The 108,756-nt window shown below is 51.3% G+C and carries 130 protein-coding genes and 9 tRNA genes (1 of these 139 cut by a window edge); 40 read left to right on the forward strand and 99 right to left on the reverse strand.

The annotated features are described in order from the left end of the window. The 3 genes in view from E3E33_RS03685 to E3E33_RS03695 are tightly spaced (at most 14 nt apart) and all read left to right on the forward strand, a layout consistent with a single transcriptional unit that may run on beyond the window. Window positions 1–524, forward strand: partial view of a TAXI family TRAP transporter solute-binding subunit gene (locus tag E3E33_RS03685; RefSeq protein WP_167711119.1) — the 3' portion only. 466 nt of this gene lie to the left of the window's left edge; 524 of the gene's 990 nt are visible here — the last part of the coding sequence; its start codon lies off the left edge, out of view; the stop codon is at window positions 522–524. Between the two features lie 14 nt (window positions 525–538). Continuing rightward, window positions 539–988 (forward strand): DUF1850 domain-containing protein, encoded by a 450-nt coding sequence (locus E3E33_RS03690; protein ID WP_012571131.1) that lies wholly within the window; start codon window positions 539–541, stop codon window positions 986–988. Between the two features lies 1 nt (window position 989). After that, window positions 990–3,311 (forward strand): TRAP transporter fused permease subunit, encoded by a 2,322-nt coding sequence (locus E3E33_RS03695; protein WP_167711118.1) that lies wholly within the window; start codon window positions 990–992, stop codon window positions 3,309–3,311. Window positions 3,312–3,316: 5 nt separating this feature from the next. Here E3E33_RS03695 and E3E33_RS03700 read toward each other — a convergent pair whose 3' ends face one another. After that, on the reverse strand, window positions 3,317–3,487 hold the full coding sequence (locus E3E33_RS03700) for a hypothetical protein (protein ID WP_012571129.1): 171 nt from the start codon (window positions 3,485–3,487) through the stop codon (window positions 3,317–3,319). A 106-nt stretch (window positions 3,488–3,593) separates the two neighbouring features. Next, a complete protein-coding gene (locus tag E3E33_RS03705) occupies window positions 3,594–4,802 on the reverse strand; it encodes a hypothetical protein (protein WP_012571128.1) in 1,209 nt (402 codons plus the stop codon). A 53-nt stretch (window positions 4,803–4,855) separates the two neighbouring features. Here E3E33_RS03705 and E3E33_RS03710 point away from each other — a divergent pair, with 53 nt between their 5' ends. From E3E33_RS03710 to E3E33_RS03720, 3 genes are all read left to right on the forward strand, one after another. Continuing rightward, entirely contained in the window at window positions 4,856–5,455 is a 600-nt protein-coding gene (locus E3E33_RS03710) for an RNA ligase partner protein (RefSeq protein WP_012571127.1), read from the forward strand. Between the two features lie 26 nt (window positions 5,456–5,481). Continuing rightward, a tRNA-Thr gene (locus E3E33_RS03715) sits at window positions 5,482–5,558 on the forward strand. A 27-nt stretch (window positions 5,559–5,585) separates the two neighbouring features. Further along, window positions 5,586–5,663, forward strand: a tRNA-Pro gene (locus tag E3E33_RS03720). Between the two features lie 148 nt (window positions 5,664–5,811). Here E3E33_RS03720 and rpiA read toward each other — a convergent pair. Genes rpiA through psmB form a run of 5 tightly spaced genes read right to left on the reverse strand, consistent with a single transcriptional unit; the run spans window position 5,812 to window position 10,801 of the window. Next, window positions 5,812–6,495, reverse strand: coding sequence for a ribose-5-phosphate isomerase RpiA (gene rpiA, locus E3E33_RS03725; RefSeq protein ID WP_012571126.1), 684 nt, complete (start codon window positions 6,493–6,495; stop codon window positions 5,812–5,814). Between the two features lie 4 nt (window positions 6,496–6,499). After that, window positions 6,500–6,853, reverse strand: a complete 354-nt coding sequence (locus E3E33_RS03730) for a hypothetical protein (RefSeq protein ID WP_337998363.1) — start codon at window positions 6,851–6,853, stop codon at window positions 6,500–6,502. 39 nt (window positions 6,854–6,892) lie between these two features. Beyond that, complete coding sequence (locus E3E33_RS03735) at window positions 6,893–8,227, reverse strand: pyridoxal-phosphate dependent enzyme (RefSeq protein ID WP_167711155.1); 1,335 nt, start codon at window positions 8,225–8,227, stop codon at window positions 6,893–6,895. A gap of 5 nt (window positions 8,228–8,232) precedes the next feature. Continuing rightward, window positions 8,233–10,179 (reverse strand): beta-CASP ribonuclease aCPSF1, encoded by a 1,947-nt coding sequence (locus E3E33_RS03740; RefSeq protein WP_012571123.1) that lies wholly within the window; start codon window positions 10,177–10,179, stop codon window positions 8,233–8,235. 10 nt (window positions 10,180–10,189) lie between these two features. Continuing rightward, a complete protein-coding gene (gene psmB / locus E3E33_RS03745; RefSeq protein WP_167711116.1) occupies window positions 10,190–10,801 on the reverse strand; it encodes an archaeal proteasome endopeptidase complex subunit beta in 612 nt (203 codons plus the stop codon). Window positions 10,802–10,910: 109 nt separating this feature from the next. Here psmB and E3E33_RS03750 point away from each other — a divergent pair, with 109 nt between their 5' ends. From E3E33_RS03750 to E3E33_RS03775, 6 genes are all read left to right on the forward strand, one after another. Next, entirely contained in the window at window positions 10,911–12,074 is a 1,164-nt protein-coding gene (locus E3E33_RS03750) for a hypothetical protein (RefSeq protein WP_167711114.1), read from the forward strand. Between the two features lie 265 nt (window positions 12,075–12,339). Further along, window positions 12,340–13,626, forward strand: a complete 1,287-nt coding sequence (locus E3E33_RS03755; RefSeq protein ID WP_167711112.1) for an ABC transporter substrate-binding protein — start codon at window positions 12,340–12,342, stop codon at window positions 13,624–13,626. Between the two features lie 47 nt (window positions 13,627–13,673). Beyond that, a complete protein-coding gene (locus E3E33_RS03760) occupies window positions 13,674–14,441 on the forward strand; it encodes an ABC transporter ATP-binding protein (protein WP_012571119.1) in 768 nt (255 codons plus the stop codon). A gap of 2 nt (window positions 14,442–14,443) precedes the next feature. Further along, window positions 14,444–15,217, forward strand: a complete 774-nt coding sequence (locus E3E33_RS03765; RefSeq protein ID WP_012571118.1) for an ABC transporter ATP-binding protein — start codon at window positions 14,444–14,446, stop codon at window positions 15,215–15,217. Further along, window positions 15,198–16,109, forward strand: a complete 912-nt coding sequence (locus tag E3E33_RS03770; protein ID WP_240910567.1) for a branched-chain amino acid ABC transporter permease — start codon at window positions 15,198–15,200, stop codon at window positions 16,107–16,109. The genes E3E33_RS03765 and E3E33_RS03770 overlap by 20 nt, the downstream gene beginning before the upstream one ends. Then, the gene (locus E3E33_RS03775; protein WP_012571116.1) at window positions 16,106–17,134 is read left to right on the forward strand and encodes a branched-chain amino acid ABC transporter permease; all 1,029 of its coding nucleotides are present in this window, start codon (window positions 16,106–16,108) and stop codon (window positions 17,132–17,134) included. The genes E3E33_RS03770 and E3E33_RS03775 overlap by 4 nt, the downstream gene beginning before the upstream one ends. Window positions 17,135–17,270: 136 nt before the next feature. Here E3E33_RS03775 and gdhA read toward each other — a convergent pair whose 3' ends face one another. After that, entirely contained in the window at window positions 17,271–18,530 is a 1,260-nt protein-coding gene (gene gdhA / locus E3E33_RS03780) for a glutamate dehydrogenase (RefSeq protein WP_167711109.1), read from the reverse strand. A 611-nt stretch (window positions 18,531–19,141) separates the two neighbouring features. On the opposite strand from gdhA, the gene E3E33_RS03785 reads away from it, so the two are divergent. Then, window positions 19,142–20,725, forward strand: coding sequence for a sodium-dependent transporter (locus tag E3E33_RS03785; protein WP_012571114.1), 1,584 nt, complete (start codon window positions 19,142–19,144; stop codon window positions 20,723–20,725). Window positions 20,726–20,881: 156 nt separating this feature from the next. Next, window positions 20,882–21,610: an alpha-glucosidase gene (locus E3E33_RS03790; RefSeq protein ID WP_167711107.1), complete on the forward strand. Its 729-nt coding sequence runs from the start codon at window positions 20,882–20,884 to the stop codon at window positions 21,608–21,610. Here the strand turns inward: E3E33_RS03790 and E3E33_RS03795 are convergent. Continuing rightward, the gene (locus tag E3E33_RS03795) at window positions 21,607–21,915 is read right to left on the reverse strand and encodes a P-II family nitrogen regulator (protein ID WP_167711152.1); all 309 of its coding nucleotides are present in this window, start codon (window positions 21,913–21,915) and stop codon (window positions 21,607–21,609) included. The genes E3E33_RS03790 and E3E33_RS03795 overlap by 4 nt on opposite strands. A gap of 364 nt (window positions 21,916–22,279) precedes the next feature. Further along, entirely contained in the window at window positions 22,280–23,977 is a 1,698-nt protein-coding gene (locus E3E33_RS03800; protein WP_167711106.1) for a 1,4-alpha-glucan branching protein, read from the reverse strand. Between the two features lie 124 nt (window positions 23,978–24,101). Here E3E33_RS03800 and rqcH point away from each other — a divergent pair, with 124 nt between their 5' ends. Then, window positions 24,102–26,051 (forward strand): ribosome rescue protein RqcH, encoded by a 1,950-nt coding sequence (gene rqcH / locus E3E33_RS03805; protein WP_167711104.1) that lies wholly within the window; start codon window positions 24,102–24,104, stop codon window positions 26,049–26,051. Here rqcH and E3E33_RS03810 read toward each other — a convergent pair. Continuing rightward, window positions 26,048–26,461: an amino acid permease gene (locus E3E33_RS03810; RefSeq protein ID WP_167711102.1), complete on the reverse strand. Its 414-nt coding sequence runs from the start codon at window positions 26,459–26,461 to the stop codon at window positions 26,048–26,050. The genes rqcH and E3E33_RS03810 overlap by 4 nt on opposite strands. Window positions 26,462–26,483: 22 nt before the next feature. Beyond that, window positions 26,484–26,900 carry a nickel-responsive transcriptional regulator NikR gene (nikR, locus tag E3E33_RS03815; protein ID WP_012571108.1) on the reverse strand — a complete coding sequence of 139 codons (417 nt, stop codon included), beginning with the start codon at window positions 26,898–26,900 and terminating at the stop codon, window positions 26,484–26,486. Window positions 26,901–26,981: 81 nt separating this feature from the next. Between nikR and E3E33_RS03820 the strand changes: the two genes are divergently transcribed. Further along, window positions 26,982–27,428, forward strand: a complete 447-nt coding sequence (locus tag E3E33_RS03820) for a hypothetical protein (RefSeq protein WP_167711100.1) — start codon at window positions 26,982–26,984, stop codon at window positions 27,426–27,428. On the opposite strand, the gene E3E33_RS03825 is transcribed toward E3E33_RS03820, so the two are convergent. Then, entirely contained in the window at window positions 27,425–28,432 is a 1,008-nt protein-coding gene (locus E3E33_RS03825) for a TIGR00341 family protein (protein ID WP_012571106.1), read from the reverse strand. The two genes, E3E33_RS03820 and E3E33_RS03825, sit on opposite strands and share 4 nt — an antisense overlap. Window positions 28,433–29,003: 571 nt before the next feature. Between E3E33_RS03825 and E3E33_RS03830 the strand changes: the two genes are divergently transcribed. Further along, the gene (locus E3E33_RS03830; protein ID WP_167711098.1) at window positions 29,004–30,335 is read left to right on the forward strand and encodes a TrpB-like pyridoxal phosphate-dependent enzyme; all 1,332 of its coding nucleotides are present in this window, start codon (window positions 29,004–29,006) and stop codon (window positions 30,333–30,335) included. Here the strand turns inward: E3E33_RS03830 and E3E33_RS03835 are convergent. Together E3E33_RS03835 and E3E33_RS03840 are read right to left on the reverse strand one after the other, a co-directional pair. Next, on the reverse strand, window positions 30,332–31,003 hold the full coding sequence (locus E3E33_RS03835) for a Ribonuclease P protein component 3 (protein ID WP_167711150.1): 672 nt from the start codon (window positions 31,001–31,003) through the stop codon (window positions 30,332–30,334). The genes E3E33_RS03830 and E3E33_RS03835 overlap by 4 nt on opposite strands. Next, entirely contained in the window at window positions 31,000–31,455 is a 456-nt protein-coding gene (locus tag E3E33_RS03840; protein WP_012571103.1) for an RNA-binding protein, read from the reverse strand. Before E3E33_RS03840 ends, E3E33_RS03835 begins: the two co-directional genes overlap by 4 nt. Window positions 31,456–31,557: 102 nt before the next feature. On the opposite strand from E3E33_RS03840, the gene E3E33_RS03845 reads away from it, so the two are divergent. Both E3E33_RS03845 and E3E33_RS03850 read left to right on the forward strand, forming a co-directional pair. Then, window positions 31,558–31,788: an AbrB/MazE/SpoVT family DNA-binding domain-containing protein gene (locus E3E33_RS03845; RefSeq protein ID WP_167711096.1), complete on the forward strand. Its 231-nt coding sequence runs from the start codon at window positions 31,558–31,560 to the stop codon at window positions 31,786–31,788. Window position 31,789: 1 nt separating this feature from the next. Then, on the forward strand, window positions 31,790–32,158 hold the full coding sequence (locus tag E3E33_RS03850) for a PIN domain-containing protein (protein ID WP_167711094.1): 369 nt from the start codon (window positions 31,790–31,792) through the stop codon (window positions 32,156–32,158). Between the two features lie 115 nt (window positions 32,159–32,273). Here the strand turns inward: E3E33_RS03850 and E3E33_RS03855 are convergent, their stop codons facing one another. The 3 genes from E3E33_RS03855 to E3E33_RS03865 all read right to left on the reverse strand — a co-directional run bounded on the left by E3E33_RS03855 (window position 32,274) and on the right by E3E33_RS03865 (window position 34,747). Further along, window positions 32,274–33,218 (reverse strand): hypothetical protein, encoded by a 945-nt coding sequence (locus tag E3E33_RS03855; RefSeq protein ID WP_167711092.1) that lies wholly within the window; start codon window positions 33,216–33,218, stop codon window positions 32,274–32,276. Next, complete coding sequence (locus E3E33_RS03860) at window positions 33,190–33,957, reverse strand: DUF4855 domain-containing protein (RefSeq protein WP_167711089.1); 768 nt, start codon at window positions 33,955–33,957, stop codon at window positions 33,190–33,192. The genes E3E33_RS03855 and E3E33_RS03860 overlap by 29 nt, the downstream gene beginning before the upstream one ends. A gap of 205 nt (window positions 33,958–34,162) precedes the next feature. Continuing rightward, a complete protein-coding gene (locus E3E33_RS03865) occupies window positions 34,163–34,747 on the reverse strand; it encodes a 50S ribosomal protein L15e (RefSeq protein WP_012571102.1) in 585 nt (194 codons plus the stop codon). 127 nt (window positions 34,748–34,874) lie between these two features. Between E3E33_RS03865 and E3E33_RS03870 the strand changes: the two genes are divergently transcribed. Further along, window positions 34,875–35,945 (forward strand): Xaa-Pro peptidase family protein, encoded by a 1,071-nt coding sequence (locus E3E33_RS03870; RefSeq protein ID WP_167711148.1) that lies wholly within the window; start codon window positions 34,875–34,877, stop codon window positions 35,943–35,945. 6 nt (window positions 35,946–35,951) lie between these two features. On the opposite strand, the gene E3E33_RS03875 is transcribed toward E3E33_RS03870, so the two are convergent. After that, a complete protein-coding gene (locus E3E33_RS03875) occupies window positions 35,952–38,042 on the reverse strand; it encodes a hypothetical protein (protein WP_167711087.1) in 2,091 nt (696 codons plus the stop codon). 288 nt (window positions 38,043–38,330) lie between these two features. Here E3E33_RS03875 and leuS point away from each other — a divergent pair, with 288 nt between their 5' ends. After that, entirely contained in the window at window positions 38,331–41,234 is a 2,904-nt protein-coding gene (gene leuS / locus E3E33_RS03880) for a leucine--tRNA ligase (protein ID WP_167711085.1), read from the forward strand. Window positions 41,235–41,282: 48 nt separating this feature from the next. On the opposite strand, the gene E3E33_RS03885 is transcribed toward leuS, so the two are convergent. The 3 genes from E3E33_RS03885 to E3E33_RS03895 form a co-directional block, all read right to left on the reverse strand. After that, complete coding sequence (locus E3E33_RS03885) at window positions 41,283–41,699, reverse strand: hypothetical protein (RefSeq protein WP_167711083.1); 417 nt, start codon at window positions 41,697–41,699, stop codon at window positions 41,283–41,285. 7 nt (window positions 41,700–41,706) lie between these two features. Next, a complete protein-coding gene (locus E3E33_RS03890; protein ID WP_167711081.1) occupies window positions 41,707–42,642 on the reverse strand; it encodes a hypothetical protein in 936 nt (311 codons plus the stop codon). 222 nt (window positions 42,643–42,864) lie between these two features. Beyond that, a complete protein-coding gene (locus E3E33_RS03895; protein WP_167711079.1) occupies window positions 42,865–43,422 on the reverse strand; it encodes a hypothetical protein in 558 nt (185 codons plus the stop codon). Between the two features lie 145 nt (window positions 43,423–43,567). Between E3E33_RS03895 and E3E33_RS03900 the strand changes: the two genes are divergently transcribed. After that, window positions 43,568–44,377 carry a class I SAM-dependent methyltransferase gene (locus E3E33_RS03900; protein WP_167711146.1) on the forward strand — a complete coding sequence of 270 codons (810 nt, stop codon included), beginning with the start codon at window positions 43,568–43,570 and terminating at the stop codon, window positions 44,375–44,377. Between the two features lie 21 nt (window positions 44,378–44,398). Here E3E33_RS03900 and E3E33_RS03905 read toward each other — a convergent pair whose 3' ends face one another. The 7 genes from E3E33_RS03905 to E3E33_RS03935 form a co-directional block, all read right to left on the reverse strand. Continuing rightward, entirely contained in the window at window positions 44,399–45,007 is a 609-nt protein-coding gene (locus E3E33_RS03905; RefSeq protein WP_167711077.1) for a DUF3267 domain-containing protein, read from the reverse strand. Continuing rightward, window positions 45,007–46,035: a polyprenyl synthetase family protein gene (locus E3E33_RS03910; RefSeq protein WP_167711075.1), complete on the reverse strand. Its 1,029-nt coding sequence runs from the start codon at window positions 46,033–46,035 to the stop codon at window positions 45,007–45,009. Before E3E33_RS03910 ends, E3E33_RS03905 begins: the two co-directional genes overlap by 1 nt. 69 nt (window positions 46,036–46,104) lie before the next feature. Continuing rightward, window positions 46,105–47,427, reverse strand: coding sequence for an RNase J family beta-CASP ribonuclease (locus E3E33_RS03915; protein ID WP_012571094.1), 1,323 nt, complete (start codon window positions 47,425–47,427; stop codon window positions 46,105–46,107). Window positions 47,428–47,572: 145 nt separating this feature from the next. Then, window positions 47,573–48,697 (reverse strand): type 2 isopentenyl-diphosphate Delta-isomerase, encoded by a 1,125-nt coding sequence (gene fni, locus E3E33_RS03920; RefSeq protein WP_012571093.1) that lies wholly within the window; start codon window positions 48,695–48,697, stop codon window positions 47,573–47,575. A 57-nt stretch (window positions 48,698–48,754) separates the two neighbouring features. Continuing rightward, window positions 48,755–49,531, reverse strand: coding sequence for an isopentenyl phosphate kinase (locus E3E33_RS03925; protein WP_167711073.1), 777 nt, complete (start codon window positions 49,529–49,531; stop codon window positions 48,755–48,757). Further along, the gene (locus E3E33_RS03930; protein ID WP_012571091.1) at window positions 49,528–50,532 is read right to left on the reverse strand and encodes a mevalonate kinase; all 1,005 of its coding nucleotides are present in this window, start codon (window positions 50,530–50,532) and stop codon (window positions 49,528–49,530) included. The genes E3E33_RS03925 and E3E33_RS03930 overlap by 4 nt, the downstream gene beginning before the upstream one ends. A 60-nt stretch (window positions 50,533–50,592) precedes the next feature. Beyond that, a complete protein-coding gene (locus E3E33_RS03935; protein WP_167711071.1) occupies window positions 50,593–51,468 on the reverse strand; it encodes an MEMO1 family protein in 876 nt (291 codons plus the stop codon). Window positions 51,469–51,578: 110 nt separating this feature from the next. Here E3E33_RS03935 and udp point away from each other — a divergent pair, with 110 nt between their 5' ends. Continuing rightward, on the forward strand, window positions 51,579–52,412 hold the full coding sequence (gene udp, locus E3E33_RS03940; protein ID WP_167711069.1) for a uridine phosphorylase: 834 nt from the start codon (window positions 51,579–51,581) through the stop codon (window positions 52,410–52,412). Window positions 52,413–52,640: 228 nt separating this feature from the next. Next, complete coding sequence (locus tag E3E33_RS03945; protein WP_012571088.1) at window positions 52,641–53,366, forward strand: hypothetical protein; 726 nt, start codon at window positions 52,641–52,643, stop codon at window positions 53,364–53,366. Between the two features lie 33 nt (window positions 53,367–53,399). On the opposite strand, the gene E3E33_RS03950 is transcribed toward E3E33_RS03945, so the two are convergent. Continuing rightward, a tRNA-Arg gene (locus tag E3E33_RS03950) sits at window positions 53,400–53,477 on the reverse strand. Between the two features lie 105 nt (window positions 53,478–53,582). Here E3E33_RS03950 and E3E33_RS03955 point away from each other — a divergent pair. Next, window positions 53,583–53,660 (forward strand) — tRNA-Gly (locus E3E33_RS03955). A gap of 153 nt (window positions 53,661–53,813) precedes the next feature. On the opposite strand, the gene E3E33_RS03960 is transcribed toward E3E33_RS03955, so the two are convergent. From E3E33_RS03960 to E3E33_RS03980, 5 genes are all read right to left on the reverse strand, one after another. Then, the gene (locus tag E3E33_RS03960; protein WP_167711067.1) at window positions 53,814–55,151 is read right to left on the reverse strand and encodes an NAD(P)/FAD-dependent oxidoreductase; all 1,338 of its coding nucleotides are present in this window, start codon (window positions 55,149–55,151) and stop codon (window positions 53,814–53,816) included. Window positions 55,152–55,275: 124 nt separating this feature from the next. Further along, entirely contained in the window at window positions 55,276–56,079 is an 804-nt protein-coding gene (mtnP, locus tag E3E33_RS03965) for an S-methyl-5'-thioadenosine phosphorylase (RefSeq protein WP_012571086.1), read from the reverse strand. Between the two features lie 40 nt (window positions 56,080–56,119). Next, complete coding sequence (locus tag E3E33_RS03970; RefSeq protein WP_167711065.1) at window positions 56,120–57,421, reverse strand: hypothetical protein; 1,302 nt, start codon at window positions 57,419–57,421, stop codon at window positions 56,120–56,122. 92 nt (window positions 57,422–57,513) lie between these two features. After that, window positions 57,514–57,723, reverse strand: a complete 210-nt coding sequence (locus E3E33_RS03975; protein WP_012571084.1) for a hypothetical protein — start codon at window positions 57,721–57,723, stop codon at window positions 57,514–57,516. An 85-nt stretch (window positions 57,724–57,808) separates the two neighbouring features. Then, window positions 57,809–58,660: a damage-control phosphatase gene (locus E3E33_RS03980; RefSeq protein WP_167711063.1), complete on the reverse strand. Its 852-nt coding sequence runs from the start codon at window positions 58,658–58,660 to the stop codon at window positions 57,809–57,811. 419 nt (window positions 58,661–59,079) lie between these two features. Between E3E33_RS03980 and E3E33_RS03985 the strand changes: the two genes are divergently transcribed. Genes E3E33_RS03985 through E3E33_RS04005 form a run of 5 tightly spaced genes read left to right on the forward strand, consistent with a single transcriptional unit; the run spans window position 59,080 to window position 62,270 of the window. Continuing rightward, on the forward strand, window positions 59,080–60,426 hold the full coding sequence (locus E3E33_RS03985; protein WP_012571081.1) for a signal recognition particle protein Srp54: 1,347 nt from the start codon (window positions 59,080–59,082) through the stop codon (window positions 60,424–60,426). Beyond that, a complete protein-coding gene (locus E3E33_RS03990) occupies window positions 60,423–60,662 on the forward strand; it encodes an Lrp/AsnC ligand binding domain-containing protein (protein WP_012571080.1) in 240 nt (79 codons plus the stop codon). Before E3E33_RS03985 ends, E3E33_RS03990 begins: the two co-directional genes overlap by 4 nt. 4 nt (window positions 60,663–60,666) lie before the next feature. Next, entirely contained in the window at window positions 60,667–61,167 is a 501-nt protein-coding gene (locus E3E33_RS03995) for a YkgJ family cysteine cluster protein (protein WP_167711061.1), read from the forward strand. A 54-nt stretch (window positions 61,168–61,221) separates the two neighbouring features. Then, window positions 61,222–61,938, forward strand: coding sequence for a phosphoribosyltransferase family protein (locus E3E33_RS04000; RefSeq protein ID WP_012571078.1), 717 nt, complete (start codon window positions 61,222–61,224; stop codon window positions 61,936–61,938). A 5-nt stretch (window positions 61,939–61,943) separates the two neighbouring features. After that, window positions 61,944–62,270 (forward strand): hypothetical protein, encoded by a 327-nt coding sequence (locus E3E33_RS04005; protein WP_012571077.1) that lies wholly within the window; start codon window positions 61,944–61,946, stop codon window positions 62,268–62,270. Here E3E33_RS04005 and E3E33_RS04010 read toward each other — a convergent pair. Then, a complete protein-coding gene (locus E3E33_RS04010) occupies window positions 62,256–62,708 on the reverse strand; it encodes an Lrp/AsnC family transcriptional regulator (RefSeq protein WP_012571076.1) in 453 nt (150 codons plus the stop codon). The genes E3E33_RS04005 and E3E33_RS04010 overlap by 15 nt on opposite strands. Before the next feature lie 67 nt (window positions 62,709–62,775). Here E3E33_RS04010 and E3E33_RS04015 point away from each other — a divergent pair. Together E3E33_RS04015 and E3E33_RS04020 are read left to right on the forward strand one after the other, a co-directional pair. Next, a tRNA-Arg gene (locus E3E33_RS04015) sits at window positions 62,776–62,853 on the forward strand. Window positions 62,854–63,268: 415 nt separating this feature from the next. After that, window positions 63,269–64,024 carry a metallophosphoesterase gene (locus E3E33_RS04020; protein ID WP_167711145.1) on the forward strand — a complete coding sequence of 252 codons (756 nt, stop codon included), beginning with the start codon at window positions 63,269–63,271 and terminating at the stop codon, window positions 64,022–64,024. Here E3E33_RS04020 and E3E33_RS04025 read toward each other — a convergent pair. Both E3E33_RS04025 and E3E33_RS04030 read right to left on the reverse strand, forming a co-directional pair. Further along, complete coding sequence (locus tag E3E33_RS04025; RefSeq protein ID WP_167711059.1) at window positions 63,996–65,318, reverse strand: lipopolysaccharide biosynthesis protein; 1,323 nt, start codon at window positions 65,316–65,318, stop codon at window positions 63,996–63,998. The genes E3E33_RS04020 and E3E33_RS04025 overlap by 29 nt on opposite strands. 24 nt (window positions 65,319–65,342) lie before the next feature. After that, window positions 65,343–65,642 (reverse strand): FUN14 domain-containing protein, encoded by a 300-nt coding sequence (locus E3E33_RS04030; protein WP_012571073.1) that lies wholly within the window; start codon window positions 65,640–65,642, stop codon window positions 65,343–65,345. 112 nt (window positions 65,643–65,754) lie between these two features. Here E3E33_RS04030 and E3E33_RS04035 point away from each other — a divergent pair, with 112 nt between their 5' ends. After that, window positions 65,755–66,081: a PadR family transcriptional regulator gene (locus tag E3E33_RS04035; RefSeq protein WP_012571072.1), complete on the forward strand. Its 327-nt coding sequence runs from the start codon at window positions 65,755–65,757 to the stop codon at window positions 66,079–66,081. Window positions 66,082–66,179: 98 nt separating this feature from the next. Here E3E33_RS04035 and E3E33_RS04040 read toward each other — a convergent pair whose 3' ends face one another. From E3E33_RS04040 to E3E33_RS04325, 58 genes are all read right to left on the reverse strand, one after another. Further along, window positions 66,180–66,338: a 50S ribosomal protein L40e gene (locus E3E33_RS04040; RefSeq protein WP_012571071.1), complete on the reverse strand. Its 159-nt coding sequence runs from the start codon at window positions 66,336–66,338 to the stop codon at window positions 66,180–66,182. Between the two features lie 58 nt (window positions 66,339–66,396). Next, a tRNA-Leu gene (locus E3E33_RS04045) sits at window positions 66,397–66,484 on the reverse strand. A 40-nt stretch (window positions 66,485–66,524) separates the two neighbouring features. After that, a complete protein-coding gene (gene rpsB, locus E3E33_RS04050; RefSeq protein WP_012571070.1) occupies window positions 66,525–67,130 on the reverse strand; it encodes a 30S ribosomal protein S2 in 606 nt (201 codons plus the stop codon). A gap of 14 nt (window positions 67,131–67,144) precedes the next feature. Continuing rightward, on the reverse strand, window positions 67,145–68,170 hold the full coding sequence (locus E3E33_RS04055; RefSeq protein WP_167711057.1) for a hypothetical protein: 1,026 nt from the start codon (window positions 68,168–68,170) through the stop codon (window positions 67,145–67,147). Window positions 68,171–68,176: 6 nt separating this feature from the next. After that, entirely contained in the window at window positions 68,177–68,350 is a 174-nt protein-coding gene (locus E3E33_RS04060; RefSeq protein WP_012571068.1) for a DNA-directed RNA polymerase subunit K, read from the reverse strand. 21 nt (window positions 68,351–68,371) lie between these two features. Continuing rightward, a tRNA-Pro gene (locus E3E33_RS04065) sits at window positions 68,372–68,449 on the reverse strand. A 16-nt stretch (window positions 68,450–68,465) separates the two neighbouring features. Beyond that, window positions 68,466–68,663: a DNA-directed RNA polymerase subunit N gene (locus E3E33_RS04070; RefSeq protein ID WP_012571067.1), complete on the reverse strand. Its 198-nt coding sequence runs from the start codon at window positions 68,661–68,663 to the stop codon at window positions 68,466–68,468. A 33-nt stretch (window positions 68,664–68,696) separates the two neighbouring features. Further along, window positions 68,697–69,104: a 30S ribosomal protein S9 gene (locus E3E33_RS04075; RefSeq protein WP_012571066.1), complete on the reverse strand. Its 408-nt coding sequence runs from the start codon at window positions 69,102–69,104 to the stop codon at window positions 68,697–68,699. An 11-nt stretch (window positions 69,105–69,115) separates the two neighbouring features. After that, window positions 69,116–69,544 carry a 50S ribosomal protein L13 gene (gene rplM / locus E3E33_RS04080; RefSeq protein WP_012571065.1) on the reverse strand — a complete coding sequence of 143 codons (429 nt, stop codon included), beginning with the start codon at window positions 69,542–69,544 and terminating at the stop codon, window positions 69,116–69,118. Between the two features lie 6 nt (window positions 69,545–69,550). Next, the gene (locus E3E33_RS04085; protein ID WP_012571064.1) at window positions 69,551–69,913 is read right to left on the reverse strand and encodes a 50S ribosomal protein L18e; all 363 of its coding nucleotides are present in this window, start codon (window positions 69,911–69,913) and stop codon (window positions 69,551–69,553) included. Between the two features lie 53 nt (window positions 69,914–69,966). Next, window positions 69,967–70,054: transfer RNA gene (locus E3E33_RS04090), tRNA-Leu, on the reverse strand. Window position 70,055: 1 nt separating this feature from the next. Further along, window positions 70,056–70,838 carry a DNA-directed RNA polymerase subunit D gene (locus tag E3E33_RS04095; protein WP_167711055.1) on the reverse strand — a complete coding sequence of 261 codons (783 nt, stop codon included), beginning with the start codon at window positions 70,836–70,838 and terminating at the stop codon, window positions 70,056–70,058. Window positions 70,839–70,866: 28 nt separating this feature from the next. Continuing rightward, a complete protein-coding gene (locus tag E3E33_RS04100) occupies window positions 70,867–71,286 on the reverse strand; it encodes a 30S ribosomal protein S11 (RefSeq protein WP_012571062.1) in 420 nt (139 codons plus the stop codon). Continuing rightward, window positions 71,283–71,825: a 30S ribosomal protein S4 gene (locus E3E33_RS04105; RefSeq protein ID WP_012571061.1), complete on the reverse strand. Its 543-nt coding sequence runs from the start codon at window positions 71,823–71,825 to the stop codon at window positions 71,283–71,285. The genes E3E33_RS04100 and E3E33_RS04105 overlap by 4 nt, the downstream gene beginning before the upstream one ends. A gap of 10 nt (window positions 71,826–71,835) precedes the next feature. Beyond that, the gene (locus tag E3E33_RS04110; protein ID WP_012571060.1) at window positions 71,836–72,285 is read right to left on the reverse strand and encodes a 30S ribosomal protein S13; all 450 of its coding nucleotides are present in this window, start codon (window positions 72,283–72,285) and stop codon (window positions 71,836–71,838) included. 39 nt (window positions 72,286–72,324) lie between these two features. Next, window positions 72,325–72,411, reverse strand: a tRNA-Ser gene (locus E3E33_RS04115). Beyond that, a complete protein-coding gene (locus E3E33_RS04120) occupies window positions 72,397–72,984 on the reverse strand; it encodes a class I SAM-dependent methyltransferase (protein ID WP_083757813.1) in 588 nt (195 codons plus the stop codon). Before E3E33_RS04120 ends, E3E33_RS04115 begins: the two co-directional genes overlap by 15 nt. Before the next feature lie 115 nt (window positions 72,985–73,099). Continuing rightward, window positions 73,100–73,300, reverse strand: coding sequence for a hypothetical protein (locus tag E3E33_RS04125; protein WP_167711053.1), 201 nt, complete (start codon window positions 73,298–73,300; stop codon window positions 73,100–73,102). Between the two features lie 4 nt (window positions 73,301–73,304). Then, window positions 73,305–73,592, reverse strand: coding sequence for a hypothetical protein (locus E3E33_RS04130; RefSeq protein ID WP_167731670.1), 288 nt, complete (start codon window positions 73,590–73,592; stop codon window positions 73,305–73,307). Between the two features lie 230 nt (window positions 73,593–73,822). After that, window positions 73,823–74,125 carry a hypothetical protein gene (locus tag E3E33_RS04135; protein ID WP_167711049.1) on the reverse strand — a complete coding sequence of 101 codons (303 nt, stop codon included), beginning with the start codon at window positions 74,123–74,125 and terminating at the stop codon, window positions 73,823–73,825. Between the two features lie 540 nt (window positions 74,126–74,665). Beyond that, window positions 74,666–75,640 carry a hypothetical protein gene (locus E3E33_RS04140; protein ID WP_012571056.1) on the reverse strand — a complete coding sequence of 325 codons (975 nt, stop codon included), beginning with the start codon at window positions 75,638–75,640 and terminating at the stop codon, window positions 74,666–74,668. After that, window positions 75,637–76,467 (reverse strand): hypothetical protein, encoded by an 831-nt coding sequence (locus tag E3E33_RS04145; RefSeq protein ID WP_167711047.1) that lies wholly within the window; start codon window positions 76,465–76,467, stop codon window positions 75,637–75,639. Before E3E33_RS04145 ends, E3E33_RS04140 begins: the two co-directional genes overlap by 4 nt. Before the next feature lie 245 nt (window positions 76,468–76,712). Next, window positions 76,713–77,717, reverse strand: a complete 1,005-nt coding sequence (locus E3E33_RS04150; RefSeq protein WP_167711144.1) for an RNA-guided pseudouridylation complex pseudouridine synthase subunit Cbf5 — start codon at window positions 77,715–77,717, stop codon at window positions 76,713–76,715. Between the two features lie 60 nt (window positions 77,718–77,777). Further along, window positions 77,778–78,485: an SDR family oxidoreductase gene (locus tag E3E33_RS04155; protein ID WP_167711045.1), complete on the reverse strand. Its 708-nt coding sequence runs from the start codon at window positions 78,483–78,485 to the stop codon at window positions 77,778–77,780. Between the two features lie 80 nt (window positions 78,486–78,565). Continuing rightward, the gene (locus tag E3E33_RS04160) at window positions 78,566–78,817 is read right to left on the reverse strand and encodes a 50S ribosomal protein L14e (protein WP_012571052.1); all 252 of its coding nucleotides are present in this window, start codon (window positions 78,815–78,817) and stop codon (window positions 78,566–78,568) included. Then, window positions 78,818–79,411 carry a (d)CMP kinase gene (cmk, locus tag E3E33_RS04165; RefSeq protein ID WP_012571051.1) on the reverse strand — a complete coding sequence of 198 codons (594 nt, stop codon included), beginning with the start codon at window positions 79,409–79,411 and terminating at the stop codon, window positions 78,818–78,820. It lies immediately after the preceding gene. A 9-nt stretch (window positions 79,412–79,420) separates the two neighbouring features. Further along, window positions 79,421–79,693: a 50S ribosomal protein L34e gene (locus E3E33_RS04170; RefSeq protein ID WP_012571050.1), complete on the reverse strand. Its 273-nt coding sequence runs from the start codon at window positions 79,691–79,693 to the stop codon at window positions 79,421–79,423. A gap of 42 nt (window positions 79,694–79,735) precedes the next feature. Further along, a complete protein-coding gene (locus E3E33_RS04175; RefSeq protein WP_012571049.1) occupies window positions 79,736–80,263 on the reverse strand; it encodes a DUF106 domain-containing protein in 528 nt (175 codons plus the stop codon). Continuing rightward, window positions 80,256–80,846 carry an adenylate kinase gene (locus E3E33_RS04180; RefSeq protein ID WP_167711043.1) on the reverse strand — a complete coding sequence of 197 codons (591 nt, stop codon included), beginning with the start codon at window positions 80,844–80,846 and terminating at the stop codon, window positions 80,256–80,258. Before E3E33_RS04180 ends, E3E33_RS04175 begins: the two co-directional genes overlap by 8 nt. Before the next feature lie 75 nt (window positions 80,847–80,921). After that, entirely contained in the window at window positions 80,922–82,367 is a 1,446-nt protein-coding gene (secY, locus tag E3E33_RS04185; protein ID WP_012571047.1) for a preprotein translocase subunit SecY, read from the reverse strand. A 35-nt stretch (window positions 82,368–82,402) separates the two neighbouring features. After that, window positions 82,403–82,849, reverse strand: a complete 447-nt coding sequence (locus E3E33_RS04190) for an uL15 family ribosomal protein (protein ID WP_012571046.1) — start codon at window positions 82,847–82,849, stop codon at window positions 82,403–82,405. A gap of 11 nt (window positions 82,850–82,860) precedes the next feature. Then, on the reverse strand, window positions 82,861–83,328 hold the full coding sequence (locus E3E33_RS04195) for a 50S ribosomal protein L30 (protein ID WP_012571045.1): 468 nt from the start codon (window positions 83,326–83,328) through the stop codon (window positions 82,861–82,863). Between the two features lie 11 nt (window positions 83,329–83,339). Further along, a complete protein-coding gene (gene rpsE, locus E3E33_RS04200; protein WP_167711041.1) occupies window positions 83,340–84,047 on the reverse strand; it encodes a 30S ribosomal protein S5 in 708 nt (235 codons plus the stop codon). Further along, window positions 84,044–84,649: a 50S ribosomal protein L18 gene (locus E3E33_RS04205; RefSeq protein ID WP_167711038.1), complete on the reverse strand. Its 606-nt coding sequence runs from the start codon at window positions 84,647–84,649 to the stop codon at window positions 84,044–84,046. Before E3E33_RS04205 ends, rpsE begins: the two co-directional genes overlap by 4 nt. Before the next feature lie 10 nt (window positions 84,650–84,659). After that, window positions 84,660–85,106, reverse strand: a complete 447-nt coding sequence (locus tag E3E33_RS04210) for a 50S ribosomal protein L19e (RefSeq protein ID WP_012571042.1) — start codon at window positions 85,104–85,106, stop codon at window positions 84,660–84,662. Window positions 85,107–85,116: 10 nt separating this feature from the next. Then, window positions 85,117–85,497: a 50S ribosomal protein L32e gene (locus E3E33_RS04215; RefSeq protein ID WP_012571041.1), complete on the reverse strand. Its 381-nt coding sequence runs from the start codon at window positions 85,495–85,497 to the stop codon at window positions 85,117–85,119. 10 nt (window positions 85,498–85,507) lie between these two features. Continuing rightward, window positions 85,508–86,062 carry a 50S ribosomal protein L6 gene (locus tag E3E33_RS04220; RefSeq protein WP_167711036.1) on the reverse strand — a complete coding sequence of 185 codons (555 nt, stop codon included), beginning with the start codon at window positions 86,060–86,062 and terminating at the stop codon, window positions 85,508–85,510. Between the two features lie 10 nt (window positions 86,063–86,072). Continuing rightward, window positions 86,073–86,465, reverse strand: a complete 393-nt coding sequence (locus E3E33_RS04225; protein WP_012571039.1) for a 30S ribosomal protein S8 — start codon at window positions 86,463–86,465, stop codon at window positions 86,073–86,075. 11 nt (window positions 86,466–86,476) lie between these two features. Continuing rightward, window positions 86,477–86,647, reverse strand: a complete 171-nt coding sequence (locus E3E33_RS04230; protein WP_012571038.1) for a 30S ribosomal protein S14 — start codon at window positions 86,645–86,647, stop codon at window positions 86,477–86,479. 1 nt (window position 86,648) lies between these two features. Continuing rightward, on the reverse strand, window positions 86,649–87,200 hold the full coding sequence (locus tag E3E33_RS04235) for a 50S ribosomal protein L5 (RefSeq protein WP_012571037.1): 552 nt from the start codon (window positions 87,198–87,200) through the stop codon (window positions 86,649–86,651). An 11-nt stretch (window positions 87,201–87,211) separates the two neighbouring features. Then, window positions 87,212–87,943 carry a 30S ribosomal protein S4e gene (locus E3E33_RS04240; protein ID WP_012571036.1) on the reverse strand — a complete coding sequence of 244 codons (732 nt, stop codon included), beginning with the start codon at window positions 87,941–87,943 and terminating at the stop codon, window positions 87,212–87,214. Next, a complete protein-coding gene (rplX, locus tag E3E33_RS04245; RefSeq protein ID WP_012571035.1) occupies window positions 87,943–88,308 on the reverse strand; it encodes a 50S ribosomal protein L24 in 366 nt (121 codons plus the stop codon). The genes E3E33_RS04240 and rplX overlap by 1 nt, the downstream gene beginning before the upstream one ends. Window positions 88,309–88,318: 10 nt before the next feature. Continuing rightward, window positions 88,319–88,744: a 50S ribosomal protein L14 gene (locus tag E3E33_RS04250; RefSeq protein WP_012571034.1), complete on the reverse strand. Its 426-nt coding sequence runs from the start codon at window positions 88,742–88,744 to the stop codon at window positions 88,319–88,321. 5 nt (window positions 88,745–88,749) lie between these two features. After that, on the reverse strand, window positions 88,750–89,085 hold the full coding sequence (locus tag E3E33_RS04255) for a 30S ribosomal protein S17 (RefSeq protein ID WP_012571033.1): 336 nt from the start codon (window positions 89,083–89,085) through the stop codon (window positions 88,750–88,752). Beyond that, window positions 89,082–89,459, reverse strand: a complete 378-nt coding sequence (locus E3E33_RS04260) for a ribonuclease P protein component 1 (protein WP_012571032.1) — start codon at window positions 89,457–89,459, stop codon at window positions 89,082–89,084. Before E3E33_RS04260 ends, E3E33_RS04255 begins: the two co-directional genes overlap by 4 nt. Next, on the reverse strand, window positions 89,345–89,611 hold the full coding sequence (gene yciH, locus E3E33_RS04265; protein ID WP_206203365.1) for a stress response translation initiation inhibitor YciH: 267 nt from the start codon (window positions 89,609–89,611) through the stop codon (window positions 89,345–89,347). Before yciH ends, E3E33_RS04260 begins: the two co-directional genes overlap by 115 nt. 36 nt (window positions 89,612–89,647) lie before the next feature. Continuing rightward, window positions 89,648–89,848 (reverse strand): 50S ribosomal protein L29, encoded by a 201-nt coding sequence (gene rpmC / locus E3E33_RS04270; RefSeq protein WP_012571030.1) that lies wholly within the window; start codon window positions 89,846–89,848, stop codon window positions 89,648–89,650. Further along, on the reverse strand, window positions 89,845–90,471 hold the full coding sequence (gene rpsC / locus E3E33_RS04275; RefSeq protein ID WP_012571029.1) for a 30S ribosomal protein S3: 627 nt from the start codon (window positions 90,469–90,471) through the stop codon (window positions 89,845–89,847). Before rpsC ends, rpmC begins: the two co-directional genes overlap by 4 nt. Window positions 90,472–90,476: 5 nt before the next feature. Beyond that, window positions 90,477–90,947 carry a 50S ribosomal protein L22 gene (gene rplV / locus E3E33_RS04280; protein ID WP_012571028.1) on the reverse strand — a complete coding sequence of 157 codons (471 nt, stop codon included), beginning with the start codon at window positions 90,945–90,947 and terminating at the stop codon, window positions 90,477–90,479. Window positions 90,948–90,957: 10 nt separating this feature from the next. Further along, on the reverse strand, window positions 90,958–91,359 hold the full coding sequence (locus E3E33_RS04285; RefSeq protein WP_012571027.1) for a 30S ribosomal protein S19: 402 nt from the start codon (window positions 91,357–91,359) through the stop codon (window positions 90,958–90,960). A gap of 2 nt (window positions 91,360–91,361) precedes the next feature. Then, window positions 91,362–92,081, reverse strand: a complete 720-nt coding sequence (locus E3E33_RS04290) for a 50S ribosomal protein L2 (protein WP_012571026.1) — start codon at window positions 92,079–92,081, stop codon at window positions 91,362–91,364. Between the two features lie 13 nt (window positions 92,082–92,094). Beyond that, entirely contained in the window at window positions 92,095–92,355 is a 261-nt protein-coding gene (locus E3E33_RS04295; RefSeq protein WP_012571025.1) for a 50S ribosomal protein L23, read from the reverse strand. 6 nt (window positions 92,356–92,361) lie between these two features. Continuing rightward, the gene (gene rpl4p / locus E3E33_RS04300) at window positions 92,362–93,129 is read right to left on the reverse strand and encodes a 50S ribosomal protein L4 (protein WP_167711034.1); all 768 of its coding nucleotides are present in this window, start codon (window positions 93,127–93,129) and stop codon (window positions 92,362–92,364) included. A 10-nt stretch (window positions 93,130–93,139) separates the two neighbouring features. Then, window positions 93,140–94,183 carry a 50S ribosomal protein L3 gene (locus E3E33_RS04305; RefSeq protein WP_012571023.1) on the reverse strand — a complete coding sequence of 348 codons (1,044 nt, stop codon included), beginning with the start codon at window positions 94,181–94,183 and terminating at the stop codon, window positions 93,140–93,142. Window position 94,184: 1 nt separating this feature from the next. After that, window positions 94,185–94,955, reverse strand: a complete 771-nt coding sequence (locus tag E3E33_RS04310) for a putative RNA uridine N3 methyltransferase (RefSeq protein WP_048055009.1) — start codon at window positions 94,953–94,955, stop codon at window positions 94,185–94,187. 445 nt (window positions 94,956–95,400) lie between these two features. Beyond that, on the reverse strand, window positions 95,401–96,543 hold the full coding sequence (locus E3E33_RS04315; RefSeq protein ID WP_167711033.1) for an RNA ligase: 1,143 nt from the start codon (window positions 96,541–96,543) through the stop codon (window positions 95,401–95,403). Between the two features lie 217 nt (window positions 96,544–96,760). Then, window positions 96,761–97,309 carry a 50S ribosomal protein L16 gene (locus tag E3E33_RS04320; RefSeq protein WP_012571020.1) on the reverse strand — a complete coding sequence of 183 codons (549 nt, stop codon included), beginning with the start codon at window positions 97,307–97,309 and terminating at the stop codon, window positions 96,761–96,763. 88 nt (window positions 97,310–97,397) lie between these two features. Further along, a complete protein-coding gene (locus E3E33_RS04325) occupies window positions 97,398–98,564 on the reverse strand; it encodes an MFS transporter (RefSeq protein WP_167711031.1) in 1,167 nt (388 codons plus the stop codon). Between the two features lie 164 nt (window positions 98,565–98,728). Here E3E33_RS04325 and E3E33_RS04330 point away from each other — a divergent pair, with 164 nt between their 5' ends. Together E3E33_RS04330 and E3E33_RS04335 are read left to right on the forward strand one after the other, a co-directional pair. Then, on the forward strand, window positions 98,729–99,883 hold the full coding sequence (locus tag E3E33_RS04330; protein WP_167711143.1) for an alanine--glyoxylate aminotransferase family protein: 1,155 nt from the start codon (window positions 98,729–98,731) through the stop codon (window positions 99,881–99,883). A 30-nt stretch (window positions 99,884–99,913) separates the two neighbouring features. After that, window positions 99,914–100,675, forward strand: coding sequence for a hypothetical protein (locus tag E3E33_RS04335; protein WP_167711029.1), 762 nt, complete (start codon window positions 99,914–99,916; stop codon window positions 100,673–100,675). Between the two features lie 2 nt (window positions 100,676–100,677). On the opposite strand, the gene E3E33_RS04340 is transcribed toward E3E33_RS04335, so the two are convergent. After that, window positions 100,678–101,271, reverse strand: coding sequence for an ATPase, T2SS/T4P/T4SS family (locus E3E33_RS04340; RefSeq protein ID WP_012571016.1), 594 nt, complete (start codon window positions 101,269–101,271; stop codon window positions 100,678–100,680). 194 nt (window positions 101,272–101,465) lie between these two features. On the opposite strand from E3E33_RS04340, the gene E3E33_RS04345 reads away from it, so the two are divergent. Further along, the gene (locus E3E33_RS04345; protein ID WP_167711027.1) at window positions 101,466–102,374 is read left to right on the forward strand and encodes an asparagine synthetase A; all 909 of its coding nucleotides are present in this window, start codon (window positions 101,466–101,468) and stop codon (window positions 102,372–102,374) included. Between the two features lie 72 nt (window positions 102,375–102,446). Here E3E33_RS04345 and gltA read toward each other — a convergent pair whose 3' ends face one another. Further along, window positions 102,447–103,871, reverse strand: a complete 1,425-nt coding sequence (gene gltA / locus E3E33_RS04350) for an NADPH-dependent glutamate synthase (RefSeq protein WP_167711025.1) — start codon at window positions 103,869–103,871, stop codon at window positions 102,447–102,449. Then, a complete protein-coding gene (locus E3E33_RS04355) occupies window positions 103,871–104,707 on the reverse strand; it encodes a sulfide/dihydroorotate dehydrogenase-like FAD/NAD-binding protein (protein ID WP_012571013.1) in 837 nt (278 codons plus the stop codon). The genes gltA and E3E33_RS04355 overlap by 1 nt, the downstream gene beginning before the upstream one ends. Before the next feature lie 150 nt (window positions 104,708–104,857). On the opposite strand from E3E33_RS04355, the gene shyB reads away from it, so the two are divergent. Genes shyB through shyA form a run of 4 tightly spaced genes read left to right on the forward strand, consistent with a single transcriptional unit; the run spans window position 104,858 to window position 108,715 of the window. Continuing rightward, on the forward strand, window positions 104,858–105,862 hold the full coding sequence (shyB, locus tag E3E33_RS04360) for an NAD(P)-dependent hydrogenase/sulfhydrogenase 2 subunit beta (protein ID WP_167711023.1): 1,005 nt from the start codon (window positions 104,858–104,860) through the stop codon (window positions 105,860–105,862). Continuing rightward, a complete protein-coding gene (gene shyC / locus E3E33_RS04365; RefSeq protein WP_167711021.1) occupies window positions 105,859–106,734 on the forward strand; it encodes an NAD(P)-dependent hydrogenase/sulfhydrogenase 2 subunit gamma in 876 nt (291 codons plus the stop codon). Before shyB ends, shyC begins: the two co-directional genes overlap by 4 nt. After that, window positions 106,731–107,471, forward strand: a complete 741-nt coding sequence (shyD, locus tag E3E33_RS04370; RefSeq protein ID WP_167711019.1) for an NAD(P)-dependent hydrogenase/sulfhydrogenase 2 subunit delta — start codon at window positions 106,731–106,733, stop codon at window positions 107,469–107,471. Before shyC ends, shyD begins: the two co-directional genes overlap by 4 nt. After that, on the forward strand, window positions 107,468–108,715 hold the full coding sequence (shyA, locus tag E3E33_RS04375) for an NAD(P)-dependent hydrogenase/sulfhydrogenase 2 subunit alpha (RefSeq protein WP_167711017.1): 1,248 nt from the start codon (window positions 107,468–107,470) through the stop codon (window positions 108,713–108,715). Before shyD ends, shyA begins: the two co-directional genes overlap by 4 nt. Window positions 108,716–108,756 lie beyond the last annotated feature (41 nt).

The following is a 108,756-nucleotide window of genomic DNA, read 5'->3' on the forward strand; positions in this document are numbered from 1 at the left end:
TTGCCGCGGAGCAGATACTCAAAGCTGCAGGGGTATGGGACAGCATCCAGAAAGTTAACCAGGCCTTTAGCGAAGCTTCTCAGAGTCTCAAGCTTGGTCAGGTTGATGCTGCAGTCATAGTCTCGGGTGCTCCAACACCTGCAGTCAACCAGATTGCCGTTCAGACTCCCGTCAGGATTCTCCCGATTCCAGACGACATTCTAAACAAGCTTAAAAATGAGGGATACATCTTCTATGTGAGGCAGGTTCTCCCCAAGGACACGTACAACGGAATGACTGAAGACACTCCGACAGTTGCAGTTAAAGCTGTTCTCGTCGTCAGTGCCGATCTCCCAGAGGACGTCGTGTATCAGATGACCAAGATACTCTTTGACAACGTTGCCGAGCTCCAGAAAGTCCACGCCAAGACCCAGTACATAAGCCTCGAGACTGCACTCGATGGCATGAGCATCCCGCTCCATCCTGGAGCCGCTAAATACTACGAAGAGAAGGGCATGACTATCCCGTCAGAGCTCAAACCTTGAATGGGTGAGCATCCTTGAGGAAGTCTTTTATTTTTTTGACTTTCCTGCTATCTTTAATTCTACTCTCCTATCCCCTGAAGGTTTTCATGATAAGCGATGGAGTCTCAAAGAGCGTCTTCCTTTTGGGGGATGTTAACGTAACCATAAAATACGTCCACAGTGTCCAAAGAAGTGAAGTCATCGAAGTCCTGAAAGTGAATAGGAGTGGCATCTACGCGGAGGAAATGCGATGGAGGGATTTCGGTGCGGGTCTCCCGGAAGATATTCAATCCACAGAAAACGGTTACTACGTCAAGAAAATCAACATTCCCCTTGGGGAGAGCTTGGACTTCTGGTTCATCCCCTTGAATAGCGCTGAAATCTGGGTAAATGGGAAGTTAGTTTTTTCACCCAGACGAGAAACCCTTGTTGAATTTGAGGTTAAGGAATGCAGTCTGTTCGAGATAGCGATTGGGAGGTGTTAAAATGGCCGTGGAGGATAAAAAGCCTAAAAAGAAAGCGGAAGAAGTCGAGGGGGTTGTGCTCGAAAAGATCCGGGTACTGCCTCCTTCGCTCGAACGCCTCGTAACCATAGCAGCGATTCTTATAGGCATCTACGAAATACTGTTTATATTCAACTTCAACTACACACTATACGACATGTTTTCCCGTATGGGTATCGAAATAAGTTTTCTGAAGACGACGTTCCAAACAAAACAGGGAGAAGCATTTGTTTTGGCCATGATACTCTTTATTACGTTCATGCTCTACCCAATTCGTAAGAAAGAGAAATACCTGAAAAAGGTACCAGTTTATGACTATGTACTGGCAGCTCTCGGAGTTATCTCATCACTATACCTGTTTGCAGTTTACCAACGCTACGCTGAGTTCGCCGAAGTAACACAGACCGATGTCATATTTGGCATTATGGCAATAATTCTCGTCCTTGAAGCAACACGTAGAGTCCTCGGATGGGTTCTGCCACTCGTTGTCACAGTATTTCTGCTATACGGAATCAACAACATAGGCTTCAACTGGATACGATTTACCCAGCAACTCTACTTTGATGAAGGAATCTTTGGAATTCCGTTCTTCGTCATGACAATATACGTATTTGCTTTCGTGTTCTTTGGAGCATTCCTTCTCAGGATAGGCATCAGCGACTACATTACCGAATTCATGATAGCGCTTTTCGGTTCCCGTCCGGGTGGACCTGCAAAGGCCGCCGTTGTTTCAAGTGGCCTCATGGGGACCGTCAGCGGATCTAGTGTTGCAAACGTCCTCACAACTGGAACTTTCACGATACCCCTCATGAAAAAAGCTGGATATCCCCCCGAGATAGCCGGTGCCGTTGAGCCGGTTGCATCAACAGGCGGACAGCTGATGCCTCCAATAATGGGTGCAGCAGCATTCATAATGGCCGAGTTCCTTGGAATACCATACAACAAGTTGATAATAGCTGCTGTCATCCCAGCTCTCGTGTATTATTCCGGCGTCTACATCTTCATAGACCTCGAGACTAAAAGGCTTGGACTCAAGAGCATGGCAGTTGAAGAGTCAAAGAAGCTCGGGTATTTCCTCAGAAAGCTCTATATCCTCTTGCCCGTAGCAGTCATTACAGTCGCTCTCGTCTGGGGAATCCCACCCCACATATCTGCCATCTCATCCCTTGGAATTGCCATTTGGGTAGCCTGGATCGCTAGGGACGAGATAAATGGTCACGAAGGGTTCTATGTCGGCATTGTCCTCCTAACGACTCTCATGATGTTTACAGGAAAGTCAATGACAGGACTTGTTGCGGGTCTTTTAGTGGTTCTCTCGCTTGTACTGGTGGGCCTAGCGTTTATGACGGACCTAGTAGACTTCAACGAAAAACTCTATATCAGCCTGATGTTCATACTTTTCATAGCCCTCACCAAGCATCTCGGAATGACCAAGGAGCAGATACTGCTGATGAGCGGTGTCATGGGAATTGCCTTCTCTCTCATCGTGGGATACATATCCAATAGTGAAGAGGGCAGGCGGATGTACTCGGCGACTTATGAGTCAGTCATTGACGCAGGCAAAACCAGTACCAGCGTCATGCTAGCAGCAGCTTCTGCAGGCTTGATTCAGGGAGTTCTAACAATGACCGGCCTCGTTACCCGCATTGGATATCGCCTCGTTGATTTGACTGCCGGGAACCTATTACTGCTGCTGATCCTTACTATGGTATTCAGCCTCATCCTAGGAATGGGGGTTCCTACGACCGCCAACTACATTATCACCTCTCTAGTTGCGGCACCTGCTATTTTCAATGCAGTTCAAAGTGTTGCCCCGTACGACCAGCCAGTTCCAGGCTTCGCCACTGCGATAGCTCTTCTCGCGGCGCACTTCTTCGTCTTCTACTTTGGTATACTAGCAGACGTCACTCCACCGGTTGCCCTAGCAAGCTACGCAGGTTCAGCTTTAGCTGGTGGAGACTTTTGGAAGACTGCCATGAACGCGGTCAAGTACGCCTTAGCTGGCTACATAGGACCCTACATCTATTTCACTCACCCGGAGATGTTCCTGATAACGGTTCCAGAATGGAACATTGCAACGGCACTCAGAGTGCTCTATTACCTCCTGGCGACTCTGTTCATAATGTACCTGCTGGCGATAGCACTGACTGGATTCTATAAGACACACCTGAAGAAGTGGGTTAGAATAATACTAGTGGTCATTGGGCTGGCAGGAGTGACACTGAACCCAATAATCATTGGGACAGGAGTCGCTGCTTGGCTTGGCCTGAAGTTCTACGGAGTCAGAGTTTCTGTGGGGGCATAGCCCCCTCAATCCTCTATCATTTCGTTCATTGTTTTTATTATTTCCTCGGAGGTTCTCGTAATCTGAGTGGCGGCATCGCTGGCCGTTCTTTGGGCTATCCTAATGGTGAACATGGCCATCACTAAGGCAAGTGCCGTCATCATGAGGTATTCTACCACAGCCTGGGCTCGCCTCATGCTATCACCCCCTTTCACCTCTCAATATATATTAAGTAACTTTTGGTTAATAAAATTTTGGGTGGGTAACTGTCCAAAAAGAGGTAGAAAAAATACATTATGGACATCAGTACAGCATGACTTCAAAGCCAAGTTCGCTGAGGAGATCCGCCAGCTCCTCGCTATCCACATAAACCAGCAGATGGTGGTTGCCTAGGGTGCCGTCTATGAAGTCCCTGGCTTCTTCTATCCGGAGCTTCATCTGGGTTCTGCAGCGGTGCTCGCTGCGCTCCCTTCCAACGACTTCAACACCGGCAACGACGGCTTTTCTGCCGCGTATTTTGAGGAGTGAGGCTTTGCCCTTTGGCAGCTCGACCTCAACGCCAACTCCCATTCCGCTCTCAAAGTGTGACCTTATGATGTATCCACTGATGAGGGGAGCGGTACAATGGGCAAGGATGATGTAGTCGTCGCCGTAGTCAGCTATGTTGCCCATGAATGCTGGCTTGTCGAAGAAACGCTTCACTATCGCCATCCCTAGGAGTGCGTTCAGCTCTCCCTCGCATGCCGCTGGAATTCCCTCCGCATTGAACATCGCAAGGGCCAAGCAGGGTGTGGCCTTTATCTTCATTATGAGGTCAAAGCAGCCTATTGTGAAACCATCCAGGTGATAGTCTTCAAGGATGCGCTTGATGGCTAGATAAATCCTCCCGGCTTTGACCAGATCCTCCCGCTTGGGTTCTTTTATCTCTCTGGCCTTTGCCACTATCTCCTCGACAACCTTCCAGCCCTCAGCGTCGGTCGTTGCCTCATAGTACTCGTAGAACTTCTTGAGGCTTATGCTGGTGTAGGGTAGCTCGAACTTCTCGTTTATGAGCCACGGCGAGACACGGCCTATTATGCCAAGGCGCATCCTCAGGAACTTGTCAAGGGTCTCTTTCATGTCCTCGTAACCGAGAAGGGCGGCTTTGAGTCCGTTAAAGTCCTTGACGAGGGTTGAGGGAACGAGTCTGTCCCTGAAGTATTCGCGCAGCTCTATTCCCGCCGCGAGGGAGTTATTGAATGTGTCGCCGTAGATTATTATCGGCCTTCTGTAAACCGCGAACTCCTTTAAGGCTCCTTCGGTTCCACCAGTCAGAGGATAAAGGACTATCGCATCAACCTCATTGAAGTTTACCTCTTCCTTGGCTTCCTTGAAGTCCCTCTTGGTGGAAATAAAGAAGCCCCCAACGACGTCGAACTCCTTCGCGAGCTCGGTTATGAACTTAGATGCTTTCTTCTCAAAGGTCTTTGGACTTGCCAGCTCGCTTACTCCAAAAACGACTCCGACTCTCATACTTTCCACCTAACTGTTTTAAACTTCCCCGCTTAAATAAGCTTGTGGTGGTCATGAGGTTCGTGCTCGATACGAGCATCTTTGTCAATCCAGAAATAAGGCGAAAGTTTGGGGACAACCCGACCGAGGCTATGAGAACATTTCTTGGATATGCTGAGATGCTCTTCGGTAGGGTGGAGTTCTACATGCCCCCCGGTATCTACCGCGAGGTTATGCATTTCGTCGATGAAGACGAACTCCTGCCTGAAATCGAGCTCTACATCATAAAGAAGCCCCCCAACGTCCACGACATTAAGATTCCCGCCTTTGTAGTCTACGAACTGATTGACGACATAAGGAGGCGCATAGACAAGGGCCTCCGCGTCGCTGAGAAAGCCGTCCGCGAGAGTGTAATCGAAACTGACAACGTCGATAGAATAATCCAGAAGCTGAGGCGGAACTACCGCAAAGCCCTCCGTGAGGGCATCGTTGATAGCAAGGAAGATTTTGAGCTTATCTTACTAGCAAAAGAGCTCGATGCGACGATAGTTTCTGCTGATGTCGGGATACTCACCTGGGCTCAGAAGATGGGCATCAAGTGGATCGACGCGGCCAACTTTCGTGAGGTTCTTGAGGGCCTCGTGGCAAAAATGGGCGAAGGGAAAAATTTATAAATGCTCACCTGCATGGTATCATCGACGCCCCGGTGGCTCAGCCTGGTGGAGCGGCCGCTTGGTAAGCGGCAGGTCGCGGGTTCAAACCCCGCCCGGGGCTCCAAACTTCTTGAAGGACTATTCTGGGCAAGGGGCCGTGGGGTAGCTTGGTCCATCCTGCGGGCTTTGGGAGCCCGTGACCCGGGTTCAAATCCCGGCGGCCCCACCAGTACAGCACTTGCAGAGCAAGCGCAGGCGGAAAGATTCTAACTGCTTCTGAAATGCTGAACCCTAGGGTTTTGTGCACTTAACAGTCCCAGATCATTCACAGAAGGCCAACATAGAAGAGACGCATAGAAAAGACAAAATCGAAGAATTCAGCGCTCCATCCTCTTAACTCCTTCCCTCGTACCGACGAGGACAATGTCAGCTATGTCAGCAAAGATGCCGTTCTCGACGACGCCGGGGATGTTGTTTAGCTCTATCTCGAGGTCAAGCGGGTCGTCTATCCTGTGGAACCTCGCGTCGAGGATGAAGTTACCGTTCTCTGTAACGACCGGACCGTCCTTCTTGCTCGCCATCCTGAGCTCAGCCGTGGCGTTGAAGACCTCGAGCTCCTCTGCTATTGCGCGCCAAGCGGCAGGAATAACCTCTATGGGAACCGGCATCTTCTGGCCGAGCCTCTCCACGAGCTTGCTCTCATCAACGAGGACGAGGAAGGTTCCGGCGCGGTACTCGATGATTTTCTCCATGGTCAAAGCCGCACCGCGCCCCTTTATGAGATTGAGGTACGGGTCAACCTCATCAGCGCCGTCGACGGCTATGTCTATAGCATCAACTTCATCAAGGTTGACCACCGGAACGCCGTACTCGAGAGCGAGAAGCCGTGCCTGATAAGAGGTTGGAACACCGTAGACGTCCTCAAGCTCCTCCTCCATGATGAGCTTGCCAAGGTACTCGATGAAATAGGCGGTTGTTGAGCCGGTACCGAGGCCCACTACCATATCATCCTCGATGAACTTCAGGGCCTCCTTTGCGACGGCTCTTTTCAGTTCTTCCATACGCTCACCCCGCCACCGCTCCGTTCTGCGTGAGTTGATACAGCAGGCTCTGGTTTGAGTAGAACTGGGGCTGGAAGTTTATCACTAGCGTGTAGCTGAGCATGGTGAAGTAGAGCCAGAACAGGAACCAGCTCCAGAAGGCCTTCTTCAGAATCATGCGCTCGTCCTCTATCTCTGGTGGCAGCTCTTTTATTAGAGCGAGCACGAACTTGTCGATGACGAAGTATAGCGCGATGCCGAGCAGCCAGCCGTACTGAACCTTAGCTGCAGCTATTCCGCTGATTAATCCGGTGATCAGTCCCCATAGATACACGGACAGTGAAAACTTATGCTCAATCGTCAGCTTCACATTCTTCACCTACGGTTAGCTTTAAAAAGATGTTTTAAAACCTTTCCGTTAGGCAGAGAGCGTCTCGAGGAACTTCCTACCCTTCTCCGTGAGCCCGTAGTACACGCGCCGTCCCTTCTTGTGAGATTCCTCTATGAGACCGAGGCTTTCGAGCTCGCGCAGGTGCTGATAGACGGCCTGATACTTGAGGGGCTTCTCCAGTGCTTCCCATATCTCGTAGCCATACATGCTCCTTTCGCTGAGCAGCTTTAGGATTTCGAGCTTGGTTCCTCCAAGGGTGAACTTTTCCCTGCCCTCCGAATAGTGACCTTTTAATCCGGAGCTCGTCACGATTAGGGCTATTCTGTCGTCCCTCTCAAAATAGTCCTCCTCGGCGAGCTTGAGGAGTGCCGGGACTATTACCACCGAAGCGTACTCGGCAAAGATACCCTCCTTCGCGAGGAGCCTCTCACCCAAATCAAGCTCGTCTTCCCCAACGAGGACTGCAGTTCCGTCCGTCTCCCGTATAGCCTCAAGGGCGAGCTCTTTCGTGAGGGGGTTCTTGACGTAGAGAGCCAGAGCTTTGGTCGGCTCGGCCTTAGGCTCAACGCCGAGAACCTCGCTCGCTATAGGGGAGCATCTCTCAGTTTGAACTGCTATGAGCTTGGGCATCTCCTCGATTACGCCAATCTCTAGGAGTTCCCTAAAACCTTTGTAGATGCTGTAAAGGTTGCTGCCGCTTCCAGTAGGCACAATCACGTGGGTAGGGTTGAGCTCCTCCCAGAGCTCGAAAGCCACCGTTTTCTGGCCCTCAAGACCAATCAGGTTGCTCTCGGGGGTGATGTTGTACAGGCCCCTACCTTCAGCCAGCCCCTCAGCGTAGCTTATGCCCTCGTCAACGCTCTCGCCGTAGCGTATGATTTTGGCCCCAAAGGCAACAATCTGAGTTAGCTTGCACTTCTCTATGAGCTTGGGGACTACCGTGTAGGCCTCTTTGCCAGCTCTGGCTGCATAGGCCGCGAGGGAAGCTGCCGCGTTCCCGTTGCTGGCAACGACGAAACCGTTCTCAGCATGGGGTAGGCCATAGGAAACGGCAACAGTGATGAGCCTGTCCCTGAAGGAGCCGGTCGGGTTCCTCGTTTCATCCTTGATGAAGACGTTTAGTCCGAGTTCCTCACCAAGTTTGGCTCTCAGAAGAGGCGTTCCACCCTCGTGGAGGCTGACAATCTCATTAACGTCTGGCAGAAGCTCCCTGTAGCGCCATACGCCCTTCTTACGGTTTCCCCATCTGGACACATCAACATTCTCATAGTCGTAGGCTATCCTAAGTGGTTCGCCACAGGAGCATGTAGGGGGAATAAGGGAAGAATAGAGCCTCCCGCAGGAGGGACACCTAACGAACATATCCATCACTTCAGCCGGATTGCGTCGAGGTTGTTTGGGGCCCTCGTGCTGATGCCGAACTTCTTGTGGATGCTTGTCGAGAGGTCAAGACACTTGTGGGGCTCTCCGTGGACTGTTATGATCCTCTCGGGCCTCGGTCTCAGCCTTGCTATGTAGCTTATGAGCTCCCTCCTGTCGGCGTGACCTGAGAATCCGTCGATGGTGTGAACCTCCATGTTGACCTTGACGACCTCGGTCTTGCCCCCCTCGCCGACGAGCGGGATTTCCCTGAGTCCCCTCTGCACCTGTCTTCCGAGGGTTCCCTCTGCCTGGTAGCTGACGAATATCATGCTGTTCTTTGGATCCGGAGCGAGCTGCTTGAAGTACTCCACGCTCGGTCCGCCGACAAGCATGCCCGAAGTAGCTATGATTATCGCCGGCTCACCGCTGTCTATGATGTCCTGCCTCTCCCTGGAGTTGGCGACGGGCTTGAATATCGGATTGAGGAATGGGTTGTAGCCCTCGTGGAATATCTGCTCGCGGAGGTGTCTGCTGAGGTATTCTGGATAGGCCGTATGTATGGCGGTGGCCTCCCAAATCATTCCGTCGAGGTAAATCGGCACCTCTATGCCACCAACCCTCGCGTACTCCTCGAGAACCATCATTATCTCCTGGGCCCTACCGACGGCCATGGCCGGAATGAGAACCTTGCCCTTCCTCCTTATTGTCTGGTGAATGACCTCAATCAGGCGCTTCTCAGCTTCCTCACGCGGCATCTGATGGTCGTTGCTTCCACCGTAGGTAGACTCCATGACGAGGGTCTCGAGCCTTGGGAACCTCGAAACGGCCGGTTCGAAAAGCCTCGTTGGGATGAACTTGAAGTCTCCGGTAATTGCTATGTTGTGAAGTCCGTTTCCTATGTGGAGATGAACTATGGAAGAACCAAGGATGTGGCCGGCGTTGTGGAGCGTTAAACGCATGTCTGGCGCTATGTCCCTGACCTCGCCGTAATCCAGGGTTATGGTGTGCTTGATGACCTCTTTGATGTCCCTCGGTCTGTAAAGCGGCTCGACACCGTTCATCTGCTGAATCTCGATAAAGTCCTGCTGGAGGAGAACCATAAGGTCCCTGGTCGGTGGAGTCGTGTATATTGGTCCGTCGAAGAGCTTGTAGCGGAAGAGATATGGAAGCATACCGCTGTGGTCGAGGTGAGCATGAGTTATGATTATCGCATCGAGAAGGCCTGCATCCAGGACGTAACGAAACTCCGGAGCATCGAAGTGTGGGAAGGCCTTCTTGGGGTCACGGAGGGCAGCTATGTTAACACCGAAGTCAACCAAAACATAACTCTCGTTGGTCTGGACGAGAAGGGCACTCCTACCGACTTCCCTGAAGCCTCCGAGACCGGTTATCCTTATCCACTCGCTCTTGAGTTCGGGCTTGCGGTAGATGTTCCTGCCGACCTGACGGAGGAACTTCCTCCTGTCCTTGCTCTCGGTCTGGAGTATCTGTCTGATGGAGTATATCGTCTGGCTCTGGAGCGGAGGAGTTCGTATCACCTTGGGAGCCCAGTGAACCTTCTGGGTTATTGAGCGGAGCGTTTCACCGTTCTTACCTATCACTAGACCCGGCTTCTTGGCTTCTATGAGGACCTCACCCACGGACGGATCAAAGCTGATGCTGGTTATCTCTGCCTCCGGCGGAACTATCTCTTTTATCATTTCTTCGGCCTTCTCCGGTGGGAGAAGAACTTCCGGATCAGGCCTGACACTTATCCTTTTCTTGAGAACCTTGGCGAGGTTCTTGATGAGCTCTCCATCCTGCATTATTGCCTCGGGGTTCTTAACGTAGATGACGAGCTCCGGTCCCTCGAACTCGATGTCTGTTATTCTAGCTTCCCTCGGAACCATCTGCGAGATTACCGCTTTTATATCACGTAGAATGTCGTCAACAAACGTCTCTCTCCTTATCAAAGTCACCACCTCACTTCAGAAGAGCCTCTATTTCCTCTCTGTTCAGCTCCCTGTAGCCCTCCTCCGTCACGGTTACGAGTGTTATTCCATCGCCTGTGAAAACATCACGCCTCGTGGCAATTTTTATAGCCTTAAGGGCAAGCTTAACGCCCTCTTCAACATTAATGTCGTCCCTATACCCATCTTCAAGAACTGCGAAGGCTAGCTCCATTCCAGAGCCGGCTGCGGTGAACTTATCCTCTGTAACGCCGCCCGCCATATCGAGGGAATACAGTGCGGGCTTCTCATCGTAACCGGCTATGAGAAACCACCCAAAGTATGGCATGAATCTGCTCCCGTGGAGAATGTTAGAAGTAAGCGTTGCGAGGGCCTTAACGCTTATCTCTCTCCCGACCTTGGCCCTGTAGAGCCTAACCTCAGCCCTCAGAAGTCTAACGAGCGAGAGAATGTCCCCGACGCTCCCAGCTCCAGCTAGAGCCAGATGGTCGTCTATCTGAAACACCTTAGTGACTTCCTTTGACAGCACCATGTTGCCGAGCGATGCTCTCCTGTCCGCCGCTAGGACAACACCGTCCTTACATACAATGCCGACCGTAGTCGTTCCCTTTAGCTTTTCAGCCAATTACAACACCCCTGCTAGTATGCTTTTAGAATAGAAGAACTTCTACAAGTGCGGTTTAGGGGAATAGTATTTAAAGGTTTCGTCCTAAGGGGACTTCTAGGGTGGTAGAATGAAGGAGGTAATACTCTTAACAGGCCCCCCTCTCAACGGCAGAGACGAGTATATAACCGAGGCCCTCAAGCTTGCCAACGGAGAGAGCTACACATACTACCACGTCTTCGACTACATAAGGGAAGTCGGTAAAGAACTGGGCGTTAAAATAACCCGGAAGAACGTTTTGGATTTCGCAATAAGTCACCAAGATCTGATGAACGAGATAAGGGACGAGGCATTCAATAGAATAAGAAAGGAGATAAATGAGAGCGATAAGAAGTACCACCTTGTCTCAACTCCTAGCCTCTTCCGATGGGGAAGCGGAAGTGTTATAGGCTTTACTACCAGCAACCTCAAGCTCCTGAAGCCGAACCGCGTTATAATAGTCCTCGACGACGTTCTCTCCGTCAGGAGGAGGATAATAAACGACCCTGAGTGGTTCGAGCGCTTCGGCAAAGACCCCGAGAACATAAAGCTCACGACTCTCGTCATGTGGCGTGAGGATGCCATAAACCACGTGAAGACCCTCGTCCACGAGCTGAAGAAAGAAGGCCTTGAAGTCCGCTACGTCCTCCAGTTCGGCATAAGGCATCCACATGAGGTCTTCCTCAACTTGATTTTCAGGGAGAACGAGAAGCCCATAATCTATCTCAGTTACCCGATGACGGGCCACGAGGATGAGTACTACCACCGCGTCAGGGACTTCTACGACAAGCTGAGCGAGCACTTCACAGTCCTTGACCCTGGCGCCCTCGACGACTGGTGGGTCGTTGCCGAGTATGATAACCAGGTGAACAAAGATCCCTCGATTAAGAGGATCAAAATCAAACACCTACTCGACGGCGAAGAGGTTGAGGAGCTTGACAGAGAAGACATAGAGCAGGCTACCGACATCCTAAGAAGACAGCTTGTGGAGAGGGACTTCAACTTGGTCGATGTCAGCAAAGCTATAGCCGTCTATCATTACGCTGAAGGTGTCTCAGCGGGAGTAATCAGTGAAATGGCAGAGGCCTATCGGACGCTTGCTGCAATATACCTTTACTACCCGTTCGAGAGGAGGCCAAGCCCCTTCATGGAGTTCTACGGCATGCAGAATCCATCGAGAAGAACCATGTTCAAGGACGAAGACGAGATGATAAGGGCAATGGTCGAAGAGAAAGAATACTGGGCTAAGGCATGAATACAAGTATTCCATCCCCATGTTTTTCTGATTATGCCGACAGTGTGCACCCATTTGGACAACGACATTTAATTTATTCTGATTTATAGTCAAATTATAATTATACATGTTGACAGAATGTCAATCATTTTTTAAGGAATGTGCACGATCCTAATATGCATGGTCGCAAAATATTAGGAATTTTGTCATAGATTCAAAAAAACCTTCGATAAACATTTAACCTTGGTAAACTTGATAGGCGGAGAAAAATTCAGGAGGGATCACCATGAAGAAGTTGGCAGCACTCCTCTTGGTGAGCCTGCTGGTAATTGCAGCGGGCTGTATAGGAGGATCTTCCCAGTCTCCAAGCCAGTCCAGCCAACAGTCTAGCAGCTCTTCGGTTCAGATAATCAAACTCGGTGCCCTGCTTGACTTGTCAGGACCGATAGCATCGGACGGAAAGAAGATAAAGAACGCCCTTGAGCTGGCTCAGGAGGACATAAACAGGTACTTTTCCGAGAACAATATGAATTTTAAGGTCGAAATTTACTTTGAAGACACGAGGACTGATCCCAAAGTTGCATTGGAAAAAGTCCAGACTCTCGATGCCCAGGGTATTAAGGTGATAATTGGACCCACATCAAGCGGTGAGCTTAAGAACATGAGGAGCTACGTGGCTGCCCACAAGATTGTGGTTATCTCCGAGGCATCGACCGCGCCACCAAAGTTCATTGGATTCGCAAGTCCCGAGGAGAAAAAGTACGTGTTCCGCTTCGTTCCAACAGACTTATTCCAGAGCGAGGCTATAGCGGCAGAGCTGAAAAGCAAGGGAATCAAGGGGCTCGTGATCCTCTACCGTGGAGACGCTTGGGGTAAAGGACTGCACGATGCGACGATCGAACAGATTAAGGGTGATATCGAGATCGCCGAGGACATAAGCTATCCCAGCAATCCAGAACCAACAGACTGGTCACCGTACATCTCAAAGGCAGAGGATGGAATTAATTCTCTATTATCTAAGTACTCGGCTGACCAAGTGGCAGTGTGGGTCATCGGGTTTGACGAGATAGCGACGCTTCTCTCCCAGATTCCTGACGATTCAGAACTGCTTAGCGTCAAGTGGTTTGGCTCGGACGGAAACGTGCTCAGCGACAAGATAGTTGAGGAGGCAGGAGACAAGGCCTCAAAGGTTGCCTTGTTCTCCACCCAGTTCTACGCCCAGAGCGATGCAGGAAAGAAGCTTATCGAGAGGTTCAAAGAGAAGTTCGGAATAGAGCCCAGTGAGTATGCCCTCATAGCCTACGACGCGGCCTGGGTTGCTGCTCTCTCCTATGCCGAGGTCTTGAAAGAGAATGGAACCTACGATCCTGACTTGATGGTCGAGAAAATAAAGGAAATACTGTCAAAATACAGCTCTGGAGAACTTAGCGTTTCATCAGTAACCGGCGACATAGAGCTCGACGAATGGAACGACAGGGCTAGTGGCGACTATGCCATATGGGCTGTTAAGGATGGAAGCTGGGAGATGGTCGGGCTCTGGAAGTCCTCGACCGGAGAGGTTGAGTGGCACTAAAGCCTCTCCCTCTGTTTTGTTTTATCGAAGTCCATCGGGGGGTCTAGATGGGTGGAACTATACTGAGAACTGAAAATCTTGTCAAAACGTTTGGTGGGTTAAGGGCCGTTGATGGAGTGAGTATTAAGGTGGATGAGAGAACCCTGACACTTATAATAGGTCCCAACGGTTCAGGGAAATCCACGCTGATAAACGTGATAACGGGCTTTTTGAAGGCTGATAGTGGCAGGGTTCTCTTCAAAGGAGAAGACATAACCAACATGCCTCCCAACGAAGTGTATCGCCAAGGTATCGTCAGGACTTTTCAGACTCCCCAGCTACTTAAATCACTCACTGTCCTCGAGAACATGCTCATAGCCAATGTCCACCCTGGTGAGGGAGTCATCTCAGCCCTCAGAAAAAGTCAGTGGTTAGAGACGGAAGAGGAGTACGTAGAACGTGCGTGGGAGCTCTTGAAGTTCCTTAAGCTTGACCATCTCTGGGACAGACCAGCAGGGAGCCTAAGTGGTGGTCAAATGAAGCTCCTCGAGATCGGGAGGGCCTTGATGACTGAGCCCGAGTTGATAGTCATGGACGAGCCCGTTGCAGGAGTTGCACCGTCCCTTGCCCACGACATACTCCAGAAGCTTGTCAGCTTAAAGGAGCAGGGGATAACCGTGCTCCTCATAGAGCACAGGCTCGACATAGTCCTAGGATACGTAGACCACCTCTATGTAATGTTCAACGGCAAGGTTCTCACCGAGGGCAAGGGCAGAGTGGGTATTGAAAGGGTTGTGAACGATCCTCGCGTGGCCGAGATATACATGGGGGGTTAGACATGCTGAAGACAGAAAAAGTTAACGCTGGCTATGGAAAGCTCCAGATACTCTTTGACGTGAGTATCGAGGCAGAAAAGGGAAAGATCACCACGATAGTTGGCCCCAATGGCTCCGGAAAGTCAACATTCCTGAAAACGGTCTTCGGGCTGACGACGGTCTACTCTGGGAGGATACTGTTTAAAGGCACCGACGTCACGAAACTACCCCCCTTTAAAAGAACAAGGATGGGAATGGCATACCTGCCCCAGACCAACAACGTGTTCGCTAATCTAACCGTCATGGAGAACCTCAGGATGGCCGGCTACATACTCTCTGAAGAAGAATTCAAAGACAGGCTAGAGCTTGCTCTCTCGGTGTTTCCGGAGATAAAAAACCTGTTGAAGAGAAAGGCCGGGAACCTAAGTGGTGGTCAGAGGCAATTCCTGGCCATGGCGACTGCATTAATTAGAAACAGTGAACTTTTACTCCTCGACGAACCGACTGCCCAGCTCGCTCCCAAGCTTGCCGACGTAATATTCGGAAAGATAGTGGAGATGAGGGACGATCACGGGCTTACGGTCCTTCTCGTAGAGCAGAATGCAAAGAAGGCCCTGGAGATAAGTGACAAGGGGTACATGCTCGTTAGTGGTAGGGTCTTCTACGAGGGAGACCCAGTTAGGCTTATAACGGATGATAAATTCCAGAGACACTTCCTCGGCATAATTGAGGACGTTGAAATCGTTGGGGAAAAGACGGAAAAGCTTGAGGCGGGTGATGTCGATGGGTGTTCTTGAAGGTGCGCTGACCTACGCCAACCTGTTGGCCCTCTTGGCCCTAGGGCTCACGCTCACCTACATAACCACTGGAGTTCCAAACTTTGCCCACGGTTCCTTCGCGGTGATAGGTTCGTATCTAGCGTACACGCTCTACGTAGGGCTCGGGCTCAACCCCTACTTGGCTCTCATTCCGGCTCCTATTACAGGAGGTCTATTTGGTATAGCTGTCTACCTGCTCACGCTGAAGCCCTTAATCCGAAAAGGTGCTTCGGTTGATATGCTGATGATGGCCACACTGGCGGTGGACATTATCCTCTACGGCCTACTCGGTGCCTATTCAGACGTCATAAGTTCTGCATTCAAGAGAAACGCTAGCAAATTTGTCTTTACGAACGCTGACTTTGCTGTGTCAGGAATTCCCGGCAGGTTAGTCGTTTCCAGCCTCCTTGTAGTTGCGACGCTCGTCGCACTCTACATCCTGCTGTACCGCACCAAGTTCGGAACCGCTCTAAGGGCGTCGATGGAAAACCCTGCCCTAGCCGAAGCAATGGGGATAGACGTCGAGAGGACGAGGCTGTTTTCCTGGTTTCTGGCGGCGGCACTGGCGGGCATGGTTGGTGCAGTCTTGCCCTTCCTTCAGGAGACAGTACCCGGAACTGGAGGCTTTATAATAGTGTCAGTCTTCGCGGCCAGTATAGTCGGTGGACTAAAGAACATCAGCGGTGGTCTCATTGGCGGGTACATAATAGGCCTTTCCGAGTCACTTGTTACCTTCGGTCTCTCAGACGTTCTCGGGACTGGGATTCTCGTCTACGGAAAGGTGGTTTCTCTCATGATAATGATAGCCGTACTACTGCTGATGCCCGAGGGGATGACCGGCACAAAGGTCTGGAGGAGGTTGATGAGATGATCATGGAACTGCTCCAGCTCATACTCGTCTGGATTGGGATATATGCGGTAGTAAACATAAGCCTGAACATTGAGTACGGTTACACAGGAATACCAAACTTCGGAAGGCACTTCGCCGTCCTTATAGGGGCGATTATGCTTGGTGGAGCTGTAAATCGTATCCTCATGGCTATGCTCAGAATCGACGGCGATCTTATAACTGGAACCACCGATCTCGTCTTCAAAGCCAACAGCCTCTTCGCAGTCCACCCCATCTATGGACTGGTTTATTTCTTTGGCTCCCTAACATTGGCTTTCCTGTTCGGGGCCCTCTTGGGTGCCCTCTTCATACTACCGAGCGCTAGGCTCAAGGGGGATTACCTCGGAATGACGCTCTTGGCCATAGGTGAGGTAACGTTTCTGCTGGCCTACTACACTCCATCTTTAATGGGCGGGTACTATGGAACAGCGGTTCCAGACCCACTAGCCTTTTTGTCGGGAAGCAACAGGGAGTGGGTATTCATAGGGCTTGTTCTCCTGGTAATGGTACTGGTATTCATATTCGCTGAGAAACTTCTCAACACGCCCTTTGGAAGACTGTTGAAGGCCCACAGGGAGAACGAGGAAGTTGTGAAGGCTTTCGGTCGGGACGTTATGAGGATTAGGATTAAAGCTTCAATTATTGGCTCGGGAATAGCAGCTCTCGGCGGAGTCCTCTATGGCTTCCATGCTCTTAACCTGATAAGTAGCGCATTCACTAGGATTGAGTGGGCGTTCTACCCATTCATCATGATACTCCTAGGGGGAAGGGGCAATAACAGAGGAGTTCTCCTTGGAACAGCTATCTTTGTGACGCTGAAAGTTCTAATAGAGACTTACAAGTTCCAGCTGGTACAGCTACTACACATACCCTTTGAGCCAGTATGGCTAGAATACATTCTATTTGGTGTTTTAGCCCTATTGATAATCTACTACAGGCCGGAGGGGTTAATAAGAGAGGGTCAGATACTGACAGGGCCAATAAAGCGGTTAAGAGACGGAAGGTAAACCCATAGTCCCCATTTCTGTCCCTAGCTGCCTCGGGGACAATCTCCTCTTTTTATCCTTAGCGAAAAATGCCAGCAGGTTTACGTGATGGAAAGAAGGCCAGAAGCTGGTAAAGGTGTAAGAAAAGAGAGAAGGATCACTTCTTCACCCATCCGCGCCACTTCATGGCGTCGTAGACCCTCTGGACAGCGACGACGTAGGCGGCGTCACGCATGTTGATGTTCTTCTCCTTGTGGGTGTTGTAGACGTCCCAGAATGCCTTGGTCATCTTCTTGTCGAGCTTAGCCCTGGTGGTCTCAAGGTCCCAGTAGTCTCCAGTTATGTTCTGGACCCATTCGAAGTAGCTGACGGTGACACCACCGGCGTTACAGAGGAAGTCCGGTATGACAAGGACACCCTTCTCGTGGAGGATCTCGTCGGCCTCCGGGGTGGTCGGGCCGTTGGCGAGCTCAGCAATGATCTTGGCCTTAATCTTGTCGGCGTTGTCCTTGGTAATGACGCCCTCAATGGCGCTCGGGGCGAGGACATCGACCTCGAGCTCGAGGAGCTCCTCGTTGGTGATGTTCTGGGCGCCTGGGAAGTCCTTAACGCTGCCGTTCTTCTTCTTCCACTCAAGAACCTCGTCGGCGTTGAGTCCGTCCGGGTTGTAAATGCCGCCTCTGCTGTCGCTGACGGCGACGACCTTCATACCGAACTCCTCGCTCATGATTTTGGCCATGTAGTAGCCGGCGTTACCGTAGCCCTGGATGGCGATGGTCTTGCCCTTGAGGTCCATGCCGAGGGCCTTAGCTGCTTCCCTGACGGTGAAGGCAGCGCCCCTGGCGGTGGCATCCATCCTGGCAACGATACCACCGACTCCAGGCGGCTTACCTGTGATGATACCAAAGCTTGGAACCTTCCTCCTGCTGATAGCCTCGTACTCGTCCATCATCCAGGCCATAATCTGTGGGTTGGTGTAAACGTCAGGGGCAGGAACGTCAGTGTACGGGCTGATAATGTCGTAGATAGCCCTTATGTATCCCCTGGCGAGCCTCTCCTTCTCTCTGTCAGAGAGCTCCTTCGGGTTGCAGATGATACCACCCTTACCGCCGCCGTACGGGAGGTCCATAACGGCGGTCTTCCAGGTCATCCAGGCGGCAAGGGCCTTGACGGTGCTGAGGGTCTCCTCAGGGTGCCACCTTATACCACCCTTAGTCGGGCCGCGTGCCCAGTTGTACTGGACACGGAAACCGGTGAAAACCTTAACAGAACCATCATCCATCTCGACGGGGATGCTGACCTCAAGAATCCTCTGGGGCCTCTTAAGGAACTCAAGAGCCTCTTCACTTATGTCCATAAACTGGGCAGCCCTCTCAAGCTGCTTAACGGCCATCTCAAATGGGTCAATCTCGACCATTTTTCCCACCTCGGGTTTCGGTAATTTGCGATACCCAGTTAGACGTTTGCATATATAAACCTTTCGCTAAAGGAGGCAGGAGAACGGTTAATTTCAAACAAAAAGTTATATACGGAAATTTTCGGCCAAAAGAAAAAATCTACCGAAATTTTAAGGCAAAAACAGGGCTGTACATCCAAGATTTTTTATACATTAACGAACATAATAAAGCAGCGCTGAATAAAAACGAATGAAATGAGGTTAAACTGAGGGGGTCTCAGCGAGAAGTCGGTCATCATGCCTCAGCTCACTCTCGTTCCAATCATCGACCCCTCCCTATTTATTGTTGACCACAAGTTAAATCTTTGCCTTAGGTCTTGGGATATTCTTTGTCATTAGCATCCTCAAATTGGGGAACTATTGTCATAATGTCAGACATCCACTTACGTTATTTTGACGTACTAACAAAATGACAAGAAAAGAATTTCAACCATTTTGTGGCCAAGTAAATCGTCTTTTATCGAAAAGAGGCATTAGAAAGCTTTTTATAGAATGCAAGAGCCCATACATAATGCCCCGTTATAGTACACGGGGTTTCGTTACCCACGCATTTAAGAACGGGGGTGAATAATGTGGAACAGAGGGATCAGTGGGCAACCAAGATTGGTTTAATTTTAGCCATGGCAGGAAATGCCATAGGTCTTGGAAACTTCTGGAGGTTCCCATACCAGCTCGCTAGCAACGGTGGCGGCGCATTCATGATACCGTACTTCATAGCGTTGGTGTTCCTGGGAATCCCTGTGATGTGGATTGAGTGGACCACCGGTCGCTACGGTGGTAAATACGGACACGGTACAATCGGACCAATGTTCTACCTCATGGCCAGGGAGAGCCTCAAGCCAAGGACAGCCATGATCTTCGGTATCATCGGTGGAATGCTGGCCTTCTCGGTCGCTTCCCTGCTCAGCTCATACTACTATCAGGTCATAGGCTGGTCCGCGGCTTACACCTACTACAGCCTAACCGGAGCCTACTTCGGCAAGGATACAGTGCAGTTCTTCCTTGACTATGTCGCCAACACCAAGGCAGTGATATTCTTCTGGGGACTGACGATGCTCTTCCTTGGAATAGCAGTTGGGCAGGGAGTTAGCAAAGGTATCGAGCGCTGGGTTAAAGTCATGATGCCCCTCCTGTACGTGTTCGCTGTACTCCTGGTTCTCAGGGCACTGACCCTTGGCTCACCCGTAAAGCCAGAGTGGAGCGCCATCAAGGGTCTCGAGTACATCTGGAAGCCTGACTTTCAGACACTCAGCCAGAACTTCTTCAGGATAAGCCTGGCAGCGGCGGGACAGATATTCTTCACACTGTCCCTCGGTATGGGTATCATACACAACTACGCAAGCTACCTCGGTCCTGAGGACGACGTTGCCCTCTCAGGTCTCGCCACAGTTTCACTCAACGAGTTCGCAGAGGTCATCCTCGGTGGTTCTCTCGCCATCCCGATAGCCTTCGCCTACCTCGGTCCAGAGCAGGCCGTCAAGGGTGGTGTCGGTCTCGCATACATGGCCCTTCCGAACGTCTTCGCCAACATGCCGGCAGGTCAGATATTCGGTGCCATGTGGTTCCTCCTGCTCTGGTTCGCGGGATTCACTTCAGCTATAGCCACCTACAACTACCTCGTCGCCATGCTCGAGGAGGACATTCACATCGAGAGGAAGGTTGGCACCTGGCTAGTGTTCATATTCCTGTTCCTGCTTGGACTGCCAGTTGCCCTTGACAGCACCCTAGCGTACCTCAGCGAGCTCGACATGTGGGTTGGTTCCTACTTCCTCGTGCTGCTTGGTCTCTTCGACATCATAGTTGCAGTTTGGCTCTTCAAGCCCGACAACTTCTGGGAGGAGCTCCACAAGGGTGCTTACATTAAAGTTCCAGAGTGGTACAGGCCAATAATGACCATAATAGCGCCGCTGTTCATGCTGTTCCTCCTCGGTGGCAACACCCTTGACTACATCAAGAAAGGAGCCTTCAGCGTCTCAGAGGCCTACGTCACTCAGGTTCTCGGCTACGACTACACCCCAGAAATCATCAGCCTCATCATTAGGGCTAGGATAGTTATCATCATAATCCTCGTCATCGGTGCTATCGAGGCTTACCTGGCCATCAAGAAGAAGTACGGCGAAGAGCTCGCAAAGAACGAGGTGCTCATAAAACTCTGAGGTGATGAAAATGGACACAGGCGCTCTGGCATTCCTAATATTTGCGTGGGGTTCAATATTTACCCTGATGTACTGGAGCATTACAAAGCTACTTCGTGCCGAAAAGGAGCAAAAGGCTTAAAGCTCCCTTTTATTTTATCTTTTGGAGGTGCTTTTATGAAAAGCCAAGAGATTCTGCGAGATGTAGCGCAGACCATTGAGGATATTGAGAAAAAAATTAACTCCCTTACCAAGCTCTCAGATAAGAATAAGCAGAAAGCCCTAAAGCTCCTCGAAGAGGCGAGGAGAAACTTCATGGAACTGTCGGAGAACGTTGCCGTGGACAATCAGGAGCTTGCCAACTTCTTCCTCAAAAGGGCTGTCAAAATCAAGAACAACACCACCGACAGATACCTCGAAAAGATGGGGGAAAAGGAATACATGAAAGACATTGTGGCACTCAACAAGTACTCAAAGGCCGCTCCCTACGACTTCGCTGGGGAAGTTAAGGTTCTCCACAGAGCCTATCGGGCGTTCTTATTTGGGATGATCCCGTTCTACATTGTCTCAGGAATTTTTGGACCGGTTTACGCCGTGACAGCCCTTATACTGATAATTCCAACACTCTTAGCAATGCTTAGTATGAGGAAGAGAGGAAATCTCGGACTCATGCTCGCCTTTGCTGTTATGCCCATACCAATGGTCATGGGAGCGTTTTCGATAAGGTATGGAATATACGCACTGACTAACCAAGAAGAGCTCATGAGGATAGCTCAAGAGCTCGGCAAGAGCCTTGCCTTCGCTCAGGCTATAGCAGCCATAATATTGCTCGCGGGAGCGGCCAGCTTGATTCTGCTTGGCTACGCGAGCTACGCCCTCTACAAGCACAGGCACGCGTTCCTTTAATATAGGGCCTCGTTGCCCCTCTCCCCTGTTCTTATCCTAATGGCATCATAAACGGGCAGAACAAATATCTTTCCGTCTCCGGGAATGCCCCGCCTAGCATTTCTAGCAACAATCTCTATGACCCGCTCAACGTCCTCGTCCTTCACGACGAGCTCGATCTTCACCTTGGGCAGAAGATCATATGGGGGAACACCACCCTGAACGCCCCTGCCCTGGACGGGGTAGACCGTCATCGGGATAATACCGGCACTCTTCAGGGCCTTCTTGATGTTCTCAAAATCTTCATTCCGGATAATTGCTTCGATTTTTTCATGGCTATCACAATATAGTACTTCGAAGAAACTCCAAAAAAGCCTTTTGGAAGAGCAAAGAATAATAGCAAAAAGCGGATTTTACTCAATTTGATCCACGAACTCCTTCAGGCGCTTGATGGGGATGAGGGTTTTCTTCGCCAGCTCCTCGAGGCCGTATCTTAGCCATGCTTTTGGCAGATATTCATTATCTTAAGCAGGTTACTTTTGGGCTTTCTGATAGTTTTCTTGTTCTCTCGCGGATCTGCTTCACCTTTTGAGGACAGCTTTTCCCTCTTTCCCGGATAGCACTGCAGCTCTCCGTCCCTCTTTTGGGCTTCCGGGCGAAGGTTTCGGCAACCTCCGTCGCATAGGCCCTTTACTCTTCCATCTTGACGAGTTCTTCGGGTTTTTCCTCCATCTTCTCAGGCGGAACCTCAGGTGGCTCAACGTATTCCGGAACCCCAGGAGGATTCCCGCTCAAGTAGTGAGCAACGATAATGGATCTGAATAGATTGTCGCGCTCTTCGAGCTCCTCGAGAAGCTTGAAGTTAAACTGTCTGGTCTCCATGTACATCTCAAGCTCATTGGCTAGCCTGTGGAAGTCACTTGCGTGGAGGAGGATCCTTCTCTTACCGTACTCCTTCGCCTGACCCGTAGTGATGAGGAACTGCCAGTCGCTCGCCTCCAAGATGAGGAGTTCCCTTGCGAGTTGCTCCAGAATTCTGTCAGCTAGCCGGTCTTTACCATAGTATTTAGTCGCCAGCTCCACCATCCTGTCCTCCGCTGAATACACGTACTCCCAGGTCCATTCCGTCTCCTCGTTCCACCATATCGAGTGATCCGCATTTTTGCCCCAGGAACCCTCGGGGAGTTCTATCTCGTGCCTCTCACCGGAGTAGCTATCGAGAAACTCTGAAAGCGTCGTCGTCCTTATCTCGCACTCTGCCATGAGCTCAAGAACCCTTCCAAGCCATTTAACCCCCTCAAACCACCAGTGGCCAAAGAGCTCAGTGTCATACGGCGAGACGATTATCCCCTTCTCACCGAAATTCTCCTCATGCTCCGCCAGGAGGCGCTCAATCAGCGAAACGAAGTGTCTCGCATGTTCCTCAACACGCTCCATAGCCTTGTCAGGGTCGTAGGACTCCTTATCATCGAGGCCAACGTCCCTACCCGTTACCCGCCAGTATTGGCCGCCACTCTCCTCGGCCTTCTTGTGGAACTCCCTGTACCAGAAGTCACCGGGGTAGCCGAAGTGGGCACTCCAGACCCGGTGGCCAGCCTCGCGGTTTCTGGCGAAGATCGCAATGTTGCTTCCTTTGATCCAGTAAGGCCGGAGTGTGCTCTTCTCCGTCTCGGCCAGAGGCACCTCACCGTACTCCCTCGTTACGGGCCCCTCATCAATTAGGCTGCTCTCCACGAAGAAGTATTCCAGACCTAACTCCTCGAGAAACTTCTCGATTCCCCGTCTCCACACGTTCTTTCCGCCGGGCAGTGGCCATTCTCCCCCTGGCCTGTAGGCGCATTCGGGCAACCATATCCCCCTAGGCTTCCTGCCGAAGTGCTTCTCATAGGTTAAAATGCCGTTGGCGAGCTGAGAACGTATGGTCTCGTCCCTGCCAAGCAGGGGCAAGTAACCGTGGGTCGCGGCTGAAGTTATCACCTCGATGTAGCCCTCCTTTTGAAGCTCGCGGAGCTTCCCTATGATGTCACCATTGATAGCTTTCCAGTAGTAGTGGACTTTTCTGAAGTGGTCGAGCATGAAGCTTACAGCTTTCTCGTCGTACTTTCCACTCCTCAGGTCTTTCTCCGTTGCTTTCAGTTTGTGTGTCAAGTACCCCTCAAAGCTATGTTTGATATAATCATCGGTCAGCTGCTCGGCGAGAACCGGTGTGACGTTTATGACCAGACTGAACTTCACGCCTTTAGCCTTCAGCCTCTCAAACTCCATAAGCAGGGGCAGATAGGTCTCGCTCATAGTCTCGTAGAGCCACTCCTCACCGAACGGCCATTTTCCGTGCTTCCTCACGTAGGGGATGTGGGTGTGGAGAACAAAGGTTAGATATCCTTTCACTATATATCACCTAGAGTGTTATGTACGGCCAACTATTTAACCTTAACCTTTAATTTTTCGTTTGGAAAACGAAATCAGCCAGCAACCCTTTAAACTTCTCTGAGAAATCTCAACGGGTGAGAGAATGAAGGAGGAGATGAGCAGCGTTGACATACGCTATGTCGTGAGAGAGCTCCAATCGTTGGTCGGCTCTCGCGTTGATAAGATATATCACGACGGCGACGAGATAAGAATAAAGCTCCGCACTAAGGAGGGCAGGCAAGATCTCATCCTTCAGGCAGGAAAGCGATTCCACGTCACGACTTACGTAAAGGAAGCCCCCAAAATGCCGTCAAGCTTCACGATGCTTCTGAGAAAGCACCTCAGCGGCGGCTTCATCGATGCCATAGAGCAGCACGACTTCGATAGGATTGTAAAGATACGGGTTGGCGATTACACGCTCATAGGCGAGCTCTTCAGGAGGGGAAACATCATACTCGTTGACGGAGAGAACAGGATTGTCGCCGCTTTACGCTATGAAGAGTTCAAGGACAGGGCGATAAAGCCGAAGGCAGAATACAAGTTCCCGCCAGCAAGGGAGAACCCGCTCGATGTTGAGTGGGAGCGCTTTAAGGAGTTAATCCTGGAGGAAGAAGTTGAAGTCGTCAGGGCATTGGCTAGAAAGCTCAACATGGGCGGCCTATACGCGGAGGAAATTCTTCTTCGGGCAGAGGTGGACAAGAAGAAAAAAGCGAGCGAGCTGAGCGAGGAGGAGCTCAAGCTGATTTTCGAGACTATGAAGGCCCTCTTCACCGAGGATCCGAAGCCAAACATCGTCTACAAAGACGGCAACATGCACGATGTAGTACCGGTAGAGTTGAAGGTTTACGAAAACTTCGAAAAGCGCTATTTCAGCACCTTCAGCGAGGCCCTGGATGAATACTTCGGGAAGGTAACCCTCGAGAAGGCAAAGATTGAACAGACAAAGAAGCTCGAGGCCAAGAAGAGGCAGCTCCTCATGACGCTTAAGAAGCAGGAGGAGCTGCTGAAGGGCTTCGAGGAGCAGGCGAAGGCCAACCAGGAGATAGGCGACTTGATATACGCCAACTTCACGATGGTCGAAAGGCTTCTGGATGAGTTCAGGAAGGCAACCGAAAGGCTCGGCTGGGAAGAATTCAAGAAGAGAATAGATGAAGGCAAGAAGGCAGGGAACAAGGCGGCGCTTATGGTAAAGTCCATTGACCCTAAGGAGAAGGCCGTGACGATAGAGCTCGAGGGGAAAAAGGTCAGGCTCTACCTCAACAAGAGCATAGGCGAAAACGCGGAGCTCTACTACGAGAAGGCCAAGAAGGCCAAGCACAAACTTGAAGGAGCACTTAAGGCCTACGAGGATACTAAGAGAAAGCTGGATGAAATCGAGAAGCTCATAGAAGAGGAGATGAAAAAGGAGCTTGCGGTAAAGAGAATAGAGCGCAGAAAGAAGAAGTGGTTCGAGAAGTTCCGCTGGTTCGTGTCGAGTGAGGGCTTCCTCGTTCTGGCAGGAAAGGACGCGAGTACCAACGAGAATCTGATAAAGAAACACATGGACGAGAACGATCTCTACTGCCACGCGGACGTTTACGGAGCGCCGCACGTCGTTATAAAAGATGGTCAGAAGGCTGGAGAGAAGACTATCTTCGAGGCCTGTCAGTTCGCCGTTTCGATGAGCAAAGCCTGGAGCCAGGGGCTCTACAGCGCCGATGCATACTGGGCGTATCCAAACCAGGTGACAAAGCAGGCGCCTAGCGGAGAGTATCTCGGTAAAGGTGCATTCATGGTCTATGGAAAGAGGAACTGGCTCCGCGGTCTACCACTTAAGCTGGCCGTTGGTGTCATCGAGCACGAGGGCGAAAATTACGTTGTCTGTGCGCCGGTGGAGGCAATAAAAGCCCACACGGATAAGTACATCATCATAAGACCTGGTTCACTGAAGAAGAGCGAGCTCGTGAAGAGGATCAGGCGCATCCTCGAGAAGTGGGGCTACAAAGTTAGGGAAGAGGACATCATGGCTACCCTGCCCCCCGGGAACGGCGATATAGTCGAGGTCATCGGCTAGAGACTCTTCCCCCCACCAGCGACAAAGCCGACGACGAAGCTCAGTAGCGCTATTACGTATCCCTCAGCGAGCGTTTCAAAGAAGCCCTGCCCGTATATGTGCCACGCGGTGAGGGTAAACACAAGCATTCCAACCACTCCAATGCCCGGCCCAATCCTGCCGCCGAGAAGCCCGAAGAGTATCCCGATGAGTATCATGAATATACCCGCGAAGAACGCTATGAAGAGAAAGATAGTGCCCGTAGTGTTAGGGTTGAGCCACCAGAATGCACCTTCAAATCCATTGGAACCTGCCAGGATCTCACGGAGGATGCCAAGAAACGTTATTTGTCCATCCCAGGGCAACCGGAACCATGGGAGAACAAAGGATAGAGCAGCGACGATTGAGGACAGGAAACCGAGCAGCCTCATACCCATTCCCTCCGGGATTCAATCACACCAGTTCCCTGCCCGTGGTCGTCATCACAAGCTTTCCGTGTTTAACGCCTTTCAGACTTATGAGCCTCTCGGCGATCTCCTTTATCCTTCCTGCCTTACCCTTGACGACCACAACCTCGAGGCAGTTGTGTTCATCCATGTGAACGTGAAGGCTTGAAACGATTTCATCAACGTAGTCGTGCTGGAGTTCGAGAAGCTCTTTAACAACATCCGCTTCGTCGTGGTTATATACGATGGTTATTGTACCAGCAACTTCCCTGTCCCCCTCCTCCCACTCGTGCCTAACTATAAAGTCCCTCATTAAATCTCTGATCGCCTCGCTCCTGTTGACGTAGCCTTTCTCTTCTATGATTCTGTCAAACTTCTCGAGCAACTCGTCCGGAACAGAGACACCGAAGCGCGTGATCTTCATAACACCACCGTGATATTTTTGAAGTTCATCGTTAAAAACGTGACGCGAAACCCTTTTATCCCCAGATAATGATGGAAAATCATGAGGATAGAGGAGCTTTACACAATAGCGCAGAGGGAGCTTGCGAAGGACCTTGTGTTCGAGATAGAGGATGAGCCTGTTACGCTCTCAATACGGGGAGTCCTGCTTGCGAGAGTCGAATCCAAGAGCTACAACTTTTCGTTCTTCGAGTTGAGTGAGAATGAGTTTGTCCTTGCTGTCCAGATGAAGGGCTTCACCGTTTACCTTGGCATAGAGGCCGACGAGGAACTGGAGGAGGAAGCCTATCCCGAGCTCGTTAGAATCCTGCTCGAACATCTCACACCGCAGATAGCTCTCCTCATAACGAGGGCAGAGAAGGATTACAGAGGCAGAGCAGACTTGCTGCTCGATGACGACATGAGTCCCGAAATGAAGGAGTTCTTCTACAGCCTGCTTGTCAAGCACAGGAAGGGTGAACCTGTCTATGAGCAGACCGAGGTTGCTTAGCCCGGAACCATAAGTTCAAGGAGAACTATCAGGGTTATCATCAACGCTAGGACGAGCATGGTCCTCTTTGTGTAGAGTCTCGCCGCTCTCCTCTCATAGTAGCTCCTCGGCGAGACGTTGAGGATATACAGCCCGAGCAACGAGCCGGTCAGCAGGCCAAGGATATTCTCAAGAGTTAGGATCAGCGAGCCGCTGAAAACATCCCACCAGCCCATGACGAGGGATATTCCAATGACCGTCGTTGGGGGGACGAGGGCGGCAGCAATGGAAACGCCAGCCAGTATCTCGGGTATCTTGCTGACTATAGCCACGATACCCGCGTAGCCGAGTATAACGGCCAGCAGGATGTAAACGAGGCCAGAATTTCCGCGAATCGCTATCTCATAGGTTGGCTGAGGAGGCATAGTTCCAGCCAGCTTGAGAAGGAGCGTCACGATGGCGGCAGAGAGAAATATTACTACCAAGAGCTTAAGGATGGAATAGACGGCATCTAAGGCATCTCTCCCTCTACCCATGACGACGTTGAGAGAGAATCCGTAGAGAGGGCCAAGGATAGGAGAAAGGAGCATGGCAGAGATTATCATCACGATGCTGTCGTTTATCAATCCGAAGAGGGCTATTATGGAAGCGACCGCGCCGAGGGTGAGCTGGATCGGATCAACCGTTGCCTGGTTATTGGCGTCTTCTATGAGATTCTCTATAGCCGCAAGGCTCCAGCGGCGCTTGAACTTCCTGAGCGACTTGAGGGAGTTGGCGTACTTGACGGACTTGCCACTCACCTGTGACCACGTTATCGCCGAGTGCCCTTTTCTAAGGTCGATGACCTTCATGAGCTCGTCTGCAAGGTCGTTTATGATGAAATCCGGGACAAAGGCCACGAACTTGAGGACGCGGTTATCGTTGCCCCTAACCTCTTCCACGTAGAACTGGACGTTCCACTTACCGAGAACCGCGGAAACTTGCTCTTCCTCGGTTTCATCACAGTAGACCTCAAGCCGGAGCATTAGGCATCATATGATATTGTAAGGGGAGGTTAATAACCGTTTCCGCTACGATTGCCCTTGCCGCAATCAGTGCGGTTGGATCCTCACGCGAAAATGCATCCCGTCCATGGAACGGTCTTTCAAGATGTATTTGGCCTCAATATCAAACGGGGCAATCCTATCCAAACCCGGGCGAAAAGTTTTGGCAGGCATGTATCTAGAACATCCCTTCGCAGCCCAGAGCTTGCAAAAATGTCAAAAATCCCAACATATTCGTGGAAATAATTGTCATTTCTCCAGTCAATTTGAAGAAAAACATTTAAGGATTACAATCTTTTGAACTCCGATGCACCATGATGACTAGGAGTGATTGTTTTTGGCGTCTCTGAGGTCCCCCTGAATGTTCGGGTTAGCCTAACAGCTCAAGGGCGGGATCGTTTTTGGCCTGACTGATAGGGGGGCTCGTTTTTGGAGGTTCTAGAAGATTGAGCTTATACTCCTACCCAGCTGGAACTTTCTGCTCTGGGTTAGTCCTCACGCTCATTATTCCCTCACCTTTGGGACTTCTTCCAAAAATCAGGAGGTGGTTTGAATGAAAGCCGTTCTGCCAGATTCCAAAATGCCAAAGAGGTGGTACAACATCCTGCCAGACCTACCGGAGCCTTTGGCACCGCCCCTCGACCCGGAGACGGACGAGCCCATGGAGTCAGAGAAGCTGCTCCGCATCTTCGCATCTGAGTTGGTGAAGCAGGAAATGAGCATGGAGCGATACATCGATATTCCAAAGAAAGTTCGTGAGCTCTACGCTAAAATAGGCCGTCCAACGCCCCTCTTCAGGGCGACGAACCTCGAAAAGGCCCTCAAAACGCCGGCGAGGATATACTTCAAATACGAAGGGGCTACCGTAACGGGCAGCCACAAGATAAACACCGCATTGGCCCAGGCATACTACGCGAAGAAGCAGGGCATCGAGAGGCTCGTAACAGAGACAGGTGCAGGCCAGTGGGGAACTGCCCTGTCTCTGGCAGGGGCACTAATGGGGATAAACGTTCGTGTTTACATGGCTAGGGCCAGCTTTTACCAGAAGCCCTACAGGAAGACTATAATGCGTCTCTACGGTGCCGAAATCTACCCCAGTCCAAGCGACAGGACCGAGATAGGAAGGAAGTTCCTGAGCGAAGACCCAAACCACCCAGGTGGCTTGGGAATAGCGATAAGCGAAGCTATCGAGGACGTTCTAAGGGACGAAAAAGCGCGCTACGCCCTCGGAAGCGTGCTCAACCACGTTTTAATGCACCAGACGGTCATAGGCCTAGAAGCCAAGGAGCAGATGAAGGAGTTTGAGGATCCAGACGTCATAATTGGCTGCGTTGGGGGAGGAAGCAACTTCGCAGGCCTGGCATATCCCTTCGTCAAGGATAGACTAGACGGCAAAGCTGACTACGAGTTCATAGCGGTTGAGCCAAGGGCGGCACCGAGCATGACGCGCGGCGTTTACACCTACGACTACGGCGACTCTGGAGGGCTAACACCGAAGATGAAGATGCACACCCTCGGCCACACCTACTACGTCCCGCCGATACACGCTGGCGGCCTGAGGTACCACGGCCTGGCTCCAACGCTGAGTATTCTGATAAACCACGGGATAGTTAGGCCAGTAGCCTACCATCAGACGGAGATCTTCGAGGCGGCCCGGCTCTTTGCCAGGGCGGAAGGCATAGTCCCAGCACCCGAGAGCGCCCACGCGGTCAAAGCTGCAATAGACAGGGCCCTCAAGGCGAAGGAAGAAGGTAAGGAAGAAGTCATCCTCTTCAACCTCAGCGGCCACGGCCTGCTCGACCTCAAGGGCTACGAGGATTTCCTCGACGGAAAGCTCGAGGACTACGAGCCAGAAGAGCTTCCAGCTTTGAGGGAGGAGGTTTAGCTTTTCCTCCCCAAAATCATCCTTGGATAGAAGTTCAAGCTTGCCTTGGCCTGGGGAATTTCCATGCCAAGCGCTATTCCGAGGCTCATTAAGTCCCTCGGCCCGCGGACTTCCCATCTATTCTCGGCTGAACTTGTGAGGAAGCGCGGGACGTCGTACTTGTTCACCAGCTGCCAGACCTTCATCATGAAACGCAGAGTATGGGCCCTCTCGTAGGGAGAAGCGCTGAGAAGGGGTGATAGGGAAAAGCCTATGGCGACATCCCTTTTGGCCGCTATCCTGGCTAGAACGTGGTCGAAGCCGGGGTCTTTCCTTCCGAGCCACGGGCTTATAAGGGCATCAACGCCGGCCTCTAGAGCGAAGCGGTTGATCCTCATGTCGCCGCCCTGGACGTAGAGGAGAACCTTGAGGTTGCGGCTCTTCACTTCCCTTATTAGGCTCGGCTTTTTCGTGACGATGAGGAGGGCAACCTTCCCGTACCTCTCTTTTAGCTCCTTGATTTCCGCCTTCAGAGCGTCGAAGTCGAGGCTCTTTTCCAGGACGAGCCTTTTGGTGAAAACTACCTCGTCAAACCACCCACTGGCCAGCTCGTAGGCATCCTCACTCCTTACGTCCATCTCAACCCAGTGCTCGCGGGAGAAGGAAGCTTCCTCAGGCTTGGGGGTCATTCCTCCAGCCACTCCTTGACGGCTTTCACCACCGCGTCCTTTCTCATCGGGAATGCTTTGACCTTTATCCTGACCTGGATGACGTCTTCTCCCTCATCAACCTCCGCGTCGCCGAGGTAGGCCCTCTGCTTGTTAAAGCGGACATAGAGCGTCCCTTCCTCGTCAATCTTCTCGTCAAGGTGGTCAAGGAGGTAGGTTTTATCCCGATCGCTCAGGAGCTCCTTGAAGTAGTCAATGAACTTTCTAACCGCCTTGCTCCGCTTTATCTCGACGTTCACGACTTTAATAGGGTTGCCGAAGAAGCCCCGCGTTTCCACTATGTCAAAGAGAACGTCATCGTCGTCAATCTCCTCCGGGATGAAGGTGCCTATAGCCTCAAGAACCTTGTCCTCATCCTCAGTCGCGTGGATGAAGGTGGTCAGCCTGACGTGATGTGCCTTTATCTTTGCCATCGGTCTCACCGGAAAAATTTGAAAGGGACGCTTTAAAAGGTAACCGCAACCTTTGTGGAAAAACCTTAAATAAAATCCCACTAACTAGGTTAGGGTGGGAAAATGCTGGCAAAAGTGGATTCAAAAGGTAGGCTGTACCTCCCCAAGGAGCTCAGGAAAGGCCTCCCAAGAGAAGTTTACCTGGTCAGGGTTGAGGAAGGGATTCTTATAATCCCCAAACCGGAGGATCCTCTGAAAGAACTCGAAGAACTGGGAAAGGATCTGCCAGATACATCCATTGAGGAGCTGAGGAAGGAGATACTGAAAGAAGCCGAGAGGCTCGCGGGTGAGTGAAATGGTCTACGCTGACACCGACTTTTTCCTTGCCCTTTTAAAGCCCAGTGACTGGCTCAAAGAGAGCGCCAGAAAAATCTACGAAAGATACAGGGGCGAGATAACGACATCGGAGGCGACGTTTCTTGAGCTACTGATACTTTCAAAGAAGTTCGACCTTGACCCCGTTAGACTTTTGGCGGCGGTCATGGCGATAATTGGGGAAGAAAACGAGGACTACCTCCGGGCGGCATACTACATGAAGGAGCACGGCCTCAATCCCTTCGATGCTGTTCACGCGGCAAAGTGCGGTGGGACGATAATCAGCTCTGACAAGGCCTTTGACAAGTTGGGAATCAAAAGGATAAAGCTCGAAAGTCGGGAAGAATAGGGAAATCACGTATCCCCTCAAGAGCTTAACTCATCATCCCGCGCATTAACTTTCCTCCTCCACCCTTTCAGCAGGTATCCGATGATGGTTCCAGTTATAAGGCCGATGCCAAGGCTCAATAAAGCCGTCCCGGTGGGAGTTCTGGAAACCAGCGCGTCTCTGTGGAGTTCTTCTGGTAGCAGGTGCGGAGGCCGTACTGAGCTGTGATCTCGGGAAAAACTTTCCCGAGGTTGAGATCCACCCTCACAATGGGAACCGCACTGAGGGAGCCGTTATAGACGAAAATGTATGTCTCGTTTCCCCTAAAAATCGGGATGAACCGGCCGTTCCTGAACATTCCTCCATAGACTGTCCCGTTTGATCTGAAATAGTAGAGCTCTGGAAAGAAGATAATAACGTCGCCGTTGGGCAATTGTACAGCCGAGAGCAAATCCGCAAAGGCAGAAGCGTTGGTTATTGAGATGTGTCTCTCAAAGGATTTTAAGGGCACCCTTACCACAAATCCCCTCCCAGAAGCCTGAGAATATGATGACAGAATGATCGTGCTGTTCTCCAATCTTGCGGAGCCAAAAACCCCAGGAGACGAGGTGGGGATAACCCATGTTGGCCCTATACATCCGTTTTCAATTCTGTAAACCGTTATCGAGGTGTATGTTGAATTGTAAGGATAAGTCCGTGAGAATGGCTTTCCATCTATCCTGAGGAGAGGATAGCCGCCCTGAAGAAGGAGATACCAGGAGCCGTTCGAGTAGAAAGCCCTGTGAAACTTCGATGAAAAGTCTCCCCGCCATATGATGTATGAACTCCTATTGGAGACGTAGAACATGAAGGATTGCCACGGAAATTCGTCCTCGGTGAGATTGGGAGCACTTAGGGTGTCGCTCGGATGGTAGACACCGTATGCAGAGACCTCAATGAAAAAATCATCGTCTCCGGGAACAACTTTGGTAGTGATTTTCACGCCCGAATACGCCGCAGAAACCGATGGAATAGGCAGGAAAAGCGTAAAGATAAAAAAGCCAATGAACACCTTAAAAGACATACCTTTTGCCATGGGCATTACAGTACTCCTCCATCGTTCGTACATTCTGAAGATTAGCGTCATAATAGTAAGCTCTGTGGGGGTAGTTCTTAGTATAATTCACATATGTACATGCCCTTTCTCTATACTCCGCAGCAGTTTCTGGATCATGTGATCTAACTCTCCCATCACATTCCATTTCCATAAAGATATTGCTCAGATTGTTCTCCTCTTTGAGTTCCTCAATTTGATTAAATACAACGTTAAAATCCTGCAGTGTTCTAGTTGTTCCTTGATAGTAATTAGGTTGAATAAACACATACGTAAAGTACTTAGCTAGAAGCCCAATATTTGTTTTTGTAATATCACTGATATGATCAGGATAAGAATAATGGAAATATGGTATCCAAATGAATTGTTGCCACTTATCTTTGATGTAGTTAGAAATCTCCTGGATGTCCTCCTCATAGACAATTCCATCACTAACCTGCCAGGGATATTCGAGATACCAATAGAAGCCCACTTGGTAACCTCCAGTGCTGTTGTACACCCCCTTAACCCATCCTTTCCAATATTGAATTCCTCTGACTCCTCTGGTTCTACTTTCGTCAATAAGAACTGGAATTACAACTAGATAGTCTATGCCCCTCAGTACGGAATCAAGCCACTTTCCAAGGGACCTTCCATCGCGGTATCCATCATTGTAGGAATACCCACTAAAAGGAATATTGCCATACTTTAAGACTTCCGGAGGAAGGAAATGCTTCGTAGTTCCCATTTTGAGGCTTAAAATACCACAATCCATATCTTGCCATAATTTATCACCTCAGTTCATATTAAAATTTTATAATATTTAAGCTTTTCTATCTTCCCGAATGATTAACATGAATATTCTAACTTTGTTGAATAGTACAAATTAATAGCAAAGAAACAGTTCGATCAGAATAGACTAACAAAACTTAGAATAGAAAGGAACCAAGGGATCACTTGGTCTTGCCCTTGTTGGCCCTCACACTGGGCCTGACCTTCTCGGCGCCCTTGCCCTTGTTCCTCAGGCCGCGGCTCTTCCTGCCGGCGCTGGTAAGGCCGCGGAAGACCCTGCCCTTGTGGGCCTTGCCGGCGATCCAGGCGATCTTCGGGTCGCTCTTTATGACCGGGTGGTGAGGGTCGACCATGATGACCTCGAACCACTTGTACATACCGTCCTCGCCGACCCAGTAGGAGTTGAGGACCTCAAGGTTCGGGAACTTGCGAGCGGCCTTCTCCTCGGCAATCCACTGAAGGCTCTTCTTGGGTGAGTACTTGACCATACCCATCTTGGAGGGCTTCCTACCACCCTTCCACCTGGGCCTCTTCCTTCCGCCGCGCCTGACGCGAACGCGAACAATGACGTAGCCCTGCTTGGCCTGGTAGCCGAGGCTCCTGGCCCTGTCGAGCCTGGTCGGCCTCTCAACGCGAACGACGACCGGCTCGCGGCGCCACTTTATCATCCTCTTTTTGAGAAGCTGCCCGACGTAGCTCTTCTTCGGGCTCTTCCAGGCTTCCCTAATGTACTTGTACATTCCCATCTTGCTCCCTCCTTCCTCGTTTGTGGTTCTCCCTTACGGGAACATCCCGCGGGTTTGCCCCGCCTAGTCGGGCGAAGTTCGAGATTAGGTTTTTAAAAGTTGCGGAGTAGTCGAAGCGGTGAAAACCATGCGCCTCAACAAGCTCACTTCTCTGCTCAAGGAAAAAGCCTTCGACGGGGCGCTGATAAGCCCCGGAACGAACCTCTACTACCTAACGAGCCTCCACATCCACGAAGCGGGAGAGAGACTGACGGTTCTGGTCGTCAATTCGAACGGTGAGTACCACCTTTTAGCGCCAAGCCTCTACGAGAACGTCATCAGGGATTTCCCTGTTACCTTCTGGCGTGATGGAGAGAATCCCTACGGGAAGCTCGCCGAAATCCTAAAGGAACTCGACCTATCATCTGGCAGGATCCTTGTGGAGAACACGATGAGGGCAGACTGGCTGATAGGTATTCTCAAGCTTGGAAGCTTCGAGTCCCATCCGTTAAGTATTCTGATGCGAGAGCTTAGAATGAGAAAAGACGCCGAGGAAATTAGACTCATGGAGAAGGCAGCAAAGATCGTCGATGAGGTCTTCGAGGAGATAATCGGCATGAACTTAATCGGAATGCGCGAGAAAGACCTTGCCCTGAAGATTGAGCTCCTCATAAGGGAGCGCTCCGACGGGATATCCTTCGAGCCAATAGTTGCCAGTGGTGAGAATGGGGCAAATCCCCACCACGCGCCCGGCGAGAGGAAACTGAGGAAGGGAGACCTCGTTATCCTCGACTACGGCGCCAGGTGGGAGGGCTATTGCTCCGACATAACGAGGACTATCGCGTTAGGAAAGCCAGACGAGAAGCTCTTGGAGATTTATGAGATCGTCAAGAACGCCCAGGAGAGCGCCTTCCAGACCGTCCGCGAGGGCATAAAGGCGAAGGAGGTTGACAAAGCGGTAAGGGACTACATAGCGGAAGCGGGCTATGGCGAGTACTTCACTCACAGAACTGGCCATGGACTTGGCTTAGACGTCCACGAGGAGCCATACATCGGGCCGGACGGCGAGGTAATCCTCAAGAACGGCATGACCTTCACGATAGAGCCGGGCATCTACGTGCCGGGCCTGGGGGGAGTTAGAATAGAGGACGATGTGGTCGTTGAGGGCGGAAAGGGAAGAAGGTTGACGAAGGCACCGAGGGAGCTGATAATCGTGTGAGCTCCCTCATAAACCCTCAATCTTTTCGTCAAAGTGCACGATTCCCTTGTGTATCGTGAAAGTAACCCTATGTGTTTTGATGAACTCTTCGAGGTCCGGGTTCTTCTTTCTCCATTCTTTGTATCTATCGTTGGAGATTATATACGCGTCAATGTCAAGGGCGTATTTTATTATGTACTCATCTGCCTGCACTTCGGCAGGCATTAACTTCACAATCTTGGATACAATCAGCTTCTCCAGTAATCCCCTGTCCTCTACTTGATACTTTAGACTGGCATCCACAAAGACGTATATTTCTGAGTACCCGAGTTCCTTCAGCTTCTCGACGACGAGTTCAATGTTCTTTGCTAATGCCCTTTCCCCGCCCCTTTTATCCCTGCCTTCCCATGCCACGTTGCTTCCATCAACAATGACAGGGGGCAGTTTCGGTACGAACAACTTGCTCTCAGGATCGTAGGTTCCGAGTTCATCGTGCCTTTTTAACAGAGTGATGAGGTATTTTTCCAGCTCTTCCTTACTGGTGAAGGTTCTGTAATTCCTGCTTTTTCTACCAAGGTGATACCACAGTGATTCCCTGCTAAAATATGTGTACTCGCACTCCTTTAGCCATCTCCACAGGCTGTCCAAGTCAATCTTCCGTTTCTTCTGCTGGAGCGTACGGAGCAACCTAAAGACCAAGGCATCTCCGTAGGTCCTAAGTTTGTAGGTTTCCTTGAGTTTCTTAAGCTCCTCATAATCAGCATAAATCTCCTGTATCAATTCCTGTCTCTTGGAATGACCCAATCCTTTGGAAATCCACAACTCCAGTATGCTCTTGAACTTGCCCTTCTTAGCGGCAAGGTACTCCTCTCGTTTCAGGGTTCCAAGTTTAAGGGACTCAAAAAACTCTCCAAATGACTCAAAGCCGTTATCAACGGCATATCTATAAAGCTCAGCCTCGGTTGAGATCCCTAGATCCTTAAGCGTCAGCTTCTTCCACTCACCAATTCTCCCCGATTTTATCTTGCACTCTTCACCAAGGTTTAAATTGGGAGTTCCTGAAACTTTGTAGGTTGTTTCAAATATGGTGAAGGGCTCGATAGACCGTAACTTATTAAGGGAACCAATGAAACCTCTTTTCTGGGCATCTAAGTATTCACGCCTATTCCTGTACCCTCTAGAAGTTGCATCTTTGTACTCGTCTTCACTTAAAAATCCTCCAGGCAGAATCCGCACAAACAACTTGGCTTTCTCATCGTACTTTCCAAACTTCCGTATAATCTTCGACGAGACCAGATACTCCTCAAGTGATTTTGGGCTGATCAGGATTTCCGGTTCTCCGTACCAGTTTGTATTCCGATTCCATATGTTGTATCTCCTCAATACCTTTGTCCTTTCAGAATGCAGACGATTCCAAAGAGACAGAAGTGAAGCCCTCTCACCAACAGGCATGTCGCATATAATTTTAATGAGATGAGCCTCTTCTATCGTTTTCAAAGAGTACTTTTCATTTATCAGGCTGAGTTCCTTAAATAGGTCGTATTCCCACTTGGAGGGAATATTAAGCCGCCTAGCTTCGTCGTACTCATCAAATCTAGTGAACCCTCCCTCAATTGCATCAAAATATTCGGATGCGCCTGCGAATCCTCCCGATAAGGCTTTTCTGAATGATTCACCATCAAGGAAACCAAGCTTCAGGGCGTCCACGAATTCATTAAAATCTTCAAATCCGCTGTCCATTGCATAATAGAACAATTCACCTTCAGAGTTAAACTTCAGAGTCACCTGTTTCCCCTCTTTGTTATATCCGCGTATTATTATCTTCACATAGTCGATATCAACTTTCTCCCCAATGGACTCAATAGATTTTAGATTTTCCGATGCATCCCAAAACCCGAGCTTCACCGACAGCTCCAAATCCCTAAACGTCTTGTATCCTCTCCTTCTGAGTGCATAAAACTTGTTGCCGTCCCAGAAGTAGAAATATCTGTTAGATGCATACATAACGTCCGGTTTGTATTTATTTAAGAGAGACTTATAATCCTCATACTTTCTGACCACGATGACGGGACCACCCTCAATGTCATCAACATAAACTAACTCAGGATTCCCCGGCATATCTCAATCACCCAAACAAGTTTAGATGGGAAACTAAAATCTGCGGATACTTTGCTACAACTTGCTTAAATAATTTGCCATGCCGAGCTGAAAGTGGACAAAAAGTCTGTCCGCTTTTGAATGTCCAAAAACCTTAAATACTCAAAACCGTTATTTGGTGCGATGCCTATGAGGGGGGAGTGTCTTCTCCACCGTTCAAATCGCATCGATAACTGATTTCCCCGATAACCCCCCCTATTCTGGACTACCGTTCAAGCTCTTTTGGAAAAACTTTGAGGAGGTATGAGCATGGCTGAGCTTAACTTCAAGGCCATTGAGGAGAAGTGGCAGAAGCGCTGGATGGAAGATAGGGTCTTTGAACCCGATAGAAATGCCAAACCCAAGGAGAAGAAGTTCTACATAACGGTCGCTTTTCCATACCTCTCAGGCCACCTTCACGTTGGCCACGCGAGAACATATACGATTCCCGACGTCATAGCGCGCTTTAAGAGGATGCAGGGCTACAACGTGCTGTTCCCCATGGCATGGCACATCACGGGAGCCCCGATAGTCGGAATCGCTGAGCGCATAAAGAACCGCGACCCCAAAACCATCCACATTTACCGCGACGTCTACAAGGTGCCCGAGGAGATACTGTGGAAGTTCGAGGACCCAAAGGAGATAGTCAAGTACTTCATGAAGGCCGCGAGGGAGACCTTCATAAGGGCCGGCTTCTCCGTTGACTGGAGCAGGGAGTTCCACACCACCAGTCTGTTCCCGCCCTTCAGTAAGTTCATCGAGTGGCAGTTCTGGACGCTCAAAGACATGGGACTGGTCGTTAAGGGCGCCCACAGGGTTAGATGGGATCCCGTTGTTGGCACCCCGCTCGGCGACCACGACATAATGGAGGGCGAGGACGTTCAGATACTGGAGTACGTCATCATCAAATTTATCCTGGAGGAGAACGGCGAGGAAATATACATGCCGGCCGCTACGCTGAGGCCGGAGACGGTCTATGGCGTAACCAACATGTGGCTGAATCCAGAGGCGATCTACGTCAAAGCAAAGGTCAGGCGCGGCGATAGGGAAGAGACCTGGATAATCAGCAAGGAGGCAGCTTACAAGCTCTCCTTCCAGGACAGGGAAATTGAGGTCATCAAGGAGTTCAAGGGCGAGAGACTCATTGGTAAGTACGTGAAGAACCCCGTAACGGGCGACGAGGTCATAATCCTGCCGGCTGAGTTCGTTGACCCTGACAACGCGACCGGAGTTGTTATGAGCGTTCCTGCTCATGCTCCCTTCGACCACGTGGCTTTAGAGGATTTAAAGAAGGAAACCGAGATACTGCTGAAGTACGACATCGACCCGCGTGTGGTTGAGGAGATAAGCTACATCTCGCTGATAAAGCTTGAGGGCTACGGCGAGTTCCCGGCGGTTGAGGAAGTTGAGAAGCTCGGTGTAAAGAGCCAGAAGGACGAGGAAAAGCTCGAGGAAGCCACCAAGAACATCTACAAGGCAGAGTACCACAAGGGAGTCTTCAAGATTGAGCCCTACGCAGGCAAGCCCGTTCAGGAGGTTAAGGACCTAATAGCGAAGGAGCTCCAGGAGAAGGGCATCGCCGAGATAATGTACGAGTTCGCCGAGAAGCCGGTCATTTCAAGGTTCGGCAACCAGGCGGTCATCAAGATAATCCACGACCAGTGGTTCATCGACTACGGAAACCCCGAGTGGAAGGAAAAGGCGAGGGAAGCTCTAGCCAACATGACGATTTACCCAGAGAGCAGGCGCACACAGTTCGAGGCGGTAATAGACTGGCTCGACAAGAAGGCCTGCGCGAGGAAAGTTGGTCTTGGAACACCACTTCCATGGGATCCGGAGTGGGTAATCGAGAGCCTGAGCGACTCGACCATCTACATGGCCTACTACACCATAAGCAGGCACATCAACAAGCTGAGAGAAGAGGGCAGGCTCGACCCTGAGAAGCTCGACAGGGAGTTCTTCGACTACCTGTTCGGGGAGGAGTTCAGCGAAGAGAGGGAGAAGGAGCTGGCTGAGAAAACGGGCATTCCGGCAGAGATAATCCACGAGATGAAGGAGGAGTTCGAGTACTGGTATCCGCTTGACTGGCGTTGCTCGGCGAAAGACTTAATCCCGAACCACCTGACGTTCTTCATCTTCAACCACGTGGCGATATTCAGGAAGGGGCACTGGCCGAGGGGCATAGCCGTAAACGGCTTCGGAACGCTTGAGGGCCAGAAGATGAGCAAGAGCAAGGGCAACGTGCTGAACTTCATCGACGCCATCGAGGAGAACGGCGCAGACGTTGTGAGACTCTACATAATGGGTTTGGCTGAACACGACAGCGACTTCGACTGGCGCAGGAAGGAGGTCGGCAAGCTCAGGAAGCAGGTCGAGAGGTTCTACGAGCTGGTGAGCGAGTTCGCGAGCTATGAGGCCAAAGAGGGCGTCGAGCTGAAGGACATCGACAGGTGGATGCTGCACCGCCTGAACAAGGCCATTGAAGGAGCCACCAAGGGCCTGGAGGAGTTCAGGACGAGAACGGCCGTGCAGTGGGCGTTTTATTCAGTCCTGAACGACCTGCGCTGGTATCTAAGGAGAACCGAGGGAAGGGACGACGAGGCAAAGCGCTACGTCCTGAGAACCCTCGCCGACGTATGGGTCAGGCTCATGGCCCCGTTCACACCGCACATCAGCGAGGAGCTCTGGGAGAAGCTCGGCGGAGAGGGCTTCGTGAGCTTGGCGAAGTGGCCCGAGCCTAACCCGGCCTGGTGGAACGAGACCATCGAACTGGAGGAGGAGTACGTCAAGAACCTCATCGAGGACATCAAGGAGATAATCCGCGTTGCGAAGATAGAGGACGCAAAGAGGGCATACATCTACACGGCTCCAGAGTGGAAGTGGCGCGTTGCTGAGGCCGTCGCTGAAAAGAGGGACTTCAAGGCAGCCATGTCCGAGCTCATGAAGGACCCGGAGATGAGGAAGCACGGCAAGGAGATAAGCAAGATGATACAGCGCCTGATAAAGGACAGAGCCTTTGAGATCAAGCGCATCGACGAGGAAAAGGCCCTGAGAGAAGCCAAGGACTTCATCGAGAAGGAGCTTGGCTTGGAGATAATCATCAACCCAGAGGAGGACAAGGGCGGAAAGAAAAAGGCCGCGATGCCGATGAAGCCGGCGGTGTTCGTGGAGTGAAATTTTATTTTTCTTCTGAAACCTTTACCCTTCAGGGCGGAGAAGAGGTCACCTATCTTTTTCCCATCTAACACCGGGGGTCAATAGCTCATCTTGAAGAATTGATATCTCTGTCAGGTAGTTAGTAAGATTACAGGAGACTTGGTACTCTATAAACAGTCTCGTGATGTTCTGTTCAGGAGAGAGAAGAAATCTAAAAGTATTTTTACCTTGTGTAACCTGTTTCCTAAGACAAGAAGGCGATATACTGGCATTCATTGGGTTTACACATATTTCACAAGTTCCGCTGAGCTTTGAAATTATATTGACCTCAAACTCATTTTGGGAGGGAGTTACATAAACTGTATCATACGGGGAGTTACCGTTGATAAGAACTTTTGTCTCGATGGGATTTTCAACAGTAATCCATTGAGAAGCTATAAAAAGAAAGATAAGAACAAAAAGGGAGACAATGATTTTTTTCATTTCCAAGTCACCCCTTTAGAACTCCGTCTGGGTCTATTTTAAACGATACGTAATCAGATTTTTCCCATTCATCTCCCAAATGTGTTTGATAACTAACACTAACATACTTATATCCAACAGTAACGCTAAGATCTCCCCCTATTCCGTAGGTATGAACATAGGTCATTGACACTCTTGTCCATCTTCCAGACACTGATGGAGTTTTTGGTACAAAATATAGTCTTACGTATCCAGAGTGGAGACTATCTGGTGTATAATATGCTATTGCTCCGAGATCGGATCCTGCTCTTCTCATTTCTGGGGAGGCATACACGTCTTTAAACAATATTAAATCATCCGCCTCGTCCCATTTGTAGTAGACTACATCATCAGATCCTCTATAAAGAGTACCCTCGAGTTCTTTCCATAAATAATTTCCCCATATCATAACGTAATACGGCATCTCCGGATCGTTTTGGTAAAAGTGAGCACCTCCAACATCCAACAGTAAATCGTTGTAATCTCCGCTCATTGGCTGGATAGGAGGTTTTTTAATTGGAACTACACGATCTCCTAAGAATTGGGCTAGTTTTATGATAACTTCCGGATTGCCCCCACTCCTTGAGGCTACAAACTCCATCAATTGTATCTTTTTTATAAATCTTAGTATGCTAGATTCTGAGGTTGCTAACCCCAGAGTTTTTAGTTCCTTGACTTGTTTGATGTCTTCAGGTGTTATTCTCTGAATCGTAAGAAGATCCAGATAACTCACAGGCACGCTTAGATTGTTATTGAGAAAGCCATGTAACTTTGCTATCGATCTCTGGTTTTCATAACTAGCAATGTCAACTGAGTCGAAGCAAGATCCCGTTACTTTAGCGGACAGAGCACTCCCCGCAGTCGTTCCGACCATCAGCAGTCCCAGTAGGACTGCAAGCAGGGACCTCCACTTCATTGAGCTCATCTCCGATAATGTTTTGCAAAATGATTATGAACTTGTATGTTTATAAACTTTTCTTTTTTTTAAAGTAAATTTAAAACAATTGTAAAGAATTACTATTGACACGGACATGATAACCAGAGAAAACCGAGATAACAATTCAGAGCCTTATAAAGCACGTAAACAGGAGTAAATACCGCTGAAGCCGGCGGTGTTTGTGGAGTGAGTTCGAGATTATTTCCTCCTCTATTTTTTCTGCGTTCTGTTTGCCTCCTGAAGTAACCTCCGGCATTCTTTATTCATATCACTCAATCCTTGGATGATGTTCCCATAGGTCGGAGGGTACACACGGGTGAAGTTTATTATTGTATCGAGGCCGTTAGAGGCAAGAAGAACGTCCTCGTGAGTCATGTTCTCGCTTTGGACTGTGTAGTACACCACTTCGAGAAGCTCCACACAGTCCCCACCGGAAGGAGAAAGGCTGTCATTTTCATACCCCAACCAGGCACCCAAGTGATCGACATCCCTTTCCAGCCTCGAAAGCGAATATTTTGTATTGTTCAATTCAATGAGCAAGGCAAGTTTGGATTCAGTACCGGGAGGAGTGTCCATAAGGGCATTCGTTAGTTTTGCATGACGCCTTAACTCGAAAATTTCATGTATAAGTTGAGAGGTTACTAGGGTTTCTTTTATGCCTCTTTGTTCTTCTCTCAAACGCTCGTTTTCATGTGAAACTGACCAAAGCTGGACGATCAAAAGAAAAATAATGAGGAGATACAGGGCATCTTTTGCTCCCAGCCTCATAGTATCACCTGTGCGTTACGTATATTAGTCGCCCTCATTCTTAACTTACGAGATTTAAGTTGGATATGAATTCAACACTATCTTATAAAACTTTTTCTCCGAAAACTCCTTAAAGCTAATTCCTTAGCATTTTTTGGTGTTTTCCATGCTCGCTGACGAGGAAACATTTAAGAAAGATGTTCTCTCCAGAATCCCACTCCGAGACGAGCCGCCGCTACCTCCAGACTGGCTTCACATCGAGATGCTCGAACGCTTCCGCGTCCTTCGGTTCGCCTCGATAAAGCCTGGCATGAACGTCCTTGAAATCGGCTGTGGTGCGCATGCATTAACAACAGTTCCCCTCGCTTACCTCGTCGGCGAGACCGGCCGCGTTGTGGCGGTTGACAGGGCAAGATGGCGCTTCTTTGAAGAGATAGCTTCCGTAGCTGGCCTAAAGCATAGGATAATCCCACTCAAGATAGACGCGAAGAAGCTGCCTTTTCCGTTTAAGGCCTTCGATTTAGCCGTCCTCGTTCATGGAGTTAGAAGCTTACGAAATGAGGAAACAATGGTTAGGGTCTTCTCCGAGATGCTCCGCGTGGCAGAGGTGGTTTTCATAGCGGAGAGTCTTCCTATAGCGAGCAACGAGAGGCAAAGGGCACATCTTGAGCTCTACAACCTGCGTAAGGGAATTTTTGAAGCTCTGTTTGGCGGGAAGGACGACCTGCACTATCTCCCGCTGGAAAGGCTGAAGGAGCTGGTGGAAACGGCCGGTGGAGAGATAATCGAAAGCGGAACCTTTGAGCCGAGCCTGCCGCACTACTTAGCCTACATCCCACGGGAATATGTGGAGCAGATAAAAGATGGGAAAAAGCGCGCCGAACTTCTGGGGTGGTGGGATAGGGCCTACGAGAAATGGAAAGCTGGTGCGGAGCATCCGCCGGCCGGCTGGCTCATCGCAGAGGTAATGGGGTAGCCTGCTATACAACCCTCATTTTCACTTCTCAATCACAACTTCAATCCGACCGAAAATGAGGATAACTAAGAAGACCAATGCTATCACGACCTTTATGGCGGACGAGACCCAGCGCGGGTAAGGTCTGGGTATTTCCTCATCGGAGCGGAGGACAGTCCCGTCGTCGAAGACGGCTGCATCCGGGGGCATTCTGAGGAGGGCAAGAGTCGTGAGGAAATCTCCCACCATTCCCGAGGTGTTGAAGATGTAGATGAGTGCCCAGAAGTTCGAGCGGAGTAACCAGGCAAAGGAGAGAGAAACAGCCGACAGAAGGAGAGGAGCAAGGGAAAATAGAATGTACCTTCTAACGGACAAAGGCGTCTCAATGGCCACGTAGGGAGCGATGATAACCCTATCAATGACCGTCACGCCGAACCGAACTTTTGCCCCCAAAAGCCTCGCGGTTAGCGCGTGCAGGCCCTCGTGGAGGGGAATTATTACTACAAACGGCAGAACCAGCAGATAGAAGAAATCCCGGAAGGAACTTATTGAAACCTCCACCCAGGGAACTGCCAGAGCCGAGACAATGAGAAGGAGAAGAGAGAGGATAACAATATCAGAGGAATAATCGGAGAGCCGCAGCTCCCCCATTAGAACTCCCTCTCCACGAGGAACTCGGCGAGAAGCTCCAAATCCCTGCGTGCTTCACTCTCGGGAAGGATCTTCAGGGCATCGTTGGCCTCCCTGACGAGGTTCTTAGCGTATTCTGCGGCATAGTCTATGCTGCCATACTTCCTGAGGAGCTCGATGGCCCTAGCCACTTCCCCCTTAACGTCCTCATGAATCAGTGCGTCGTCCTTGGCGTCGCCTGCGTACTTTCCAAAGACTCTCATAAACTGAGCCTTGTCCTCTTCGCTGGCGTTCTGGAAGAAGTGGCTGACTATGAGGGTCTTCTTGCCCTTTCTTATGTCGCTGCCGACGGGCTTGCCGAGCTTTTCCTCATCGGCGATAAGGTCGAGAACGTCGTCCCATATCTGGAAGGCTATTCCAACGTTCCTGCCCCACTTAGAGAGCGCCTGAATGTACTCCTCGTTGTCCGTTCCAACGATAGCACCTATCGTTGCGGAGCCGTCAAAGAGTGCTCCGGTCTTGCCGCTTATCATCTGGAGATATTCGTCAACGGTGACCTCTTCCCTCGTCTCGAACTCGATGTCGAGAGCCTGTCCCTCACACAGCTCGTTGGAGGTCTGGACGAGGACTTCTAAAATCCTCGCTTTCTTCTCGGGACTGATCTCGGCCCTGGCAACAGCCTCGAAGGCCTTGCTGAAGAGCAGGTCGCCGGCGAGGATTGCCATGTTGATGCCCCAGACCTTATGGACGGTCGGTCTTCCGCGCCTGAGCTCGTCCATGTCCATTATGTCGTCGTGGACGAGGGAGTAATTGTGTATAAGCTCGACCGCGGCCGCAGGATAGAGTGCTTTGCTTGGATCACCGCCAACGGCTTCAGCCGCCCTCAGAACGACGAACGGGCGAACCCTCTTGCCGCCGGCGAGCGGATAATGTCTGGCAGCATCGTAGAGCTTTCTCGGTTCTCTCTCCGGAATGAGCTTGAAGAGCACATCATCAACGCTCTTTGCCATCTTCTTAACCCTTGCAAACAGCTCATCGTACTTCGTCATTCTATCACCTCATGAGCGATGAGAGCAATGTCAAAGGGAAAAAGGGGTAACTCTTTATCAGTTTTACCCCTACTTAATCTCCACAGTGTAGCCGTTGCGCGAGACGAAGACGTCCCTACCTATGAGGTAGCCCTCCTCCTCAGCCAGCTCGGCGTAGTGGGTGAGCATCCTGAAGTCGCCGTGGCCAGGGACGATGTTCTCTGGATTGAGAATTCTCAGCAGGTAGCGGTGGTCCTCCCTGCTGGCGTGGCCTGAAACGTGGAGGTCCTTTATCATCCTAACGCCCCTCATCCTGAGCTTGGTTTCGAGAACGTAGCGCTGGGCCCTGTTGAGTGGGTTGGGAATGGTGCCGGCGGAGAAAACGACGGTATCGCGCTTGCCTATGTCGTAGAGCTCCCCATTTGCCATCCGGGTTAAAATGGCACCGGGTTCACCCTGATGGCCGGTGACTATCAGCAGGTAGTTCTCCCTTGCCTGGGAAACTTCTTTAAGGACTTTTCTGACGGCATTTGGGCTCCTCACGGCCTTGGCTCCTTTCATTTTGATGAGACCAAGCTGCTTGGCTATCCCAGTGTACTTAGCCAGGGAGCGACCAACTAAGACAGCCTGCCTGCCCATCCTGTTGGCTATCCAGATGAGCTCCTGAAGGCGTGCTATATGGCTGGCGAAGGTTGTGGCTATCAGTCCATCAGATTCCATACCCTCATAGAGGAAGAAGTCCTCGAGGAGCATCTGAGCAACTGCCTCGCTCGGCGTTTTGGTGGGTTCAGCAACGCGCGTCGATTCTGGAATGAGAACCTTGACACCCTCCTTCCCTAGCTCTTTAAGCCTGTCGTAATCGGGCCTTTCGCCGAGAGGGTTGTTGTTGTCGAACTTGAAATCCCCAGTGTGGACAACGGCGCCTTCGGGCGTGTGAACTACAACAATGGCAGCTTGAGGGACGGAGTGGGTAATCTGAACGAACTCGATTGCTAAGTTCTCGCTAACTTGAACTATCTCTCCATATTCGGTCTCGTACATGGGGTTCTTGACCTCGAAGTACTGCTCGCTTTTGACCTCGCTCTTGGCGAGCTTTATGGTGTAGGGAGTTCCATATATCGGCACGTCGGGATAATGGGGAGCGAGCTTGCCGACGGCACCTATGTGGTCAAGGTGGCCATGGGTAAAAGCAATGGCGACAACTTTTTTGTTTCTGATTGGTGAATCGTCAGGAATAGCCCCAAGCTTCTGGAGCTCCTTCGCGGGGAACTGCTGAATATTTACATCCTCGTGGATGAGAACCCTGTCAAGCCTTATTCCCATGTCGATTATAACGACTTCTCCGTTGTACTCGACGGCGGTCATGTTTTTACCGACTTCCTCGTAACCGCTGAGCGTGTAAATCTTTATCATGCTCTTTCCTCCTTCGGCCTCTAAGCTCATAAGAGCATAAGGCCCCGTTGGTCATAGTTGTTTTTGAGAGTTTAAAAAGGTGTGCATTGAGAGAGTGCATCAAGAACGTATACACAGGCATAACCCAAAACGTGAAAATAGAAGGTTAAATTCGCCTGTCCCGTAGGTAAACAGGCAGGTCAATCCTTTGCTCGAGCCATTCGCGGGTAAAGCCAGTGATTACGAGCGGAACTTTCCTAAGTTCCTCAACGTTTCTGGCACCGACGAGGAACATAGTGTTCCTTATCTCCTCGATGTAGCGCTCCAGTACCTTGATGACGCCCTCGACGTCGCCCTTGACCGCGGGTCTGAGAAGAGGCAGGGCAACGCCGGCGAAGGTGGCTCCCATCGCTAGCGCCTTCGCCATCGCTATTCCGTCGCGCATTCCCCCAGTGGCTATAATAGGCAGCTCGGTGGCGTATCTGACTTCAGCCACGCTTATGGCAGTCTTTATACCCCAATCCCAGAACTTCAGAGCGAGGTTCCTACCAAGCTCGTCCTTAGCTCGGTAGTACTCAACGCCGCTCCAGCTCGTCCCACCGAGGCCGCCGACGTCAATCGCGTCTATTCCAATGCTCTCGAGCCGTATCGCGACCTCCATTGAAACTCCCGCGCCGGTTTCTTTAGCAATTATCGGGTAGGGGAACTCGGCCTTGAGCTCGGCCAGGGCCTTCAGCACTCCGCGGTACTGTGTGTCGCCCTCCGGCTGGACGCTCTCTTGGAGGGGGTTCATGTGTATGGCAAGAGCATCGGCCTGAATTGTCTCGACTGCCTTCAGTGCTTCCTCAATCCCGTATCTGTCGGGCATCGTCTCGGCGAACTGCGGTGCGCCAAGGTTGCCGACGAGGAAAACGTCGGGGGCAACGTCTCTAACGTAGTAGCTCTCCCACGTTTCTGGCTTCCTTATCATGGCCCTCTGACTTCCGACGCCCATCGGGATGTTCAGCTCCTGGGCGGCTTTTGCGAGGGTCTTGTTTATCTTTCCGGCGAGCTGAGAGCCCTTCGTTCCGCCGGTCATGCCGGCTATCATTATCGGGTAATCGAACTTCCTCCCGAGAAACTCAACACTGAGGTCGATTTCATCCTTGTCAATTTCAGGCAGGCTCATGTGGACGAAGTGCACGTCCTCAAAACCATTGCTGACATGAGCCTGAACGTTCCTCTTGAGGCAGTGTTCGATATGTTCAAACTTCCTGATGATCGTGAGCTCTTCCTTATCGAAGGCCTTCATCTCAACCACCAGAAGAGAAAAGGCGGGGGAGGTTAAGAGATTTTGGGTCGCCGGGAACTACCCCTTAATCCTCGTCCCAAAGCCGTCTCCCATTATCGCTCCGCTTAGCCTTCCAGCTATTTTGCCGTTCACGAACCAGACCTCTGAGAACTGGGCTATTTCTTTGGCCTCCCTGAGCTTGTTGACTATACCACCGGTGACATCTGTCCCGGCTGCACCGGAGAGCCTCTCGATTAGACTGTCAATCTCCCTGACCTTGAGCTCCCATATGAGGCTTCCCTCGCCAGGTTTGCCATCGTAGATGCCGTCCACATCCATAAGGAAGACAACCTTCCTTGGCTTCAGCATTTTGGTCAGGTATGTAATTATCTGGTCGCCAGAGAGTATGTCAATGCCCTTTTCAAGGTCAATCGCCACGTCGCCAAAAAGGACTGGGATGAACTTCAGCTCCACCAGTCTTTTGATGACCTTCACATCACCATAGGCGACTGAGCCACCCTCAGTTATGAAGACTGAGGAAGTAGAGACCGAGAAGGCCGGAAGGTTTTTCTCTAGGAAAAGGTCGATTATCTTTTCATTAAGCTCCAGCATCACCTGATGAGTTTTTGAGAAGCCAATGCGCTTACTATCTGGATTCGGCTCGATGCCCTCCCTGAGGTTGTACTCCTTCGCGAGTGGGTGACCGTAGCTACCGCCACCGTGAACGATTACGAAATCTTCCTTGGGATAAAACTGGGCTATCTCACTTGCTATCTGACTCACAACGTCCTCGTGGAAGGACTTCTCCACATTCTTGTCACTTATAACACTTCCACCAAGCTTGACAATTATCATGGCAGAACCTCCTCTATCCTCAACCCTTCGTCACTGATTTTAGTTATCATCGGCGTTCCTCCGGCGATGGTTATTGCAGTTGCCACCTCACTCTGCTTCTCAGGGGCGAGAGCGTACATGCATCCGCCTCCTCCAGCGCCGGTTATCTTCGCTCCTAGCGCTCCGGCTGTTCTGGCAGCGTAAACAAGCTCGCTGAGCTTCTTGGTAGAAACGCCCAGTGCATCAAGCAGGCCGTGGTTGATGTTCATGAGCCTGCCAAGTTGGACAAAGCGGACTTCATTGTCGAGTTCGGAGAGGAGAACGTCCTTGGCTTTCTCAACTATCTTGCCCATGGAAACGAGAATCGGCTCTATAACTTCAGGCATTTCCTCGTAGTTCCTTCTGACCATTGCAACGAGCTCCTTAGTTGAGCCGCTCGAACCGGTGTAGCCAACAACTATTGGCAGCTCCATGAAGGGGAGGTGCTCGAAGTTACCCTTCTCGTAGTGTAGGAAGCCACCTATGGCCGAGACGGTGGGGTCTATCCCGCTCGAAGCGCCCTGGACGAGGAGCTCGACTTTGTGGCCAAGTTTGGCGATTTCCTCGTTGCTCAGCTCCAGGCCAAGAAGCCTTGAGACCGCACCAATGGTGGCAACCGCAACGGCCGCTGAGGAGCCCAAACCAGCTCCAACGGGAATCTGTGAGGTTATCGAGACTGTGACCCCATTTCCGTTCTTGTCGGCCTCTTCGCGAACAAGCTCAATCGCCTGTCTGACGTAGCTTAAAACCTCGGCGGCCTTACCGTAGTCACTCTCGAAGTATATCTCGTCCTCTGAGAAGGAGACTGTCAATCCGGGCACCTTGATGTCCTTGGCCTCTATCTTTATCGCCCCTTTGTTGTTAAACTCTGCCCAGACATAGGTTCTTAGATCTATCGCAGCCGCTATGGCAGGCTTTCCATAGACGACGCTGTGCTCACCGAAGAGGATAATTTTAGCAGGAGCTGATGCGAGAACCCTCATCTCTGACCCTCCAAACAAGAAAAGGGAAGAAAGTTTATGTGAGTTTTGGTCAAATCAAGCTCACTTCCTGAAGACTATAGAGGCATAGCCAACTATCGCGTCCGTGCTCCTGCTCACCTCAAAGCTCGTCGTGTAGTGTAAAAGCTCAGCCTCAAGAGCTCCAGCCAAGCGGGAGTAAACGATGGCAGTTCCAACTCCTCCCGGTCCACACATGGTGTGGTCCATCTTCCTCAGCTCGCCGAACATTCCTTTGACGTCAAAGTCGAGGATTTTCTGAATAACGCGAAAGTCCCACTCCTTGACGCGGTGTGGGAGCTCGTCTGCTCTAGCCCTGAAGGGCACGTAGCCATAGGCTGGGCCATAGTGCATGAAATCTGTGCTCGCTATGATCACAACGTCTCTGTCGAGCTCGTTAGCAGCCCCGTAGATTGCTTTGCCAAGATCCTCCACAACCTCCTCGTCCTGGATGCCGAGGGTTATTGGGACTATCCTGACGTCCGTTCCAGCTTTCTCGGCCAGGTACTGGATGAATGGCAACTGAACCTCAATGGAGTGCTCGTACTTGTGGGCCAGCTCGTCGAGGTCTGCTATCCCAGAGAGCTTCGCTATGGTCTTGGCCATCTCTGAATCGACCTCGATTTCCCCCAGCGGGGTCAGCCAAGAGCCGGATGGATAGACCGCTATCGGCGAGCCGATGCCAGTGTGGTTCGGCCCGAGAATTACAAATGTCTCCGGCAGACCGTCCTCGTAGATGGCCTTAAATGTTCTTGAGGCTGTGTAGCCAGAGAATACATAGCCTGCATGAGGCACAACACCCGCTGTTATCTTCCTCTCGCTTCCGTGCTCACCCAAGTCTCTGAAGAACTTCTCAAGCATCTCGATGAGCGTTTCATCTCCAGGGTAAAAGCTCCCGGCCACGGCAGGATACCTCACCATAGTCTCACCCCAAAGAGGCTTCTGCTCCATATTTTATAGACTTTTAGTTAGGGAAGACTTTTTATCCACAATTCTACAAGGTATTCTCACAAAAGCGATGGGTGATTGCCATGACAAAGTTCCTATCTGCAGACAGGCCCCAAACTGAGGAAGGCTATCAGTACCATATAGCATGCAAGCCGGGGGATGTTTCAAGATATGTTCTCCTGCCCGGTGATCCGGAGAGGGTTCCAAAGATAAGCTCTCTGTGGGATGAGGCAAAGGAGATAGCCTTCCACAGGGAATACAGAACTCACACGGGCAAATACAAGGGGGTTCCAATAAGCGTAACTTCAACCGGGATAGGTGGACCATCAACGGCGATAGCGATTGAAGAGCTCGCAGCCATTGGAGCAGATACCTTCATAAGAGTAGGCTCCACCGGCGCTATCCAGCGTGGAATGGAAATAGGCGACCTCATCATAGCGAAGGCAGCGGTTAGGCTCGAGGGCACTTCAAAGCAGTACGTGAGGATTGAATATCCAGCCGTTGCCGACTTGGAAGTTACCCTCGCACTAATCGAGGCCGCCGAGACCCTCGGAGTGCGCTATCATATCGGCATAACCGCCTCGACCGACAGCTTCTACCTCGGCCAAGGAAGGCCAGGCTTAAACGGTTACTTCCCGAGCTTCGCCAAGAACATCCTCGACGACCTCAGGCAGGCCAGGGTCACCAACTTTGAGATGGAAGCAGCGACCCTCTTCACGCTGGCGAACATCTACGGCCTCAGGGCTGGCTGTGTCTGTGCAGTCTTTGCTAACAGGGTAACCAACGAGTTCGGCAAAGCTGGAGAGAAGGAAGCCGCAATGGTCGCCACTGAGGCCGTAAAGATACTCGCCGAATGGGACGAAGAGAAGGAGCAGAAAGGCAAGAAGGTGTGGTTCCCGGGATTGAGGAAGCTTTAGCTGTTCTGTTTGACCTTTAATTTTCTGTGGAATTAACCTGCGTCACACGGAATTCTTTGAATTTTTGCCCAATTTTCACAATTTCATGAAGCATCCAAAAAATAGCATTGTTTGTAACATTTAATATCAATAACCTAATATTTGGAAACTCATTGTTTTGATTATGCTAAAATATGCCACAAGTCTTATAATCAAAATATTCGAAAGATAAATAATGGTGATTCCAATATGACCAAGGTAAAAACTGTAAGGGAATATTTAAGAGAAATCACCCCTGGAGGGATTTTGCTATTATCATATGACCAGTACTCTCTAGGTTGGAAAATCGGAGTTAGACTTGTGAAAGAAGAGATAGAGAAAGGGAATTTTGCACTTTTGACCAATGTTGCAGTTCCTTTTAGAAAGTTCTGTGCAAGAATAGAGGCCGCGGGATTAGATGTGATTCAGGAGGGTAAAAATGGCAATCTAGCGATAATAAATGTTTTTGAAGGAGAAACTCACTACGATTTCGTTTACAAGGTGGGCAATGTCGATGGGGGAACCTTCATTTCGAAATATGTCGAAGTCAAAAGGCAGATAATTAAAAAATACAATTTAAAAGAAAGGAAGGTAGTTCATGCGTTTGTAACTTTAGACACATTATACGAGCGGTTTGAGGCGTCCACTGTGAAGAAACTATTCCAAACACGTTTGTTTGCTGGTGAAAAACTGGTGGAAAATGGATATTGGTTTTGGGATATTCTTATTGTCAATAGGGACGTTGTACCCAAAGAGCTCCACTCTTGGATGGTCAGCATTAGTGATTATGTAATATTCACACAAGGTATACTAAAGGAAAATGAGTTTGTTGAGAATATTGCAGTGCTAAAAGGACTATCCAGAGAATTCAGACCGGTGGTACTTCAGATGAAAACTCCTGCGGTACTAACATCCCGAGAAAGGATCCACATTTAAGCGCCCAGTGTTCATGTCAGAAAAGAACAATTATGGCGCCCCGGCGGGGATTTGAACCCCGGACCTCGAGGTCCGCAGCCTCGCGCCCTATCCAGACTAGGCCACCGGGGCACTGCCCGCTAAACCTTCTTAGGGACGCTTTATAAATTTAACCTTTTTCTACCACCGAAAGATTTATAAAGCGCCCAGAGGTGAGTATCTAACGGGCCGCGCAGTGCGGTGGTAGTCTAGCCTGGTCTAGGACAGCGGCCTGCCACGCCGCTGGCCCGGGTTCAAATCCCGGCCACCGCACCACAAATTTTGCTTGTGCAAAGTTTGATCAAAAGTTTCTGGATGTTCTAAAATGCTTTTTTAAGTGCATATTCATGTTCATGTTAGAATTGCTGTTTTGTGAGGATTTCTCGTTAAATAAAATGAAAACAGGATAAAACACAAGAAAAGAAAGCCTCAAGTCCTCAGCTTCGCGAGGGCATCTTCGGCAGCCTTGACTATCTGATAGCCGACGGGTGAGGCGGTAAGCAGGGGATGAGTGGCTATCTGCAGCGTGTAGAGTTCGCTCGCGGTAAGGCGCTTCTGTATCGCTAGGGCGAGTATGTTTATCATCTCGCCAACACTCTTTCCGCCGGCTATCTGGGCACCAAGAATCGCTCCCCTATCCCTTGAGAATATTAGCTTGGCCGTAACCATTGAAGTGTCGGGGAACTTCGCCGGATGCCTGTCCGGTCCTTTTCCGTAGCCGACTATGACCTCGAAGCCCTCCCTCCTGGCCGCCTCCTCAGTTAGACCTGCTGCAGCCAAGGTCAGACCGGCAACGTGGGTGGAGTAAACGCCTATTGTCCTCCTGTTTTCCCTGACTATCTGGAGCCTAAAGAGGTTGGCCCCAGCGATTCTCGCCTCGAAGGTTGCGGTTGATGCGAGCATTAAGCCATAGGGCTTGCCCGTGAAGAAGTCCCTGTGCTCGACACAGTCACCGACTGCAAAGATGTCCGGGTGAGAAGTTCTCATATACTCGTCCGTCCAGATGCCGTAGCGAGTAACCTTCAGGCCGGCTTTGATGGCTAGGTCAACATTCGGGCGGTAGCCAATGGAGAATATCACCAGATCAGCGTCGAGCTCATTACCGTCGACCAGCTTAACCTTCTCGACCTTTTCGCTTCCCAGGAGTCTCTCAACCTGGCCGTAGACGATATTTATACCGGCCTCCTTAAGTCTCCCTTCGACCATCTCGCTGAACTCGGGGTCGAAGGAGCTCCTCAGGAGCCTGCTCCTAACGAGAAGGGTTACGTCCTTGCCGAGCTTTCTTATCTCGTCGCCAACTTCGAGGGCTATAAAACCTCCACCCACGATAACGACTTTTTCGGCGCTCTCAAGCCTCTCGCGGAGAGCTTTCAGGTAGTGGTAGTCCTTAGGAACGGTATAAACATCCTCAAGCTCAGCCCCGGGTAGCTCCGGAAAGACTGGCTTCGAGCCAGTTGCTATGACGAGTTTCTCCCAGGCAATTTCTTTTCCGCTCTTAGTCCTCACAATCTTGGCTTTCGGATCTATCTCGACGACCTCATCGACGAGTGTCTCCACACCGAGGGGCTCGAGAAACTTTTCGGCTGGAAGGATATCATCGTCAACACTCTTGAAAGTTCCAAAGATGTAAGGAATACCGCATGGAATCATGCCTGTTTGCTCCTTCTTAATTACAAGAACACTCTTGTCAGGATAAAATCTCTTGGCGGAGATCGCGGCGGTTAATCCCCCCGCGCTCGCGCCTATAACAACAACATCATACTTCATATTAGGCCCTCCTAAAGCTTTTCAGTAAGGGTTACCCACCAAAGGATTTTTAACCTTTCGTCAACCTTGGATTTAAAATGCAAGCACGGAAGATTTGATCAATGAAGAAAAGAGAACAGAAGAGTCACTCTCCGGTGGCACCCTTAAGGGCATCCTTACATCCACAGCGCCTCTCCTCAGGAATATACTTGATGGACTTCATGAGGAGGTACTTTATCTCCTCGCTCTTCTGGGCCATAAGCTCGACAACCTCGGTGTGGGTGAGCTTCTCTCTGCTTATTCCTGCCGCGAAGTTGGTGACTATCGCCACGCTGGCGTAGCACATCTCAAGCTCCCTGGCTAATGCCGCTTCGGGGCACTGAGTCATGCCGACAACATCCGCACCGAGTATTTTGAGTGCCCTTATTTCGGCCCTCGTCTCGAAGCGTGGGCCCTCCATGCAGGCGTAGGTTCCCGTTGGGTGGTATTTGAAGCCAAGTTCTCTAGCGGCAGTGATGAGAGCTTTCCTCAGCTCAGGGCAGTATGGATCAGTGAAATCGACGTGGGCGACGAACTTCCTGTCATGGGGACTCTCGTCTCCGTCATAGAAAGTGTAATGCCTAGTCTTTGTGAAGTCCATGAGCTGGTCGAGGATGACAAAGTCACCAGGTTTCATGGTCTCGTTGAGCGAACCAACGGCCGAAGTCGAGAGAATCCTTTCAACACCGAGTTCGTGGAGGGCCCAAATGTTCGCACGGTAGTTTATCTTGTGCGGTGGAACGCTGTGGCCTTCACCGTGCCTTGCCAGGAAAGCTATCTCCTCTCCGTTGTACTCCCCTATCTTCACCCTGACCTTCCCGTATGGGGTGCTGACCCATTCCTCTCTGACATTCTGCAAAAGCTTCGGATCGTAGACTCCAGAACCTCCAATAATGGCTATCCTCGGCATGGTATCACCTGGAGAAAGAAACGGGAGAGGCCTTAAAACATTAGTGTTTTTCCCAGATGATCTTCTGGTGCATAGCTTTCTCCTCGATGTTCTCCTCAAGCCTGCCTTCGGTCTGGAGCTCGAGGATTTTGGTGAGTATCTCGCTAAGCAACCAGGAGCCCCATTTGGAATCCTTAACTTCAAGGGCAGCATCGATGGCTCCGTCTATGTCCCCAACTTTGAGTTTCGCCACAGCAATGCTACCGAAGGCAAGGGAACGGAGATAATGACCCCGGACACGCTGAGCAAAGCTTAGTGAATCATCGAACTTTCCGAGTTTTGCCAGGTATGTAGTGACCTTAACGAGGAGAGCATCATCGTTTGTGCGATTGCCTATCTTCTTTATGAGAGGCTCGTACTTTTCATCCACAGGTTTACTGAGGAGTTGATCAAGAATAAAGCCGGTGATTTCCTCAAACTCCGAACCTTCCAGGGAGTCGATAAGGTGAGAAAGTATCTCCGCCCTATCCAAGGATGTCTCAACTATTCCCCTGAGGATAGACAGTCTAGCACTAAGGGAAAGTCTCTCGAGTATCCTCGCCACGAACTCGAGCTCCCCCTGGTTGCCTAGTCCAACGAGGAGCGATTTCAGAACGTCAAAGCCTGTCTCAGACGACATGCTGAGGGCTATCTCAACGAACTTTTCGTAGGTGGCCTTGGGAACGTCTGAGGTTTTCAGGTAAACTGCTACTTCCTTCATGGCTTCCCCTAGCCAGTACTCGCTCTTCAGCTCGGAGAGAATCCTGATTGCACTTCCAAACTCCTCCCTCTTGAGATGCTCCTTTATGGCTTCAATTGCACCTATCGAATGCCAAGGCTCGTCATCAATTTGTTCTATAATGAGCTTGGCCTTACGCATATTGCCTTTCTTGAGGTAGACGCGAAGTATTTTCAGAAGGAGGTCGTTGCGCTTTACAGTGTCATCAATGTCCGTGACGTAGAAGAGGGCATCATCAGTCATGTCCAGCTCTAGAAGCTTGATCGCCAGTTCCTCTAGAAGATCGTCCCGCAGTGGCAGAGGAAAGGCCATTATAGATTCGTAAGCCTGATGAAACACCTTCCGAGCTGTTTTTGAACCGGTCCTCTCGAGGTACGTCCCTATCTCCATCAATGCTTTAACCATCAGAACAGGGTTTTCAATAGAAGCCGTAGCAGTGAATGCGTACTTAAAAGCAGTTTTATATCCTGGGTTCTTGGCCCTGTGCATATAGTACCCTATTTTAGCGTAAGTGACCGCACGAAGATACTTGTCCCTAATATCAGAAGCTAATCTAAGGGCCTCACGATAAACATCCACTGGCATAATTTCCACCAGAGAGATTTATGATATCGGAGTATTTAATTATTTCCAGCATGTAGAACACAATGGGATATATCTAGTCAAAAAACGAAAGATCAGCCAAGTTCGTCGTAAACGACACCCACTACTTCACCATCGTCGAGGGACACGAAGCTTACCTTTGTCTTCTTACCGCTCTTAGGATCCACAACAACAAAATCCGGCTTTGAAAGGTACTTACTGGCAGGCATCTTCCAGACATCACCGTAATGGGCCCTGAGTTCCTTCAAAAATCTATCCGCATCACGTCTAATTACCGTTGTCACTGGTATCACCGTTTATATATACCACTTAAAAGTATAAAAAGGTTTTCTATAGACATTCGTTAAAGTTAATATCGACAATTGTCTATTACGCGCCCCTTATGCACACTAATGAACCCTGAGGAACATTCAACTCTCTGGAAATTGGCCTGCACTTCGCCTTAAGCAGGAAGAATATTCTCGAGTCCTTTAAATCGCTCAGCGTCTCAAAGTTTGCCTGCCCCTTCGCGATGACGACATCAACCTTTCTGAAAATCTCCTTGAATTCCTTGGATACATATTCCATGGGAGCCCCCGGAAGGCATGAGCCCGTGGAGACCACATTAGCCAGCTCTTCAAAGCCAGCTTCTCTCAAGTCTTCAACGGTTGCATCGTTGATTATCGGTCCCTCTTTGGCCGCAACGTATATAGTGAGCCCGGGGAACAGTTTTCTTATGAGCTCAAGGAACAGTTTGTCAAAGTAAATTTCCCCACAGTTATCGAGGAGGTACAGCAGGCTCTTTGCCCTCCCTAGCTCTTCAAACAGCTCATTGCTCTCATCCACGTAGAGCTCTTCTTCAGTCATACGGAGGATGTCCTCCCCTATCTTTTCGGGGTCGTAGCCGACCGCGAAGTCAATCACGTTACCAGCTATAGCCAGCTTCAGAGCCCTGCCAAAATCTTCTACGTCCCCAATATCAGTGGCAACCTTTGCTGCGAGTTCAGTAGAACGACGTTTGTAGTCCCTGAACGGATCATCATCTCCCAGAAAGCTGTAAAGTTCAAGGAACAACCTCCCTCCATCAGTTGCCGGCACAGAGCTTTCCTCAAAAAACTCACCAATTCTCCTGCCGAAAAAGACCATTGCTTCTCTGCGCTTTTTTAAATCCGGAGTGCTCATCTCAACTATTTTCCGGGCCTGATTTACAGCACATGCAATGCACTCGTAGTGAATCTTCATACCATCACCGAGGGAAATAGAAAAGGTTTGAACTTATAAAATCACTCCATGAGTCTCTCAACGTACTCGAGCTCCTCTGGGATGGGCTTCCTTTTCCTCTTCATCTCCCTCTCGAGCATGTACTCGTAGAGTGCGGTCATCCATATCATCTCTCTCACCCCCTTTTGGTCTCTCTAGTTTATACTAACTAAATTTCAGGTTTAAAAGCCTTATGAGACCTCGAAACTCCATAAATGCCCTTAGAATGTCTCTGTTCTCCCAAAAAAGCAATGATGACGGTTTTTGATATTAAATGAACAAGATTGGACAGTTTAAAGGGATTTAACCGGGTCGTTTTTGCCAAAAGAATACATCAGAACGGGGAAAAGCAACCCAACCGTTTATAAACTTTGGAAACCCCATCACTACGGTGGGAGAAGATGGCCCTAGAAAAGCTTGGAAAGGCACTCAACAATGCCCTGAGAAAGCTCGCCCGTTCAAGCACCGTTGATGAGGCGACGATTAAGGAAGTAGTGCGAGACATTCAAAGGGCACTCATTCAGGCCGACGTTAACGTTAGACTCGTTCTCGACTTAACCAAGAGGATAGAAAAAAGGGCTCTGGAGGAAGAGCCTCCCACGGGAGTTTCAAAGAAGGAGCACATAATTAAAATAGTCTACGAGGAACTGACGAAGTTCCTTGGCACGGAAGCTAAGCCCATCGAGATAAAGGAGAAGCCGACGGTTCTGCTGACTGTGGGTATCCAGGGTTCCGGTAAAACGACCAGCATCGCAAAACTCGCCAGATACTTCCAGAAGAGGGGCTATAAAGTCGGTCTCGTATGTTCAGATACCTGGCGTCCAGGAGCTTACCAGCAACTCAAACAGCTTGTTGAACCCTTCGGCATAGAGGTTTTCGGTGATCCCGAGGAGAAAGATGCAATAAAGCTCGCAAAGGAAGGCGTCGAGCACTTCAGAGAGAAGGGCGTCGACATAATCATCGTGGATTCAGCAGGAAGGCACAAGGAGGAGAAAAGCCTCATAGAGGAGATGAAACAGATAAGCGCAGCCATAAAGCCCCACGAGGTAATCCTTGTCATAGACGGAACCATCGGTCAGCAGGCTTACAATCAAGCGCTGGCCTTTAAAGAGGCCACTCCAATAGGCTCAATAATTGTTACAAAGCTCGATGGTTCCGCCAAGGGTGGTGGGGCGCTCTCGGCGGTTGCAGCAACTGGGGCACCCATAAAGTTCATCGGTGTGGGCGAGAGAATTGATGATTTAGAGCCCTTCGACCCCAAGAGGTTCGTCTCAAGGCTCCTTGGTCTGGGTGACATTCAGGGCCTTCTCGAAAAATTTGAGGAACTCCAGAAGCAGCAGGAATTCAGGGAGGAAGACTTAGAGAAGTTCCTTAAGGGCAAGTTCAACCTCAAGGACATGTACGCCCAGCTTGAGGCTATGCAGAAGATGGGCCCGCTGAAGCAGATACTCCAGATGATTCCGGGAATGGGCTACTCCCTGCCGGACGATGCTGTCAGGGTTGGAGAGGAAAGGTTGAAGAAGTTCAAGGTCATAATGGACTCAATGACCGAGGAAGAACTCGAGCATCCTGAGATAATCAACTACTCAAGGATAAAGAGGATTGCCCGCGGTTCAGGAACGAGCATCCAAGAGGTAAGAGAGCTCCTTCACCAGTACAATCAAATGAAGAAGATGTTCAAGAGCATGGATAAAAGGAAACTCTCCAAGATGGCCCGCAAGTTTAACCTCGGGGGGTTTGGGCTATGATAGAAGCCTTCGTGCTGGTTGTTGTCAAGCCTGGAACTGAGGAGAAGGTCTATAACGCCCTGGCAGGGGAAAAACACATTAAGGAAATATACCGCGTCTACGGCGAGTACGACATAATCCTCCGTGTGGAGGTCGAGAACATAGGGGAGCTTGACAGGTTCCACGACGAAATACTCAGAAGAATAAGCAACATCGAGATGACCGAGACCCTCATAGCAAGCTCCTACAGGGGGTGAAGGCTTGGAGAAGAGGTGGGTCGCGACCATCCACCTCGACACGCTGAAGGTGGAGTACGATCCCACCTTTAAATTTAAGTGTGTTGAGAACTGTGGAAAATGCTGCTACGAGCTGGAGATTCCGATTCGGGATGAAGATATAGCCCAGATAGAGGAACTCGGCTACAACGCATGGGAATTCGTTGATTATGAGAAGATGTTCTACCGTGGGGACAAGTTCTTAAGCTACGCCCTCAAAAAGCGTCCCTTCGACGGAGGCTGCGTTTTTCTCAATCCAGGGACCCTGAAGTGTAAAATCTATAACCACAGGCCTCTAGCGTGCAGACTCTACCCTTTTGTCTTCGTGAAACATGGGAATAAAATGGAAGTCTACGTCAAGAAAGACTCCTTCTGCCCGGGTATTAACCATCCAGACGGAGAGCCTGTAACAAAGGAATTCCTCCTCAGAGAATATGGAGACGTCATAGAAGATTACCGCAGGAAAGTTGTGAACACAGGCGAGTAACCGAAACATATTTATACATTTTCTTGTTAATTTTTGGCCACCGGAGGTGAGAGAATGAGTCAGCTAAAGTCGGTTCAGGAAAAGCTCAGGCTTGTCAGGGTGCTCAGACTGCTTAAGAAAAATTACACTTACGAGGAGCTCTCTAAGATAACGGGCCTCCCCATTACAGTCCTCAACAGATACGTCAGGGGAAAGGTCCTTCCGAGCACTGAAAGAACAAGAGAGCTCCTGGAGCTACTGCTCCCTTATATAAACATCGAGGAGGAAGTTAGAAGAAGGATAAAATTCGATGAGTACGGCTTTTTCGACAACATGCCAGTTCTTAGCGACACGGCATTGATGAGCCTTATAGCGGAGGACGTTGCAAGCAGATACATGGACAAAAACGTTGACAAGGTTCTCACTGCTGCAACCGATGGAATAGCACTTGGTGTTCACATCGCGAGGGAGCTCAACGTCGATGTTGTATACGCCAAGAAGAAGAAAGAAGTCGGCGTCGAGAAGTTCTACGAGGTCAGTTACGTCCCAAGCGCTTCGGGAAGCGTTACGACACTCTATCTGCCACAGTGGGCACTCAAAAAGGGTGAAAATGTCCTCATAGTTGATGACGTCATTAGGAGCGGTGAGACTCAGAAGGCACTCCTAGGAATGTGCAGACAGGCAGGGGCGAAACCAGTCGGCATGTTTTTCCTCATAAGTGTCGGGGACATCATAGATCGCCTGAAGGAGGAGTACAACATTCCAGTGGAGAGCCTCATAAGGCTGGAGTGATCCAAATGAAGGTTTTAATATACAACGTCGATGGCCTAACGATTCCTGTGGAGGTCGAGCCCGGCCTCCCCTTCACATTCCACTGCAGCATCGAGGAGTGCGGAAAAGAGATAGTCATTGAGGGAGTCGTGAAAACCGTCAACGAGGATGAATTCAACAGGGTTCTCGAAAACACGATAGCCGAAAACTCTGATTTTGAGAGAATAAGGGAGATAACGGCTAGAAACCTGATATTCGAGGGGGCTGTAAACGGAAAAGAGGTTAGACTTCCGGTGGAAAGCCTCGATGACTTCGCAAAGCGCTTCATGGAGGAGATCTTAGTCCTCCGTTAGTTTGAGCCTTAGGTCTTCTTTCACCACCTGCATGGCGACGCTCGTGTTCGTTTTTTCCACACCGTCCAGCGAGAGGAGCCACTTAACAAAGCGATTCATATCAGCCCTGTCTTTGAACTTGGCGATAACCACAATATCGAACTCACCGGTTATGTCGTAGACCATTATCACCCTGTCGTTTTCGGCAATCTGCCGTTCAATTTCGGTGATTTTCCGTCCCTGAGCTTTCACCCCGATGACGGTCGTAAGGCCGAAGCCAAGCTTCTCGTAATCGAGGATTGGTGCAAATCCTTTTATTATTCCCTCTTCCTCCATACGCTTAATCCGATTGTAGACAGTGCCAACGGCAATTTTAAGTTCGCGCGCTATCTCACGGTAGGAGAGACGAGCATTTTGCTGGAGCAGGGAAAGTATCCTGAGGTCGAGTTCATCCACCATCCTCACCACCGGAGAGAATAGACCGTAAACTTTAAATACCCTTCCCCTTGAGGGAATAGCGGGCAGTGGACCGGTAGCCTAGCTAGGATAGGGCGGCGGCCTCCTAAGCCGCAGGTCCGGGGTTCAAATCCCCGCCGGTCCGCCAGCACACTGAAATTCTGCCGATCAGAGTTTTATCAGGGTTTTCATATCACTTTTAGAATGGCCGTCTTTCAGTGGATTTACTCCCCAATTGCAAGTCTTATAGTGTTTCACTCATAGAAACCTCCCACTCACTCAATTTGGAGTTAAATCCACATTAAACTCCAGACTTACAAAGACGTGCAAACTCAATTCAGTCCGCTTTTACTGGCTAACACCTGACCAAACTTTGCGAGACAAAAAGCTAGAGGAGGTGAGAGCATGGTGGAGGACGCCCTCCTGCTCTACATAGCAAGTATAAACTCTGAGAAAAGACGTAAGAAGAAAAAGCGCTTCCTAATCTGAACCCTTCCGAAACCTTTAAATATTTTTCCGATTTTTAGTTAATTTGAGTAAGAAAAAGTTGGGGGGTGATGGCCATGGTCTACGTAGCTGTTCTGGCAAACATCAATGGTAACCTTCCAGCACTCGCCAAGGCTCTTGAGAGGATTGAAGAGCTCAAAGAGGAAGGATATAAGATTGAGAAGTACTACATCCTTGGGAACATCATTGGACTCTTCCCATATCCAAGGGAAGTCCTCGACACTCTGGATGACCTCATAAAGAAGGACACCGTCAAGGTCATCCGCGGCGAGTTCGACCAGATAATTGCGGCAAGCGATCCCCACGCGGAAGGTCCGGACTACATCAATAGGCTCGACATTCCCATGCATATAAAAGTGGCCCTCAAGCACACATGGAAAGTACTCGATCACGAGGGGAGGGAATTCATCCGCGACCTGCCGGTATACCTTGTGGACAGGATTGGCAAGAACGACGTCTTCGGAGTCTATGGAAGTCCCCTGAACCCGTTCGAAGGGGTCGTTCTTCCAGACCAGCCGACGAGCTATTATGAATCTATAATGAGGCCCGTCAAGGACTACGAGATATTGCTCGTCGCCTCACCGAGGTACCCAGTGAATGCTATGACAAGATACGGCAGGGTTATCTGCCCAGGAAGTGTGGGCTTCCCACCTGGAAGGGAGCACAAGGCAACCTTCGCCCTTGTTGACGTCGATACACTTCACACCAAGTTCATAGAAGTAGACTATGACAAGAAGCTCGTCGAGGAGAGGATAAAGAGGGAAGGCCTCCCAGAAGAGCTCATTAGGATTCTCTACCACGGAAAAATTTGAGCAGACCCAGGATCTCTTTAACATCTTTTCTCCCATAGGCTAAAAAAGTGAGGAATCCAATTAGGAGTGCAATTTTTGACAGAAAGATCAGCGACTGGAGGGCAAGGGCAACGATGAGGGGACTGTATATCCCCCAAGAAATTCCAAGCAGTTTGCGAGAGTAGTGGGCGGAGCCAATAAGTATAACCCAGTATCCCAAAAGAAGGCCAAGCATAACGCCGATCGAACCGGAGAGAGGTATAAGATAAAGCCACGAAAGGAAAGAAATAACCGCACCAAGAAGTGCAACAATCGTCCCGTTTCTCACGTAGGCCGTCGAATTGAGGGCAACTATGCTCGGGTTGTAAGAAATGTAAACTTCCATCGCCATCAGGGCAATGTAAAAAGCCGGACCTACATCAAAGCTGAAAAAGAAGGACAGAACCTCCCTACCAAGGAGCATGAGAACAAATATTGCCGCACCAGTTACTAGAATTAAAAGCCTTGTTGTCTTCTCAGCTAGAAACTTGATGTACTCATTCTCATTCTTTCCATACTTATAGGAAAAGAGAGGCATTATCGCAGACTGAAGCACCTGGGGAAGATAAGTGAGCAGGAATGCAGCCGAGAGAACCGCAGAGACTTTTCCTGCTACTTCAGCCCCTGCGAGGTATTCGCTCATGAAGTAAGGTCCCTGAATGAGAAACACACCCGAAAGCGTGCCGAGAAATGCAAAGGATGAGTAGGATAGGAGAAGCTTAAGTTCACGCTTTCTGGGCCTTCCTATGAGGTTAAATTTCACCAAGTAGACAAGGGCAAAAGCAGAGATGAACCCAAGAAAGAGCAAGTAGGGAGCAAAGACATCATGCACCAAAAAGCCTGGCATGAAGCCCAAAAAGGCGAGTGTTATTAAATAGGCGTAGTGCTCACCGCGGTGGATGCCATAGAGGAAGTTCCTTATAGTAAGCTGTATCCCTCTAAAGACCGCCAAAAGGGAGAGGTAAACGTTAAACGGAAGCAACAGAAGACCAGCCAACGGGAGGAGAAAAGAGGGAAGCGTGATTGAACGAATGGCCTCCTCCCTGTTACTTCCAAGGAACTCCGATGCATACTTCCCGAGGGCAACCGCAAAGAAGCTCAGGGGAATCGCCAGAAAAAAGGCCTGCGAAATCAGGGAGTTTGCCCGACCGAGCTCTTCAACACCAAACCTCCTGGAGACGATTACATTGTAAAGAAATCTGCTGATTCCCGTCAGTCCCAGGGCAATTATCGATGCCAGTGAATGTCTCAGGAGAACGCGGCGCTCGTAGCTCATGGATAAAAGATAGGAGTGAAGAATTTAACCTTTACTGAAGCCTAGGTAAAAGCCAGCTATGAATGCACCGGTTCCAGGCAGAATCCCAAGGACTTTCTGGCCAAGGGACGCTATCTGGGCCGTTAGGTCCCCAGTGAGGTTGAAGAGTTTGTCGGTGTTTATTGTTATCACTCCCTTCTGCTGAAGCCAGAAGAGGCTGAGCAGGTAGGCGCCTATTAAGGCCATCGCCAACTTCATGACTTTTTTGACAGCAAATCCTGTCAGAAATCCTGCTATTCCACCGACACCCATATCCCCAATCATGGCATTTAGGTTCAAATCCATTCACACCACCACTGACACCTACATCAATAGAAGATAAAACGTTTTTGCCCAAAACGTTTAAATTAAACGGCTTCAAAATATTTGTAGATCATAAAAGTTTGGGAGTGGGAGCATGACGAGCCCCATGGAGAGACTCAAAAATAAGATTACCAAAGAGGTTCTGTGGCTCTACATCCTCCGCCTGCTCAGAGAGAGGCCAATGTACGCCTACGAGCTGAAGGAAAGGATAAAAGAGGCGTTTAATTTCGAACCAGCAACCGTTAGCTCATACGTTGTCCTCTACAAGCTGGAGAAGGACGGCTACGTAACAGCGGAATGGCAAGAGAGCGAAACCGGGAAGCCCTCAAGGAAGTACTACAGGCTCACGCCTGAGGGGGAGAAGCTCCTTAAAGAGGGGATAGCTTTTCTCGAGCAGATGCTCTTGAAACTCAAGGAATAAATGCTTTTCTCAAAATTTCTCAAATCTCCCTGGCATCTAGTGCCAATGAAATATCGAAGAAAAGCTCCAAATGGAGAAATACAAGAGGGCTAAAGCCCTCAGCGTCCCATTCCACCACGCGGCTCCCTAGCCTTCGGGCGAAGGCCCTTGTAGCCGCACTTCCTGCACTTCTTTGCCTTCCACGGGTTAGTGGCACCGCAACGCATGCAGATGTACTTCCTAAATATCCTGGCCTCAGCCTCCGGGAATCTCGCCATCGTAATCACCCCATGATCTTGAATCCAACACACCTATTCCTTCTCACTTTTAAAGCTTTGGTGCGGGGGACGGGATTCGAACCCGCGCAGCCCTACGGCAGCGGATCTTAAGTCCGCCCCCTTTGGCCAGGCTCGGGCACCCCCGCGCGAGGGAGAGTAAATTGGGGAAATTAAAAAGCTTTGCCCTCAGGTTCTGACTATGCGCATCTCGAAGTCCTCAACCGGAACCTTGAAGTCCTCCCTGCTCTCTATCTCCTTCCTGTTGTAGAGTATCTCCCTAGCGAGGATCCAGTAGATGAGCGCGAGAGCCTTCCTACCCTTGTTGTTGGTTGGAATGGCAACATCGACATAGCTAAGGAAGTTCTCGGTGTCGACGAGAGCAACTATCGGAACGCCTATCTCAATGGCCTCCTTCATGGCCTGGTGGTCTGCCCTCGGGTCAGTGACTATGAGAACGTCTGGCTCGAAGAAGTTCTTGACCTGCGGGTTGGTCATGGTTCCCGGAAGGAAACGGCCCGGTATGGCTCTGGCGCCGGTAACCTCGCCGAACTTCTTGACTGGCTTCTGGCCGTAGAGCCTGACGCTCACAGCGAGGATACTCTCCGGATCAAACTTGGCGAGGAACTTGCCTGCAATCCTAAGCCTCTCGTCAGTCTTCCTGACGTCGAGGACATAGAGGCCGTCCTGCCTAACGCGGTAGATGAACTTTTTCATGTCCTGGGTCTTCTGCTGGGTTCCGATGTGGACACCGGCAGCAAGGTACTGGTCGAGTGGAACGAGGTATTCCTCCATTCTTCACACCTCCTTCATCCTTCAAAGGTTATTATCCTACCTCTTTCGCCCAAATCTTCGGCGATTCTTATCAGCTCGTTCAGCTTGGCGATGGAATCCTTCCTAAGGACCATCGCCGGGCATCTCAAACCCACCGCAAGATGGGCCAGTGCCTCGTCGGAGGACTCATAGAGAGCCTCCGCGAGGATTGGAGTAATTCTCTCCGACTTCGCGTCGTTCACAAGGTTGTATAAGTCGGTGAGCGTGCCCAGATTGATAGGCTTTATGGACAACGCATTATAGTAGCGCCTGTCGAGTATGTCCTTCTCGCGGAAGAGGTGCTCGCCGTCCACGAACACCTCGTGAGTGCCAGCTATTAGCTCGAGGAACAGCTCTTCGTCGCCGATAGGCTTTATGTAAGCTATGTTATTGTCCTCGACGATTGAGAGCACTTCTTCAGTCTCCATTGGCCTCTTCTGGACGAGACCGAGCGCCACCTCAAGGCCAAGCTCATCACCAGCTTTTTCAGTGGCTTTTGACAGAGCCTCAACAGTGCTGCCCTCGGCGTTCTCAAGCACTTTTGTAGCCGCATCGACCACGTCGGTTATCTCCATGAGGTCACGGACCATAACGTAGTAGTCGAAGTCCTCACCGCTGGCTATCTCGAGGATTGGAACGGGCAGTTCAGTGGTGAAAGTTCCACCGATGTAGCTGTAGAGGGGCATCCTCTTGACACTCGCCGCAGCTTTGGCAACTGCTATCGAGACGGCCAGAGCTGTGTTGGCACCAATGTGGCTGAAGTCCTCGGTGCCGTCTATCTCCCACAGGTAGCTGTCTATGAGCTCCTGTTCGCTCGCGTCGAAGCCTATCAGCTCGGGCCCTATTATCTCGTCGACCTCGCTGACAGCCCGATGGGCCTCAGCTATATAGAGGCTCGGGTTCTCGTCTATCGGAGCCGCGAAGCGGCCGAAGCCCGAGCTCGTAATAACGTCTACCTCAACGGAGTACTTCCCGCCCTTGAGCACCGCGACCCTGCCGATTACGTTCTCTATCACCGTCATCTCTCATCAGCTCGGCCTTATTACGGTGAGCGGTATTATGCCCTTCTCGAACTCGAGCAACGCGGCATCGAGCGGCGTGATTCCTTCCGGAACGTCTATGAGTATGGGCGCACCCATCGCTATCTGGAGGGCCCTCGCCCCCACAATCCTCGCCCTTTCAAACCTCGTGTACTTAAACATTCCAACCACCCGTGCAAATTTTGGTGGGGCCGCCGGGATTTGAACCCGGGTCTCCGGCACCCCAAGCCGGGAGGATAGACCAAGCTACCCCACGGCCCCCCAGAAATGCGGTTTTTCAGTACACCTTGTAAACCATTACCTGGTCGATGAGCTCGACGTGGCTCAGCAGGGTTCTCCTGCAGCAGTACCTCTCGACCCCGAGGTCATCTAGGACCTTCTCGGGATCCTCGCCCTTCTCAACGCGGGCCTTAAATTCATAGTATTTGTCGCCTATTACCTTTCCACACGTGAAGCACCTGACGGGAACTATCACCCGTATCACCTTCTCAAATGAATATTAAAGGGGTCAGCGGTAGGACTTCTGCCTCTTGGCCCTCGGACCCTTAGTGGAGCGGTTGGGCTTGTGCGGCTCGGTTCTTCTGCTGTCTCCGACGAGCATTGTCCTGTCGTACTTCATAAACTTTTCCTTGAGGTTCATGTCGTTTGTCCACTCCACGAGAGCCCTGGCGATGGCAACGCGGGCAGCCTCTGCCTGACCCATGAAGCCGCCGCCCTCGACCTTGACGTCGATGTCAACCTTGCTGACGATCTCCTCGCCGGCAAGGACGAGAGGCTCCATGATTGTGAAGCGCGCAATTTCTGGCTCGATTATCTCAACCGGCTTGTGGTTGATCCTGACGCGACCCTTTCCTTCCCTAATGGTGGCCCTCGCAACGGCCGTCTTCCTCTTTCCAGCAGTCTGGATGACCCTCATCTTCTCTCACCTCAGAACTTTCCACCGAGGAACTTGGCGACCTCGCCAACGGTAACGTACTTGGGTGTGGCAAGTTTCGACATATGGGCCTCGCTTATAGTCTCAAGCTCCCTGCCCTCGAACTCCTTCGGAATTCCAACGTAGACCTTAAGCCTCTTGAAGGCCTTCCTTCCGCGGTCGGTCTTCCATGGAAGCATGCCCCTGACGGTTCTCCTGACTATCTCGTCGCTCCTCTTGGGATAGAACGGACCCTTCCTTGGGTTGGTCCTGGTTCTCAGCTCGGTTCTCTGCTTGTACTTGGCGAAGATGTCCTCTCTGTTGCCGGTGATGATGGCCTTCTCGGCGTTAACTATGACCACTTCCTCGCCCTCAAGGAGCATCTTGGCAACCTTCGAGGCGAGCCTTCCAAGTATGAGTCCTTCAGCGTTAATAATCCTCATGGCCCATCACTCCATTATGATTACTCCACTTCCCTTCGGGTTTCTCTCAATGAGCTCCTCAATCGTGATGGCCTCTCCACCGGCCTCGGTTATCTTCTTCTTAGCAGTCTCGCTGAACTTCCACGCCGCAACGACGACCTTGTGCTCGAGCTTTCCGGCTCCAAGAACGCTTCCCGGGACGATGACAGTGTCGCCTTCCTTGGTGTAGCGGTTGATCTTGCTGACGTTCACTTCAGCCCTCTGCCTCCTAGGCCTCTCAAGACGCCAGGCAATGTCCTTCCATATCTTAACTCCTTCCTCGTTCGACTTCTTTCTGAGGTAGCGGATGAGCCTCCTCAGGTTAATGTCGGTTGGACCGGTTCTCTTCATGAGCATTCCTCCTTCACAATTCTCGCACCGAGGGACGGGGTGAGCGTGAATTATGGTGCGGGGGCGGGGATTTGAACCCCGGAACCCCTACGGGACGGGACCCTGAATCCCGCGCCTTTGGCCAGGCTCGGCTACCCCCGCGTCAGTCCGCTAATTTATGGAGTTCGCTTATAAATCTATCGCTCTTCCTCATGAGGATTTTGAGGGCTATGGTGACGATTTCCTCAACGGGGAGCTCTCCATTGCTTTCCACAGTAAAGACGAACGTATTGGGCACTACCTCTTCCCTAATCTTATCGCCCTCGTACGGCTCAAACTTCCTCGGAAGGTAGAAAGCCTTCGTGGTAGTTATGACGAGCTCCTCGTCGGTCTCCTCAACGGGCAGACCGCGTTTCTCAGCCAAAGCCTTGAGCTCCTCCCAGTCTGGAACATCTTTGCTCACGTGGATCTTCGTGAGGTACTTGTAGTAGACGAAGCCCGGCTGCCACTTGGCGTGGTCCTTTCCGCGACCGAGCTTGGCATAAGCGTTCAGCGTGAGATTCTGGCCTTCGGCCAGCTTGACTATCGGTATGTTCGGGTTAGCCGGCTTAACTCCCTCGTCGTCGCTCTTGAGGTCACCAGAGTAGACCATACCCGGCCCCTCTGCCTCGAGAGAGAGGGTAACGGTGTAATCGTCAAGCTCGAGGGCATCGAGGGAAAACCTCTCCACTGGAGTGGTGAGCGGAATCATGGCCAGCCTGTGGGCAATTATCTCGTCAAACAGGGCGGAATCGTTCTCGAAGAACTCAACCTCGTCAACCGCAAAGGTCGGAACCTCGGCTAAGATGGTTCTCCTGAGGGCGTTGGCGAAGGGAACATCAATTCCCTCAACGATGAACTTAATCGAGTCCTCCCTTTTCTCAAGAATGCGAAACTTTGGCTCCATTTGCACCACCAAAAAAGAAGTTGTAGGGTCAGACACGCCTACCCCTTCTTCCGCCCTTCGGCCTAGTGCCATCGTGCGGAATCGGGGTGACGTCCTCAACCCTTCCTATCCTTAGGCCGGCCCTAGCGAGGGCCCTGATGGCTGCCTGGGCACCCGGACCGGGGGTCTTGCTCTTGCTTCCTCCCGGAGCGCGGACCTTGATGTGAACACCGACGAAGCCCTTCTCCATGGCCTCCTCGGCGGCCCTCTTGGCGGCAATCATAGCCGCGTAGGGCGAGGGCTCGTCCCTGTCAGCCTTAACGACCATACCGCCGCTCCACCTGGAGACGGTCTCGGCCCCAGTGAGGTCGGTAATGTGGATGATGGTGTTGTTATAGGAGGAGTAGATGTGGGCAACGCCCCACTTCTCCTTCTTCTTAAGGTTAACAACCTGCTGTTCCTCGCTCATGAGGCCTCACCCTGCTTAGCCTGTTCGATAACCATTCTCTCGGGGTGGCTCTCCTTCGCGAAAGGAGAGGTCTTGGAGTAGGTTATGGTGTCTTCCTCCTCCTTAAGGACGAGATAACCCGGAGAGCGGATTATCTGGCCGTTGACCTCGATGTGGCCGTGGACTATGAGCTGCCTGGCCTGCCTGATGGTCCTGGCGAGTCCCTTCTTGAAGACAATGGTCTGAAGGCGCCTGTCGAGGACATCCTCAACGGTAAGGGAGAGAACGTCATCCAGGACGGCATCGGCCGGAAGAAGGCCGAGCCTGTTGAGCCTCTGGAGGAGCTGGGCCCTCTCGATCTCAGCCTGCTTGCCCCTCGCCGCAAGGAGGCGCCTGGCTCTACGCCTGAACTCCTTGAGCTGGGTCTCGTGGCGCCAGAGCTCCTTCTTGTTCTTGAGGGCGTACTTCTTCATGAGCACGCGCTCTCTGTCAAGCCTCTCCTTAATCCACGGGTGAGAGGGAGTCTCGTACTTCTTCCTCTGCCTCTTAGGGTCTCCCATTTACACCACCTCACTTCTTTCTCCTTCTCACGCCGACAGTGGTACCGTGCCTGAAGTTCGACCTAGTTCTCTGTCCCCTGAGCGGCAGTCCGAGCTCGTGCCTTATGCCGCGGTAAGCCCTGATTCTCCTGAGCCTGTTGATGTCCTCACGCCAGGCCATGACGAGCTTGGCGGTGATAAGGTGCATGTCCTTACCGGTCTCATAGTCCTTCGGCCTGTTGACCGCCCAAGTCGGGATTCCATGGGCGACCGGATCCTCGAGGATCTCCTCAATCTTCTTGACCTGCTCGTCGGTCAGGTAACCGGTCTTCATGTACGGGTCAATCCCTGCAACCCTGAGCACCATGGTAGCGAAGTTTATCCCTATGCCCTTGATGCCCGTAAGGGCCCATCTCAGCTGCTTATTTCCGTCCAAATCAACTCCCGCTACACGGACGATGTGTCTGAAGTTGTCCGTCATTACGAATACACCTCCATATCAATCCTTCAGAGAGGATTTTGGCGCCGGGACGGGGATTTGAACCCCGGTGTCCATACGGACACGGGCTCTCAAGGCCCGCGCCATCCCAGGCTAGGCGATCCCGGCATACACGCGGTAACCGCTCCCCTTTGCCAGCTCTCTCACTTCGGTGAAGTGCTCCTCCATTAAACCCTTAATATATTTTGCCCCCTGCTTTGTCTTGATAACAAGTTGCAGGAGGCCTCCATCGTTGAGATGCCGGGGAGCATTTATAACTATTTCCCTCAGGATTTCCTTTCCCGCGTGCACCGGGGGGTTAGTGATGATTGTGTCGAACTTTTCGCCCCTGACGGGCTCATAGAGGCTTCCCCACCTAACCTCGGCGTTTCTAACGTTGTTGATTTTTAAATTTTTCCTCGCTATGCTTACCGCCCGTCTGTTCACGTCGGTCATGACGACGTATTCAACAAAACGAGAGGCAACAATCCCTATCGCACCGTAGCCGCAACCGAGGTCGAGGACACGCCAGTTCCCGTCAAGTATCATACTCTCTATGAGCAGTTCCGTTCCTCTGTCGAGTTTCCCGAAGGAGAAGACTCCACTGGCCGTTATGAATTTAAAGCAGTGACCCCTAAGGCAGACCTCAATGGTCTTTGTCTTGAGGGGAACGTTTGGCTCTTTGGAGTAGTAGTGGCTCATGTGCAGGGATAAGAAAAGGGGTTTATAAAGATGGGGATGCACACGAACTCAATGTCCTGTCTCCCCGAGAAGGATTCTTCCATAAAAGTTCACTAAACACCACTACTAACCAATGTCATGACCTCGATGAAGAGCCGAATAGCTTTCCAGCCCTAAATAGCCCAAACCCCACGACACTCCACCCCACAATGAATCCTAGATAGACCACCATAGGAAATTCTTGTTCCATGCCCTTTGATAATGCCAATAATCCAATAGCTCCACCAATTGCTCCTAGCAATATCCATAGCACAAACCCTCCTTTGGAGTTAACCATGGGATTACCTCCTCAAACGAGCTCTGTTTTCTTTTTTCCTCATTTCTACGAAGAGTTCAAGGAGAATCAACAGGGCAACGCCGATTATTGCCAGATACTTAAGCACGTTCTCCCACAGTGCGAATATCGATGAGAACATCGCAACGAGGCCCGTCAGCTTTATTGATTCCCCTTCTCCCCTAAGGCTGAGCACGTAGAGAAATAATGACACTAATCCAATGACCAGCGGCAATGCTTTGCCCCCATACAGACCATAGACCACTACAACAACCATGAAGGGTACGAGAACCATCCACACCGCTTTCATGAAAGCTAATCCCCAAGTTTCCTCCTAATCCACAGCCTTGGTGGTAGTGTTAGCAGGCTCAGGACGAGGGAATATAATCATCTTGACCGGCCGGAAGGTCAGAGTTCGAGTTCATCCACCACTATCCATAGCCAAAAACAAAAAGACGAATATTAGGAACGTCCTCAAAAGCTCCTCCTCGAGTATTTTGTCTATGTAACCACCCCCAGGTCTTTTCACCCTATTAGGAGCAACGCCGACATAACGATTATGATCCCAACCACGGAAAGCTTGAGCTTTAACAATGCGCGTTTCCTTCTTTCCTCCATGATTTTTGAAACCAACTTCTCCTCAAGTTCTCGCCGGTATTTCTCCACATCCTCGGGGAGCTCATCCTCCGAAACAGTCTTGAGGTCGCTCTTCCTGAGCACGAATGAGAACGTCTTAGGCCTCCTAAAGTACTCAACCAGTCCTGAGACCAGCAACCAGAGGGAAATTCCGAGCACCGCTCCCAAGAGATACCCCTCTATAGTAGGCATGGGTATCACCTTACGGATGTCGGCGTTTGTGAATAAGCCTTAATCAATCCCTAATTACTCGCGATATGCACAGACTTCCTATCCATTAAAGTTCCGCATATAGCCGCAAATAACGCGGACTTCGCAAATACCGGTGCTAACCAAACCCAGTGAGAGTCGTTACTAACGATTCCCAAGCTAATAATGCCCCGAGCATTGTTATAGCCATCACACTCAGATAACCGGCCGAATAACATGTTTGTGCCGTTCTATTGCAACTTTTCCTGATACCCCCAAGGATGCCCTCGACTGCCATGATTATCAAATGCCACCAGAGCAATTAACCCCCAAACACTCACGGATCACCTCACTTTGGCTAATAAAAATTAAGCCTTCATCATATATAAGATTTTTCTTTTACGAGTCGTATTTGGCAACGCTTTTTGTAGTATTTATCAATTCCAAACAAATCAAAACGACGAGAACAAGCCAAAATCAAAGTAACCTAGTGGACGAGTGAACGCGACAAATAGAGAGTTTTTCCCAACATTTATTGGTTCATTAAGTTTTTCCACCATGAATCTTCAACCTTAACCACCCGCCAAGCGTCCCGAAGGGGAGGAAAATCGTCGTAAATATGTACAGGAGCCTGAACACCGTTAACAAAGATTCCCTGATAAACGAGGCACTGTAATCCCCAGTGACTATCATCAAAGCTACCATCGCCCCAAATCCATAAAAGATGCCGTAAAACAGGCGCCAGGCTCCGCTTTCGGCGTATTTCTTCCCCAGCAACTCCTCTGCCACAAGTTTCCTGGTTATCTTGTAGTCTTTTTCAGACACAACCGCGAAAAGTGCCCCAATCAGCCCACTTAGGACTATGTTGTCAATTACGAACAGGTACAGCCCGGAAGTGACCGCCACAAAAATTACAACGGCCCTGATTTTAAGTATCCGCTCGGATATCACATACTTGTGAGCCATCATGGAATAGTACCAGCTGGCCAAAACAAAAACGTAAAGCGCCATCGAGACGCTCTTTTCCAAACTCACCCCGGAGGAGTATGCAATTGTGAACACGAGGAGGGACGTTGAAAGTTCCTTGAGGAAGTTTCGCCAGGAATAGACGACTTTTTCGGGTGTTTTCTTACCTCTCTCATGTAGCATTGCCACGAGGAACAGCACAGACGCGCCGATTATGAACAAAACGCCGAGCACTTTGGCGAGAGGGATGAAAGAGGTGCCCGGTTTTGCAAACGCCGCGTGGATAAGCTCAAATAAAAGCACTCCGAACCCAAACGAAATCAGAACAAAGAGTATAAGTCCGATACTTGGAGATTTTAAAAATTGAGACTCTCTCTGCTGTTTATCCGGTCTTTTCCAGAAAATATGCGCAGAGGTGTAGAGAAGTGACAAGATGACTGCAAATAAGAAGCTTTCCCCCAATGAAAGCGAAAGGGCGTAGTGGAACAGGATTGCCAGAAAAACTGCCCCAATAAAAAAGTTTAGAAGGAGAAAATGTTTCTTCCCTCTCATCCACATACCACCTCACAAGCTCCGGTACAAGCTGGAGCGCACGCATATTCTTCACAGAAGAAAGGGGTTGTAGGCAATGAACATATGAGCCCACAACTTGATGTACATGTATCATCCATTATTATGAAAGTGCTGTGTCCTACTATATTATAGTCTCCTAAATCCCTCTCAGTTTTCTTAGCTAAATCGTTAAGCTCAATCCTGACTTTATTCCAGATCCAGCTTGTGGTATCGTTCTTCCTGATTTCATTCAGCACTTTGCCAACAAATCTATAGTGGTCAGCAAGAGGGGTTTTGTTCGCGAAGAACACTATATCCGCTACAGGTTGGGCCTTACTATCCCTCGGTTCGATATTCACCATTGTTGTGAACAAGTTAGTGCCGTTTATGTGTATTATTCTTGTAATAACACTTAGGTTGTACTGACTCCTCTCAGCCTTGTAAACGAGGACATACATGGTGTAGTTGAAAGTCTCGTTGTAAAGGGTTATCCCAAAGAACAACAACTGCTCGTGCTTTTCCGTCATGCTGTAAAGCGTGACCACCGAGACGTTTACATTGGTGGTCAAGTTGGAAGTGCAGGAACTTGAGTTGTGGCAGGGGTAGGAAGTGTTAGTCAAGTTCGCGAAGTCTATGGTCCTGTTCACCCAGGTCACGTTCATCTGAAGCCTACCCTTCTCATCATACCAGGCAACCACGGCCCTACGGAAGGTCACGCTTGAGTTGTTGGCGGTCATTGCCGCAGCTTGTGGTGCGGCAATCAATTGAAGACTCAACAGCAGGGCAAGCAAGAAGACAGCACCAACCTTCTTGACCCGGCCTTCCACGGAGGACACCTTCGGAGATTATCACCAGATCCAATGTCAAAATCCTTAAAAGCTTTTCCAATTACAAGTTAAAATTAGTTCTGTTTTTTCGTAGGATTTCCAATTTCCAACCGTAGCATCAAGAAGAGAATGAGACGAAAAAAGCAAGAGTAAGAGAGTAGACCGGAGAAGACAAACGTTCATTATAGAATGCCTCAACCGGAGAGAGAAAGGTATCAAGAAAGTGAGAAACCGAGACAAGTCCCTCACCAGAGCTTGGGATACCAGTCCCTCGGCATGAAGACCTTGTCGACGTCAACCGCTATTCCCTTGCTCTTCTGGAGCATCTCACCGCTCGTCATGGTGGCCTTACCTAGTGCGACGAGCTCGTCCTTGAGGGTCATCACAGCAACTAAATCGCCCTTCTTGATACCCTTGTGAACCTTGACTATTCCCGGAACTGCAAGATCAGCGCCATGAGTAACCGCCGCAACCGCAGAGTCCCTAATCCACACCTTCGGCAGGTGCTCAACAGCCTTCTCCATCGGCTGTATCGCCTTCCTGAAGTACTCCTCAATGCCGTCCTCCTTCCAGAAGTGATAGTAATCAACAAGGTCGTGGAGGGTCACTAAAGTTTCGTCTTCCTTGAATGGGCCGCTTCTGGTACGGCGAAGCTCGGCCATGTGGGCACCGACACCGAGGGCAAGGCCAATGTGGTGGATCAGTGAACGGATGTAGGTTCCCGCCTCAACACCGGCCCTGAAGAGCACGTCCTTGCCGTCTATTTCGAGTATCTCGATGTAGTACACCTTCCTCGTCCTCAGCCTTCTCTTGACCGCGCTCCTCAGGGGCGGCCTCTGGATTATCTCCCCCTCAAACTCTTTCATGACGGCGTAGATTTTGTCCTCCGGAACCTCGCCGTGGAGATGCATCAAAGCAACGTACTCCTTACCCGCTGGAAGCAGCGCCTGAACCACCCTTGTAGCTCTCTCGAGGGCAACTGGAAGAACGCCGCTCACCTTGGGGTCGAGGGTTCCACCGTGACCGGCTTTGTTAAGGTTGAAGAGCTTCTTAACCCAAGCAACTACCTCGTGGCTTGTAGGGCCTGGAGGCTTGTCGAGGTTGATTATGCCGAACTGCATGTGCATCTCCATAGGCCTCTTCTCGGGCGGAAAGCCCCACTTGGGGTTTGTCTCAGCCTTCTCGTCCTTTATCAGAACCTCGCGCTTTATATCGGCTGGAAGGATTCTCCTCACTTCGTCCCTCGCCATGAGCATCACCCGATGAGCGTTATCGTGGTAACCTCGAGTTCGCGCTTTATAAACCTGCCCTCAGAACTTGAAGCGGTAGTTGAAGACAGGCCAACGGGGGAGGTACTTCACGAGCTTAAGATAACTCGGAATGAAGACCTCGCGCTTGTTCTTTTCGATGGCGGTGATAATTGCACTGACGACATCCTTAGGGTGTAGTGCCCCCTGTGGAACCCTGTCGTTCCAAAAGGGTGTGGAGACCTGCTTGGGATAAACCCGGATGAGCGTTATTCCCTTCTTCTCAAGCTCGTGCTCTAGATTAACTGAGAGATAGTGGAGGGCCGCCTTTGAGGCACCGTAGGAGGGAAGGTCCCTCACGTTCACGAAAACCACACCGCTCAAAACCATCACAACCTTGCCACCCAGAGGGATTAAGTCCAAGAGCTCACGTGTGAGAGCCACCGGGGCTATCGTGTTCACCCTGAAAATCTCTTCCAGCTCCTCTTCGCTCTGCTCTACCAGGGGCTTCAGTATACCAAAGCCTGCGTTGTTTATGAGAACGTCGAGCCTCTCAACACCGAGGTTTCTCAACTCACTTCTAATAACTTTAGGGACGTTTCTCCCCCGCAGATCTGCCACGATATAGTCAAAGTTGCCCAACGATTGGAGTTCCTTCAGTCTCTCCTCGTTTCTCGCAACGCCTATAACCCGGTAGTCCCTCCCAACGAGAGCCTCCACCAGAAGCCTCCCAATGCCGCCGGTCGCACCTGTTATAAGTGCAGTTTTCATGCCATCACCAAAAGAGTCTCCAGAGAAGGACCTTAAAAGTGTTGAGAAGTTAAAAAGAGGCCAAATGGCCTCCAGGGATTTCACTCGAGGCTGATTCCAGCCTGCTCAAGGGCGGCCTTAACGGCCTCGTCGTCAGCACCCCTCTCGATGTTGACCCTCTCTGGGAGGGGCTCGAGGTGCTTGACGTTCATCCTCCTGCGCTTGACCTTGTTAAGGCCAGCGCCGGTAACGAGGACGAAATTCTTGTCGATGACGTCAACGACGACGACCTTCTGGCCAGCCCTCCTTCCTGCAATGATAACGGCTATTCTTCCAACCTCAATGGCTGGCATTCATCCCACCTCCTTCTTTTTGTTGCCCGGGCTAACGCCCGACCCCGCGTCACCGTCGGGGTAAAGGTGGTCGATGGCGGCCTTCACAATCGCGAAGACCCCATCGGGACCCCATTTAGCGGTGTTGATTATCAAGTCATAAATCGACTTGTCGTCGATGTCAATACCGTAGAGGTTTAAATACCTTTTCCTGTTGCCCTTCTCGCGCTCGGCTATCTGCACGAAGGCCTCCTCTACGGTTATGCCCTCCCTGAGAGCGACACGCCTAGCGCGCTCCATTATCGGAGCGTCGAGCCATATCTTAAGGTCAGCGTCCTTAACCATCCAGCCTGCAAGGCGGCCTTCAATAATGACGTTGCACTCCTTGGCTGCCTCAACCTGCCTCCTGTCAACCTCCCTGTCGATCTCGGGATGAAGCTCGGCATACTCCTGGAACTCCTGAAGGGTCATCCCCATCTCCTTGGCCATCTGGCGAAAGATTAAGCCGGCATAGATGTGCTTGAAGCCGTAGTGCTTGGCGAGATTCCTGCACAGAGTGGTCGTTCCCGAACCGGCTAGGCCGCTGACGGTTATGACGAGGCAGCCCTTGGGCATGTTCGCACCTCAAAGGGAAATCCCGGCCCTAATCTGGGCCTTTATAACCTTCCTCATGCAGCTCGGGCAGAGGTTCGGATAGGGCCTCTCAGGTCTCTTCTTGGTCTTCGGGAGCTTTCTGAGCTCGCTCGGCCTGCCGCGCGGGACACCATTGAGCGGCCTGCCGCACATGGCACAGTGGGCAATCTTTGGCTTCTTCCTCTCAAAGTGTATGACCGTCCTTCCGCCCGGAGTCCTGACGTACTTCCTTCTCCATGACCTTGACCTGTACATTGGCTTCATTTCTCTCACCTCGCAATGCCTTTTTGTCAAGCGTTTTTAAATTTAACCCATATCAAGGAGCTTCCTAAGGATGTAACCCGTTATCATGGAGGTCATGATATACCAACCTATGTATCCCAGCTCACTGGGAGGAAGGCCAGAGTGATACAGGCCATGGAACCAGTCGAAGAGGAAAAAGTCAAAGGGAGCCTTTGCTATGCCTACCTCAAAGTACCATCTCCTAAGCCAAGTGAAGAATATCCAGAATATAGGCATCGTCAGCAGGGTGACCTTGAACATTGTGTCCTTCATGACCTCACTTTGGAGCTTCATGAGCTCCATCTGCTCCTGCTGGAGCTTCTTGAGCTTCTTCTCATCCCTGGAGGCCTGAGCCTCTTTGTACTTCTTCTGAAACTCCTTGCTCTTCTTCTGGAGCAGTTTAACCTTCTCCTGATCAACCAGAACGTAGTTGATTAAGGTGAAGAACGCACCGAGTATTATTCCCGACACGGTAACTACCCATATCGGGTGGTACGAGGTTATCATTGGTCCGAACAGGTTGTCAAGGAATGTATATATTCCCTCAATCATACTCTCCCACCGCCAAATCCAGTACTTCAACAAGCTCGTGGACAGCCTCCTCAAGGCCCTTATCCTCATGGTTCTCGATTATCTTTATAAGCGCGTTGGAGTGCATCGCGTAGCTAACCGCCGCGGCACGGTTCAGATCCTGATGCCTCTGTATCTGCTCTTCAGTTTCAACGTCCCTATCGCGCTTAAGATCCCTAAGCCTTCTACCGAGTATCTCGCTTGGCGTGGCCTCAATTATGACTATGAAGTTAGGGTTTATGACTTCTATAACCTCCTTGGGGAAACCGAGCAAGTAACCGACAGGGGTTCGTATGGTGGCGTGAGTATCAATGAGTATTGGTTCAGTTTTTGCCATCTCAACGATTCTCCTTGCCGCTTTCATCTGGAGTTCCTTCTGGACGTTCGGATTGAGCTTTCTCATCTCGTCCCTGTGCTCCACCAGGCCAGCCTTAACTGCCTCCTCGAACATTAGATCCCCGAAATTTACCAGTCTGAACTTAGCTCGGGCTTTTCTGAGAGCCAGCCGGGTTATGGTACTCTTCCCCACGCCAGGGATTCCTGTTATCATGACCACAAACGGCATCATGCTCACCCAAGGAGGTTTCTGGAAGAAGTAATCGAACCGGGTTTAAAAGGTTTTGTAAAGAAAGGAAAGAGTTCACTTGGCAAAGAACTTTCTCAAAGCGGGGAACATCTCGGTGGCCTGCTCTCTGGCTATCTCCTCATAGAACCTGTAGAGGATACCGACGGTAAGGAGGATTCCTGTTCCAGTTCCGAGAGCTCCAAGGAAGTCTGCCAGCACTGCGACAAGTGCTAGGGTGAATGAACCCAAGAAGGTAACGTAGGGTATGTACCTGTTGAGAACCCTCTCGAGTATCCTCGGATCCCTTCTGAATCCTGGAATCTGAAGTCCAGCGCTCTGAAGCTGTCTGGCTATGCTCTTGGCGTCTAGGCCGGTGAGCTCTACCCACAAGAAACCAAAGATTATCGACCAGAATATTGTCATTAGGGCGTAAACTAGTGCCCTCGTTGGATCTGCTATGACGTGGTAGATGTCCCTTGGTGGGTAGAGATATGTGACAAATCCGCTTATGGGATACCCATTGGCATCGAAGGTTCCAAGCCAAGTGTAGCCAAAGTTGTTGAGGAGCCTGGCCCAGAGCTGTATGTTGGCGTAGAGAGCAAACGTCAGGATTATCGGAATGTTACTGACGTACATGAACCTTATCGGATACCTTCCACGAACGGTAACCCTTCCATAGCTGAGCGGGATCTCAACGCGCATGCTCTCCAGATAGACGACGACTAGGAATACAACTATGGTTGCCAGCAGGTCCATCATGTCTGGTAGCGTTCCCCTGTATAGGGCTCCGGTAACATCACCGTAGAACAAGTGCTGGATAAACGCAGGCACAGCACCAACTATGGCCGGCCCGCCAGTTACTGGATCAATGTATTCAGCAGTAGTCATAGGGTTGAGAGCCTTGACGATAACTGTCTGTGAAACTCCCGCGGCGATGAAGAGGCTGATACCGCTACCTATACCCCACTTACTGACAAGCTCATCGAGGAGGATGAGCATCACCGAGGCAAATCCCAGCTGGAGAAGTATCAGTATGGCGAGCCCTATTCCTATGTAAGCCGCGCCTCCCGGAGTCTGGACTGTCTGGAAGGCACCAAGGCTGGTGTCAACCTTACCGAAAGCGCCGGCAAAGACGTATATTGCCGACTCGAAGAAGCTCATGAATACAGCGAACAGCTTTTGAGCTGCCTGGTAAAACCTCCTATCCTCATGATTTGAGAGATCAAGGTGAATTATCTCGGAACCGACGAGAAGCTGCATGATTATGCTCGCGGTGACGATTGGGCCTATACCCAGCGTCAAAAGAGAACCGCTTCTACCGGCAAGGACGAACCTGAGCGTGGCGAAGTAGTCCTGGATCTGCTGCGGGATTCCGTAGAGCGGAATTTCCGCGAGAACGAAGTACAGCAGCAGAACAATGGCGGTCCACATGAACTTCTCCTTGAGCGGAATGTGTCTTTTAGGCCGCTCAACCTCTGGGAAGTACCTCTCAATCGCGAACACTACGTTTCTGAGCCCCATGAGTAACACCCGCCAAAAGTTAAATTAAATGGAAATCAGGCGAGGAGAACCTCGCCGCCAGCGGCCTTAATCTTGTCCTCAGCTTTGGGGGTGACGTAGTAGGCCTTGATGACAAGGGGCCTGGTGAGCTTTCCAGTTCCAAGAACCTTGTCGACGCCGAGCTGGGTGGTGTCGACGATGATCTTCCCCTCCTCCTCGTAGGCAACGCCTATATCGAGGAAGAGCGGGAGGTTCTCGTCGATCTCGTTGAGGTTTATGGTCTTGGGAGTGTACTGAACAGCCTTAGGCCTGTGGAAGCCCCTCTTGCCGAGGTGATCAGGAGCATACTTAATGGTCCAAGTCCACTTGGTGTTCTTCCTCTTACCGGTGCCGGCCATTCCTCTACCGCCCTTGCTTCCTCCACCTCTGTGCTTCTTCTTGCAGCCCCATCCATGAGTGTGACTTCCGCGGAGCTTCCTAACCTTCTTCTTCCTCCTTATCATCTCTCGCCACCTCAGAGCATTCTCTCAATGAGCTCGTTTATCTTCTCGCCGCGGTAGCCGAGTGCTCCGCCCTCCTTGAAGGAGCGCTTCTTGCTACCCTTGAGGCCGCCCCTCGGCGGGTGGAGCCTGAAGACCGGCTTGATGTTCGGCAGGTCGGTGAGCTTCATCTCTCCACTGACGACCTTCTGGGCAAACTCCTCAATGGTCATTCCAAGCTTCTCCTTGACGTAGTCGTCAGTAACCGGCTTGTTGCCGATGAGCCTGCCCCTCTTCCTGATGAGCTTGGCGAGGGTCTCTGCATCAATCTCGCCCCAGGTTATGTAGTCCTTAACCTTCTGAACCATTCCCTTGTAGCTCGGGGTGTCGTCGATGAGGACGAGGTGGTTTATCCTGTGGAGGCGGAGCATGGCGAGGGTGTCCCTAACCTCTCCCCTCGCCCTGATTCCGCTCCTAAGCCTGATGAGTGCGAGCTTTGCCATTCTCTCTCACCTCACTCCAGCTCGAAGCTCGTCGCCATCTCCCTTCCGACGACGATACCGTACTTCTCAATCATGCCGGGCTTGATGGCAACCCTGTTGGTGTTGTAGAGCGCGTTGAAGACTGCCTTGGCGAAGTTAACGGTAGTCCTAGTCTCACCGAGGGTCTGGGACCAGACGTCCTGAACACCAGCGAGACTGAGTATCTTCTTGCCAACGTCACCAATGACCAGTCCAAGGCCACGCGGTCCGGGCATGAGCTTGACGCGGACGCTTCCTTCCTTGCCCTCGACGGCGAACGGGATTGAGTGCGGCCTCCTACACCTGCACTCCCAGGAACCGCAACCGCGCTTGATTTCGATGATGTTCATCTTGGCATAGTTGATGGCCTTTCTGATGGCTATTCCAACCTCCTTGCCATGCCCAATTCCAAGGCCAACGTAGCCGTCCCTGTTGCCCACCGCAGCAAGAACCCTGAAGCGGATCCTCCTGCCACTGTCAGTCATCCTGACGGTAAGGGCTATGTCGAGCACTTCCTGGTTCTCCCTGAGGTTGACCTCTGGAAGGAGGACGTCAACGATCTCGGGCTCCTTGATCTGGTAGCCCTTCCTAAAGATCTCGTGAATGTCAGTTATCTGACCCTCCTTGACGAGCATGCCGAGCTTGGTCCTCGGCTGCCACTCCTCCAAAACCCTCTGGGCGATCTCCCTCGGGTCGCTCATTCTCTCGCCTCCTCAAACTTTTCGATTATTCTCGCCTTGACTTCCTCAAAGTGCTCGGGAAGCTTCTCGGGCTCGAGGCCCTTGACAAGGTAGCCGCTGAACTGCTTCCTGTACTTCCCCTCATCCTCTTCCTTGAGGGCCTTGGCGTAGTTGGCGATGTGCTCGCCAGTTATCCTGTAGTCCTCTGGATATATCTCCTCGCTGTGTGGGACGTTGAGGCCAGCGTCAACAGCACCCTTGAGGACGGCAAAGACGCTCGAACCCCTGGTCGGTGGGTGCAGGCCTATGTCAAGGATTGCCTCATCAATGCCAGCCTTCTTGGCCTTGTAGCCTATAAGCAGGCCGAGAAGGTAGGCACTCGGGGTGTTTCCTCCATGGCCCTTCCAACCAAAGTCCCTCATGAGTTCCCTCGTGTGAGCAGAGACGATAGTCTTGTCACCCTTAGGGTCGTAAACGACGATCTGAGCTATGTGGTGGTTAAGGCTCTTCCTAACGACGAGCCTTGGCTTGCCCGACTTGAGGAGGGCAAGCCTCTTGTGATAGTTAGTCTTACCCTCTCTCCTTCTCCTGAACGGAACCCTATACCTCGGTCCGTGCGCCATCTCTCTCACCTCACTCCTTCAGTATGCCGTGCTCCTGCATGAACAGGTAAAGCTGCCTCTTGTTCTTGAACTGGCCACCCTTGGCCCTGATGTACAGCCTCCTGTAGGTGTGTTCGTCTATCTTGCCCTCGGCCTTAAGCTTCCTGAGTTCCTTCCTGAGGGCGCGGATGGTCATCATCCAGCGCTCCTTCTTGCCCATCCTGGCGGTCTTCTTACCCTTCCTGCTTCCCGGGCCCCTGTGGCGGCCCTTCTTCCTGGCCTCCTGGTAGGCCCTTGCCCTAGCCCTGCTCTGGCCCTTGATGGGCTTCTTCTTTATGACGCCATCGTTGATGAGCCTCTTGATGTCCTCCCTCGTGATGGCAGCGGCGACGTCATCAATCCTCTCAGGGTCGATCCAGACCCTGTTCTCACCGCACTTCAAAATGTCAGCGGCAATCCTTCTCTGCATCTTGAGCATCAGTCTCACCTCACGGGTTGAGTACCTTCACACCAAGCTCCTTGGCCCTGGCAAGTATCATCTCTCTCTTCCTCGCGCCGACGGTCCTCGCTATCCTGGCAGCCTGCCTGGCCGGGTCAATTGCTTCAAGCTCCTTGACGTTGTGGACGAGGACTTCCTCGTAGCCGCTCGGGTGGAGCCCGCGGACGAGCCTCGGTGAGCTCCAGCCTATGCTCGGTGAGCGGGCCTTACCCTTCTTCTTGAGCCTCATCTTGCTGTCAATACCCTTAGGCCTGCGCCACTTGGGGTCGTTCTTGAACTTCGGATAGCGCCACCACTCCTGCCTGAGGAACCTGGGCTTCTTCCTCTTGAGCCTGGCCCTAATCCTAAGGAGTCTCGCTTTCTCGTTCATTTCTCACACCTCAGAACTTTATCGGCTTACCCGCCTTCTCAACTATGTAGATACCGTCCTGGAAGACTCTCCTATCCCACTTGGTTATCCTGGTGGCCTGCTCGATGTTTGCGGCAGTCTGGCCAACTGCTTCCTTATCAATGCCCTCGACGATGACCTCTGAACCCATGACCTTGACGGTAACACCGGGCAGTATCTTGGCCCTCCTCGGATTCTTCTCACCGAGGAAGTTCTCGATGACGACCTCGTCGCCCTGAACCTTGACAGTCATGGGGAAGTGGCTGTAGACGACTTTGAGCTTGTAAGTGAAGCCTTCAGTGACGCCCTTGATCATGTTGGCTATATGGGCTTTGAAGGTTCTCGCTATGGCAATGTCCTTCTTTCTCGGGAACTCCTTGTAAATGACAACCTTGCCGTCCTCGGTGAATATCTGAACGCCCGGGTACTTGAGCTCCCTCTCGAGCTCGCCCTTCGGGCCCTTGACCTTAACGACGTTCCTCTCGATGGTGACCTCGACTCCCTCTGGAATCTCAACCTCTTCCCTTACCCACGCGTCTATCGGCATCTCTCTCACCTCAGTAGACGTAGGCTATCAGCCTTCCGCCGATTCCCTTCTCTATTGCCTCTTTGTGGGTCATGACGCCCTGGGAGGTCGAGACGATGAGGATACCGAACTCGAAAGCCGGAAGGAACCTCTTCTCCCAGGCCTCGTACTCCCTCGCCTTGACCGGGAACCTTGGCTTTATCGCACCGGCCTTGTTTATCTTGCCTATGAGCTGCACCCTGTAGATACCGGCCCTTCCGTCGTCGATGAACTCGAACTCACCTATGTAGCCGTTCTCCTGCATAACCCTGAGGACCTCTCCAATGAGCTTGGAGGCTGGCTTTATGTAAACCTCCTTTTTTCCGACCCTCTCGCTGTTGGTTATGTGGGAGAGAGCGTTAGCCAGCGGGTCAAGCAAAGTCATCTCCTCTCACCTCACTCGTACTTCTTAAAGCCCAGCTTGGGGGCTATCTCTCTAAAGCAGTGCCTGCAGAGCATCAAGCCGTGGATCCTGATGATTGGGCCGTACTGTCCGCAGCGGACGCATCTCCTGGCGCCCTTCCCAAACTTCCTCGGCTTCCTCTTGTTGTAGTCAGCCTTCGCCATCTCACAATCCCTCCACCTGGACGTTAAACTCTTCCATAGCGAAGACGATACCCTCTTCCTTGGTCAGCTTGTGCCTGTTCGGTATCTTCTTCCTCTGCCTCTTCCTCTTGGCAACCCTGAATCCAGGCCTCTCAAGAGTAACGCAGACGTCCATACCAAAGATGCCTATCTCAGGGTCGTACTCGACGCCCGGGATGTTGATGTGCTCATCTATACCGAAGCAGAAGTTGCCATGCTCGTCAAAGTTGCTCGCCTTGAGCTTGTTGTCGACCGCAGCGAGGAGCCTCCTGAGCATCTCTTCAGCCTTCTTACCCCTGAGGGTGACCTTCACAGCGATAGGCTCGCCGCGTCTAATTCCGAAGTCCTTGTTGGTCTGCTTCGCGTGCCTCCTTATCGGCTTCTGGCCGACGAGCTGCTCGAGCATGGTCTCGGCCTTGGTAAGCCTCTCACCGCTCTCGCCAACTCCAATGTTTATGGTGACCTTCGCAATCCGGGGCTTCCTCATGGGATGAGCTTCCCAGTCAGCAAGTATGGCCTCTCTGTTGATCTGCATCTCATCTCACCTCACGGAAGGGAAATCTCCGGCTTGTCCTTTCCAACCACGAAGGCGTACTCCTTCAGGGTGTCAAAGAGCTCGCCGTTCTCGTCCTCGATGGTGACGACATCCGGCCATCCCATTGGGAACTGCCTGACCTCGACGACCTTACCTTTCCTTGCGACGTTCTTACCCTGGGTAACGAAGACGTAGGCACCGACCTCGAAGGGGATGACCTCGATTATCTCCCTCTCCGGAACCTTCATGAGAACAGTGTAGGCGGTCATGAACCTGTCCTTCTCGCTGAAGGCAACGAGGTGGTTGCTTCCGTCGTGAAGGTTGAGCTGAACCTTGGCTCCCTTAACCATTCTCTTGTTGCTGATCCTAAGAGGCTTTATGTTGGCCTCCTTCTCAGTTATTGGGTGGAGTATGAGCTTGCCAATCCTGTTCGGAAGAACCCTGTAGTGCTCACCAGTCTCGGGGATGGAAACGACGTCCATTATACCGACCGGGAACTTGTAGTCCTTCCTAACACGGCCGTCAACGAGTATCTTGCCCTCGTTGAGTATCTTCCTAGCCTCACGAGCGGTCTTGGCATAGCCAAGGTAGTCCCTGACGATATAAAGCAGCGGAATGGAGGTCTTCATGCTGTGCGGACCGGGCCTTGGCCTGACAGCCCACTTGTAGGCCTTCCTCTCAATATACCACTGATTTGGAGCGGCAAGCCTCTTAAGGTGCCTCTTAGCGCCTTTCCTCGCCATCAACCAGCCCTCCTCTCAATTATCTTCTCCCTCTCCTCGTCCTTGAGGTTGAGCTCGACTATCATAACGTTCGACGGGTGAACCGGGTAGAAGACCTCGGTACCGTCGACCTTCTTTTGGGTAACGCCCTCGACATAGATCCTGTACCTCTTGAGGTTAACCTCAACGACCTTTCCTTCCTTGCCCTTGTAGTCGCCGCGCATGATTTTGACCTTGTCGCCCTCCCTTATCGGAAGGCTCCTCACGCCGTACTTCTGCCTGAGCTCCTTGCTCAGGGTGGCGCTCATTATCTTGCTCCTAAGGTGAAGGGGAGCGTTGTAAAGGAACTTCCTCTGCTTCCTCGGCTGCCTGGTATCCAACTTCATCCTTCTCACCTCACAACACAATGCTCGCTATGCTACCGAGCCTAACCCACCTCTCGGCGGCCTCCCTAGCTATGGCACCCCTGATCTCGGTTCCCCTCGGAACACCCTCGGGGGTGACTATCGCAGCAGCGTTGTCCTCAAACTTAACGCGCATGCCATCGAGCCTTCTGTACTCCTTTCTCTGCCTGACAACAACTGCCCTAACGACCTGGTGCCTTATGTCCGGCCTTCCCTTCTTGACGGTGGCGACGACCATGTCGCCGACGCCGGCACTGGCAAGCCTCCTCCTGGTTCCCTTGTAACCAACAACACCAATTATCTGGATGAGCTTGGCGCCGCTGTTGTCGGCGACCTTGAGGTAGGCGCCGATTGGCAGAGCGCGGGTCGGCCTGACGGGACTAATACCTCTCGTAGCACCTGCACCCTTCTTAGCCATTGTTATCACCTCTCCTCTGCCCTCTGAAGTATGCCAACGACTACGAAGCTCTTGGTCTTGCTAAGCGGCCTGGTCTCAGCAATGAGGACCTTGTCGCCGGGCTTGGCGTTGATGCACGGTGGGTTGTGTGCGTGTATCCTGCTCCTCCTTAGCTCATACCTCTCGTACTTCTTGAGGTAGTGGTAGTGCTGCCTCTCAACGGTAACGGTCCTCTTGGGCTTGTCGCTGATGACGATGCCCTCAAAGTATCTGCCGTGTATCTTGAGGTTCCCGTGCCAGGGGCAGTGCGGGTCATCACACTTCTCAGCGGGAGGCTGAATCTTCAATCCAATCTCTCTCATCGTCTCCACCTCTTCTTCAATCTCATCTCGGGTCTTCCAATCAGTTCCCTTCCGTTGATCCGGATTCTTTTATCGCCAACCTCAAACTCGAGCTCCACCACGTCCTTCGGGATAACCCAGACCCTCTCACCGCATATGGTGAGGGTGTTCCTCGTCTCATCAAGGACATAGCCCTCAATGCCAACCAGCTCTGGATGAGATGCCCTTATAATTTTTGCTTTTAGCCCTATGAGCTCGTGCCAGAGGATGTTTTTCGCCGTTACTCGATTTCTATCAAGTCCTCTGAAAATCCAAGGTCTGCTAGCAACTTCTTGACCTTTTCTCTGTGGTCTCCCTGGAGCTCTATCCTTCCCTTCTTTACCGTTCCGCCGCATGCCAGCTTCGCCTTCAGCTTTTTGGCTATATCCTCGAGGTCAAACTCCTTCTCGTCTATGCCCTCGATTATGGTTTTAAGCTTTCCGTAGCGGGCCTTCTCTATGTAAACTCTAATCCTCTGCTGCTCCTTCAGGACCTCCTTAAAGAGCATCTCATCCAGAGGGTTAACAATCCTAGGCACTAACCATCACCTTTTCTCCCTAAGCTTCTCTTTCTTTATGGTAAGCAGGCGCGCGATATCGCGCCTGATGTTGCGGATGACCATGGGGTTCTCAAGAGAGGCCCCCATGGTGAGCACAGCCCTCTCCTTGGCAAGCTCGAGGCGGAGCTCCCTAATCTTCTTGTCGATCTCCTCAATGCTCATCTCTCTAATCTCGCTCGGCTTCATTCTTCACTCACCTCTTCTTCCTGGATGGGCTTCTCGATGACCTCAATCTCGTCCGGGAGCTTGGCGTCGGGCGGCATGATGGAGACCTTGACACCTATGACGCCGAGCTTGAGCAGGGCCTGGGCATAACCCTTGCTGACGAGGGTCTCGGCAGGGTTTCCGACCTTAGCAAGGTAACCCTGATAGAACCTGACACTCTTGGCCCTCTCTCCGGTGAGTTTGCCGCTGATCCTTATCTCGACGCCCCTAGCGCCGTTTCTCATAATGGCCCTTATAGCAGCGTAGGCTGCCCTCCTGAAGTGGACGCCCCTCTCAAGGGCCTGGGCGAGCCTGACTGCCTGAACCTTGGCGTTGAGGTAGGGGTTCTTGATCTCCTCGACCTCGATCTGCGGGTTCTCGAGGCCAAACTGCCTCTCAAGGATCCTGGTGAGCTCCCTAATGCGCCTGCCGCCCCTTCCGATGACATAACCGGGGTTGGCGGCGAAGATGATGACCTTAGTTCCGAGCGGGGTCTTCTTGATGTCTATACCACCATAACCGGCGCGCCTAAGCTCCTTCTCAAGGTACTCGTCGATGAGCATCTCCCTAACGCCTTCCTTGATGAAGTATCTCTCGATCGCCAAACGTCTCACCTCCTAATCTCCTCAACGACTATCTCGATATGGGTGGTCTGCTCGTTGAACGGTGTGGCCCTTCCGAAGGCCCTCGGGATGTATCCGCGGAGCACTGGTCCCCTGTGGGCAGCAGCGTGGATTATCTTGAGCCTGTCCGGGTCAAGACCCTTCTGCTCTGCGTTGTTCTTGGCGTTGAGGAGGACTTTCTTAACGGCCTTGGCGACCTTGACCGGGTAGCGACCTGGACCGAAGCCCTTGCCCGGCTTGTGACCCTGGCTGTCGTTGAAGCGCCTCATTGGAACCGGCCTCTTGAGGGCAATAACGTCGTCAAGGTACTTGAGTGCATCGTTGAGCATCATGCCCTTTATCTCCCTCAGGAGCTCAACGCTGTGCTTCGGGGAAATCCTGAGGTCCCTTCCGCTCGCACGAGCCATCCTCTCGGGGTCAAAATTTTGGAATGAGTAGGAAAACCTGCCCCTGCTCATCTAAACCACCTCACTTGATGGCCACGAACATCGATGACCTGGTTGCACCGACACCAGGCGAGCCGTGCTGGACGATCTTCCTCGTGAGGGCAAACTCACCGAGGTAGTGGCCTATCATCTCCTCCTTAATCTCGACTGGAACGAATTCCTTTCCGTTGTAGACGTGAATGGTCATGCCGACCATCTCTGGAAGGATGACCATGTCCCTGCTGTGGGTCCTGATGGGCTTGTTGTACTTGCCCTTCTTAGCAAGCCTGATCTTCCTGAGGAGCTTCTTCTGCTCGGGGCTGAGACCCCTCTTAAGGCTCCTCCTCTGCCTCGCAGGGAGGAGCTTAGCAAAGTCCTCAAGTGACATGTTGAGCAGTTCCTCGAAGGTGTAACCCCTATACCTAAACTCCTTCTTTCTCGCCATCTTCACTTCCTCCTACCAGTTCTTCTCGCGGCTATGTGACCGACCTTCCTTCCAGGCGGAGCGCGCCTCGAAACGGTGCTTGGCCTTCCGATGTGGTGCTCCTTACCACCGTGTGGGTGGTTGACGGCGTTCATCTTGACACCCCTCGGCTTCGGCCAGAACCTGTTCCTCGCCTTGGCGATGTAGTATGCCTTTCCTGCCTTGACGATAGGCTTCTCGAGCCTACCACCACCTGCAACGACACCAATGGTGGCCCTGCACATTGGGTTGAACTGCTTGAGCTCGCCGCTCGGGAGCTGGACGATGACCTTGTCCTTCTCCCTGCTGACGACGAGGGCGTAGACACCGCCAGCGCGAACGTACTTACCGCCGTCTCCAGGGGTTCCCTCTATGTCATAGACATAGCTTCCCTCTGGTATCATGGCAAGCGGGAGGGTGTTGCCTATCTTGATTGGAGCGTTCGGCCCTATGGCAATCTCCTCACCGACGAGGATTCCCTCGGGAGCGATAATGAGCTTCTCCATGCCGTTCTCGAACTTGACGCGAGCCACTGGAGCGGTCCTTCCAGGGTCGTGGAGTATCTCAACGACCTTACCGACGAGGGTCTTCTCCTTTGTCAGGTTGAGCGGAACGTACCTGACGGCACCCCTGTACCTGTGGGAGGGGGCCCTAAAGGTCGTGGTTCCCTTACCTCTCCTCTGCTGAATCAAACTCTTTCCCATCTCACTCACCCCGTCAGAACAATCCTATCCTGGCAGCAATCTCACTTGCACTGTACTCAGGCTTGAGCTTCACATAGGCCTTCTTCTCTCCCCTCATGGTGATGAGGGTGTTGACCTTCTCGACCTTGACGTCGAACATCGCTTCCACGGCCCTCTTGATGTCCTGCTTGGTGGCGCGCCTGTCAACTATGAAGGTGAGCTTGTTCTCGTTCTCGATCATGGCAACGGCCTTCTCGGTGACGACCGGCCTGATAATAACCTTGTATGGGTCCATCTCTCATCACCCGTAAATCTCCCTAAGCCTCTCTATAGCGCCCTTGGTCCAGATGGTGAGCCTTCCCGGGTGGGTACCCGGAGCGAGCAGCTCGACGCCGAGGTTCTCGACGGTGACGACGTCAACACCCGGGTGGTTCCTGGCTCCCTGGACGATTCCCTCGTTCTTGGCGACAACGATGAGCGGGCCCTTGGCCTTCTTGTAGCGCCTTCCGCGCATCTTACCCTTACCGGCCCTTATCTTGGTATTCTTCTTGGCTCTCTCTATGTCATCCCAGACGCCGAGCTTCTTGAAGATCTCCCTAGTCTGGGCGGTCTTGAAGACCTTCTCGAGGTCGTCAACGACAACGAGCGGAACCTGCGGGACGTTGTCAACGATGTGACCTCTAGCCCTAACAAGGTCGTAGTTGGCGGTGGCAGCTATGGCGCTCATGATGGCGAGCCTGCGCTCCTTCTTGTTGATATCCTCCCAGATTATCTTCTCGACCTTTGGCGGGTGGGTCCTCCTTCCACCCCTCGCGAATGGGACGAAGGCGGCAAACCTCGGAGAGGTCTTTATCCTCTCAACCCTTGCCATTCCGTGGCCCTTTCCGATGTTCTCGGTGACCCTTCTCTTTCCAGCGAGCGGGTCCCTACCCTGGGGCTGAATTCTGTGGGTCCATGAGGCAATGACAGCCCTCCTGATGAGGTCGGGCCTGAAGGGAGTGGCGAAGACATTTGGAAGCTCTATCTCCTCGACTGGCTCGCCTTCGAGATTGAAAACCTTAACCTTCATCTATCTCACCTCACTGCTTGGATTCCCTACTGATGTAGGTTATCTGCGGCCTCTCAACGGGCGGCTTCTTCTTCGGCGGCCTTATAGCCGGCCTGACCCTGATTATCCTCTTGAAGGAACCCGGTATAGTACCCTGTATCATGAGGAAGTCGCTCCTTATGATGCCGTAGTGCGGGAAGCCTCCCTTCGGGGTAATCTCTATCTCGTTCTTCTCGTCGAGCTTGAGCTTGCCGTTCTCGCCTATGGCGATGAGCCTCTTGTTGAACTCAGTCCTGTGGTGGAAGCCCATCTGTCCAGCCTGCGGGACGGTCCACATGACCCTGGTCGGGTGCCATGGACCAAGGTTGCCGACGTGCCTACCCTTTCCAGCCCTCTGGGCCTTGTGGAACTGGATCTTTATTCCCCACCTCTTGACTGGACCCTGGGTTCCCTTGCCCTTGGTGACTGCTATGACGTCGAGAAGCTCTCCCTCGTGGAGAACCTCGCTCGCGCGGAGCTCCTTGCCTATCTTCTCCTTGGCGTAGTCAAACTTGGCCTTGACGTCGTCACCGCCGATGGCGTACTCCATGACCTCGGGCTTCTTCTTGAGCTTGATGAGCCACGGCTGAGTGTGGACGAGAAGCCTAACGTCAACTATCTCGCCGTCGTTAACGAGGTCCTCGAGCTGGCCAAGCTTGGCCTGGAAGGCCTCCTCGTTGTAGTCCTTCGGCAGGGTCTTTATCCTCCTCTTGACGTAGTCGTTGAGCTCGTGGAACCAGACCTCGGTGGCTGTCTCAAGTCCGAGGTAGCCCTGCCTGTAGGCCCTGATGCCGTAGACGAAGAGCGGCGGGACCTCGACTACCGTGACCGGCATGAATATTTCCTTGCCCTTGGTGAGCCCTGGCCTGTCGTCTATCATGAGGATGTGGGTCATGCCGGCCTTGTAGCCGGCGAAACCGAGCATCCTGACCTCACTGTCCTTCGGCCACTTCCTGATTCTCGGAACTATGCTCTTAGCCCTCTTTCTCGGGGAGTAAGCCAGTGAACCTCTCCTTGGCCTGTGTATTTTTCCCATCTCAATCCCTCCTTATGAGATTAAACACCGCGAGGGTGGCCAGCACGGCCTCCTCGGTGCGGACGGTAGCTGTCCGCTGATTTGGAATGGTGTTGAGGATTAGATCAAAGGAATAATCCTCCTCGCCGAGGAGCTCCATCACACCCTTCCTCGGTGAGCCGAAGATGAATCCGACCTCCCCCTCGAGCGGGGGAAGCTTCACCTCTCGAATGTCTTGCCCCTTCCTGGAGGTGGCGATTGCCAAGTCAAGCCCGGCCTTTTTAAGTGTTTTTGCTAAGGACTTTTTCGTGAGGTGCACCCTGTATCCCCAGTACTCTTCTGGCTTCGCTGGTATGACCCTGAGCGGCCTCGTTGAGACAATTCTGAACGTTGCACGCCCCTCAACGTCCCCCCCTACCAAAGCGAGCTCGTCGAGACCGATGTCGGCGTAGACCCTCCGCCCCCTCCTGAAGGCGAAGCCCTCACGGATTTCTCCAACCTTGGGCTTGCCTTTGAGCTTGTGGTGGGGCGTTCTAAGCGGGGGAATCACGCCAACGTACTTGAGTTCAGGCATGAGGGGAAAGAGCCTCTTCCTGAGGTACTGGGGCGTTTCCGCATACTCGAGGATGAGCTTGATGAACCTTCCGTCCTTCCCGCCGGCCCTGTAAATCCAGATGTGCTCGATACCGAATATTGCTGCTGCCCTTGCTATCTGCCCAACCTTGTACGTCCTGATTTTCGGGTCATCGGTCTCTTCTAGTAGCGAATCCGGAATGAAGATGTGCCAGGCCATTTTTCCGTCATCCTTCGCTATGGTAACTTCAACGCTGAAGTGGGGTCTATGGAGACTATTTAAAAGGCTTTCGAACCCTTCCACCCTTTTTTGGGTTTGGAGGTGTACAAATTTTTTGCAAAGAAACTTTGCAGGGCAAAGTTTCATCAAAGTTCGTAGCTCATTAAAGCATAGCCAATCTTTTTCTTGGGTTTATTATTCCAAGAGCAATATTATAGAGAAGCCCTGGGAACTCCCTCATAAAAAGGGGTTTATCTCAAGAGGACGCCCTTCGGGCGTCGAAAAGATGCAAACCCACGGATAAGCTGGTACTTAATCGTTGTTCTCTTCAATCCAACGAAAACACAAAAGAGAAACCCCCCTTAGCATTATAAGGTCGGAGAGCTACCAACTTTTGGTGAAGCTTTCTCCAAAAGCTTCAGCGCTGGCAAAAAAGAAGGAGTAATTAATCCACAAACGCCAGCCCGTTCCACAGTTCTCTAATCTCGCTCGTGGCATCTGGGTAGACTCGCTTGAAGGTTATCCTCCAGTAGCCGTTCTTCAAGTCCTCGATGTCCTCGATGTGGATCTTGACCCCTAGCCCCTCAAAGTGGGTCATCATTTTATGGGCGGTCGTTATGTTCTTGACCCTCACCGTGAAGACCTCCTCGACCTCGCCGCTGTTGGCAACCTCATGGATGCTCTCCACAAAAGGCCTCAGAAGAGCTTTTCCAAGGGCCTTGGCGTACTCGTCGAACTCCTCGCCCTTTACGTGCTTCTCCGCGAGGTAGAATGCGAGACGTTTAATCCTCTGCATGAAGTAGCCATGCGGCAGGTCGAAGAAGATATGCGAGCCTATCCTGATATCGTTGATGTTGGCGTAGGGCGTTACGTACTTCGCGATTCTCTTCATGTTGGGGCTCTTCATGACGATTCCTTCCCTTCTCTCGCTGTGGAGCATCTCAATGAGGTCGTAGAGGTCGTCGATGCGGCGTCGATCATAAACTCCGAACACTTCAACATGGGGAATTCCGTATTCTTCAGCGAGCTTCAGCCTTTCCTCTACGGAAAGGCTCTTCCCACCCCCTTTCTCCTGGATGTCAAAGAGGAAGAACTGAATATCCTCCTTCACGTAGGGCGGACCTTCAACGAGGTAAGGACTTTCAGGTCCAGCCATCTCCCCAGCCAGAACGAGGTTCGGGTAGTCCCTGAAGAAGTCGAAATTTATGAAGTCCTCAACCCTCTCCGTCGTGAATGGACAGACGAAACCTCCTCTTGTGATGGCGAGAACCTTATCTCTCACTTTAACGACCCTAACGTTGTATCCATCGACCTTCTCCTCCACATAGAAGGGCTTGTTCCTGAAGACACGTCTTATCCCATTCTCAAGCTGGACGATGCGCTTTATGTGGGGGAAGCCAAGAACAACATCACCGTTCTCGAAGGCGACAGTTCCACGCCTGAAGCCTTTGGCAGAATCGCGGAAGCGGACGTATCTGATGCCCTCGAATTCGTCTTCGACGACACCCCCCTTACCCTCGAGGACCGATAATCGCTCCTCAGGGATGCCAAGCTTGAGCAGAATGTTCCTGAAGTGAGAGCTTACCATCATCCCACCAAAGAAGTTTAGACGTTGGTATTAATAATTATTTGGACTTATCGAACTTAAAGTTAAATGAAATCAACACCCCTTGCACGTGAGGAATCATCACTATGCACAAAATTAGAGCGACATCGTTAATAATCATCTATGAATATACTGCAAAACTCGAACAGAAAAAGGAGCAAGGAAGAAGCGCTCCAGCGCTGCGCTTTAGCGTTGTGCGTCAGCGTTTCATGGTCGAGAGAACCTTGCTGGTAATGTCGTTGCCTTCCTTGTCGTAGATCCTGTAGTAGGCGCTGTAGGGGAGCTTCATGGCAGCCCTGCGCATTGCCTCGAGGGCGAACTTGAGGTGGCCCTCGTTGACCCAGACGGTGAGTATCTTCTGGTCCTTCTTGACGCGAGCGGCAAGTCCGATGGGCTTTCCGAAGGGCCTGCGCATACCGTTACCGTAACGGTCTGCCTTCCTCCCGGTAGCCATCGGGTTCTCACGGAGGACCTGGAACGGGTAGACCCTTATCTTGAAGTGGTAGTTGCTCCTACCGACGTTCTTCTGGAGGTACCTGTTGACTTGTATACGGATGGCCTCAAGGGCGTTCTGCCTTATCTGCATGGCCTGCTCAGCGTGAAGGCTCACCTCATACTGGAACTCGGCGGAAAGATTGCCCATGTCGAAGATGGTTATCTTCGGTCCAGGGGCACCACGTATGTATTCCCTCCTTGTGTAAGCGGGCTTGTCAACGTCCCTATCAATCTTGGCTGGTCTCAGTCCCATACTCTCACCTCCAAATGAGCGTAAGCTAAGCCTAAACTTAGGCGAGTGGAGTGGCTTATAAAAGTTTTGGAAAGCCCGTCACCCCATCTTACTCTCCAGTCCCTTTAAGCTTAACGGACTCCCGAAGGAGTGCCAGTGAAAACGGCAGGAAGGAAAGCAGGGCGAGGTTCAACGTTACGCCAACACTTATCTCCCCGAGAGAGTAGGCCAGGCCGAAGAGCATTCCCCCAGCGAAGGTCGAGAGGTTCTGAATTCCGTTCACACCCCCTATAGCCAACGAAGAGCGGTAGTATGAAGCCAAGACTTTCCTCGAAACCGGTCTGAAGCTCTGGAAGGCTAAGAGAGCCATAAATATGCCGAGAAAAACTGTCGGAGCAGTCTTTACGGCAGCGAGGATTGGGGAGATCGCTGCCATAACTGACGTCAGAACAACCATCCTTCTCTCGCTCCTGACGTCGGCGAGCCAGGAAATGACGTAGCTGAGGAGTGCCGATAAAAAGCCTGCCCATCCGATAAGCATCGCTGTCCTAGCTTTGTCCATACCCAAAGCTTCGGAAACATAGATATAGGTTATCTCGCCAGATGTAAAGGCAACTATGATCGCCATCAACGACGCGATTATGAGAATCCTTTTTGGGTTGAGGCTCGGCTTCTCCCCATCGGGCGTTTTCTTTCTCTTGGGCACTATCCAGCCGTAGAGTAGGAAGTAGGCAAGGATCATTATCACGCCGGTGAATACAAAGAATACAGAGGCAATCCACATTTGACCGGACAAGCCAAAGTTAATGGTGTAGGCGTAAACATAGTTGCCGAGGAGTGAAGCTATACTGCCAAAGAGGAAGTAAATTGATGTGACCCTTGCCCTTATCTCGTTTGGTGTAGTTACTGCTATGACGAATTGAGCCATTGGCCAGCTCAATCCATTGAGGAAGCCGTTGAGAAGCTTTATTCCGGCCACCTGAACCCAGGTGCTTGTGATGGGGTAGAGATGGACCGCCAGAGCGTTACCAATCATAGCCAGTGCTCCTATGTAAACGAGCTTCCTGCCTCTCTCAAGGGCGAGACCACCAAGAACAGACGAAAATGCCCTTGCCAGGACAAATGACATGGAAACAATGGAGACCGAAAGCATTGAGGCCTGGAGAATGTTCCTTGTATAGAAGGCTATCGCCGGAGTCGCGAGGCGGAAAGCTATCGTTCCTGTGAAGGCAGAGATGATGAGCAGGATTATTCCAGCCAGGCGTTTGCGTTCCATCAAACCCCCTTCTAAACGTTAGGGTGGAACTTTTAAAAGTCTTGGCTAGGTCGAAAATTCTTCATTTTATTGCCGGCGAAACGAACATAGCTTCGATAAGCCACGTGAAGGGACTAACGAACCATTTTTATATTTCCCTTCCAACCCCCGCCGAGGTGATGCTGATGGAGCTCAGGTTCGACATGGAGTATGAGGAAGCTTACAGGGAGCTTTATGAAATAGTCAGGCCGAAGTACAAGCTCTTCACAGCAGGTCCTGTTGCTTGTTTCCCGGAGGTTCTCGCGATAATGAGCGTCCAGATGTTCAGCCACCGCTCGGCTGAGGCAAAGGAAGTTCACGTTGATATCCTCAACAGGCTCAAGGCCTTCCTTGAGGCCGATAAAGGCGAGGTAATCCTCTTTCCGAGCTCCGGAACGGGCTTCATGGAGGCCGCTGTGAGAAACACCATTCCGCGCGGTGGAAAAGTTCTCGTCACGATCATTGGTGCGTTCGGAAAGCGCTTTGCTGACGTCGTCAACACCAACGGAAGGAACGCCGTTGTATTTGAAAAGGAACCTGGAAAGGCCATCAAACCAGAGGAGCTTGATGAAGTCCTCAAGAAGAACCCTGACGTTCACGCGGTCACCATAACCTACAACGAGACGAGCACTGGTGTTCTTAACCCGCTTCCGGAGCTTGCTAAGGTCGTCAAGGAGCACGACAAGCTCCTCTTCGTCGATGCCGTCTCTGCCATGGGTGGAGCGGACATCAAGTTTGACAAGTGGGACATCGATCTTATCTTCGCGAGCAGCCAGAAAGCCTTCGGTGTTCCACCAGGATTAGCGGTTGCCGCCGTTAGTGAGAGAGTCTTTGAGATCGCCGAGAGGATGCCCGAGCGCGGCTGGTACTTCGACCTGCCGCTCTACAAGAAGTTCAACGAGAAGAAGAAGGGAACGCCCTCAACCCCACCACTCCCACAGATATTTGGCCTCAACGTCGTCCTCAGGATAATCGAGAAGATGGGCGGCAAAGGTGCCTGGCTCGATATGTACAGGAAGAGGAGTGAGATGATACGCGAGGGCGTCAAGGAGATGGGCCTCGGAATCCTCGCCGAGCCAGGCTACGAGAGCCCAACCATCACTGCCGTCGTCGTTCCTGAGGGAATGAAGGGCGTTGACGTCTACAACGCCATGCGCGAGAGGGGCTTTGAGCTCGCCAAGGGCTATGGAAGCGTCGCTGAAAAGACATTCAGGATTGGAAACATGGGCTACATGACATTCGACGACATAAGGGAGATGCTCGACAACCTGAGGGTGGTCATAGAAAAGCTTAAGGCCTGATGCTCCCTTTATATTTCTCCAGTGAAAGTAATGGCAAAGAAAATATGGATTGCACTGTGGCTTTTCATCAATCTTCTGATATTTTGGAGTGTTGGACTCTACACTAGCGGATATTCCCTCGAGGGCTACCTCCCATGGGAAAGCGCCAAGATTCAAGAGTATACCCCCATCATCCACACCTTCCCCGGAGATGAACCTTACGGAATTCTATACATGGTGGACATAAAAGGTAACATCTACTACTACATCGTATGGGAGGACGAGTATTTTCACAACACGATAATCGACAGGCTCTACCACTTCTTCCGTTCCTTGGTCTACAACGGGAACACTTACGATATAGAGGCCGTGAAGATCTACCCAGACAATAACAGTGTATATCTCCAAACCTACGAGCACACCGATGTATGGGCAACGATACAGCCCGACGAGAGCTGCCTCTGGAACGGGCAGACCATCCCAGACTGCACCGAGAAGGGAACCCACGTGAAGGTCTACGTCGTGACTTGGAACCACATGCTCTCGCTGACTCCGGAGAACGGCACCATCAGGGTTGAGAACCTCCCTATGAGACAAATGACGGTGGACGACTATGTTTCCCTCGGCATGTTCCGAAGAACCCAGAAGACTATCGGTGGTGTTACTGTAAACTCCCTCCTGATAGCAGTTCTGATAACCGTTCTGTTCAACGTGACTCTCTATGCCGGCTGGAAAAGGGGCTATCTATCCATGGAATACTACCGCAAACTGAAGGAAGAGATACACAAGGACCTTAAGAGGATAAGGAAATAACCTTAAAGAAGCGGCTCGAGCTCCACTTTTTCTCCCGACTTTTTGACAGCATATATCCTGTTGATCTTCCTGGTTCCAGTTCTGAAGTCCCTCTTGAGTTCGACCACAATATCAAACTTGCTCATGACGTCATTGCTGGCCCTTAGCCAGTGCTTGACTTCCTCGATTATATCGCCAGAGATTGTTAGCGAGGTTGCTATGAATGTGTAGTCATCAAGGAGCTCGTCCAGAATCGTGGGCACGTGGACGGTGTGGATGGTGTCTATGACGATGTAGTCCGGGTTTATGCGCTTTATTTTTTCGATAACATCCTTGGTGCGCTTCTCAAGGCTCTCGGGGTCAAATTGAGTGTCTATAACAACGATATTCGGTTTGAATGGCTTGAATTCGCTGTAGGCGGTTATTACAGCAACCTTCCTGTCATCAGGTATCAGATGGATCAGAGCCTCGACGAGTTTGGTCTTTCCAGACCTGCTTGAGCCAACGATTAAGATGTCCTTCCTCTCAAGGAGGGCATCCTTTAAGATCTCAAGCTGTTCCTCGGTTATCGTTCCGTATCTAAGGAGGTCTTCGGGAGTGAATATGTAGACGCCCATGCTTTACCACCGTATAGGGTTCTCCTTGGGGCATTATAACGCTATCGTTTACCCGCCGCCATCTTCGCCAATTAGATTGTGATTTTCTGACGTTTATTCAAAATTAACCTTTATTTTATGTCGAATTTTGCCCAAAATTCAACTTTTCTTGCACAAAGGACATAAAGGTGGAAATCACTGACAAAGAACAGGTGATGAAGATGAACGCTCTCCAAATTGTAACCCGGAAAATTGAACCAGTTATAGAAGTTCAAACGAGAGTGATTGACTATATGACAAGATACATGGTGAGCAAGGGTTTCAGGTGGATGCTTCCGGTGATGCTCAGCTCCATAACTGACCCCCTATGGCCAGACCCGGCCGCCAGTGAGGCCCTAAAGCCGCCAGAAGTCGAGGTCTACGGCGAGAGGCTAAGGCTAACTCACAGCATGATACTCCACAAGCAGATGGCGATAGCTATGGGAATTGACAGGCTCTTTATACTCTCGCCGAACATAAGGCTCGAAGGGAGAAGCGCCGACGATGGCAGACACGCCTACGAGTTTACGCAGCTTGACTTCGAGATAGCCTATGCGAGCATGGACGACGTCATGAGCCTCATAGAGGAGCTGATAAGCGGATTGTTTAAGGAAGCTAGGAACTGGGGACTGGAGAGGGAAGTGCCCAAGGTAGCGCCACCCTTCAAGCGCTTCACTCTTGAGGAAATTAAGGCCGAGTTTGGAAGCGAGGATGAGGCAAGTAAAGCCATGGACGAGCCCTTCTGGGTGATAGACATTGAAAGGGAGTTCTACGACAGGGAAGACCCAGAGAGGCCGGGCCACTTCAGGAACTACGACCTCTATCTGCCAGAGGGATACGGCGAGGTTTCAAGCGGCGGCGAGAGGGAGTGGGAGTACGAAGTAATAGTCAGAAAAATTAAGAAGGCAGGCATAAGCCTCGACGCCTTCAAACCCTACCTCGAAGTCGCCAAAGCGGGCCTCCTGAGGCCAAGCGCTGGAGCGGGCATAGGCATCGAGAGGCTCATCAGGTACCTGGTCGGGGCTGAGCACATAGCGGAGGTTCAGCCCTTCCCGAGAATTCCGGGGATTCCAGCAATCATATAATGACATGCTTTTCTTTCTTCTAATCAGTCAAAATTAACTGCACCGTGACTAGTAGAATGAAAGTAAGAGAATTCACGAACCACTTAGGTACTTGTGAATTGCCCTTGCCGCCTTTTTCCCATCCCCCATAGCCAAAATAACCGTTGCCTCTCCCCTTATTGCGTCTCCCCCAGCGAAGACCCCTGGGATGCTCGACATCAGGTTCTCATCGACCTTTATCCTGCCCCTCCCATCAATCTCGAGTCCGGGGACGGTTTCGAGAAACGTTCTGTTCGGGGTCTGACCGATGGCTATAATAGCAGTATCGAACTCCATCGTTACTGTCTCACCCGTTGGTACGGGTCTCCTCCTGCCGCTCTCATCGGGCTCGCCGAGCTCCATTTTCTCAAGCTCTATGGCTTTAAGGTTCCCATTTTCGTCGCCGATGAAACGCTTGGGCGAGACGAGAAACATGAAGTTCACACCCTCTTCCTCGGCGTGGTGGATTTCCTCCTCACGGGCAGTCATCTCTGCCTTTGTCCTGCGGTATAATATCCACACCTTTGCACCGAGTCTCAAGGCTGAACGGGCGGCATCCATGGCAGTGTTCCCACCACCGATCACTGCCACATTCTTTCCTATCTTTATGGGGGTGTCGTACTCTGGAAACGCATAGGCTTTCATGAGGTTCACCCTAGTGAGAAACTCGTTCGCCGAATAGATCCCATTGAGGTTTACCCCTGGCCATGGGTATATGCGGGGCGTTCCAGCACCCGTGCCTATGAATATCGCGTTGTACTCCTCCCTCAGCTCCTGAAAGGTCACGGTCTTGCCGACGAGCACGTTGGTTTCTATCTTAACGCCGAGCCTCCCCAGGTTCTCAAGCTCCCTCTCAACAATCACCTTTGGTAGCCTGAACTCTGGGATGCCGTAGATCAGGACTCCCCCCGGTTTATGGAGGGCTTCGAAAATCGTAACCTCATAGCCAAGCTTAGCCAGCTCTGCTGCGCATGTCAGACCCGCTGGACCAGCACCTATGACCGCAACCTTCTTGCCGTTCCTCCGTATTTCCCTCGTCCCTTCCTCTAAGAGCTGGATGTCTATGCCATTCTCGCGGGAGTAATCTGCCACAAACCTTTCGAGCTTGCCGATATTGATTTTGTCACCAACCCTGCCCATGACACAGTTCATCTCACACTGATCCTCCTGAGGACAAACCCGGCCTGTTATAGCTGGAAGTGAGTTACAGGCCCAGATGACACTTAAAGCCTCTCTAACGGCCCTATCAGGATCATCACGGTACTGGACAAGCTTAGATATGAACTCGGGAATCCTTATTCCGACTGGACAGCCCTTAACACAGGGAGCATAGTCAATTGGACAGTTAAGGCAGCGTTCGGCCTCCTTCACAGCCAATTCGAAAGTATATCCAAGGTTTACCTCCTCGAAATCCCTAACTCTCTCCCCAGGCGGTCGTTCAGGAGTCAAAATACGCCTCTTAATAATTTTTCTCGGCATCAGACCATCCTCCTCTCCCGCTTCCACTTCTCAAGGCTTATGAGCTCCAAATCTCTGTAATAGTTAAGCCTCTTCACCAGCTCGTCCCAGTCAACAAGATGGGCGTCGAATTCGGGTCCATCAACGCAAGCGAACTTTATCTCACCGCCGACAGTTACCCTACAAGCGCCACACATGCCAGTTCCATCGACCATAATTGAATTCAGGCTCGCGACGGTTCTTACGCCATGGGGCCTAGTGAGTTCCGCAACGGCCTTCATCATGACAACGGGCCCAACAGCATGCACGAGGTCAATTTTTCTACCTTCATCGAACAGCTTCGCTAGAGCGTGCGTGGTGAAGCCCTCAATACCGTAGCTCCCGTCATTGGTGGTAACGATTACCTCGTCGCTTACCTCCGCAAGTTTATCCTCCCAGAAGACGAGCTTCTTCGTCCTGAAACCTAGTATAGAAATTACATGGTTGCCAGCTTCCTTCATCGCTTTTGCAACGGGATAAATTTCAGCAACTCCAACGCCACCACCTACCATAACGACCGTACCGAAGTTATCTATGTGACTTGGCCTTCCAAGTGGCCCCAAGAGATCAAGTATGCTATCGCCATTTTCATAGGTACCGAGTTCGTAGGTGGTCTTTCCAACTTCTTGGACAACTATCGTTATAGTGCCCCCACCTGCATCGCTGTCGGCTATGGTGAGCGGTATCCTCTCGCCCTTCTCATGAAGCCTGAGAACGACAAACTGGCCGGGCTTAGCGTGTCTCGCTACCCTTGGCGCTTCGATTTCGAATAGGTTTATGCCAGGAGAAAGCTTCTCCTTGTGAACTATCCTAAACACAGTTCCCCACCTGGGTATTTTGGGGCAAGCTCCTATAAAATCCTTTTCTAATACCCAACCATCCGTTGGTAACTGTTGGTTTGAAGAACCCTTAAATCATTCTTCTACAAACTGTATATTATAGAATGCCATATAACGGAGGCAGTGTATTTGAGATATGTAAAACTATCATCTGAGAACTTTAGCTCATTTTTTGAATCTCTAAGGAATTGGGGCAAAGTCTACGCTCCCATCAAAAGAGGAAGCATTTACACATTCCAAGAAGTTCACGAGCTAGGAGAGATAGAACTCAACTATACAAGGACAATGCTACCTCCAAAAAAGTTCTTCGTGAGGCCAAGGGACGAAATTCTTCGCCTGAAGAACGGTCGCTGGGAAAATGGAACCGACGCAGAGCCGATAGTTCTCTTCGGCCTCCACTCCTGCGATATGCACGGGCTCAAGATTCTCGATAAGGTCTATCTCGACGAGCCCGCCGACCCGTACTACAAGGCGAGGCGCGAGAAAACCTTCATAGTTGGGATAAGCTGCATGCCCGACGAGTATTGCTTCTGCAAGAGTCTCGGCACGCACTTTGCCATGGACGGCTTTGACCTCTTCCTACACGAGCTTCCCGACGGATGGCTCGTCAGGATAGGAAGTGTGAGGGGACACGAGGTAGTCTGGGAGAACGGTGAGCTCTTCGAGGAGGTGACCGACGAGGACTTGAAGCACTTCAAGGAGTTCGAGGAGAGGCGCGCAAATGCGTTCCAGAAGGAGATCCCGCAGGAAGGACTCGCAGACATGCTCGATTTGGCCTACAACAGCCCGGTCTGGAAGGAGTACGCCGAGATATGCCTGGCCTGCGGCAACTGCAACATGGTCTGTCCTACCTGCCGCTGCTACGAGGTCTGCGATAAATGGATCAGCGCCTACGACGCCGTCAGAGAGAGACGCTACGACTCCTGCTTTATGGAGAACCACGGACTGGTTGCCGGAGGCCACAACTTCAGGCCAACTAGACTCGACAGATTCAGGCACAGATACTACTGCAAGAGCTACTTCGATCCCTCCTCGGGTTATAACTGCGTAGGTTGTGGAAGGTGTGACGAGTTCTGCCCGGCGAAGATAGAGCACGTCAAGGTTCTTGAGGAGGTCAGGGGGTCGCTGAGATGAGCGAGAATCCACATCAAACTTACGATGCGCGCATTCTGGAAGTGAAGGACCTAACACCTAGGGAGAAGCTCTTCACGCTCCGCTTCTTAGACCCGGAAATTGGCGAACACTTCACATTCAAGCCCGGCCAGTTCGTCATCGTCGATATACGGGGCTTCGGTGAGTTCCCCATAAGCCTCTGCTCCTCACCAACGAGAAAAGGATACATTCAGCTCTGCATCAGAAAAGCCGGAAGGATGACCAAGTTCATCCATCAGATGAAAGAGGGAGAAGTGGTGGGCATCCGCGGGCCCTACGGCAACGGCTTCCCGATGGAGAAAATGGAGGGCTCGAATCTAATCCTGGTCGCCGGTGGACTCGGTATGGCACCCCTCCGCTCGGTTCTCTGGTACGCGATAGACACCGGAAAGTACGAGCACGTCTGGCTCCTCTACGGCACCAAAGCCTACGAGGACATACTCTTCCGCGACGAGATAATCCACCTGCTGAAGCACGGCGACGCGGTTGGCTGCAGCGTAAAGCTCGCCTATGAGGTCGAAAGCCCCTCGTGCATCTACCCCGAGCGGGGCTTCTCTGACAGGGTGTGCAAGGGTGTCGTTACCGACCTCTTCCGCGGGGAGGAGTTCGACGTCGACAAGGCTTACGCCCTCATCTGCGGACCGCCGGTTATGTACCGCTTCGTCATCAAGGAGCTCCTAGACAGGAAACTCTCGCCGGGCAGGATATACATGACCCTCGAGAGGCGCATGCGCTGCGGAATAGGCAAGTGCGGCCACTGTATAGTGGGAACAAGCACCTCCATAAAGTACGTCTGCAAGGACGGCCCCGTCTTCACATACTGGGATGCTCTCTCCACGAGGGGGTTGATATGATGGACAAGCTCAAGTTGGCCGTCTTCGAGCTTACCGACTGCGGCGGTTGTGCGCTGAGTATTCTCTTCCTCTACGAGAAGCTGTTTGACCTGCTCGAGTTCTACGAGATAACGGAGTTCCACATGGCGACCAGCCTAAGCGAGGGGAGCCACTACGACGTGGCCCTCGTAACCGGAACGGTCTCAAGCCAGCGCGACCTAGCGCTCCTCAAGGAGGCAAGAAACCACTCCGACTACCTCATAGCCCTCGGAACCTGCGCAACGCACGGCTCGGTTCAGGCTAGCGTCGAGGGGAGCATAAGGGAGAAGCTGAAGAGGGTTTATGGAGACGAGGGCAACCCGATGAGGGCGCTGGACTCAAAGCCCGTCGTTGAGTACGTCGCCGTCGATTTTGCCCTCCCAGGCTGCCCCTACGACAAAAATGAGGTCTATCAGGTTCTGATAGACATAGCCAAAGGCATTGAGCCGGTAAAGAAGGATTATCCCGTCTGCATTGAGTGCAAGCTCAACGAATACGAATGTGTTCTCGTGAAGAAGGGCCTTCTGTGCCTAGGTCCGATAACCTACGGCGGCTGCAACGCTGCTTGTATACGCTCCGGGCTGGGATGCATAGGCTGCCGCGGGCCGTTGCCCGGCGAGGTGAATCCTGCAAGCGAGTACGAGATACTCAAGGATCTGGGCTACGATGACGACTACATCATCAGGAAGTTCAAGACCTTCGCGAGGTGGGAGCCATGATAATCGAGTTGAGGGAGTTCACGAGAGTTGAAGGCAACGGCAAAGCCGAGATAGTTGTCGAGAACGGTGAAGTTAAGAACGTCAGGCTCAAAATCGTTGAAGGGCCGCGCTTCTTCGAGTTGCTGACTTTGGGAAGGCATTATTATGACGTTCCAGACTTGGAAGCGAGGATATGCGCCATATGCTACCTCTCACACAGCGTCGCCTCGGTTCTGAGTATAGAGAAGGCCTTCGGAGTTGAAGTTTCGGAGGAGATAACCCTTCTGAGGGAGCTCGGCCTCATCGGTGAATTGCTGGAGAGCCAAGCACTTCACTTGTACCTGCTCGTTGCTCCGGACGTTTTCGGCTATCCTGACGCGATAAGAATGGCTACCAAACACGGCGAGCTAGTGAAGGAGGGATTAGCTCTAAAGGCATTTGGAAACAGGATAAGGGAACTCATCGGAGGAAGGGAGATCCACGGCATAAACGTTAAACCCGGTGGATTTGGCAGGTATCCGACGGTTGAGGAACTTGAAAACATCGAAAGGGAGAGTAAAGCCCTTTTGAGACTCGCGAGGAGAGCGGTGAGGTTATTCGCTTCGTTCGAGCCTTACGGCGAAAAGGCGGAACACTTTGTTGCGACGGACGGCTACCTCCTGGGCGACAAGCTGATTTCCGATGAGGATGGCTCTTTCCACTACATGGAGAGAATAGAGGAACGTTCCCTGGTTTACAGCTTCGCAAAGCAGAGCCGCTATAAGGGTGAGCCCTTCTTCGTTGGCGCACTGCCGAGGCTCCTGCTCAAGGCGGAGATGCTGACGCCCACAGCGAAGAGACTCTTTGAGGAGCACAGAGAAAAACTTGCTACAGGTTACGTCAGCTACAACAACCTCGCTCAGACCATAGAGCTCGTCTACGCGCTTGAAAGGGCGGGAGAGATAGCAAAGAAACTCCTCGACAAGGGCATAAAGGGGGAGAACGTTCCCGTTGAAGTCAAAGAAGGCGAGGGCATCGGCTACGTCGAGGCTCCCAGGGGAGTGCTCATACACCACTACCGCATAGACGGCTCTGGAAAGGTCGTTTACTCAAACATTATAACGCCCACGGCCCTCAACCACGCCATGATGGAGCTCAGCCTGCTGAGGGAAGCCAAGAGAGGTTACGGCGAGCTCGATGAGGGCTCGCTAATCCAGAGGCTCGAGGAGACTGTGAGGGCCTTTGATCCGTGCATATCCTGCTCGGTACACATCGTGAAGCTTTAGCCGGCAATCTTTTTATCTCCTCTTTTCCAATCCCTCTGGGG

The sequence above is a fragment of the Thermococcus sp. GR5 genome, from assembly GCF_012027535.1.
Lineage (GTDB): Archaea > Methanobacteriota_B > Thermococci > Thermococcales > Thermococcaceae > Thermococcus > Thermococcus onnurineus.

Bases quoted from the DNA above. Each gene is read 5' to 3' on its own strand.
- E3E33_RS03695 (WP_167711118.1), top strand. From the start codon at position 990: ATGGCCGTGGAGGATAAAAAGCCTAAAAAGAAAGCGGAAGAAGTCGAG.
- E3E33_RS03700 (WP_012571129.1), bottom strand. From the start codon at position 3,487: ATGAGGCGAGCCCAGGCTGTGGTAGAATACCTCATGATGACGGCACTT.
- E3E33_RS03705 (WP_012571128.1), bottom strand. From the start codon at position 4,802: ATGAGAGTCGGAGTCGTTTTTGGAGTAAGCGAGCTGGCAAGTCCAAAG.
- E3E33_RS03710 (WP_012571127.1), top strand. From the start codon at position 4,856: ATGAGGTTCGTGCTCGATACGAGCATCTTTGTCAATCCAGAAATAAGG.
- rpiA (WP_012571126.1), bottom strand. From the start codon at position 6,495: ATGGAAGAACTGAAAAGAGCCGTCGCAAAGGAGGCCCTGAAGTTCATC.
- E3E33_RS03735 (WP_167711155.1), bottom strand. From the start codon at position 8,227: ATGTTCGTTAGGTGTCCCTCCTGCGGGAGGCTCTATTCTTCCCTTATT.
- E3E33_RS03750 (WP_167711114.1), top strand. From the start codon at position 10,911: ATGAAGGAGGTAATACTCTTAACAGGCCCCCCTCTCAACGGCAGAGAC.
- E3E33_RS03755 (WP_167711112.1), top strand. From the start codon at position 12,340: ATGAAGAAGTTGGCAGCACTCCTCTTGGTGAGCCTGCTGGTAATTGCA.
- E3E33_RS03760 (WP_012571119.1), top strand. From the start codon at position 13,674: ATGGGTGGAACTATACTGAGAACTGAAAATCTTGTCAAAACGTTTGGT.
- E3E33_RS03765 (WP_012571118.1), top strand. From the start codon at position 14,444: ATGCTGAAGACAGAAAAAGTTAACGCTGGCTATGGAAAGCTCCAGATA.
- E3E33_RS03770 (WP_240910567.1), top strand. From the start codon at position 15,198: ATGTCGATGGGTGTTCTTGAAGGTGCGCTGACCTACGCCAACCTGTTG.
- E3E33_RS03775 (WP_012571116.1), top strand. From the start codon at position 16,106: ATGATCATGGAACTGCTCCAGCTCATACTCGTCTGGATTGGGATATAT.
- gdhA (WP_167711109.1), bottom strand. From the start codon at position 18,530: ATGGTCGAGATTGACCCATTTGAGATGGCCGTTAAGCAGCTTGAGAGG.
- E3E33_RS03790 (WP_167711107.1), top strand. From the start codon at position 20,882: ATGAAAAGCCAAGAGATTCTGCGAGATGTAGCGCAGACCATTGAGGAT.
- rqcH (WP_167711104.1), top strand. From the start codon at position 24,102: ATGAAGGAGGAGATGAGCAGCGTTGACATACGCTATGTCGTGAGAGAG.
- E3E33_RS03810 (WP_167711102.1), bottom strand. From the start codon at position 26,461: ATGAGGCTGCTCGGTTTCCTGTCCTCAATCGTCGCTGCTCTATCCTTT.
- nikR (WP_012571108.1), bottom strand. From the start codon at position 26,900: ATGAAGATCACGCGCTTCGGTGTCTCTGTTCCGGACGAGTTGCTCGAG.
- E3E33_RS03820 (WP_167711100.1), top strand. From the start codon at position 26,982: ATGAGGATAGAGGAGCTTTACACAATAGCGCAGAGGGAGCTTGCGAAG.
- E3E33_RS03825 (WP_012571106.1), bottom strand. From the start codon at position 28,432: ATGCTCCGGCTTGAGGTCTACTGTGATGAAACCGAGGAAGAGCAAGTT.
- E3E33_RS03830 (WP_167711098.1), top strand. From the start codon at position 29,004: ATGAAAGCCGTTCTGCCAGATTCCAAAATGCCAAAGAGGTGGTACAAC.
- E3E33_RS03835 (WP_167711150.1), bottom strand. From the start codon at position 31,003: ATGACCCCCAAGCCTGAGGAAGCTTCCTTCTCCCGCGAGCACTGGGTT.
- E3E33_RS03840 (WP_012571103.1), bottom strand. From the start codon at position 31,455: ATGGCAAAGATAAAGGCACATCACGTCAGGCTGACCACCTTCATCCAC.
- E3E33_RS03845 (WP_167711096.1), top strand. From the start codon at position 31,558: ATGCTGGCAAAAGTGGATTCAAAAGGTAGGCTGTACCTCCCCAAGGAG.
- E3E33_RS03850 (WP_167711094.1), top strand. From the start codon at position 31,790: ATGGTCTACGCTGACACCGACTTTTTCCTTGCCCTTTTAAAGCCCAGT.
- E3E33_RS03855 (WP_167711092.1), bottom strand. From the start codon at position 33,218: ATGCCCATGGCAAAAGGTATGTCTTTTAAGGTGTTCATTGGCTTTTTT.
- E3E33_RS03860 (WP_167711089.1), bottom strand. From the start codon at position 33,957: ATGGGAACTACGAAGCATTTCCTTCCTCCGGAAGTCTTAAAGTATGGC.
- E3E33_RS03865 (WP_012571102.1), bottom strand. From the start codon at position 34,747: ATGGGAATGTACAAGTACATTAGGGAAGCCTGGAAGAGCCCGAAGAAG.
- E3E33_RS03870 (WP_167711148.1), top strand. From the start codon at position 34,875: ATGCGCCTCAACAAGCTCACTTCTCTGCTCAAGGAAAAAGCCTTCGAC.
- E3E33_RS03875 (WP_167711087.1), bottom strand. From the start codon at position 38,042: ATGCCGGGGAATCCTGAGTTAGTTTATGTTGATGACATTGAGGGTGGT.
- leuS (WP_167711085.1), top strand. From the start codon at position 38,331: ATGGCTGAGCTTAACTTCAAGGCCATTGAGGAGAAGTGGCAGAAGCGC.
- E3E33_RS03885 (WP_167711083.1), bottom strand. From the start codon at position 41,699: ATGAAAAAAATCATTGTCTCCCTTTTTGTTCTTATCTTTCTTTTTATA.
- E3E33_RS03890 (WP_167711081.1), bottom strand. From the start codon at position 42,642: ATGAGCTCAATGAAGTGGAGGTCCCTGCTTGCAGTCCTACTGGGACTG.
- E3E33_RS03895 (WP_167711079.1), bottom strand. From the start codon at position 43,422: ATGAGGCTGGGAGCAAAAGATGCCCTGTATCTCCTCATTATTTTTCTT.
- E3E33_RS03900 (WP_167711146.1), top strand. From the start codon at position 43,568: ATGCTCGCTGACGAGGAAACATTTAAGAAAGATGTTCTCTCCAGAATC.
- E3E33_RS03905 (WP_167711077.1), bottom strand. From the start codon at position 45,007: ATGGGGGAGCTGCGGCTCTCCGATTATTCCTCTGATATTGTTATCCTC.
- E3E33_RS03910 (WP_167711075.1), bottom strand. From the start codon at position 46,035: ATGACGAAGTACGATGAGCTGTTTGCAAGGGTTAAGAAGATGGCAAAG.
- E3E33_RS03915 (WP_012571094.1), bottom strand. From the start codon at position 47,427: ATGATAAAGATTTACACGCTCAGCGGTTACGAGGAAGTCGGTAAAAAC.
- fni (WP_012571093.1), bottom strand. From the start codon at position 48,697: ATGAAGGCCTTCGATAAGGAAGAGCTCACGATCATCAGGAAGTTTGAA.
- E3E33_RS03925 (WP_167711073.1), bottom strand. From the start codon at position 49,531: ATGATAATTGTCAAGCTTGGTGGAAGTGTTATAAGTGACAAGAATGTG.
- E3E33_RS03930 (WP_012571091.1), bottom strand. From the start codon at position 50,532: ATGAGGGTTCTCGCATCAGCTCCTGCTAAAATTATCCTCTTCGGTGAG.
- E3E33_RS03935 (WP_167711071.1), bottom strand. From the start codon at position 51,468: ATGGTGAGGTATCCTGCCGTGGCCGGGAGCTTTTACCCTGGAGATGAA.
- udp (WP_167711069.1), top strand. From the start codon at position 51,579: ATGACAAAGTTCCTATCTGCAGACAGGCCCCAAACTGAGGAAGGCTAT.
- E3E33_RS03945 (WP_012571088.1), top strand. From the start codon at position 52,641: ATGACCAAGGTAAAAACTGTAAGGGAATATTTAAGAGAAATCACCCCT.
- E3E33_RS03960 (WP_167711067.1), bottom strand. From the start codon at position 55,151: ATGAAGTATGATGTTGTTGTTATAGGCGCGAGCGCGGGGGGATTAACC.
- mtnP (WP_012571086.1), bottom strand. From the start codon at position 56,079: ATGCCGAGGATAGCCATTATTGGAGGTTCTGGAGTCTACGATCCGAAG.
- E3E33_RS03970 (WP_167711065.1), bottom strand. From the start codon at position 57,421: ATGCCAGTGGATGTTTATCGTGAGGCCCTTAGATTAGCTTCTGATATT.
- E3E33_RS03980 (WP_167711063.1), bottom strand. From the start codon at position 58,660: ATGAAGATTCACTACGAGTGCATTGCATGTGCTGTAAATCAGGCCCGG.
- E3E33_RS03985 (WP_012571081.1), top strand. From the start codon at position 59,080: ATGGCCCTAGAAAAGCTTGGAAAGGCACTCAACAATGCCCTGAGAAAG.
- E3E33_RS03990 (WP_012571080.1), top strand. From the start codon at position 60,423: ATGATAGAAGCCTTCGTGCTGGTTGTTGTCAAGCCTGGAACTGAGGAG.
- E3E33_RS04000 (WP_012571078.1), top strand. From the start codon at position 61,222: ATGAGTCAGCTAAAGTCGGTTCAGGAAAAGCTCAGGCTTGTCAGGGTG.
- E3E33_RS04005 (WP_012571077.1), top strand. From the start codon at position 61,944: ATGAAGGTTTTAATATACAACGTCGATGGCCTAACGATTCCTGTGGAG.
- E3E33_RS04010 (WP_012571076.1), bottom strand. From the start codon at position 62,708: ATGGTGGATGAACTCGACCTCAGGATACTTTCCCTGCTCCAGCAAAAT.
- E3E33_RS04020 (WP_167711145.1), top strand. From the start codon at position 63,269: ATGGTCTACGTAGCTGTTCTGGCAAACATCAATGGTAACCTTCCAGCA.
- E3E33_RS04025 (WP_167711059.1), bottom strand. From the start codon at position 65,318: ATGAGCTACGAGCGCCGCGTTCTCCTGAGACATTCACTGGCATCGATA.
- E3E33_RS04030 (WP_012571073.1), bottom strand. From the start codon at position 65,642: ATGGATTTGAACCTAAATGCCATGATTGGGGATATGGGTGTCGGTGGA.
- E3E33_RS04035 (WP_012571072.1), top strand. From the start codon at position 65,755: ATGACGAGCCCCATGGAGAGACTCAAAAATAAGATTACCAAAGAGGTT.
- E3E33_RS04040 (WP_012571071.1), bottom strand. From the start codon at position 66,338: ATGGCGAGATTCCCGGAGGCTGAGGCCAGGATATTTAGGAAGTACATC.
- rpsB (WP_012571070.1), bottom strand. From the start codon at position 67,130: ATGGAGGAATACCTCGTTCCACTCGACCAGTACCTTGCTGCCGGTGTC.
- E3E33_RS04055 (WP_167711057.1), bottom strand. From the start codon at position 68,170: ATGACGGTGATAGAGAACGTAATCGGCAGGGTCGCGGTGCTCAAGGGC.
- E3E33_RS04060 (WP_012571068.1), bottom strand. From the start codon at position 68,350: ATGTTTAAGTACACGAGGTTTGAAAGGGCGAGGATTGTGGGGGCGAGG.
- E3E33_RS04075 (WP_012571066.1), bottom strand. From the start codon at position 69,104: ATGAGGGTCATCCAGACTGCTGGAAAGAGGAAGACGGCCGTTGCGAGG.
- rplM (WP_012571065.1), bottom strand. From the start codon at position 69,544: ATGAGGATTATTAACGCTGAAGGACTCATACTTGGAAGGCTCGCCTCG.
- E3E33_RS04085 (WP_012571064.1), bottom strand. From the start codon at position 69,913: ATGAAGAGAACCGGTCCAACCGACATTAACCTGAGGAGGCTCATCCGC.
- E3E33_RS04095 (WP_167711055.1), bottom strand. From the start codon at position 70,838: ATGGAGCCAAAGTTTCGCATTCTTGAGAAAAGGGAGGACTCGATTAAG.
- E3E33_RS04100 (WP_012571062.1), bottom strand. From the start codon at position 71,286: ATGAGCGAGGAACAGCAGGTTGTTAACCTTAAGAAGAAGGAGAAGTGG.
- E3E33_RS04105 (WP_012571061.1), bottom strand. From the start codon at position 71,825: ATGGGAGACCCTAAGAGGCAGAGGAAGAAGTACGAGACTCCCTCTCAC.
- E3E33_RS04110 (WP_012571060.1), bottom strand. From the start codon at position 72,285: ATGACGGACAACTTCAGACACATCGTCCGTGTAGCGGGAGTTGATTTG.
- E3E33_RS04120 (WP_083757813.1), bottom strand. From the start codon at position 72,984: ATGAGCCACTACTACTCCAAAGAGCCAAACGTTCCCCTCAAGACAAAG.
- E3E33_RS04125 (WP_167711053.1), bottom strand. From the start codon at position 73,300: ATGGTTAACTCCAAAGGAGGGTTTGTGCTATGGATATTGCTAGGAGCA.
- E3E33_RS04130 (WP_167731670.1), bottom strand. From the start codon at position 73,592: ATGGTTCTCGTACCCTTCATGGTTGTTGTAGTGGTCTATGGTCTGTAT.
- E3E33_RS04135 (WP_167711049.1), bottom strand. From the start codon at position 74,125: ATGCCTACTATAGAGGGGTATCTCTTGGGAGCGGTGCTCGGAATTTCC.
- E3E33_RS04140 (WP_012571056.1), bottom strand. From the start codon at position 75,640: ATGAGAGGGAAGAAACATTTTCTCCTTCTAAACTTTTTTATTGGGGCA.
- E3E33_RS04150 (WP_167711144.1), bottom strand. From the start codon at position 77,717: ATGGCGAGGGACGAAGTGAGGAGAATCCTTCCAGCCGATATAAAGCGC.
- E3E33_RS04155 (WP_167711045.1), bottom strand. From the start codon at position 78,485: ATGAAAACTGCACTTATAACAGGTGCGACCGGCGGCATTGGGAGGCTT.
- E3E33_RS04160 (WP_012571052.1), bottom strand. From the start codon at position 78,817: ATGCCAGCCATTGAGGTTGGAAGAATAGCCGTTATCATTGCAGGAAGG.
- cmk (WP_012571051.1), bottom strand. From the start codon at position 79,411: ATGCCCAAGGGCTGCCTCGTCATAACCGTCAGCGGCCTAGCCGGTTCG.
- E3E33_RS04170 (WP_012571050.1), bottom strand. From the start codon at position 79,693: ATGAAGCCAATGTACAGGTCAAGGTCATGGAGAAGGAAGTACGTCAGG.
- E3E33_RS04175 (WP_012571049.1), bottom strand. From the start codon at position 80,263: ATGATTGAGGGAATATATACATTCCTTGACAACCTGTTCGGACCAATG.
- E3E33_RS04180 (WP_167711043.1), bottom strand. From the start codon at position 80,846: ATGCCGTTTGTGGTCATGATAACAGGAATCCCTGGCGTGGGGAAGAGT.
- secY (WP_012571047.1), bottom strand. From the start codon at position 82,367: ATGGGGCTCAGAAACGTAGTGTTCGCGATTGAGAGGTACTTCCCAGAG.
- E3E33_RS04190 (WP_012571046.1), bottom strand. From the start codon at position 82,849: ATGATAAGGAGGAAGAAGAAGGTTAGGAAGCTCCGCGGAAGTCACACT.
- E3E33_RS04195 (WP_012571045.1), bottom strand. From the start codon at position 83,328: ATGGCAAAGCTCGCACTCATCAGGCTTAGGAGCGGAATCAGGGCGAGG.
- rpsE (WP_167711041.1), bottom strand. From the start codon at position 84,047: ATGAGCGACCCGAGGGAGATCGCCCAGAGGGTTTTGGAGGAGTGGCAG.
- E3E33_RS04205 (WP_167711038.1), bottom strand. From the start codon at position 84,649: ATGGCGCACGGACCGAGGTATAGGGTTCCGTTCAGGAGAAGGAGAGAG.
- E3E33_RS04210 (WP_012571042.1), bottom strand. From the start codon at position 85,106: ATGCTCAAGATGCAGAGAAGGATTGCCGCTGACATTTTGAAGTGCGGT.
- E3E33_RS04215 (WP_012571041.1), bottom strand. From the start codon at position 85,497: ATGAACGAGAAAGCGAGACTCCTTAGGATTAGGGCCAGGCTCAAGAGG.
- E3E33_RS04220 (WP_167711036.1), bottom strand. From the start codon at position 86,062: ATGCCGATAGACGCGTGGGTAAGGGAAGAGGTTGAGATTCCAGAGGGA.
- E3E33_RS04225 (WP_012571039.1), bottom strand. From the start codon at position 86,465: ATGACTTTGCTTGACCCGCTGGCTAACGCTCTCTCCCACATAACCAAC.
- E3E33_RS04230 (WP_012571038.1), bottom strand. From the start codon at position 86,647: ATGGCGAAGGCTGACTACAACAAGAGGAAGCCGAGGAAGTTTGGGAAG.
- E3E33_RS04235 (WP_012571037.1), bottom strand. From the start codon at position 87,200: ATGCAGATCAACAGAGAGGCCATACTTGCTGACTGGGAAGCTCATCCC.
- E3E33_RS04240 (WP_012571036.1), bottom strand. From the start codon at position 87,943: ATGGCGAGGAAAGGCGCTAAGAGGCACCTTAAGAGGCTTGCCGCTCCA.
- rplX (WP_012571035.1), bottom strand. From the start codon at position 88,308: ATGAAGTTGGATACCAGGCAGCCGAGGAAGCAGAGGAAGTTCCTTTAC.
- E3E33_RS04250 (WP_012571034.1), bottom strand. From the start codon at position 88,744: ATGGCTAAGAAGGGTGCAGGTGCTACGAGAGGTATTAGTCCCGTCAGG.
- E3E33_RS04255 (WP_012571033.1), bottom strand. From the start codon at position 89,085: ATGAGAGAGATTGGATTGAAGATTCAGCCTCCCGCTGAGAAGTGTGAT.
- E3E33_RS04260 (WP_012571032.1), bottom strand. From the start codon at position 89,459: ATGCGGCGGAACGGTAAAGAAGGGAAGGATAGAGCTCCAGGGAGACCA.
- yciH (WP_206203365.1), bottom strand. From the start codon at position 89,611: ATGCTCTTTAAGGAGGTCCTGAAGGAGCAGCAGAGGATTAGAGTTTAC.
- rpmC (WP_012571030.1), bottom strand. From the start codon at position 89,848: ATGAAGCCGAGCGAGATTAGAGAGATGAGCATTGAGGAGATCGACAAG.
- rplV (WP_012571028.1), bottom strand. From the start codon at position 90,947: ATGAGCAGGGGCAGGTTTTCCTACTCATTCCAAAATTTTGACCCCGAG.
- E3E33_RS04285 (WP_012571027.1), bottom strand. From the start codon at position 91,359: ATGGCGAGAAAGAAGGAGTTTAGGTATAGGGGTTACACCTTCGAGGAA.
- E3E33_RS04290 (WP_012571026.1), bottom strand. From the start codon at position 92,081: ATGGGAAAGAGTTTGATTCAGCAGAGGAGAGGTAAGGGAACCACGACC.
- E3E33_RS04295 (WP_012571025.1), bottom strand. From the start codon at position 92,355: ATGGACCCATACAAGGTTATTATCAGGCCGGTCGTCACCGAGAAGGCC.
- rpl4p (WP_167711034.1), bottom strand. From the start codon at position 93,129: ATGAAGGTTAAGGTTTTCAATCTCGAAGGCGAGCCAGTCGAGGAGATA.
- E3E33_RS04305 (WP_012571023.1), bottom strand. From the start codon at position 94,183: ATGGGAAAAATACACAGGCCAAGGAGAGGTTCACTGGCTTACTCCCCG.
- E3E33_RS04310 (WP_048055009.1), bottom strand. From the start codon at position 94,955: ATGGCCTGGCACATCTTCATTCCGGATTCGCTACTAGAAGAGACCGAT.
- E3E33_RS04315 (WP_167711033.1), bottom strand. From the start codon at position 96,543: ATGGTAAGCTCTCACTTCAGGAACATTCTGCTCAAGCTTGGCATCCCT.
- E3E33_RS04320 (WP_012571020.1), bottom strand. From the start codon at position 97,309: ATGGGACTGAGACCAGCCAAGATTGATAGGGACGTTGACAAGCCCGCT.
- E3E33_RS04325 (WP_167711031.1), bottom strand. From the start codon at position 98,564: ATGGAACGCAAACGCCTGGCTGGAATAATCCTGCTCATCATCTCTGCC.
- E3E33_RS04330 (WP_167711143.1), top strand. From the start codon at position 98,729: ATGGAGCTCAGGTTCGACATGGAGTATGAGGAAGCTTACAGGGAGCTT.
- E3E33_RS04335 (WP_167711029.1), top strand. From the start codon at position 99,914: ATGGCAAAGAAAATATGGATTGCACTGTGGCTTTTCATCAATCTTCTG.
- E3E33_RS04340 (WP_012571016.1), bottom strand. From the start codon at position 101,271: ATGGGCGTCTACATATTCACTCCCGAAGACCTCCTTAGATACGGAACG.
- E3E33_RS04345 (WP_167711027.1), top strand. From the start codon at position 101,466: ATGAAGATGAACGCTCTCCAAATTGTAACCCGGAAAATTGAACCAGTT.
- gltA (WP_167711025.1), bottom strand. From the start codon at position 103,871: ATGCCGAGAAAAATTATTAAGAGGCGTATTTTGACTCCTGAACGACCG.
- shyC (WP_167711021.1), top strand. From the start codon at position 105,859: ATGAGCGAGAATCCACATCAAACTTACGATGCGCGCATTCTGGAAGTG.
- shyD (WP_167711019.1), top strand. From the start codon at position 106,731: ATGATGGACAAGCTCAAGTTGGCCGTCTTCGAGCTTACCGACTGCGGC.
- shyA (WP_167711017.1), top strand. From the start codon at position 107,468: ATGATAATCGAGTTGAGGGAGTTCACGAGAGTTGAAGGCAACGGCAAA.